Annotated in this window: 103 protein-coding genes and 5 tRNA genes (1 of these 108 cut by a window edge); 41 read left to right on the top strand and 67 right to left on the bottom strand. The window is 69.0% G+C overall.

The genetic code is table 11. The annotated features are described in order from the left end of the window. A protein-coding gene (locus BM228_RS17905) for an NAD(P)/FAD-dependent oxidoreductase (RefSeq protein ID WP_092042782.1) crosses the window boundary here: on the bottom strand, positions 1-119 show its start. It extends 1,153 nt beyond the left edge of the window; 119 of the gene's 1,272 nt are visible here — the first part of the coding sequence; it begins with the start codon at positions 117-119; its stop codon lies beyond the left edge, outside the window. 149 nt (positions 120-268) lie between these two features. Here BM228_RS17905 and gltX point away from each other — a divergent pair, with 149 nt between their 5' ends. Further along, positions 269-1,609, top strand: a complete 1,341-nt coding sequence (gltX, locus tag BM228_RS17900) for a glutamate--tRNA ligase (protein ID WP_092042780.1) — start codon at positions 269-271, stop codon at positions 1,607-1,609. A 36-nt stretch (positions 1,610-1,645) separates the two neighbouring features. On the opposite strand, the gene BM228_RS17895 is transcribed toward gltX, so the two are convergent. From BM228_RS17895 to BM228_RS17875, 5 genes are all read right to left on the bottom strand, one after another. After that, entirely contained in the window at positions 1,646-2,413 is a 768-nt protein-coding gene (locus tag BM228_RS17895; RefSeq protein WP_092042779.1) for a class I SAM-dependent methyltransferase, read from the bottom strand. A 105-nt stretch (positions 2,414-2,518) separates the two neighbouring features. After that, positions 2,519-2,809: a type II toxin-antitoxin system RelE/ParE family toxin gene (locus BM228_RS17890; RefSeq protein ID WP_092042777.1), complete on the bottom strand. Its 291-nt coding sequence runs from the start codon at positions 2,807-2,809 to the stop codon at positions 2,519-2,521. After that, on the bottom strand, positions 2,806-3,057 hold the full coding sequence (locus BM228_RS17885) for a type II toxin-antitoxin system ParD family antitoxin (protein WP_092042775.1): 252 nt from the start codon (positions 3,055-3,057) through the stop codon (positions 2,806-2,808). The genes BM228_RS17890 and BM228_RS17885 overlap by 4 nt, the downstream gene beginning before the upstream one ends. A gap of 88 nt (positions 3,058-3,145) precedes the next feature. After that, a complete protein-coding gene (locus BM228_RS17880) occupies positions 3,146-4,354 on the bottom strand; it encodes an MFS transporter (protein WP_092042806.1) in 1,209 nt (402 codons plus the stop codon). Positions 4,355-4,502: 148 nt separating this feature from the next. Further along, positions 4,503-5,099, bottom strand: coding sequence for a TetR/AcrR family transcriptional regulator (locus BM228_RS17875; protein WP_092042774.1), 597 nt, complete (start codon positions 5,097-5,099; stop codon positions 4,503-4,505). A 136-nt stretch (positions 5,100-5,235) separates the two neighbouring features. Here BM228_RS17875 and BM228_RS35415 point away from each other — a divergent pair, with 136 nt between their 5' ends. Beyond that, on the top strand, positions 5,236-5,853 hold the full coding sequence (locus BM228_RS35415; protein WP_244537189.1) for an MFS transporter: 618 nt from the start codon (positions 5,236-5,238) through the stop codon (positions 5,851-5,853). Further along, positions 5,781-6,416 carry an MFS transporter gene (locus tag BM228_RS35410; RefSeq protein ID WP_244537188.1) on the top strand — a complete coding sequence of 212 codons (636 nt, stop codon included), beginning with the start codon at positions 5,781-5,783 and terminating at the stop codon, positions 6,414-6,416. Before BM228_RS35415 ends, BM228_RS35410 begins: the two co-directional genes overlap by 73 nt. Positions 6,417-6,425: 9 nt before the next feature. Here the strand turns inward: BM228_RS35410 and BM228_RS17865 are convergent, their stop codons facing one another. Then, a complete protein-coding gene (locus BM228_RS17865; protein WP_092042772.1) occupies positions 6,426-8,420 on the bottom strand; it encodes an OmpA family protein in 1,995 nt (664 codons plus the stop codon). Between the two features lie 77 nt (positions 8,421-8,497). Further along, positions 8,498-9,565, bottom strand: a complete 1,068-nt coding sequence (locus BM228_RS17860; RefSeq protein WP_092042805.1) for a DUF2865 domain-containing protein — start codon at positions 9,563-9,565, stop codon at positions 8,498-8,500. A gap of 159 nt (positions 9,566-9,724) precedes the next feature. On the opposite strand from BM228_RS17860, the gene BM228_RS17855 reads away from it, so the two are divergent. Further along, positions 9,725-10,240, top strand: coding sequence for a CreA family protein (locus BM228_RS17855; protein ID WP_092042771.1), 516 nt, complete (start codon positions 9,725-9,727; stop codon positions 10,238-10,240). 10 nt (positions 10,241-10,250) lie between these two features. Here the strand turns inward: BM228_RS17855 and BM228_RS17850 are convergent, their stop codons facing one another. Continuing rightward, complete coding sequence (locus BM228_RS17850; protein ID WP_092042769.1) at positions 10,251-10,598, bottom strand: hypothetical protein; 348 nt, start codon at positions 10,596-10,598, stop codon at positions 10,251-10,253. Positions 10,599-10,907: 309 nt separating this feature from the next. On the opposite strand from BM228_RS17850, the gene cysS reads away from it, so the two are divergent. Both cysS and BM228_RS17840 read left to right on the top strand, forming a co-directional pair. Then, positions 10,908-12,305 (top strand): cysteine--tRNA ligase, encoded by a 1,398-nt coding sequence (gene cysS, locus BM228_RS17845; RefSeq protein ID WP_092042804.1) that lies wholly within the window; start codon positions 10,908-10,910, stop codon positions 12,303-12,305. Between the two features lie 84 nt (positions 12,306-12,389). Beyond that, on the top strand, positions 12,390-13,157 hold the full coding sequence (locus BM228_RS17840; protein ID WP_244537193.1) for a trypsin-like serine protease: 768 nt from the start codon (positions 12,390-12,392) through the stop codon (positions 13,155-13,157). Between the two features lie 125 nt (positions 13,158-13,282). On the opposite strand, the gene ctrA is transcribed toward BM228_RS17840, so the two are convergent. Beyond that, positions 13,283-13,984, bottom strand: coding sequence for a response regulator transcription factor CtrA (gene ctrA, locus BM228_RS17835; protein ID WP_007566477.1), 702 nt, complete (start codon positions 13,982-13,984; stop codon positions 13,283-13,285). Between the two features lie 420 nt (positions 13,985-14,404). Here ctrA and fliI point away from each other — a divergent pair, with 420 nt between their 5' ends. From fliI to BM228_RS17820, 3 genes are all read left to right on the top strand, one after another. Then, positions 14,405-15,757 (top strand): flagellar protein export ATPase FliI, encoded by a 1,353-nt coding sequence (gene fliI, locus BM228_RS17830; protein ID WP_092042768.1) that lies wholly within the window; start codon positions 14,405-14,407, stop codon positions 15,755-15,757. Between the two features lie 149 nt (positions 15,758-15,906). Beyond that, positions 15,907-16,314: a flagellar export protein FliJ gene (gene fliJ, locus BM228_RS17825; protein ID WP_092042766.1), complete on the top strand. Its 408-nt coding sequence runs from the start codon at positions 15,907-15,909 to the stop codon at positions 16,312-16,314. 165 nt (positions 16,315-16,479) lie between these two features. Beyond that, positions 16,480-17,541, top strand: coding sequence for a lysylphosphatidylglycerol synthase domain-containing protein (locus BM228_RS17820; RefSeq protein WP_092042765.1), 1,062 nt, complete (start codon positions 16,480-16,482; stop codon positions 17,539-17,541). Positions 17,542-17,715: 174 nt separating this feature from the next. On the opposite strand, the gene flhA is transcribed toward BM228_RS17820, so the two are convergent. Next, the gene (gene flhA / locus BM228_RS17815) at positions 17,716-19,875 is read right to left on the bottom strand and encodes a flagellar biosynthesis protein FlhA (protein ID WP_092042763.1); all 2,160 of its coding nucleotides are present in this window, start codon (positions 19,873-19,875) and stop codon (positions 17,716-17,718) included. A gap of 166 nt (positions 19,876-20,041) precedes the next feature. Between flhA and BM228_RS17810 the strand changes: the two genes are divergently transcribed. After that, complete coding sequence (locus BM228_RS17810) at positions 20,042-20,614, top strand: hypothetical protein (RefSeq protein ID WP_092042762.1); 573 nt, start codon at positions 20,042-20,044, stop codon at positions 20,612-20,614. An 11-nt stretch (positions 20,615-20,625) separates the two neighbouring features. On the opposite strand, the gene BM228_RS17805 is transcribed toward BM228_RS17810, so the two are convergent. Together BM228_RS17805 and BM228_RS17800 are read right to left on the bottom strand one after the other, a co-directional pair. Further along, positions 20,626-21,867 carry a KpsE/RkpR family capsule polysaccharide export protein gene (locus BM228_RS17805; protein WP_092042760.1) on the bottom strand — a complete coding sequence of 414 codons (1,242 nt, stop codon included), beginning with the start codon at positions 21,865-21,867 and terminating at the stop codon, positions 20,626-20,628. Positions 21,868-21,997: 130 nt separating this feature from the next. Continuing rightward, positions 21,998-22,651: an ABC transporter ATP-binding protein gene (locus BM228_RS17800; protein WP_058193434.1), complete on the bottom strand. Its 654-nt coding sequence runs from the start codon at positions 22,649-22,651 to the stop codon at positions 21,998-22,000. Between the two features lie 509 nt (positions 22,652-23,160). Between BM228_RS17800 and BM228_RS17795 the strand changes: the two genes are divergently transcribed. The 3 genes from BM228_RS17795 (at position 23,161) to BM228_RS17785 (ending at position 26,179) form a co-directional block, all read left to right on the top strand. Next, positions 23,161-23,622 (top strand): PAS domain-containing protein, encoded by a 462-nt coding sequence (locus tag BM228_RS17795; protein ID WP_092042759.1) that lies wholly within the window; start codon positions 23,161-23,163, stop codon positions 23,620-23,622. Between the two features lie 57 nt (positions 23,623-23,679). Further along, complete coding sequence (gene frc / locus BM228_RS17790) at positions 23,680-24,930, top strand: formyl-CoA transferase (protein WP_092042757.1); 1,251 nt, start codon at positions 23,680-23,682, stop codon at positions 24,928-24,930. An 82-nt stretch (positions 24,931-25,012) separates the two neighbouring features. Continuing rightward, entirely contained in the window at positions 25,013-26,179 is a 1,167-nt protein-coding gene (locus BM228_RS17785; protein ID WP_092042756.1) for an HPP family protein, read from the top strand. Positions 26,180-26,188: 9 nt separating this feature from the next. Here the strand turns inward: BM228_RS17785 and BM228_RS17780 are convergent, their stop codons facing one another. From BM228_RS17780 to BM228_RS17750, 7 genes are all read right to left on the bottom strand, one after another. After that, the gene (locus BM228_RS17780) at positions 26,189-27,760 is read right to left on the bottom strand and encodes an ABC transporter substrate-binding protein (protein WP_092042754.1); all 1,572 of its coding nucleotides are present in this window, start codon (positions 27,758-27,760) and stop codon (positions 26,189-26,191) included. A gap of 373 nt (positions 27,761-28,133) precedes the next feature. Further along, complete coding sequence (gene oxc, locus BM228_RS17775; RefSeq protein ID WP_092042752.1) at positions 28,134-29,879, bottom strand: oxalyl-CoA decarboxylase; 1,746 nt, start codon at positions 29,877-29,879, stop codon at positions 28,134-28,136. A gap of 90 nt (positions 29,880-29,969) precedes the next feature. Further along, a complete protein-coding gene (oxlT, locus tag BM228_RS17770; protein WP_092042750.1) occupies positions 29,970-31,256 on the bottom strand; it encodes an oxalate/formate MFS antiporter in 1,287 nt (428 codons plus the stop codon). A 151-nt stretch (positions 31,257-31,407) separates the two neighbouring features. Beyond that, positions 31,408-33,201 carry a DEAD/DEAH box helicase family protein gene (locus BM228_RS17765; protein WP_092042748.1) on the bottom strand — a complete coding sequence of 598 codons (1,794 nt, stop codon included), beginning with the start codon at positions 33,199-33,201 and terminating at the stop codon, positions 31,408-31,410. 237 nt (positions 33,202-33,438) lie between these two features. Continuing rightward, on the bottom strand, positions 33,439-34,527 hold the full coding sequence (locus BM228_RS17760; protein WP_092042746.1) for a branched-chain amino acid aminotransferase: 1,089 nt from the start codon (positions 34,525-34,527) through the stop codon (positions 33,439-33,441). Between the two features lie 116 nt (positions 34,528-34,643). Continuing rightward, positions 34,644-36,404 carry an ABC transporter ATP-binding protein gene (locus tag BM228_RS17755; RefSeq protein ID WP_092042744.1) on the bottom strand — a complete coding sequence of 587 codons (1,761 nt, stop codon included), beginning with the start codon at positions 36,402-36,404 and terminating at the stop codon, positions 34,644-34,646. Positions 36,405-36,516: 112 nt separating this feature from the next. Continuing rightward, on the bottom strand, positions 36,517-37,032 hold the full coding sequence (locus tag BM228_RS17750) for a Spy/CpxP family protein refolding chaperone (RefSeq protein WP_092042802.1): 516 nt from the start codon (positions 37,030-37,032) through the stop codon (positions 36,517-36,519). 163 nt (positions 37,033-37,195) lie between these two features. Between BM228_RS17750 and BM228_RS17745 the strand changes: the two genes are divergently transcribed. The 4 genes from BM228_RS17745 (at position 37,196) to BM228_RS17730 (ending at position 42,653) form a co-directional block, all read left to right on the top strand. Further along, entirely contained in the window at positions 37,196-38,170 is a 975-nt protein-coding gene (locus BM228_RS17745) for a metal ABC transporter solute-binding protein, Zn/Mn family (protein ID WP_244537187.1), read from the top strand. A gap of 232 nt (positions 38,171-38,402) precedes the next feature. Beyond that, positions 38,403-40,139 (top strand): heparinase II/III family protein, encoded by a 1,737-nt coding sequence (locus tag BM228_RS17740; protein WP_092042741.1) that lies wholly within the window; start codon positions 38,403-38,405, stop codon positions 40,137-40,139. A 68-nt stretch (positions 40,140-40,207) separates the two neighbouring features. Next, the gene (purH, locus tag BM228_RS17735; protein ID WP_092042740.1) at positions 40,208-41,806 is read left to right on the top strand and encodes a bifunctional phosphoribosylaminoimidazolecarboxamide formyltransferase/IMP cyclohydrolase; all 1,599 of its coding nucleotides are present in this window, start codon (positions 40,208-40,210) and stop codon (positions 41,804-41,806) included. 592 nt (positions 41,807-42,398) lie between these two features. Beyond that, a complete protein-coding gene (locus BM228_RS17730) occupies positions 42,399-42,653 on the top strand; it encodes a hypothetical protein (RefSeq protein WP_092042738.1) in 255 nt (84 codons plus the stop codon). Here the strand turns inward: BM228_RS17730 and BM228_RS34715 are convergent. From BM228_RS34715 to BM228_RS17705, 6 genes are all read right to left on the bottom strand, one after another. Further along, entirely contained in the window at positions 42,645-42,785 is a 141-nt protein-coding gene (locus BM228_RS34715; protein ID WP_167367760.1) for a hypothetical protein, read from the bottom strand. The two genes, BM228_RS17730 and BM228_RS34715, sit on opposite strands and share 9 nt — an antisense overlap. A gap of 448 nt (positions 42,786-43,233) precedes the next feature. Next, on the bottom strand, positions 43,234-44,916 hold the full coding sequence (locus tag BM228_RS17725; RefSeq protein ID WP_425284957.1) for an MFS transporter: 1,683 nt from the start codon (positions 44,914-44,916) through the stop codon (positions 43,234-43,236). Between the two features lie 243 nt (positions 44,917-45,159). Beyond that, the gene (locus BM228_RS17720) at positions 45,160-46,842 is read right to left on the bottom strand and encodes a cation acetate symporter (protein WP_092042735.1); all 1,683 of its coding nucleotides are present in this window, start codon (positions 46,840-46,842) and stop codon (positions 45,160-45,162) included. Then, entirely contained in the window at positions 46,839-47,213 is a 375-nt protein-coding gene (locus BM228_RS17715; RefSeq protein WP_092042734.1) for a DUF485 domain-containing protein, read from the bottom strand. The genes BM228_RS17720 and BM228_RS17715 overlap by 4 nt, the downstream gene beginning before the upstream one ends. A gap of 124 nt (positions 47,214-47,337) precedes the next feature. Then, entirely contained in the window at positions 47,338-49,284 is a 1,947-nt protein-coding gene (gene acs, locus BM228_RS17710) for an acetate--CoA ligase (protein WP_092042732.1), read from the bottom strand. Positions 49,285-49,553: 269 nt separating this feature from the next. After that, positions 49,554-52,133, bottom strand: coding sequence for a PAS domain-containing protein (locus BM228_RS17705; RefSeq protein ID WP_092042731.1), 2,580 nt, complete (start codon positions 52,131-52,133; stop codon positions 49,554-49,556). Positions 52,134-52,375: 242 nt separating this feature from the next. Here BM228_RS17705 and BM228_RS17700 point away from each other — a divergent pair, with 242 nt between their 5' ends. Next, the gene (locus BM228_RS17700) at positions 52,376-52,864 is read left to right on the top strand and encodes a phasin (RefSeq protein WP_092042729.1); all 489 of its coding nucleotides are present in this window, start codon (positions 52,376-52,378) and stop codon (positions 52,862-52,864) included. A gap of 134 nt (positions 52,865-52,998) precedes the next feature. Beyond that, positions 52,999-53,364: a hypothetical protein gene (locus BM228_RS17695; RefSeq protein WP_092042728.1), complete on the top strand. Its 366-nt coding sequence runs from the start codon at positions 52,999-53,001 to the stop codon at positions 53,362-53,364. Between the two features lie 69 nt (positions 53,365-53,433). On the opposite strand, the gene BM228_RS17690 is transcribed toward BM228_RS17695, so the two are convergent. The 5 genes from BM228_RS17690 to BM228_RS17670 form a co-directional block, all read right to left on the bottom strand. After that, entirely contained in the window at positions 53,434-54,075 is a 642-nt protein-coding gene (locus tag BM228_RS17690; protein ID WP_092042726.1) for a L,D-transpeptidase, read from the bottom strand. A 193-nt stretch (positions 54,076-54,268) separates the two neighbouring features. Next, positions 54,269-55,087 (bottom strand): transglutaminase-like domain-containing protein, encoded by an 819-nt coding sequence (locus BM228_RS17685; RefSeq protein ID WP_092042801.1) that lies wholly within the window; start codon positions 55,085-55,087, stop codon positions 54,269-54,271. 65 nt (positions 55,088-55,152) lie between these two features. Beyond that, on the bottom strand, positions 55,153-56,082 hold the full coding sequence (locus tag BM228_RS17680; protein ID WP_092042725.1) for a transglutaminase family protein: 930 nt from the start codon (positions 56,080-56,082) through the stop codon (positions 55,153-55,155). Between the two features lie 75 nt (positions 56,083-56,157). Next, the gene (locus BM228_RS17675; RefSeq protein ID WP_092042800.1) at positions 56,158-56,697 is read right to left on the bottom strand and encodes a response regulator; all 540 of its coding nucleotides are present in this window, start codon (positions 56,695-56,697) and stop codon (positions 56,158-56,160) included. Between the two features lie 180 nt (positions 56,698-56,877). Further along, positions 56,878-58,044 (bottom strand): transglycosylase SLT domain-containing protein, encoded by a 1,167-nt coding sequence (locus tag BM228_RS17670; RefSeq protein ID WP_092042723.1) that lies wholly within the window; start codon positions 58,042-58,044, stop codon positions 56,878-56,880. A gap of 315 nt (positions 58,045-58,359) precedes the next feature. Between BM228_RS17670 and alaS the strand changes: the two genes are divergently transcribed. After that, complete coding sequence (gene alaS / locus BM228_RS17665) at positions 58,360-61,047, top strand: alanine--tRNA ligase (RefSeq protein WP_092042722.1); 2,688 nt, start codon at positions 58,360-58,362, stop codon at positions 61,045-61,047. Positions 61,048-61,118: 71 nt separating this feature from the next. On the opposite strand, the gene BM228_RS17660 is transcribed toward alaS, so the two are convergent. From BM228_RS17660 to mdeB, 6 genes are all read right to left on the bottom strand, one after another. After that, entirely contained in the window at positions 61,119-61,394 is a 276-nt protein-coding gene (locus BM228_RS17660) for a hypothetical protein (protein ID WP_092042720.1), read from the bottom strand. An 88-nt stretch (positions 61,395-61,482) separates the two neighbouring features. Beyond that, positions 61,483-61,881 carry a DUF2147 domain-containing protein gene (locus BM228_RS17655; protein ID WP_244537185.1) on the bottom strand — a complete coding sequence of 133 codons (399 nt, stop codon included), beginning with the start codon at positions 61,879-61,881 and terminating at the stop codon, positions 61,483-61,485. A gap of 35 nt (positions 61,882-61,916) precedes the next feature. Next, complete coding sequence (locus BM228_RS17650) at positions 61,917-62,594, bottom strand: hypothetical protein (RefSeq protein ID WP_092042717.1); 678 nt, start codon at positions 62,592-62,594, stop codon at positions 61,917-61,919. Between the two features lie 158 nt (positions 62,595-62,752). Further along, complete coding sequence (gene lpdA / locus BM228_RS17645) at positions 62,753-64,447, bottom strand: dihydrolipoyl dehydrogenase (RefSeq protein ID WP_092042715.1); 1,695 nt, start codon at positions 64,445-64,447, stop codon at positions 62,753-62,755. A gap of 192 nt (positions 64,448-64,639) precedes the next feature. Further along, on the bottom strand, positions 64,640-65,947 hold the full coding sequence (locus BM228_RS17640) for a 2-oxo acid dehydrogenase subunit E2 (protein WP_092042714.1): 1,308 nt from the start codon (positions 65,945-65,947) through the stop codon (positions 64,640-64,642). Between the two features lie 236 nt (positions 65,948-66,183). Beyond that, entirely contained in the window at positions 66,184-68,859 is a 2,676-nt protein-coding gene (mdeB, locus tag BM228_RS17630; protein ID WP_092042711.1) for an alpha-ketoglutarate dehydrogenase, read from the bottom strand. A gap of 389 nt (positions 68,860-69,248) precedes the next feature. Here mdeB and BM228_RS17625 point away from each other — a divergent pair, with 389 nt between their 5' ends. Continuing rightward, positions 69,249-69,737 (top strand): Lrp/AsnC family transcriptional regulator, encoded by a 489-nt coding sequence (locus BM228_RS17625; protein WP_007564896.1) that lies wholly within the window; start codon positions 69,249-69,251, stop codon positions 69,735-69,737. 82 nt (positions 69,738-69,819) lie between these two features. Here the strand turns inward: BM228_RS17625 and BM228_RS17620 are convergent. Then, positions 69,820-69,895 (bottom strand) — tRNA-Ala (locus BM228_RS17620). A 178-nt stretch (positions 69,896-70,073) separates the two neighbouring features. Further along, the gene (locus tag BM228_RS17615) at positions 70,074-70,448 is read right to left on the bottom strand and encodes a TIGR02300 family protein (RefSeq protein WP_092042709.1); all 375 of its coding nucleotides are present in this window, start codon (positions 70,446-70,448) and stop codon (positions 70,074-70,076) included. A gap of 242 nt (positions 70,449-70,690) precedes the next feature. Here BM228_RS17615 and aroA point away from each other — a divergent pair, with 242 nt between their 5' ends. The 3 genes from aroA to BM228_RS17600 all read left to right on the top strand — a co-directional run bounded on the left by aroA (position 70,691) and on the right by BM228_RS17600 (position 72,854). Continuing rightward, positions 70,691-72,040, top strand: a complete 1,350-nt coding sequence (gene aroA / locus BM228_RS17610) for a 3-phosphoshikimate 1-carboxyvinyltransferase (RefSeq protein ID WP_092042708.1) — start codon at positions 70,691-70,693, stop codon at positions 72,038-72,040. A gap of 4 nt (positions 72,041-72,044) precedes the next feature. Next, on the top strand, positions 72,045-72,683 hold the full coding sequence (gene cmk, locus BM228_RS17605) for a (d)CMP kinase (RefSeq protein WP_092042706.1): 639 nt from the start codon (positions 72,045-72,047) through the stop codon (positions 72,681-72,683). A gap of 95 nt (positions 72,684-72,778) precedes the next feature. Beyond that, positions 72,779-72,854, top strand: a tRNA-Lys gene (locus tag BM228_RS17600). Between the two features lie 158 nt (positions 72,855-73,012). On the opposite strand, the gene BM228_RS17595 is transcribed toward BM228_RS17600, so the two are convergent. Together BM228_RS17595 and BM228_RS35855 are read right to left on the bottom strand one after the other, a co-directional pair. Further along, positions 73,013-73,294: a PilZ domain-containing protein gene (locus BM228_RS17595; RefSeq protein WP_092042705.1), complete on the bottom strand. Its 282-nt coding sequence runs from the start codon at positions 73,292-73,294 to the stop codon at positions 73,013-73,015. Between the two features lie 203 nt (positions 73,295-73,497). Then, complete coding sequence (locus BM228_RS35855) at positions 73,498-73,620, bottom strand: hypothetical protein (RefSeq protein ID WP_007565073.1); 123 nt, start codon at positions 73,618-73,620, stop codon at positions 73,498-73,500. 180 nt (positions 73,621-73,800) lie between these two features. On the opposite strand from BM228_RS35855, the gene BM228_RS17590 reads away from it, so the two are divergent. Next, positions 73,801-74,817 carry a hypothetical protein gene (locus tag BM228_RS17590; protein WP_092042703.1) on the top strand — a complete coding sequence of 339 codons (1,017 nt, stop codon included), beginning with the start codon at positions 73,801-73,803 and terminating at the stop codon, positions 74,815-74,817. Positions 74,818-74,826: 9 nt separating this feature from the next. Here the strand turns inward: BM228_RS17590 and BM228_RS17585 are convergent, their stop codons facing one another. From BM228_RS17585 to BM228_RS17575, 3 genes are all read right to left on the bottom strand, one after another. Continuing rightward, complete coding sequence (locus BM228_RS17585) at positions 74,827-75,012, bottom strand: hypothetical protein (RefSeq protein ID WP_092042702.1); 186 nt, start codon at positions 75,010-75,012, stop codon at positions 74,827-74,829. 80 nt (positions 75,013-75,092) lie between these two features. Continuing rightward, positions 75,093-75,434: a DUF1236 domain-containing protein gene (locus BM228_RS17580; RefSeq protein ID WP_092042700.1), complete on the bottom strand. Its 342-nt coding sequence runs from the start codon at positions 75,432-75,434 to the stop codon at positions 75,093-75,095. A gap of 67 nt (positions 75,435-75,501) precedes the next feature. Next, entirely contained in the window at positions 75,502-76,365 is an 864-nt protein-coding gene (locus tag BM228_RS17575) for a formyltransferase family protein (protein WP_092042699.1), read from the bottom strand. A gap of 110 nt (positions 76,366-76,475) precedes the next feature. Between BM228_RS17575 and BM228_RS17570 the strand changes: the two genes are divergently transcribed. Beyond that, complete coding sequence (locus BM228_RS17570; RefSeq protein WP_092042697.1) at positions 76,476-77,210, top strand: SDR family NAD(P)-dependent oxidoreductase; 735 nt, start codon at positions 76,476-76,478, stop codon at positions 77,208-77,210. A 3-nt stretch (positions 77,211-77,213) separates the two neighbouring features. Further along, positions 77,214-78,812, top strand: a complete 1,599-nt coding sequence (locus BM228_RS17565; RefSeq protein WP_092042696.1) for a cryptochrome/photolyase family protein — start codon at positions 77,214-77,216, stop codon at positions 78,810-78,812. On the opposite strand, the gene bcsS is transcribed toward BM228_RS17565, so the two are convergent. Continuing rightward, entirely contained in the window at positions 78,779-79,507 is a 729-nt protein-coding gene (bcsS, locus tag BM228_RS17560) for a cellulose biosynthesis protein BcsS (protein ID WP_092042694.1), read from the bottom strand. The two genes, BM228_RS17565 and bcsS, sit on opposite strands and share 34 nt — an antisense overlap. A 300-nt stretch (positions 79,508-79,807) precedes the next feature. Between bcsS and BM228_RS17555 the strand changes: the two genes are divergently transcribed. Continuing rightward, positions 79,808-80,410 carry an exopolysaccharide biosynthesis protein gene (locus BM228_RS17555; RefSeq protein WP_280142336.1) on the top strand — a complete coding sequence of 201 codons (603 nt, stop codon included), beginning with the start codon at positions 79,808-79,810 and terminating at the stop codon, positions 80,408-80,410. 10 nt (positions 80,411-80,420) lie between these two features. On the opposite strand, the gene ldtR is transcribed toward BM228_RS17555, so the two are convergent. Further along, entirely contained in the window at positions 80,421-80,933 is a 513-nt protein-coding gene (gene ldtR, locus BM228_RS17550) for a transcriptional regulator LdtR (RefSeq protein WP_092042691.1), read from the bottom strand. A gap of 162 nt (positions 80,934-81,095) precedes the next feature. Next, on the bottom strand, positions 81,096-81,554 hold the full coding sequence (locus BM228_RS17545; RefSeq protein WP_092042690.1) for a DUF6163 family protein: 459 nt from the start codon (positions 81,552-81,554) through the stop codon (positions 81,096-81,098). 204 nt (positions 81,555-81,758) lie between these two features. Here BM228_RS17545 and hemB point away from each other — a divergent pair, with 204 nt between their 5' ends. The 10 genes from hemB (at position 81,759) to BM228_RS17495 (ending at position 92,003) form a co-directional block, all read left to right on the top strand. Continuing rightward, on the top strand, positions 81,759-82,817 hold the full coding sequence (hemB, locus tag BM228_RS17540) for a porphobilinogen synthase (RefSeq protein ID WP_092042688.1): 1,059 nt from the start codon (positions 81,759-81,761) through the stop codon (positions 82,815-82,817). Beyond that, positions 82,814-83,182 carry a hypothetical protein gene (locus tag BM228_RS17535; protein WP_092042687.1) on the top strand — a complete coding sequence of 123 codons (369 nt, stop codon included), beginning with the start codon at positions 82,814-82,816 and terminating at the stop codon, positions 83,180-83,182. Before hemB ends, BM228_RS17535 begins: the two co-directional genes overlap by 4 nt. An 80-nt stretch (positions 83,183-83,262) precedes the next feature. Then, the gene (locus BM228_RS17530; RefSeq protein ID WP_092042685.1) at positions 83,263-83,751 is read left to right on the top strand and encodes an RDD family protein; all 489 of its coding nucleotides are present in this window, start codon (positions 83,263-83,265) and stop codon (positions 83,749-83,751) included. A 123-nt stretch (positions 83,752-83,874) separates the two neighbouring features. Then, on the top strand, positions 83,875-84,621 hold the full coding sequence (locus BM228_RS17525; RefSeq protein ID WP_092042683.1) for an arginyltransferase: 747 nt from the start codon (positions 83,875-83,877) through the stop codon (positions 84,619-84,621). 107 nt (positions 84,622-84,728) lie between these two features. After that, positions 84,729-86,045, top strand: a complete 1,317-nt coding sequence (purB, locus tag BM228_RS17520) for an adenylosuccinate lyase (RefSeq protein WP_092042682.1) — start codon at positions 84,729-84,731, stop codon at positions 86,043-86,045. 114 nt (positions 86,046-86,159) lie between these two features. Then, complete coding sequence (locus BM228_RS17515) at positions 86,160-87,410, top strand: SAM-dependent methyltransferase (RefSeq protein WP_092042681.1); 1,251 nt, start codon at positions 86,160-86,162, stop codon at positions 87,408-87,410. A 193-nt stretch (positions 87,411-87,603) separates the two neighbouring features. Continuing rightward, on the top strand, positions 87,604-88,455 hold the full coding sequence (locus BM228_RS17510) for a D-amino-acid transaminase (protein ID WP_092042679.1): 852 nt from the start codon (positions 87,604-87,606) through the stop codon (positions 88,453-88,455). An 87-nt stretch (positions 88,456-88,542) separates the two neighbouring features. Continuing rightward, positions 88,543-88,875 (top strand): hypothetical protein, encoded by a 333-nt coding sequence (locus tag BM228_RS17505; RefSeq protein ID WP_092042678.1) that lies wholly within the window; start codon positions 88,543-88,545, stop codon positions 88,873-88,875. Between the two features lie 142 nt (positions 88,876-89,017). Further along, positions 89,018-90,310, top strand: coding sequence for an adenylosuccinate synthase (locus BM228_RS17500; protein WP_092042676.1), 1,293 nt, complete (start codon positions 89,018-89,020; stop codon positions 90,308-90,310). A 286-nt stretch (positions 90,311-90,596) separates the two neighbouring features. Next, complete coding sequence (locus BM228_RS17495; protein WP_092042675.1) at positions 90,597-92,003, top strand: histidine kinase; 1,407 nt, start codon at positions 90,597-90,599, stop codon at positions 92,001-92,003. Positions 92,004-92,045: 42 nt separating this feature from the next. Here BM228_RS17495 and rpoH read toward each other — a convergent pair whose 3' ends face one another. Both rpoH and BM228_RS17485 read right to left on the bottom strand, forming a co-directional pair. Next, on the bottom strand, positions 92,046-92,939 hold the full coding sequence (rpoH, locus tag BM228_RS17490) for an RNA polymerase sigma factor RpoH (protein WP_007565114.1): 894 nt from the start codon (positions 92,937-92,939) through the stop codon (positions 92,046-92,048). Between the two features lie 273 nt (positions 92,940-93,212). After that, entirely contained in the window at positions 93,213-94,196 is a 984-nt protein-coding gene (locus tag BM228_RS17485) for an RluA family pseudouridine synthase (protein ID WP_092042673.1), read from the bottom strand. Between the two features lie 104 nt (positions 94,197-94,300). Between BM228_RS17485 and BM228_RS17480 the strand changes: the two genes are divergently transcribed. Next, positions 94,301-94,376 (top strand) — tRNA-Glu (locus BM228_RS17480). A gap of 802 nt (positions 94,377-95,178) precedes the next feature. Here BM228_RS17480 and BM228_RS33830 read toward each other — a convergent pair. The 13 genes from BM228_RS33830 to BM228_RS17410 all read right to left on the bottom strand — a co-directional run bounded on the left by BM228_RS33830 (position 95,179) and on the right by BM228_RS17410 (position 109,211). After that, positions 95,179-96,159, bottom strand: a complete 981-nt coding sequence (locus BM228_RS33830) for an alginate O-acetyltransferase AlgX-related protein (protein ID WP_139234109.1) — start codon at positions 96,157-96,159, stop codon at positions 95,179-95,181. A gap of 257 nt (positions 96,160-96,416) precedes the next feature. Beyond that, positions 96,417-97,427 (bottom strand): ABC transporter substrate-binding protein, encoded by a 1,011-nt coding sequence (locus BM228_RS17465; RefSeq protein ID WP_244537184.1) that lies wholly within the window; start codon positions 97,425-97,427, stop codon positions 96,417-96,419. Between the two features lie 80 nt (positions 97,428-97,507). Beyond that, positions 97,508-98,773, bottom strand: coding sequence for an adenylate/guanylate cyclase domain-containing protein (locus BM228_RS17460; protein WP_092042668.1), 1,266 nt, complete (start codon positions 98,771-98,773; stop codon positions 97,508-97,510). After that, positions 98,770-99,168: a response regulator gene (locus BM228_RS17455; RefSeq protein WP_092042666.1), complete on the bottom strand. Its 399-nt coding sequence runs from the start codon at positions 99,166-99,168 to the stop codon at positions 98,770-98,772. Before BM228_RS17455 ends, BM228_RS17460 begins: the two co-directional genes overlap by 4 nt. Further along, positions 99,165-101,204: a sensor histidine kinase gene (locus BM228_RS17450; protein ID WP_425284956.1), complete on the bottom strand. Its 2,040-nt coding sequence runs from the start codon at positions 101,202-101,204 to the stop codon at positions 99,165-99,167. Before BM228_RS17450 ends, BM228_RS17455 begins: the two co-directional genes overlap by 4 nt. After that, the gene (locus BM228_RS17445; RefSeq protein ID WP_244537183.1) at positions 101,201-102,244 is read right to left on the bottom strand and encodes an ABC transporter substrate-binding protein; all 1,044 of its coding nucleotides are present in this window, start codon (positions 102,242-102,244) and stop codon (positions 101,201-101,203) included. The genes BM228_RS17450 and BM228_RS17445 overlap by 4 nt, the downstream gene beginning before the upstream one ends. 73 nt (positions 102,245-102,317) lie before the next feature. Then, complete coding sequence (locus BM228_RS17440; protein WP_092042661.1) at positions 102,318-104,630, bottom strand: TonB-dependent receptor family protein; 2,313 nt, start codon at positions 104,628-104,630, stop codon at positions 102,318-102,320. A gap of 67 nt (positions 104,631-104,697) precedes the next feature. After that, a complete protein-coding gene (locus BM228_RS17435) occupies positions 104,698-105,093 on the bottom strand; it encodes a DUF2946 family protein (RefSeq protein ID WP_092042659.1) in 396 nt (131 codons plus the stop codon). A gap of 19 nt (positions 105,094-105,112) precedes the next feature. Further along, on the bottom strand, positions 105,113-106,495 hold the full coding sequence (locus BM228_RS17430) for a PepSY-associated TM helix domain-containing protein (RefSeq protein WP_092042657.1): 1,383 nt from the start codon (positions 106,493-106,495) through the stop codon (positions 105,113-105,115). A gap of 39 nt (positions 106,496-106,534) precedes the next feature. Next, positions 106,535-106,918: a hypothetical protein gene (locus BM228_RS17425; RefSeq protein ID WP_244537182.1), complete on the bottom strand. Its 384-nt coding sequence runs from the start codon at positions 106,916-106,918 to the stop codon at positions 106,535-106,537. Between the two features lie 163 nt (positions 106,919-107,081). Then, positions 107,082-108,263, bottom strand: coding sequence for a S1C family serine protease (locus tag BM228_RS17420; protein ID WP_092042653.1), 1,182 nt, complete (start codon positions 108,261-108,263; stop codon positions 107,082-107,084). Positions 108,264-108,298: 35 nt separating this feature from the next. Next, entirely contained in the window at positions 108,299-108,673 is a 375-nt protein-coding gene (locus BM228_RS17415) for a hypothetical protein (protein ID WP_139234108.1), read from the bottom strand. Positions 108,674-109,137: 464 nt separating this feature from the next. Next, a tRNA-Gln gene (locus BM228_RS17410) sits at positions 109,138-109,211 on the bottom strand. A gap of 165 nt (positions 109,212-109,376) precedes the next feature. Here BM228_RS17410 and BM228_RS17405 point away from each other — a divergent pair. Beyond that, positions 109,377-109,463, top strand: a tRNA-Ser gene (locus BM228_RS17405). Between the two features lie 122 nt (positions 109,464-109,585). Here BM228_RS17405 and BM228_RS17400 read toward each other — a convergent pair. Genes BM228_RS17400 through BM228_RS17390 form a run of 3 tightly spaced genes read right to left on the bottom strand, consistent with a single transcriptional unit; the run spans position 109,586 to position 111,327 of the window. Beyond that, on the bottom strand, positions 109,586-109,837 hold the full coding sequence (locus BM228_RS17400; protein ID WP_092042649.1) for a hypothetical protein: 252 nt from the start codon (positions 109,835-109,837) through the stop codon (positions 109,586-109,588). A gap of 3 nt (positions 109,838-109,840) precedes the next feature. After that, a complete protein-coding gene (locus tag BM228_RS17395; RefSeq protein ID WP_092042647.1) occupies positions 109,841-111,058 on the bottom strand; it encodes a hypothetical protein in 1,218 nt (405 codons plus the stop codon). Positions 111,059-111,069: 11 nt separating this feature from the next. Then, positions 111,070-111,327, bottom strand: a complete 258-nt coding sequence (locus BM228_RS17390; RefSeq protein WP_092042646.1) for a hypothetical protein — start codon at positions 111,325-111,327, stop codon at positions 111,070-111,072. A gap of 172 nt (positions 111,328-111,499) precedes the next feature. Here BM228_RS17390 and BM228_RS17385 point away from each other — a divergent pair, with 172 nt between their 5' ends. Next, positions 111,500-111,718, top strand: a complete 219-nt coding sequence (locus tag BM228_RS17385) for a helix-turn-helix domain-containing protein (protein ID WP_244537181.1) — start codon at positions 111,500-111,502, stop codon at positions 111,716-111,718. A 544-nt stretch (positions 111,719-112,262) separates the two neighbouring features. Here the strand turns inward: BM228_RS17385 and BM228_RS17380 are convergent. Together BM228_RS17380 and BM228_RS17375 are read right to left on the bottom strand one after the other, a co-directional pair. Then, positions 112,263-112,649, bottom strand: a complete 387-nt coding sequence (locus BM228_RS17380) for a hypothetical protein (protein ID WP_092042643.1) — start codon at positions 112,647-112,649, stop codon at positions 112,263-112,265. A gap of 196 nt (positions 112,650-112,845) precedes the next feature. Then, on the bottom strand, positions 112,846-113,131 hold a 286-nt coding region (locus BM228_RS17375; protein WP_208612058.1), incomplete at its 5' end, for a transposase.

Below are 113,131 nucleotides of genomic sequence, written 5' to 3'. Positions count from 1 at the left end.
GCCCGGGCCTCGCCGGGATCGCACAGGACCACGTCGAGGCCGCGATCCTTGAGCGCGATGGCGCAGGCCAGCCCGACCATCCCGCCGCCGACCACCACGATATCGGCCGTCTCGTCCATCCCGCTCATCCCGACCCGTGTGAAGCGTGGCCTTCTGACGGGTTTTGCCGGCCCTGGGTAGCGCGCTGGCGCATGGGCAGCGGCGGTTCGCGCCACCCATGCGCGAAGGGAGGCGCAAAACCCGCCGCAGATCGGCTACAGAGCGGAGCATGACGCTCGTCCGCTTCGCTCCCTCGCCCACCGGCTACCTGCATATCGGCAACGCCCGCCCGGCGTTGCTCAACGCGCTGTTCGCGCGCAAGACCGGCGGTCAATTCCTGCTGCGCCTCGACGACACGGACGCCGAGCGCTCGACCGAAACCTTCGCCGAGGCGATCCGGGAGGATCTGGCCTGGCTCGGGATCGAGCCGGACCTGTTCGCCCGGCAGAGCGAGCGCAAGGCCCAGCACGATGCGGCCGCCGACCGCCTGCGCGCGGCCGGGCGGCTCTATCCCTGCTACGAGACCCAGGAGGAGCTGGAGCGGCGGCGCAAGCGCCAGCTCGGCCGTGGCCAGCCGCCGATCTACGACCGGGCCGCGCTGCAGCTCACTGCCGAGGACCGCGCCGCCCTCGAGGCCGAAGGCCGCCGGCCGCATTGGCGCTTCCTGCTGGATGCGCGGACGGTGACTTGGGACGACCTCGTGCGCGGGCCGGCCCATGTCGATTGCGCGTCCCTGTCCGACCCGGTGCTGATCCGCGCCGACGGCAGCTACCTCTACACGCTGCCCTCCGTGGTGGACGACGCCGAACTCGGCATCACCCACGTGATCCGCGGCGAGGACCACGTCACCAATACCGGCGTGCAGGTGCAGATCTTCGAGGCCCTGGGCGCCGCCGTGCCGGTCTTCGGCCACCACAACCTGCTCACCACCGCGGACGGGGAGGGGCTGTCGAAGCGCCTCGGCCACCTGTCGCTGCGCGGGTTGCGCGAAGCCGGCTACGAGCCCGCCGCCGTGCGCTCACTGGCGGTGCTCACCGGCTCGGCCGAATCGGTGCGCGCGGTGCCCGACCTCGACACCCTGGCGAGCCTGGTCGATCTCGGTGAGATCTCCCGCGCCCCGGCCCGGTTCGACCCCACGGAGCTCGACGGGCTCAACGCACGGCTCGTCCACGCCATGCCGTACGCGGAGGTTGCCCCGCGCCTCGCCGATCTCGGCATCCCGCCCGAGACCGCGGAGGCCTTTTGGATGGCGGTGCAGCCGAATCTCGGCCGCGTCTCGGAGGCGCGGGACTGGTGGCAGGTCGTGGCCGGCCCGATCAATCCGGTGATCACCGAGGAAGCCGTGATCGCGGCGGCCCGCGAGATCCTGCCGCCGGAGCCGTTCGGCCCCGAGACCTGGAAGGCCTGGACCACCGAGATCCGCAGCCGCACCGGCGCCAAGGGCAGGGGCCTGTTCATGCCGCTGCGCCTCGCACTCACCGGGCTCGAGCACGGGCCAGACCTCGCCGGACTCCTGCCGCTGATCGGGCGCGACCGGGCGGCGCGGCGGCTGGCGGGCGAGGCGGCCTAGCGCCTACTCCCCGAGCTCGCGCCGTGCAGGAGCGTCTCAGCGCGGGCGCGCCTCGATCAGGACTGAGTCGAGCAGGAAACTACCGTCGGCCTCGATGGCAAAATGCTCGGCGACCTCGACCGGCGCCGAGGCCTGGAGGGCGCGGATCGCCGCCGCGTTGACTTCCGGCGTCCGCATCCGGGCGATCCAGCTCGCGTAGTCCATGCGCGGCCGGTACGCGGCGGTGTCGCCGGGGTTGAAGCCAGCCGTCTGCAGCATGCGGCGCCATTCCGACACCCGGTAGTCACGCACATGGGAGGGGTCGCGCAACAGCTCCACCGCCTGGAGATGCGTGTCGAGCAGCGGCTCCTCGGGGGCGACGACATCGCAGATCACCAGCAAGCCTTCGGGCTTCATCACGCGCCGCGCCTCCGCCAGGGCGGCCGGGACGTCGCGCCAATGGTGGGCGCTGTAGCGGGTCAGCACCGCGTCGAAGTCGGCGTCCGGGAAGGGCAAGGTCTCGGCGGCGCCCTGCCGGGTCTCGATCCGGTCGAGGCCGCGCCGCCCGGCCTCGGCGGTGACCGCGGCCAGCATCTCGGCCGAGAGGTCGTAGGCCGTGACCGCGGCGCCGGCCGCCGCAGCCGCGAAGGCGACATGGCCGCCGCCGCAGCCGAGATCGAGCACCCGCACCCCCGGCAGCGTGCGGACCAGCGCGCCGATCCGGTCGAGGTCGGCGCCGGCAGCGTGGACCGCGCTCGTCACGTAGGCCGAGGCCTGCGCACCGAACTGATCGACGACGTGGCCGGCATGGTTGCGCGCGCTCATCGGCTTTTTCCTCGGTTCAGGAGCCTATTCCTGGGCACTCCATCGCGGACCATGCGCTGCGTCGTGGTGATCCGCAATCACCCGCGTGCCGTCACGCCCCGGCTCTCATGCCAGCGCACGGTCCCAATCCTGTCGGCCATGCAGGACGCGAACGATCAGGATACCCGCCCCATCTTCGACGTAGACGATCATGTGCGCCTTGTAGGGATGGAGCCGCATCGGCGGCGCGAATTCCCGCCGCTCATGCGCTATCCGGGGATTCGCGGCGAGCATCCGGAACGCGTCGAACAGGCCGTCCTGGTAGCGCTCGGCCTGGGCCTCGCCGAAACGCAACGCGCCCGCCGCGTAGGCTTCGGCGATGTCTTCATCGGCCCGCGGCGACGTCCGAAAGGTCATCTTGCGCGGAGAGCTGCCAATCTCTCCCGTCCGAGCCGGCGGATGTCCTCTTCCGACCGGCCGCTGATGCCGCTCGCCAAGCCCTCATCGATCAGCCGTTGCAGCTCGCCGATCTTCGCGAGGCGTTCCTGATCGCGACGGATCAGGTCGCGCACGTAGTCGCTCGCATTGGCGTAGCGCCCGGTGTCGGCTTGTTCCTCGACCCAAGCCTTCATGGGATCGGGCAACGAGATGTTCATGGTCGCCATGCCGGCACCTCCTCGTCGTAGGATGGCGAGGTTTGGCAAAGATTGTCAAAAATTACCGGCGATGGGCGCCCGGTGGTCAGGGGCAGGTTCAAACCGTCAGGGGCGCCAAGCGCGACAGCCGAATCGCGATAGCGAGGGCCAGACCGTAAAGGCCGCCCACGAACAGCACCACGCCGGTCCAGCCGGAATGGGCGAAGAACCAGCCGCCCGCGGTGCCGAGCACCGACGAGCCGAGATAGTACAGGCACAGATAGACCGAGGAGGCCTGCGCCCGGTCGCGGAGCGCCCGGCGCCCGACCCAGCTGCTCGCCACCGAATGCGCCCCGAAGAAGCCGATGGTCACCACGACGACCCCGGCGACGATCAGCAGGATATTGTCGGCCGCCGTCATCAGGATCCCGGCGAGGCCAAGCGCGGTGGCGAGCCACAGCACCCGCCGCCGGCCGAAGCGGCTCGCCAGCTCGCCCGCCACTGGGCTGCTGACCATCCCGGCGATGTAGACGGAGAAGATCAGGCCGATCACCGTCTGGCTCAACGAGAACGGCGGATCGAGCAGGCGGAAGCCGATGTAGTTGTAGATGCAGACGAAGCCGCCCATCAGCAAAAAGCCCTCGGCGAACAGCCAGGGCAGGCCGGCATCGCGGAAATGGTGGCCGAAGCTGCCCGGCACCTCGCGCCAGGCCATCCGGCGCGGCACGAAGTTGCGCGCCGGCGGCAGCCAGCGCCAGAACGCCAGGGCGGCGACGAGGGCCAAGCCGCCGATCGTGGCGAGGCCGATCCGCCAGTTCACATGGTCGGCCATCACGCCGCTGATCAGCCGGCCGGACATGCCGCCGAGTGCGTTGCCCCCAACCAGCAGCCCCATCGACAGGCCGATCGCCTGCGCGTCCATCTCTTCGGCGAGATAGGCCATCGCGACGGCCGGCAGGCCGCTCGCGGTCAGTCCGGACAGTGCCCGCAGGACCAGAAAACCATGCCAGCTCGGCACCAGGGCGGCGACAATGGTCAGCACAGCGGAGGCGAACAGGGAGGCCAGCATCACCGGCTTGCGACCCCAGATCTCTGAGAGCGGGCTCACCACCAGCAGCGCCACCGCCAGCAGCCCGCAGGGCAGGGACAGGGCGAGGCTGCTCTCGGCCGGCGAGACGCCGAATTCATCCGCGAAAATCGGCAGCAGGGGCTGCACCGCGTAGAGCACTGCGAAGGTCGAGAACCCGGCGGCGGCGAGGGCCAGCGCCGTGCGGCGGAAGACCGGCGTGCCCGACCGGATCAGCCGCTCGTTGCCTTCGCTCGCCATCACCATCCCGCGTTGCAGAAGCATCATCCCGAAAGGCGGTTGCCGGCTCTCGGAAGACGATGATGCGCCATCAAAAAGCTCGCCCGGTGGTGAGGCGCGGGCCAGCCGGCGTCAACTGCAGGCGGCGCGTCCGCGCCATGCGGGCGGATCAGGCCGGATCGAGGGCGCGCAGAGCCGGGTCGATCAGCGCGCGCAGTTCGGCCCGCGTCGCCCCGTCCCGCGCCTGGAACGAGATCGCCTGCAAGATGCCGTGATAGAACGCTGCAAGCCGGGGGATATCCGTGTCCGCGGGCAGCTCCCCGTCCGCGACGCCGCGCCGGAGCCTGTCCGAGACGAGTTCGACGGTCTTGCGACGGGCGCGCATGAGATGTTCGCGCGCCACTTCGTTCGCCGGCAGGCAATTGACCACGCCGAGGATCAGGAAACAGCCGCCCGACTTGGTCGAGAGCGCGACCTCGACGCTGCCCTCCAGCATCGCGCGCAGACCGTCCCGCACGGTCACCGCCTGTTCGAGCGCCCGCATCTGGGCGGAGCCGATCGTGGCGATGTACAGGTCGATCGCCTCGCGGAACGCCGCCTCCTTCGAGCCGAAGGCCGCGTAGAAGCTCGGCGGCTTCACCCCGATCGCCGCGGTCAGGTCGTTGAGCTGTGCACCCTCGTAGCCCTTGGCCCAGAACACCTGCATCAGGCGCTCCAGAGCTTGATCGCGGTCGAAGCCGCGGGGCCGTCCTCGCGCGGAAGCCATCGCACACCTTTCTGTAGCAGGATTTATAGAATGGCTTGACCGCCCGCGGCAAGCGCGCTTACCCATTCTGTAGTCGAGTTTACAGAAATGGGGGCCGACGATGCGGGCAGCGGAGACAACGGTCGAAGCACGGGACGTGACTGGTGCAGTCGAGCCCGGCGCCGCCACGGTCCCGCCCTGGGTCTATCTCCTCAGTGCGACGATCTTCGTGATCACCACGGCGGAATTCATGGTCGCCGGGCTGATGCCGTCGCTGGCCACAGCCTTTGCGGTCTCGGTGGGCGAGATCGGCAACCTGATCGCGCTGTTTGCCCTCGGCATGACCTTCGGCGGCCCGCTGGTGATCGCTCTGCTCCTGCGGCTCGGCGTGTCGAACAAGGACGCGCTGCTGTGGCTGCTCGGCGTGTTCCTGATCGGCAGCACGCTGGCCGCCGTGGCGCCGAGCTACGCCGTGATGGCGCTCGCTCGCACCCTGCAGGGCGTGACCAGCGCCGCCTGCTTCGGAATCGGTCTGACGCTCTGCGCCGAATCGGTCCGGACCGACCTTCGGGGGCGCGCTGCCTCGCTGGTCCTGGCCGGGCTGATGATCTCGCCGGTCGTCGGCGTGCCCGCCGCGGCGGTGATCAACGACCTGTTCGGCTGGCGCACCAGTTTCTGGCTGATCGTCGGATTGACGGCCCTGTGTATCGCCGTCGTGGCCCGGCGATCCCGAGACCCGCCCGCAGCACACAGGTCGATCTGGCGTCCGGTCTAGCCGACCTGCGCAACGGCCGTCTCTGGGCGGCCTACGCGACCAGCGGGCTGATCATCGGGGCGACCTTCGCGGCCTTCAGCTACGTCACAGCCATCTTCACCGAGGTCACCGGACTGGCGCCGCGGCTGATCCCGATCGTGCTCGCCGCCTACGAGCTCGCGACGGTGATCGGTAATCTCATCATCGGCCGGCTGGCGGATCGCTACACGATACCCGTCCTGGCAATCGGCCTCGTCATCCTCGCCGCGGCCCTGGCGAGTTTCGCGGCCTTCCCGACCGACGCGGCCGTCAGCGTCGCCGCGTTCCTCGTGATCGGTCTCACCGGCGTTTCCCTCAACCCGGCCATGGTCGCCCGGGTGATGCGGGCCGCCCATCCCGGCCCGCTGGTGAATAGCCTCCATACCTCGGTGATCACGGCGGGCCTCGCCCTCGGAACATGGCTCGGTGGCCTCGCGATCGACCATGGCTACGGCCTCGCGGCCCCGCTCTGGATCGGCGCGGGGCTCGCGGTACTCGGGCTGCTCAGCCTCACCCCGCGCCAAGCGCGGGAACTGGCGGCGTGATGGCGCCGCTCAGCGGGGTGGCTGCGCCTGCGCCGTCCCCTGTTGCAGCAGCGGCGTGATCCGGCGGACCGTGACGCGGCGGTTCTCCCGGGAGGCGCTCTGCGTGTTCACCTTCAGGTACTGCTCGCCGTAGCCCTGGGTGGTCAGGTTCTCCGGCGGCACTTGGAATTGCTGAGTCAGCACGGTCGCCACCGATTGCGCCCGGCGGTCCGACAGGGACAGGTTGTCGATGTCGGAGCCCACCGCGTCGGTGTAGCCCTCGATCAGGAAGACTTCCTGCGGGTTGGCGCGGATCGCTCGGTTGATGGCGGCCGCGATCACCGACAGCCGGGCCGCCTGGTCCGGCGTGACCGTGTACGAGGCCGTATCGAAATTGATCGTGTCGATGTCCACCGAGCGCATCCGGGCGCGCAGATCCGGGCTGTAGCGGACCTGATCCAGGGTGTAGCGGCGGTCCACGGCGACCACCGGCGGGGCCGTCAAGGCTTCGTAGACCGCGCCCTCGTCCGCCTGCTCGTATTCCACCACGTAGCGGTCGCGGGGGATGCGGATGTCGGGGGGCGGCAGCACGACCACGTCCTCGTAGATCGGGCGCGGCGGGCCGGCATAACCGTTGTCGATGATCACCACCTCGCGGCCGTCCCGGAAACGACGGTAGCGGCGCAGCAACCGGCCGTCATCGTCCGTAACGGTGACGATCTGCTCGCCGCCCGGCCGGTCGATGAAGCTGTAATAGTCGGCGCCGCGCCGTTCGGAGCGAAAGCCGCGCGGGTCGAGATCCCGGAACCGCTCGTTCTCGTCGTGGCGGATCAGGTAGCCGTCGCGATCCCGGACGATGATGCGGCCGGGCTCCCGGTAATAGGTCCGGCCGCCCTCACTGAATTCGCGTCGGTCGCGCCGGACCTGATCGTAGTCGCGCACGTCGTCCTCCGCGCGGAAGCCGCCGGGGACGTAGCCCGGCTGGCCCGGCCTGTTGAACGCGCCGCGCGCGCCCGGCCCGCCGGCGGGCGGCTGACCCGGCTGTACGCCGGGGGGCGGAGGCGGAGCGTCGGCGCCGGGCGGTGGTCCCGGCGGCTGGACGGGGCGGCCGGGAACCCCCGGCGCCATGTTCGGGGGCACCGGGCGACCGGGCTCGGAGCCCGGCTGGTTCTCCAAGCGTTGGACCGGCCGTCCGGGAACGCCGGGGGCCATGTTGGGTGGCACGGGCCGGCCGGGCTCGGCGCCGGGGCTTGCATTCGGCTGGGGCTGAGCGTCCGGGCGCTGTACCGGCCGGCCTGGCACGCCGGGAGCAGCGTTCGCAGGCGGCGCACTTGGGACACCGGAACGCTGCGCTGGGCCCTCGCGATCGGGCGCGGCGTCCCGGCGCTGCGCCGGAGCATTCGGTGTGACATTCGGCGTCGTACGCTCCAGGTCCGGAGGCCGGCGGTCCTGATCCGGAGCACGCTGCGGCTGCGACGGACGTTCGGGCGCCGACCGGGGTGAGGGTGGTGGCGATGGTTCACGCTGTACCGGCTGCCGGTCGGGTCCGGGCCGCTCCTGTGCAGGGCGATCGACGGCGGGACGATCTGGCGCGCGCCGTTGCTCCGGCGCTGGGCGCTCCTGGCTGTCCGGCCCGCGATCTGGCCGACGCTCCTGAGCGGGCGGACGCGCCGCCGGTGGCTCGGGCCGACGCTCGGGGGCGCGCTCGCGCGGAGGCGGCTCGGCCTGGGGTTGGCGCTCACGCGGCGGCTCGGGACGCTCCCTCGGGGGCGGGGCGCGCTCGGGCCGTGGCTCGGGCCGCTCGCGGGCGGCGGGGGGCGGACCCGGCGGCGGTCCGGGACGCTCCTGCGGTGGACGTTCCGGACGGGGCCCGCCATGGGGCGGCTCGCCGCCGCCGCGCGGACCGCGCTCGTCGGGGCCGCCCTGGGCCAGGAGTAACTGGTCCGGGGATGCGCCGGCGGGCTGCACCAGGGTCAGGCCCGGGAGCACCGTGCCAGTGAGGAGGATCAGTCGCAGGAGCCGCATCGGGGCCTCATTTCGGATCGAGCCGACCCGAACCCTGCGCGCGGCCTATGGTTCCGCGCCGGCCGCTCAAGACTCCGTCAGGGCGTCAGCCGCTGGGGCACCGCGATCATGTCGGGGGCGATGATCCGCACGGCGACATGGTCGGGCTTGGTGCCAGCCGCCTTCACCTCGCCCGCCTTGGTCTCGCCGGTCTTCTCCCCCGCACCGGCATTCATCTCGACCCCGGCACGTCCGGCGGCGTCGGCGGCGAGCTCGGCGGCCGTCCGGTCGGCCCGGCCGACCAGAGTCAGGCGCACCTTCGGGCGCGACAGCGCCTCGGCCTGCATGGGCGTGACGAAGATATCGCCCTTGTGCCGCACCAGCATGCTCTCGGCCTTCACGAGCGACTGCGCCCAGGTCTGGTTCTGCGGCTTGCAGGAGCAGTTCGGGACGAATTCCTTGCGGAACTTGAACGCGTTGGCGAGGCTCACATAGGCGCGGCTGCCCTTCACCGAGGCCGCGTGCTTCAGCGCCTCGTCGCCGTAGGGCATCGCATAGGCCTGGGCTTCGGTGCCGGGGCAGAGCGCCTGGCACATCTCGTCGGCGCCGCCGCGGCCCTCGGGCAGGTTGCGCATCGGGAAGAAGCCGCCGTCGCAGGTCCGCACGCAGACCATCTGCGGGCCGCCCTTGGCATAGGCCTCGCCGGTGCCGGCATAGGTCTCCCGGGCCGGGCAATTGGCGGAGACCAGCCCCTGCAATTCGCGCTTGCGGGCGCCGCTATCGTCGAACACCGCGCCGCCATAGGTCGCCTTGAGCGCGCGGATGCGCTGCTCCACGGCGCCGCACTGGGGCGGGCGGGTATCGAAGAACAGGAACTTGCCGCCCTCGCAGTTCAGCCCGCGGAAATAGGCCTCCAGCCGCCCGATCTCGTCGTTGAGCGCCCGGGTCGTGCTGGCGCCGTTCTGGACGGAGGCTAGCTCTGCCCGATAGCGCCGGCAGGCGGGCGACGGCAGCTGTGGCGCGCCAGGCTTCGCCTCACCGGCGGCGGGTGCACCGGCCGGCGCCTCCTGCGCCTTAGCGGGGGCGAGGCTCAGGGACAGACCGCACGCCAAGGCCGCGCTCAGAACGAGGCGGCCGAGCGAACGGACGATCGGGCGGTCAAGCATCGGCTGCATCGCGTTGATCGGAAATACTCTCAATCCCGCTGGTCGAACGTGCGCCGCCCATGCCTCGGGACCGAAGCAGCTTGACTGTACGCCCCCTCGCAACGCGGGGACAGTCCTCCTACATCCGGGCGGCGTGCTTGGGCAGGGAATTGACCCGCGATGTGGTTTCGGAGTCTCACTTGTGTTGGGCTTTTCGCCCTCGGCCTGGCGGCGGCCGGACCGGCCTCGGCCCAGGAGCCGGACCGGATCTTTTCCAAATCCACGGTCTGGCGACCGCTGACCCCTAACGACAAGCTCGTCGTCTACGGCATCGACGATCCGGCCGTGTCGGGGGTCGCTTGCTGGTACACGCAGCCGGAGAAGGGCGGCATCAAGGGGACGCTCGGGCTAGCCGAGGACGTCTCCGACATCTCGCTCGCCTGCCGCCAGACCGGACCGATCGCTTTCAAGGGAAAGCTGGGCCAGGGCGAGGTGGTCTTCAGCGAGCGGCGTTCGCTGATCTTCAAGTCGATGCAGATCGTGCGTGGCTGTGATGCCCAGCGCAATACGCTGATCTACATGGTCTATTCATTCAAGGTCATCCAGGGGTCGCCGAAAAACTCGACCTCGGCGGTGCCGTTGGCGCCCTGGGGCACCGAGCCGGCACCGAAATGCTCGGATTTCGTGAAGGGCTGACGCCGCTTCGTCAGTCCCGGCAGGTGATGCGGATCGGGCGCTCGGTCGGGGTCGCGATCGGCTGCTCGATGGCGCCGGTATACTCGTCGGCGGCGGCGATCCCGAAGGTGTTGGCGGCGGCGTAGCCCTGCGCCTCGCACCAGGCATTGGCGACCACCTGGCCGCACTCGCTGCCGGGGGTCGTCAGGCAATCGCCGACGCCGTAGCCGTCGCTCGACGGGATCAGAAAGGTCTTCTCGACATGGCTCGGGGCCTTCGCGGGCGTCTCGCCGTCGCTGCCGGCGAACGCGCCCTGCGCGAGGCAGGCCGTGGTCAGGGAAGCCGCGATGACGAAGTAACCGGCAGCCTTGCGTCGCATGGACTTTCCTTGGGCACAGTATCTTGGGTTCGAGGTTCTTGGTCCGGACGGTCCGACGACGCGGTTAAGGAAGGCTTACCCGTCCCGTGCGAGGACCATCTCGAATTCCTCACGCTTTTGCGTTAGCCCCATCGTGCGGGCGGCACCGTCGCCGCAGCGCAACAGCGGGCTGCTGCGGCGGGGCGTGAGCCGCCATCGTTCGGCCGCTCTTCGCTTCGCAGTGCCCGCAGGTCATTGAGGGCAGGGCCGGTTTTCCGGCGACGGCGCGGCGCCGAAGATCGGCTGCGGCGCCGGAAGGGGATGGGTTTCATGGCGCCGATGTTGCGGCTCTACAACACGCTGACGAGCGCCAAGGAAGCGTTCACGCCGATCGATCCCGCCCAGGTGCGGATGTATGTCTGCGGCCCGACCGTCTACGACGCGGCCCATATCGGCAACGGGCGCGCATTCATCGTCTTCGACCTGCTGTTCCGGCTGCTGCGCCACCTCTACGGGCCGGCGCACGTGACCTATGCCCGCAACGTCACGGACGTGGACGACAAGATCAACGCCCGGGCGGCCGAGCGCGGCATCACCATCCGCGAACTCACCGACGGTACGCTGGCGCAGTTCCACCGGGATCTGCGCGGCCTCGGCCTGCTGATGCCCGAAGACGTAAATGTGCCGGGCGAGCCGCCCCGCTTCATCGAGCCCCGGGCCACCGATCACATTGCCGAGATGCGCACGATGATCGATGCGCTTGTCGCAGGCGGTTACGCCTATGTGGCCGAGGGGCACGTGCTGTTCGACGTGCCGGCCATGCCCGATTACGGCCGCCTCTCGAAGCGACCCCTAGACGAGATGGAGGCCGGCGCCCGAGTCGAGGTCGCGCCCTACAAGCGCTCGCCGTTCGATTTCGTGCTGTGGAAGCCCTCGAAGCCCGGCGAGCCGTCCTGGCCGTCACCCGCCGGGATCGCCGAGCCCGGGCGTCCGGGCTGGCATATCGAGTGCTCCGCAATGTCGGCCAAGCACCTCGGCAAAACCTTCGACATCCATGCCGGCGGCATCGACCTGATCTTCCCCCACCACGAGAACGAGGTGGCCCAATCGCGCTGCTGCTTCGGGACGCCGGTGATGGCCAATGTCTGGCTGCATAACGGCTTCCTGCAGGTGGAGGGCGAGAAGATGTCGAAGTCGCTCGGCAATTTCATCACCATCCGCGATGTGCTGAAGGATTGGCCGGGCGATGTCATGCGCCTTGCGATGTTCAGGACGCATTATCGGCAGCCGATCGACTGGACCCTGCGTGCACTTGAGGAGGCGAGCCGGGTGCTCGACCGCTGGTACAACGCCGCCGGGGATACGCCGGCCGCCGAGGCGGTGCCGGCCACGGTGCTCGATGCGCTCTGCGACGACCTCAACACGCCGGCCGCGATCAACGCGCTGCACGGCCTCGCCGGTGGCGGTTCCGACGAGGCTGCGTCCCTGCGGGCCGGCGCGAACCTGTTCGGCCTGCTCACGCGCACCCGCAGCGACCGCGAGCAGGATCAGGTCGCCGCCGCCGGGATCGATGTCGCCGCCGTGGAGGCGCTGATCGCCGAGCGCCGGGCCGCCCGCGCCGCCAAGGACTGGGCGGCCTCCGACCGCGCCCGCGACGCGCTCGCCGCCATGGGCGTATCGGTGAAGGACAACAAGGACGGCACCAGCACCTGGACGGTGGCGCGCTGAAGGAGGCCGCGTCCTCACGCCCGATTGCGCCGGGTGCCCGGTGCCGCATCTCTGATGCGGGGCTCGGAGCAGCAAGGTTTGCGCGTGATCAGTGTCGGGACCATCGGGACGCGGCTCGCAGCCGCTCTAGGCGCCTCCGCGATCGGGCTCGGTCTGGCGGGGCCGGCCGCCGCGATCGACGGCGGTGCGCCGGCGGGGCGGGATGCCCTCGCGCAGGCCACCGTCGCCATCGGGACGATCACCCAGCCCGAGGAGGCGCTGAACCTCACACGCTGCACCGGCATCCTGATCGCGCCGGACCTCGTGCTCACCGCGGCGCATTGCGTGAACGGCGATCCGCTCGGCGCGCTGGTGGTGTTCTTCCGCGGCACCGAGCCGACGCGGCCGGTCTACGGCGCCCGGGTCGCGTCCCGCTACAGCCCCGATCCCGGCGAGATGCTGCCGAATGCGGCGCCCGACGTGAGCTTCGCCGACCTGTCCCTCGATCTCGCGGTCCTGCGCCTCACCGAGCCGGTGCGCGACCGGCGCCCGGTGCCGCTCGCGGCCGACCCGCGCCGTATCCCGAAGAGCCTGCGGATCGCCGGGGCCGGCCTGTCCGGGCGCGGCGTCGGGCGCCTGCGCACCGCCAGCCTGACGCCGGTGGCGGCCAGCAACACCGGCCTGACCATCGCCCGGGCGAACGGCGCCCGGATCTGCTTCGGCGATTCCGGTGGTCCCGTCGTCGCGCAGGATCGCGGCGGGACCTATGTCTGGGGCGTGGCGAGCGCCGTGATCACCCGCACCGCCCCGTGCGGCGGCTACGTGGTGGTCGCCCCGGCCGCCCAGGTCTTTTCCCGAGCCGGAGTCCGATAGGGCTCAAGGCGGCATCGTTTTTTCCGAAAGCCCGCAGCCACCTTTCAGGACGATGCGCAAAAAACGAAAACCCCGCGCGGCCGAGCCGCACGGGGTTTTTCGAGAACGGCGATGATCCGGGTGGATCAGACCGCCATGCGCTCCTCGGCATCCATCGGCTCGCGCAGCACGTAGCCGCGGCCCCAGACAGTCTCGATGTAGTTCTTGCCCTGGCTGGCATTGGCGAGCTTCTTGCGCAGCTTGCAGATGAACACGTCGATGATCTTCAGCTCGGGCTCGTCCATGCCGCCGTAGAGATGGTTGAGGAACATCTCCTTGGTGAGCGTCGTGCCCTTCCGGAGCGAGAGGAGCTCCAGCATCTGGTACTCCTTGCCGGTCAGGTGCACCCGTGCGCCGCCGACCTCGACGGTTTTCTGATCGAGGTTCACGATCAGGTCGCCGGTGGTGATGACCGACTGGGCGTGGCCCTTCGAGCGGCGCACGATGGCGTGGATGCGGGCGACCAGCTCGTCCTTGTGGAACGGCTTGGTGAGGTAGTCGTCGGCGCCGAAGCCGAGGCCCTTCACCTTGTCCTCGATCCCGGCCATGCCCGAGAGGATCAGGATCGGCGTCTTCACCTTGGCCACGCGCAGGTTGCGCAGCACCTCGTAGCCCGACATGTCGGGCAGGTTCAGATCGAGCAGGATGATGTCGTAATCGTAGAGCTTGCCGAGGTCGATCCCCTCTTCGCCCAGGTCGGTTGTATAGGTGTTGAAGTTCTCGGACTTGAGCATCAACTCGATGCTCTGCGCAGTCGCGCTATCGTCCTCGATCAAAAGTACACGCATCGTCCGTCCCCAGCCCCGCCGGCCGCATCAGCGCGCAGACACGTCCCCACCGATCGCCCGCCACCGGCCTGTGGACGGGCGCTCCGTCGCTCTTGACGTGGAACGCTATGGATTAATCGTTAACAAAACCTGATTCCCACCCGCAAGCGTCTCGTTCACCGGCCCGCGAGCTTGACGGGAGGAAACAGGTTCCTCCGCGCACCCTCCGGGCCGTGATTCCGCTCCGATCGCGACCGGTCCGCCCACACGGTTGGGCGTAAGTGTCTCGCCCGCAACGACCCGGTCCCGGCTGTGACCCCACGGCCACAGCCCCACGACTTCGTGAAGCCCGGCTGGCGCCGACGCCCGGACCGAGCCGCTACGAGCCCGATGAGCGCAGTGTTAAGGAGGCCGGTAAACGAAGCGTTGAGAGCCACGGCGATGACACAGGATCCGGCAAGGTCCGTTACCAGCCTCGCCGCGGCCCAGGCGGCCCTGGACCGGGTCGAGATCCTGGAGACGTTCGGCCGGGTTGTGGCGATCCGCGGCCTGCTGGTCGAGGTGGCCGGGCCGGTGGCCGCGATGCGGCTCGGCGGTCGGATCGACGTGGAGGGCGCCAACGGCCTCGGGCTTGTGCCCTGCGAGATCATCGGCTTCCAGGGCGACCGGGCGCTCGCCATGCCGTTCGGCTCTCTCGAGGGAGTCCGCCGCGGCTGCCCGGCCTATGTGCGCGACGAATCGGCAGGCGCGATCCGGCCCTGCGGCGCCTGGCTCGGCCGGGTGATCGATGCGCTCGGCCGGCCGGTGGATGGCCTCGGGCCCCTGCCGCAGGGGCCGGACGTCTATTCCCTGCGTGCCGACCCGCCCCCCGCCCATGCCCGCACCCGGGTCGGCGGCCCGCTGGATCTCGGGGTCCGGTGCATCAACAGCTTCCTCACCATGTGCGCTGGCCAGCGGATGGGCATCTTCGCGGGCTCCGGTGTCGGCAAGTCGGTGCTGCTGTCGATGCTCGCCCGCTACACCGCCGCCGATGTGGCGGTGATCGGCCTCGTGGGCGAGCGCGGCCGCGAGGTTCAGGAATTCTTGCAGGACGATCTCGGCGCGGCCGGCCTCGCCCGCTCGGTGGTGGTGGTGGCGACCTCGGACGAGCCGGCGCTCATGCGCCGCAACGCCGCTTACGTGACGCTCTCGGTCGCCGAGCATTTCCGCGACCAGGGCGCGAAGGTGCTGTGCATGATCGACTCCATCACCCGCTTCGCCATGGCCCAGCGCGATATCGGCCTCGCCGCGGGCGAGCCGCCCACCGCCAAAGGCTATACGCCGACCGTCTTCTCCGAATTGCCGCGCCTACTGGAGCGGGCCGGACCCGGGGTCGGCGTCGGCACGATCTCGGCCCTGTTCACCGTGCTGGTCGAGGGCGACGACCACAACGAGCCGGTGGCGGACGCGGTCCGCGGCATCCTGGACGGGCACATCGTCATGGAACGCGCCATCGCCGAGCGCGGGCGCTATCCGGCGATCAACGTGCTGCGCTCGGTCTCCCGGACCATGCCGCGCTCCTGCGACCCGACCTATCTGCCGGTGGTCCGCCGGGCCCGCCGGGTGCTCTCGACCTATGCCGACATGGAGGAACTGATCCGGCTCGGCGCCTACCGGGCGGGCTCGTCCCAGGAGGTCGACGAGGCCGTGGCGCTCATGCCTCAGCTTGAGGCTTTTCTGGGGCAGGGTAAGGAAGAAGCAACGTCCATCGGCGATGGTTACGCACGGCTGAGCCAGATTGTCGGCGGGGCCTAGGCATCATGCAGCGAAGCGGTAACCGCTTGGGTGCGATGAGTGATGCGGAACGAGGGTCTGAGCAGGTTCGCCGTCGCGATCCTGTTTAGGGCACGGGCCGGGCATGGTCCTCGGCGCGGCCCCGAGCGTTGCGTGGAGTGAGCGTCCCAATGAAATCGCGTGACACGCTGATCCGGCTGCGTCGCTTCCAGGTTGATGAGAAGCGCCGGCGTGTGACCCAGATCGAAATGATGATGGCCGACTTCCAGCGCATGGCGGTGGAGCTCGACCGGGAGGTCGCCGTCGAGGAGGCCCGCGCCGGCATCACCGATGTCGGGCATTTCGCCTACCCGACCTACGCGCGCGCTGCCGCCGGCCGCCGGGACAACATGCGCCAATCCGCCCAGGCGCTCGAAGGCCAGCTGGCCGAGGCCAAGGCCGAGCTCGGCGAGGCCTTCGAGGAGTTGAAGAAGGTCGAGATCCTGAACGACCGCGAGCGCACCGCCGAGCGCGCCGCCGACGCGATCCGCGATCAGGCTGCCATGGACGGAATCGGGCTCAACCGCGCCCGGGGCTGATCCGGTCCGCCGGGGTGCTCGCTCCTGCGGGTCCCGTGTGATGTGCCGGCAACGCGGCACGAAACCGTCACGATCACCTGACAAGGGGGATCGCGATGGCCTCGATCCGCTTGCGGCGCATTGCTTGGCGGCGCATCAGGGGCTCTCCCCGGGGCGTCGGTGTTCATGAAGAAGCTCAGCGAGTTCATCTGGCCGTTGATCGGCCTGGCAGCGGTCGTCGTATCGGGCTACTTTCTCTATCAAGAGTTGAAGACCACATCGCTGGCCGCGATCTGGGCCGCGATCCTGGCGATTCCGCCCCACCGCATCCTGCTGGCGGCGATCTCGACCCTCGTGGCCTATGCGGCGCTCGCTTGGTACGACCGAATCGCGCTGCTGCATCTGGGGGTGCGCCACATCTCGTGGCTGTTCGTCTCGCTCTGTTCCTTCACCACCTACGCGCTGTCGCACAATATCGGCGCCTCGGTCTTCTCCGGCGCCCTGGTGCGCTACCGGGCCTACACGGCCAAGGGCCTCTCCGCCGCCCAGGTCGCCGTGCTGGTGGCCCTGTGCTCCTTCACCTTCTTCCTCGGCACGATCCTGCTCGGCGGCTTCACCCTGGTGGTGGACCCGAATCTTCTGACCCGCCTCGAGGGCAGGCTCCCCGGCTTCCTCACCGATCCCAAGACCGCCCTGGTGGTCGGCATCGGCATGCTGGGATTCGTGGCGCTCTACGTCCTCGGCTCGATCCTGCACCTGCGGCCGCTGCACATCCGCTCTTTCAAGCTGGAATATCCCGGGCCCGGCATCATGGGCCGCCAGCTGCTGGCGGCGCCGCTGGAGCTTCTGGGGGCTGCCGGCATCATCTACTTCGCCCTGCCGGAGGCGATGAACCCGGGCTTCATCCCGGTTCTGGCGATCTTCCTGGCCTCGTTCTCGGTGGCGCTCGCCTCGCACGCCCCGGGCGGCCTCGGCGTGTTCGAGATCGTGTTCATCACCGCGATGCACATCACCGACGACGCACAGAAGGACGCGATCATCGCGGCGGTGATCATCTTCCGGATTTTCTACTTCTGGATCCCGGCGCTGATCTCGGTGATCGTCGTGGTCGTTTTCGAACGCGCCCGCCTCGCCGCCGCCATCAAGACGAACGCCGCAGTTCCTTCGACTGTGCCCGAACCCCCGGTGGTCGTGCCCGGTCTCGACGCGCACGAGTTGGAGCGCGAGCTGAAGCAGAAGGCGATCTGAGGCGGCTTCCGCTTACACGATCGACCCGCTTCGTCATCGCGAGCGTAGCGAAGCGACCTGGAACCGCGACGGTCTCGGATCGCGCGCTGCCCTGGGTTGCTTCGCTGCGCGCGCAATGACGGTGAATGGCGGCCTAGGCTTTTCAACCCGACGTACCCCCACGGCCGCTGCTTCTCAGATCGACCCCACCGTGCGCAGCCGCGCCCGCGGGTGGATCTCCGCCTGGCTCATCACCGGCGTCTCCCGGCGGAAGCGCTCGATGATTGAGCGGACGAACGGCCGCGATTGCGCCGAGGTGACCAGCACCGGCATCTCGCCCTGGCGGGCCGCGGTCTCGAAGCGGTCGCGAACCGCGGTGACGAACTCGCTAAGTTTCGAGGGCTGCATCGCCAGGTAGCGCTCCTCGCGCTCGCCGACAATCGACTCCATGAAGGCCTGCTCCCAGGCCGGCGACAGGGTGATGATCGGCAGGGTGCCGTTCTGGTCCTGATACTGGGCGCAAATCTGCCGCCCCAGTCGGGCGCGGACATGCTCGACCACGTCCCGCGGGTTCTTCACCGCGCCGGCGACCTCCGCGATGCCCTCGACGATCGCCCCGAGGTCGCGGATCGACACGCGCTCGGAGAGCAGGAACTGCAGCACCCGCTGCACGCCGGTGGTCGAGATCTGCGACGGCATGATCTCCTTGAGCAGCTCCGCGTGCTCCTTGGGCAATTCGCGCAAGAGCTTCGAGACCTCGACGTGGTTGAGGAGCTCGGAGACGTGGGCCTTGATCAGCTCGGTGAGGTGGGTCGAGACCACGGTGGCGGCATCCACCACCGTGTAGCCCTTGAGCTGCGCCTGGTCGCGCAGAGACGCGTCGATCCAGGTCGCCGGCAGGCCGAAGGTCGGCTCCAGCATGTGCTGGCCGGGCAGCTGCACCTGGCCGCCCATCGGGTCCATGGCCATGAACTGGCCCGGAAAAATCCGGCCGGTGCCGGCCTCGATCTCCTTGACCCGGACCACGTAGGAATTGGCGTCGAGCTGGACGTTGTCGAGGATGCGCACTGACGGCATCACGAAGCCGAGCTCGGCCGCGAGCTGGCGGCGCAGCGCCTTGATCTGGTCGGTGAGCCGGTCCTGACCCTCGCCGTTGACCAGGGCGAGGAGCGCGTAGCCCATCTCCAGCTTCAGGTCGTCGAGCTTCAGGAGGTCGGTCACCGTCTCCTCCTTGGCGACCGCAGCCGCAGCGACCGCCTTGGCGTCCATCGGGACACCCTCCGAGTCCAACGGCGGGGCCTCCTTGGCGGTCTTGTTGGTGCGCCAGGCGGCGTAGCCGGCCCCGCCGCCGAGCAGCAGGAACGGCAGCATCGGCATGCCGGGCAGGAGCGCGATCAGGAACATCACGGCGGCCGACATGCCGAGCGCCTTCGGATAATGCGCCAGCTGCTTGCCCAGCGCCTTGTCGGCCGATCCTTTCACGCCCGCCTTCGAGACGAGGATACCGGCCGCGGTCGAGACGATCAGCGCCGGCACCTGGCTCGCCAGCCCGTCGCCGATGGTGAGCAGGGTGTAGCTCTTGGCGGCGTCGCCGAAGCTCAGGCCCTGCTGCGCCACGCCGATGATGATGCCGCCGACCACGTTGATGAAGGTGATCAGCAGCGCCGCCACGGCGTCGCCGCGGACGAACTTCGAGGCGCCGTCCATGGCGCCGAAGAAGGAGGATTCCTCCTCCAGGGCGGCGCGGCGGGCCTTGGCGACCGTCTCGTCGATGAGGCCGGCCGAGAGGTCGGCGTCGATCGCCATCTGCTTGCCGGGCATCGCGTCGAGGGTGAAGCGGGCCGCGACCTCGGCGATGCGGCCCGAGCCCTTCGTGATCACCACGAAGTTCACGATGATCAGGATCGCGAACACGATGATCCCGATGACGAAATTACCGCCCATCACGAAGTGGCCGAAGGCCTCGATCACGTGGCCGGCCGCCGCCGTGCCCTCGTGGCCGTGGCCCAGGATCAGGCGGGTCGAGGCGAGGTTCAGCGCCAGCCGCAGCATCGTGGCGATGAGCAGCAGCGTCGGGAAGACGGTGAATTCCAGCGGGTTGTCGATCGACAGGCCGACCATCATGATCAGCACCGAGACGATGATTGAGACCGCGAGCAGCAGGTCGAGCAGCACCGCCGGTAGCGGGAAGATCAGCACCGCCAAGATGCCCATGACGCCGGTGGCGAACATGAGGTCCGAGCGCTTGGACAGCGCGTGGAGGTCGCCGCGGGTCGGCATCGCGAGCTGACTCAGGACTGAAGCGGCCCCGCCGATTGCCCCGCCCCTGACCGGCGCGCTCGCCGTCTCCGCCATCGTGTTCGATCCGTCGCCGTCCGCCCCGGGAAATCCGAGGGACGCACCCGGCAAGATCTGCCGAGTGGATGGTTAGCGCGCCGTTAAGAACCGGCCCGGCGCTGGCGGAACCCGCACGGCCTTCGCAGCTTGTCCGGGCGGCATCCCACCGTTCGAAAGAGCCCGCATGGCCGCGCGCGTCCTCACCGCCCTGTTCGACGAGTACGACACCGCCACGGGCGTGGTCGACCAGTTGGAATCCGCCGGGATTCCCCACGCCGACATCAGCATCCTGGCCAACCGGGCCGAGCCGGCCGCGATCCAGGATCGGCCGTTCGGCGATCCTCATCCCGACGTGGTCGATCCGGTGGATGCCGCCGGGACCGGCGCCACCGTCGGCACGGTCCTGGGCGGCGGCGCCGGGCTGCTGGCGGGCCTCGGCTTGCTGGCGATTCCCGGCCTCGGGCCGGTGGTCGCGGCGGGCTGGCTGGTGGCGGCCGCGACGGGCGCCGGGGTCGGCGCTGCGGCGGGTGGGCTGATCGGCGGCCTCACGGGGGCGGGCCTCACCGAGGGCGAGGCCGAGACCTATGCCGAGGGTGTGCGCCGGGGCGGAACCCTCGTCACAGTCCGGGCCGAGGACCATCAGGCCGACCGCGTGATGGCGATCCTCGATCGCGGCGGCTCGATCGACCTCGACGAGCGCGCCGAGGGCTGGCGCGCGCAGGGTTGGACCGGCGGCGGGTCAGCCGCGCGAGGCTGACCCTGACCGGGTCAGTTCATCATCTTCCGGGCGAACATCGAGGCGGCGAACAGTACGGCCGCGCCCGCGGTGACCAGGCTGATCATCAGGATCCGCCGCGGCTCCACCGAGGATTCCGCCTTCACCGGTTCGACGATCGGGCTGAAGAACTCGATCTGTCGGGCGGCGACGATGCGGGCCCGCTCATGGGCGGTCAGCACCTGCTGATAGTACTTCTCGGCGTTCTTGCGGTCGTTCTCGAGGGCCTCGAACCGAGTCAGGGCGTCCGAAAGCAGGCGCTTCTGCTCCGGATCCTGGCTGGCCGATTGCCGCTCGATCCGGGCGATGTTGTCGTCGAGATCCTTGATCTGCTGCTTGATGTCGATGATCCGGCGAGACTCCGGGCCGAGGTCGCGCTGGCCGATGGCGAGCTGCACCGCCAGGTTGATCCGGGCCGCCCGCAACTCGGAGACGATCTTGAGATTGGCCTCGTTCGACTTCTGCGCGTCGAGCACGCCTTCGCGGTTGCGCAGGTCGCGCATCGCGAGGCGGATCTTGGTCATGCGCTCTTCGGCAAGCTTCAGCTCGCGCGTGCTTTCGGCGACCGCATCCTCGCGCGCCTTCACGCTGAGGTCGTTCACCATCCGCTCGGCCTCTGTCATCACGGCTTTCGCGATGGCGAGGGATTCGTCGGGGTCGAAGGCCTCGACCGTGAGCGACATGATGCCGGAGCCGGATTCGATGTCGACGCTGACCCGCCGCTTCCAGTAGCGGAGAAATTTTTCGATCGGCTTCTCCGGATCGAAGCGCGAGAAATAGTCGATGCTGTCGCGGCTGAACCACTCGCGGATCGGGAGCTTGGCTTCCAATGTCTCCAGCATCGGCCGGCTGAGGATGTATTCGTTGGTGATCAGCGTGTCCTGCGCCACCATCTGGCTCGGGACGCCCGATGAGGTGCCGACCGAATCGGGCGCCGCCTTGTCGGCGGTGCCGAGTGCGGGGCGGATCGCGAACCGCGCCTCACTGACGTAGCGGTCGGAGGCGATCAGCCCGAAATACACCGCGCCTGCCAAAGTCGGCAGCACGAAGCAGAGGACGAACAGGATCGGGATCCAGGGGTCGTTCTTGACGTGGCTCTGGTAGGACCGGATGCCCTTCTTGCGGTCGACGAACCGCGACATGCGAGCGATCTGCCGCAACGATTCGGTGACCGCCTGCTGGCGATCCGCGGTCGTCAGCGGCTGCCCCTCGGCTTTCCGGATCTCCATGTTCATGACCTGATCCTCGGCCTCCCCGGCCTCGACGGTCGTCCCGTCACCGGGGTCTCGACCGCGCCGAAACGCTCGCGTGGGATGCCTCTCGCACGGGGAGGCGGCAAAAGCATGTCTTCGTGGGCTCGATCGTTCAGGCGTTGAGGCGCCGATAGACCTCGATCGCGTCGTTCACGTCCTCGTAGATGATCGCGCGGCCGTTGAGCAGGACGAGGCCCTGCGTGCACCATTGGCGGATCGTCTCCATCGAGTGCGAGACCATGATGATGTCGGCGTTCTTGCGCCGCTGGGAGAAGACCTCGTCGCAGCGCTTGGAGAAGCGGGCGTCGCCCACCGAGGTGATCTCGTCGATCAGGTAGCAGTCGAACGGGATCGCCATGCTCATGCCGAAGGCGAGCCGAGCGCCCATGCCGGACGAGTAGGTGTAGATCGGCACGTCGAGATAGCTGCCGAGCTCGGAGAAATCCTCGACGAAGTCGAGCACCCGGCGCGGATCCTCGCCGTAGATCCGGGCGACGAACATGACGTTGTCGCGGCCGGTCATCTTCGGGTGGAAGCCGCCGGCGAAGCCCAGTGGCCACGAGATCCGCAATCCGCGGTGGATCTTGCCCCGGGTCGGGTCCTCCGTGCCGGCGATGAGCCGCATCGTGGTCGACTTGCCGGCGCCGTTGATGCCGAGGATCCCGTAGGAAACGCCGGGCTTCAGGGTGAACGACACCTGCTCCAGAATCGTCCGCTTGTGGCCGTCGGTGCGGTAGACCTTGCTGACTTTCTCGAAACGGATCACCGGGGTGGTCTCCAGGGCGGAATGCCGAAACGCCGGCCCGTGCTGTCTGGCTGCGCGGCTCCTGCCCCCGGAAAGCGGCGAATCTGAGAAGGCTTGTGCCCGAGCCGCACCGTGCCCGCCGCGCTCATAGGGTCGCCGGACGGCCCGCAGCAGCACCGACATTGCGACGGTAGCGCGGTCCCGCCCCGCCGCAAATCGCTGAGTCGCCCCACGGCACGCACCATGACGAGACGGCTGATCGGACGCCAACTCCAAGCTGCCATCGCCTCAGGCTGCGCGAACGAAATCCTGCATCAAAGTGCCGTTTTCGACTTCTGTGGTTGACGGCAGCCGGTATTTGGCATACCAGATACCAACACGCAGGGCGAGAAGCGATAGTAGGTTTCGGGCCAACCGGAACTTTAGCGCCGCAATCCCCAGGGAGGCCGCGATGACGGATCCGAGCTTCGTTCGCTCCGGCAGACATCTCCGCTCAACCAAAAATCGTCGGTGCGCGGACGGGGCGATCCGTGGCGGACGCTGACACCGTACTCGACCGCCCGGCCGCGGACGATCTGTCCGGGTTTATCGACGCCATCGGCGACGCCGTGGTGGTGGCGGATCCGGAGGGCGCGATCACCGTTTGGAACCCGGCCGCCGAGCGGATCTTCGGCTTCAACGCGGAAGATGCCCTCGGTCAGACCCTCGACCTGATCACCCCGGAGCGGCACCGGCGCCGACACTGGGACGGCTACGCCAAGACCATGCGGACCGGAATCACGCGCTACGGGGCGGAGACCCTGCGGGTGCCGGCGATCCACAAGGACGGCCACCAGCTCTCCATCGCTTTCACGGTCGGGATGATCCGGGACGCGTCAGACCGGGTGACCGGCATCGTCGCGGTGATCCGCGACGAGACCGAGCGCTGGGCGGAGGAGAAGCGCCTGCGCCAGCGCGTGGCAGACCTCGAAGCCCTTCCGAACGGATCCTGACCTGACACCGGGACCGTCCGAAGACCGCAATCGTCACCGTGCAAGGGAGAACGCCAGATGAGCAAGCCGTTGGATGGGATCAAGATCATCGACTTCACCCACGTCCAGGCCGGCCCGGCCTGCACGCAGCTGCTCGCGTGGTTCGGCGCCGACGTGATCAAGGTCGAGCGGCCCGGCGCGGGCGATGTCACCCGCACGCAGCTGCGCCACGTCGAGGATGCGGACGCGCTCTACTTTACGATGCTCAACTCCAACAAGCGCTCGCTGACGCTCGACACCAAGACCCAGGCCGGCAAGGAGGTCCTGGAGAAGCTGATCCAGGATTCCGACGTGATGGTCGAGAATTTCGGCCCCGGGGCGCTGGACCGGATGGGCTTCTCCTGGGGCCGCATCCAGGAACTCAATCCCGGGATGATCCTCGCCTCCGTGAAGGGTTTTTCCGACGGCCACCATTACGAGGACCTGAAGGTCTACGAGAACGTCGCCCAATGCGCCGGCGGCGCTGCCTCGACCACCGGCTTCTGGGACGGCCCGCCCACCGTCAGCGCCGCGGCGCTCGGTGATTCGAACACCGGCATGCACCTCGCCATCGGCATCCTCACGGCGCTCCACCAGAAGAACAAGACCGGCACCGGCCAGAAGGTCGCCGTCTCGATGCAGGATTCGGTGATCAACCTCTGCCGGGTGAAGCTGCGCGACCAGCAGCGCCTCGACGCCCTCGGCTACCTCGAGGAATACCCGCAATACCCGCACGGCGAGTTCTCGGACGTGGTGCCCCGCGGCGGCAATGCCGGGGGCGGTGGCCAGCCCGGCTGGGTGCTCAAGTGCAAGGGCTGGGAGACCGACCCGAACGCCTACATCTACTTCACGATCCAGGGCCATGCCTGGGCGCCGATCTGCAAGGTGCTCGGCCGCGAGGAGTGGATCACCGACGCCGCCTACAACACCCCGCGGGCCCGGCAGGACAAGATCTTCGACATCTTCAAGACCATTGAGGAATGGCTCGCCGACAAGACCAAGTTCGAGGCGGTGGACATCCTGCGCACCTACGACATCCCCTGCGCGCCGGTCCTGTCGATGAAGGAGATCGCCGAGGACAAGTCGCTGCGCGCCAGCGGCACCGTGGTGGAGGTCCCGCATCCGAAGCTCGGCAGCTACCTGACCGTCGGCAGCCCGATCAAGTTCTCCGACATGACCGTCGAGGTGAAGGCCTCGCCGCTGCTCGGCGAGCATACCGACGAGGTGCTGACCGGCCTGGGCTACAGCCCGGACCAGATCCAGGCGATGCACGAGGCCCGCGCGGTCTGATAGGCGGCTCCGAACCTCTGCTACCCTGATGCGGGACGGCGCACCCTGCGCCGTCCCGCCTCGTCTGCACGATCCGGATCCGATGCGATCACTTCTCAGCCGTCTCCTTCCGGAGCTCACGCCGGTCAGCAAGCGCGAGCGGCTGCGTTCGGCCGTGGGCGCCCTGCTGGGGATCCTGGCGACCGGCCTCGTCTGCCGTGCCGCCGTCGGCGAGGCCGCGCCGGTGCTGATCGCACCGATGGGCGCCTCGGCGGTGCTACTCTTCGCGGTCCCGGCAAGTCCCCTGGCGCAACCCTGGTCGATCCTCGGCGGTAACCTCGTGGCCGCCCTGGTCGGCGTCACGGCGGCGATCTGGGTGCCGGACCCGTTCGTGGCGGCCTCGGTGGCCATCGGGTTGGCGATCGCCCTGATGATGGCTCTGCGCTGCCTGCACCCGCCGAGCGGGGCGGTGGCGCTCACGGCGGTTCTGGGCGGCCCGGCGATCCGAGATCTCAGCTACGGCTTCGTGCTCTGGCCGGTGGCGGCCAATTCGCTGCTGCTGCTCTGTGTGGCGCTGCTGTTCAACAACCTCACCGGCCGCGCCTATCCGCATCTGCGCCCGGCCGGCCCGCGGACCGACGATCCGGCCCCGGCCTCCCGCCTCGGCTTCCTGGCCTCGGATCTCGATGCGGCGCTGAAGGATTTCGACCAGCTGCTCGATGTCGACCGGGGCGACCTGGAGCAGATCCTGCGGCGGGTGCAGATGCGCGTCTACGGCCGCCGGTCTGGCCAGACCACCTGCGCGGCGATCATGTCCCGCGACGTGATCGCGGTGGCGCCCGACGATTCTCTGGCGCAGGCGCTGCACCTGCTGCGCCGTCACCGAATCAAGGCCCTGCCGGTCACGGACGAGCGCGCCCGGGTGCTCGGGATCGTCACGCAGACCGACCTTTTGGACAAGGCGTCCTGGGACCGGAGCGGCCCGCGTCTCGGCCTCGGCCGCCGCCTGCGGCTGACCGCCGAGCGGGGGCGGGCGCCCCATGGCTGCGCCGCCGACATCATGAGCACGGTGAAGCCCGTCACCCCGGACACGCCCGTGGCCGAGCTGGTGCTCAAGATGGCGGAAGCGGCCCTCCACCACCTGCCGGTGGTCGACGCGGATGGTCGCTTGGTCGGGATCGTCTCGCAGACGGATCTCGTCCCGGCCCTGATGGCCGATGCCGGCAATCCCGAGCGAGCCCGCGCCCCGGCGGACGCGGTGCCGGCCTGAGCGCTTGGCTCAGCCCTTCTTCACGTTCCAGAACACCGGCACCCCGTCGAGCACCCCGGTCACCGAGGGCTTGTACGAGGTCTGATTGAAGTACTGTCCGAGCGGCAGGTACGGCAGGTCTACGAAGGCCTGCTTCTGCAGGGCGTCCGCCAGCGTCTTGCGCGCGGTGGTATCGGGGGCGTTGAGCCAGTCCTGGCGCAGGGCCTCGAGCTTCGGGCTCGTCGGCCAGCCCACCGGCGCGTCGGGTCCGGTCCCGCGCAGGAAGGCGCTGACCGCCGGGTTGGCCTGGTCGAGCCCGGCCCAGAAGGTACAGAAGATGCTCCAGCCGCCTTGGGCGATCGGGTCGCGCTTGGCGCGGCGCTGGACCACCGAGCCCCAATCCATGACCTGATAATCGACGTTGAAGCCGGCGCGGGTCAGCATGTCGGCGGCCACGTCGGCCAGAGCCTTCAGGCTCGGGAAGTCGGAGGCGCCCATCAGCACCACCTTCTCGCCCTTGTAGCCGGCCGCGGCCAGCGCCTTCTTGGCGGCGTCGAAGTCGCGCTTGCTCGTCAGCACGTCGAGCCCGGCCTCGCTCGCCATCGGCAGCCCGGGGCAGAAGAAGCCGGCCGGCACGTGCCTCAGCTTCGGGTCGTCACCGGTCACCGCCTGCATGAAATCGGTCTGGTCGACCACCTTGAGCAGTACCTGCCGGATCGCCGGGTTGTCGAAGGGCGGCAGCAGCTGGTTCATGCGCAGGCAGCCGATCAGCCCGGTCGGGTCCTTGATCGAGGTCTTCAGGCTGCCCAGCGTCGGCACGAGGTCGGAGGGCGGTTGTTCCCACCAATCCATCTCGCCGGTCTGCATCGCCGAGGCGGCGGTGGCCTGATCGGGGATAACGTGCCACTCGACCCGGTCGAGGAAGGCGCGCTTGGGGCCCGAGGTCCATTGCGGCTCGCCGCCCTCGCGCGGGACGTACTTGTCGAAGCGCTCGTAGACGACCCGGGCGCCGACCATCCGCTCGTCGGCCTTGAACCGGAACGGGCCGCTGCCGACCATCTCGGTCACCTGCGTGAACGCGTCCGTCTTGGCGAGGCGTTCCGGCATGATCGCGCAGATCGGCGAGCCGACCTTGCCGAGCGCGTCCGGCAGGAGCGGGAAGGGCTTTTTCAGCCGGAACTGGATGGTCCGGTCGTCGGGGGCCGAGAGCTCGTCCGTGTAGGCCATGAGCGTCTGGCCCATCGGGTCGCGCTTGGCCCAGCGGCTGATGCTGGCGACGCAGTCGCGGGCGAGCACCGGCGTGCCGTCGTGGAAGGTCAGCCCGGGCCGCAGCGTCATCCGCCACAGCTTGCCGTCATCCTCGACGACGTGGCCGGCGACCATCTGCGGCTGCGCGGCGTAGCTGGCATCGGTCCCATACAAGGTGTCGAACACCGCGAGCCCGTGGTTGCGGGTCACGTAGGCGGTGGTCCAGATCGGGTCGAGCACCGTCAGGTCGGCCTGCGGGATGAACTTGAGCACCCGGGAGGACCCGCCCTGCGCGAGCGCCGGGGCGGCGAGCGCCGCGCCCGACAGGGCCACGAAGGATCGTCTGGTCAGCATGTCGGCTCGCCCCTGCGATGCGTGTCGCCGAAGCTTAGCATGAGGCGGGCCACGGGCAGGGGCGGTTTCTCATGTGCGGGCCACATGCATCATGTTGGCCGACGGGGAGGCGCCGTGGTCCGGCACCCGCGCCTCTCCCTCCCCCCCCCCCCCCCCCCCCCCCCCCCCCCCTCTGCGGGGGAGGGTGGGCCGGCCGTCAGGCCGGGTCGGGAGAGGGGAGCCCGGGTTCAGGACAGGGCGCGGCCGGCATGACGGGCAAAGCCCTGTTCTGCTACGTCGCTCCCCTCACCCGACCCCCTTCGGGGGCCACCCTCCCCCGCAGAGGGGGGGAGGGAGCGCGCGTGTCCTCAAGAAGGGTTTTGCCCGGCCTATCTCAAACCTTCTTCTTGATCCCGCTCTGCGGGTTGAGGCTGCCGATATTGCCGCTCTCGCTGCCGGCGGCCGGGTCGATCACCGCGTTGATGAGCGAGGGCCGGCCGGAATCCATGGCGGCGTTGACCGCCCGGGTCAGCTCGCCCGGCGAGGTGACGTGGTAGCCGTCGCCGCCGAAGGCCTCCATCATCTTGTCGTAGCGGGAATCCTTCACGAACACCGTGGTGGCCGGGTCGCGCCCGGTGGGGTCGGAATCGGTGCCGCGGTAGATGCCGTTGTTGTTGAACACAACGATGCAGACCGGCAGCCCGTACCGGCAAATGGTCTCGACCTCCATGCCCGAGAAGCCGAAGGCGCTGTCGCCCTCCACGCACAGGACCGGCTTGCCGGTCTCGATCGCGGCGGCGACCGCGAAGCCCATGCCGATGCCCATGATGCCCCAGGTCCCGACATCCAGGCGCTTGCGCGGCTGGTACATGTCGATGATGCCCCGGGCGAGGTCGAGGGTGTTGGCGCCTTCGTTGACTAGGATCGCGTCGGGCCGCTCCTTCACGATGGTCCGCAGGGCGCCCAGCGCCGCGTGGAAGGTCATGGGCGAGGCGTTGCTCATGAGCTTGGGCGCCATCTTGGCGATGTTGGCCTCGCGCTTGGTCTTGAGCGTGTCGATCCAGTCGGCCGGGGGCTGCTGCCAGCCCTGGCCCATGCCGTCGAGCAGCGCCTGGACGCAGGAGGCGATATCGCCGACCACCGGGGCCACGATCTCGACGTTCGAATCCATCTCGCGCGGCTCGATGTCGATCTGGATGAACTTGGTCGAGCCCGGCTCGCCCCAGCTCTTGCCCTTGCCGTGCGACAGCAGCCAGTTGAGCCGGGCGCCGATCAGCAGCACGACGTCCGAATCCTTCAGCGCGGTCGAGCGCGCGGCGCCGGCCGAGAGCGGGTGCGTGTCGGGCAGGAGGCCCTTGGCCATGCTCATCGGCACGTACGGGATGCCGCTGGTCTCCACGAGGGCGCGGATCGCCTCGTCGGCCTGGGCGTAGGCCGCGCCCTTGCCGAGCACGATCAACGGGCGGCGGGCGGATTTCAGCACGTCCAGCGCCCGGGCGATCGCCTCGGGGGCGGGGCGTTGAGCCGGGGCCGGGTCGATCACCTTCACCAGCGACTTCTGGCCGGCCTCGGCCTCCATCACCTGGGAAAAGAGCTTGGCCGGCAGGTCGAGATAGACGCCGCCGGGCCTCCCTGAGCAAGCCGCGCGGATCGCCCGGGCGACGCCGATGCCGATATCGGCCGCGTGCAGCACCCGGAAGGCCGCCTTGCACAGGGGCTTGGCGATGGCGAGCTGGTCCATCTCCTCGTAATCGCCCTGCTGGAGATCGACGATCTCGCGCTCGGATGAGCCGGAGATCAGGATCATCGGGAAGCAGTTGGTGGTGGCGTTGGCCAGCGCCGTGAGACCGTTCAGGAAGCCCGGCGCCGAGACCGTGAGGCAGATGCCCGGCTTCTGGGTGAGGAAGCCCGCGATCGCCGCGGCGTTGCCGGCATGCTGCTCGTGCCGGAACGACACCACCCGCATGCCCGCCGCCTGGGCCATGCGGCCGAGATCGGTGATCGGGATGCCCGGGACCCCGTAGATCGTCTCGATGCCGTTGAGCTTGAGCGCGTCGATCACGAGGTGGAAGCCGTCGGTGAGATCCGGCTCGGCCTCGATCTCGGGTGCGGTGTGGACGATCTTTGCCAGAGCGGTCATTGCGGAATCTCCCCGACCATCGGTTGCGGTGCTGGCGTCCCGGGCCGGTGCAGGCTCCGGGCCATCATGTCTCTCGGGTATCGGGGCGGTTTAGGCCGCCCGGATCGGTTGGGCGGCAAGCGCCGCGGGATGCTCGCCCTCGGCGAGGTAGCGGGCGCGCAGCGGCCGCAGCAGGAAGATCGCGAGCGCGGCGGCGGCGACGTTCAGCCCGATGATCAACGCGAACACCGCCGACCAGCCATAAGCCGCCGACAGGAGGCTGGCGAACGGCACCAGGAAGGCGGCGGTGCCCTTGGCGGTGTAGAGCAGGCCGGCGTTGCTCGCGGCGTATTTCGAGCCGAACGTATCGCCGCAAGTCGCCGGGAACAGCGAGTAGATCTCGCCGAACACGCCGAAATAGACGGCTGTGGCGAACACGAACACCATCGGGTGGTGGCCGTAGGTCAGGAGCAGGATCATCGCCAGGGCCGCCGTCGAGAAGGCGATGAACATCGTGTTCTCACGGCCGATATGGTCGGAGACGTAGCCGAAGAACGGCCGCCCGAACCCGTCGAAGATCCGGTCCAGGGAGATCGCAAGGGTCAGCGCCGCCATCTGCAAGCCGAACAGGCTCACCGGCACGCCCGCCACGTGGAAATCGTGGGCGATCGGGGCGATCTGCGCCGCCGCCATCAGGCCGCCCGAAGCGACCATGACGAACATCGCGTACATCACCCAGAAGACCGGCGTGCGCACCGCCTCGCGGGGGCTGCGGTCGACCTTGGTCTGGGGCAGGCGCAGGCTCTTGCGCTGCATGGGCGCGGCGCTCGTGGGCTTGCGCAGCAGGAAGGCGAGGGCGAGGACGATGGCGCCCTGGCCGATGCCAAAATACAGGAAGGCGTCCTGATAGCCGCTGGAGGCGATCATCCGGGCGATCGGCACCACCGTGATGGCCGCGCCCGCCCCGAACCCGGCCGCGGTGGCGCCGGCGGCGAGCCCCCGGCGATGCGGGAACCACTTCAAGGCATTGCCGACGCAGGTACCGTAGACCGAGCCGGCGCCGATGCCGCCGACCACCGCGCCGAGATAGAGCAGCGCCAGGCTGTTCGCGTAGGCGTCGATGGTCCAGGCCAGGGCGATCATCACGCCGCCGAAGGCGACCACCAGGCTCGGGCCGTAGCGGTCGACAAACCAGGCCTCCACCGGCACCAGCCAGGTTTCGGTGGCGACGAACAACGTGAAAGCGAGCTGGATTGCCGCCCGCCCCCAGTGGTAGCGCTCATCGATGGGATCGACGAACAGCGTCCAGCCGTATTGCAGGTTGGCGATCATGGCCATGCAGATCACGCCGAAGGCGAGCTGCCACCATTTCGCCGACGGCGAATCCTGGCGTTCCATCCCTGAGCCTCTCTGGTGGGCGGCGCGTCCTTAAGCTGGCGCGTCTATCTCGTGCAGGCTCAATCATGCATATTCGGCTCAGGCATGCAATATACCAGACGATACGACGTCAGTTCGCTGTCAGTTTGAGAATTATTGTTCCGTCCGACGATCAGGCCGCGCCAGGACCCCAGGCCCCCAGCGTCGGCTCGTCCGCCGGGACGAGTGTCTCATCGATCTCCGGTATCCCTGCGGCATCCTCGGGAATGCCGATCACCGCCCGGGCCGCCTCCCAGTCGGGATCGTTCGCCGCCTCCGATAGGATTGCGCGGTTGAGGCCGGTGACTTTCCCGCGATCGAGACGGACGAAAACGCGGCCGGTTTCGGCCCGGGCGAACCGGACCGCGTCCATCCGGCGAAGGCATTCGCGCAGAAAATTCGAATTGGCGCCGGCCGCGAGGTCGACCCCGCGAAAAACTTCGGCGGGTCCGCGGGCGAAGATGTCGACCTTGCGAAACCGATCGATGTCGATCAGCCCCTTCACGTCGAGGATGTTCAGGACCCCGCCGGCCCCGAACGCGATGGTGCGCGGTCGCTCCCCCTGCGGGACGCTGTTGTCGAGGAACTCGCAGACCACCTGCTTGTCCCGGGCGAGCGCCCAGTTGAAAAACAGGCGCGGCATGCCGGTATAGGCCTCGACGTTGTGGGCCAGCAGGTCCTCCACCGCCTTGAACCGGCCGAACTGCTCGCCGCGCTTGTAAGCGCGCTCCACCGTGTCCGCCGGCGGCGTCACCATGAACTGCATGTAGACCCGCTCGCCGAACCGGGTGAGCAACTGGCCGCCGCCATCCGAGCCGGCCTCGGCCTGAAAACTGTCGAACCGGAACCGGTCGATCAGCAGGTTCGAGATCCGCCGCTCCGCCGCTTTGCGGGTGACGTAGCGGTCGAGCTTCATGTCGATCATCTCGACTTCGTAGCCCGTGAGCGTGCCGGCATATCGCGTCGCCGGGCCGAGGCTGTCGTAGTCGAGCAGGAACTTGCGCCAGACATCCGGGGTGATCACGGCGAAGTCGGACCACGCCATGCCGAGGCGCCGCGCCAGCCCCAGCTGATAGGGCCGGATCGTGCTCTTGCCCGAAGCGGAGGCGCCCTTGACGTTCATCACCACCGGATGGGCCTGCGGCGCGAGCCGCCGGTAGCCCCGGGCCTCGACCACGGCGGCGATCCAGGGCTCGATCAGCTCGCCAATGCGGCGGCTGCCGTACCCGTTCGAGACCAGGGTCCCGGCGATACCGCGCAGCAGCGGCGGATTGCGGATCAAGGTGTTCTGCCGGGCGAGGATCCCGGAGACGACGGCGCGCAGGGCCTCGCAGGCGGCGATCTCTAGGCCGTCGCCGGCCTGCACGGCCCGCTGGTGCCAGGCGTCGAGATGGCCGAGCGCCCGGCTGGCGGGATCCTGCCGGGGCGGCGGGCTCGGCGAGGGCGGATTGCGCCCGAGCAGCCGGTCGAGCCAGCCGGGCTCGGGCGCCGGCGGGGAGGGTGGGTCGTCGAAGATCGCGGCGATCTCGCGCTGGAGCACCGCATCGGCCTCGTCCCGGAGGGCAGCTAGCGCGGCCTCGACCTCGCCGAGCCGCGGCTCGATGCCCTCACGCAGGATCGCCGAGACGATCGACCGGAAATTGACCCCGAGATCGGCGTAGACCGCGCCCACCGGCACCGACAGGTCGGACATGACCCGGATCAGCACCTCGTGGACGACGAGGCGCCTGGGCCGGATCCGGGTCAGCTGTCGGGCCGGCAGCCCGCACAGGTCGCTCATCTCGAGCGCGTCGCGCAGGGGCGTCTCGACATGTTCCGGTCTGTAGACCGTGACCAGAGGCAGGAAGGCCGCCGGCAGGTCGGACTGGACGCCGGGATTCCAGGGGCCGGCGGCTGTTTCCGGGATGCTGGCTGCCGCTTCCGTCATCCGCGCGTCTCCCTCCCCCCTCTGCGGGGGAGGGTGGCCCCTGCGTCGGCAGGGGTCGGGAGAGGGGCAGCGCGACGGTTCAGGACTTCACCTCTCTCGCGCTCTTTCCGGAAGCGGCGCTCCCCTCTCCCGACCCCCTTCGGGGGCCACCCTCCCCCGCAGAGGGGGGAGGGCGATGCGCGGCAGTCCCGAGCGAGAACTGGGCAAACCGACCCCGCTCTCGGTCGTCCAAAGACCCTAAAAGACCTTCTGGAACCAGCCGTGCGATTCCTGGGTCGTGCCGCGCTGGATATCCACCAGTAGGCTGCGCAGCCGGCGGGCCACCGGCCCGGCCACCGCGTCGCCGATGGTGAAATTGTCCTCGCGGCCCTTCACCGTGCCGATCGGCGTGATCACCGCGGCGGTGCCGCAGGCGAAAGCCTCGGTGAGGCGCCCAGCGCGGACGTCGGCCCGCCAAGCGTCGATCGTGTAGGGCTCTTCCTTGACGGTGAGGCCGGCTTCACGCGCCAGGGTGATCACCGAATCGCGGGTGATGCCGGGCAGGATGCTGTCGGAGAGCGGCGGCGTCAGCAGCGAACCATCCTCGAACACGAAGAACACGTTCATGCCGCCGAGCTCCTCGATGTAGCGGCGCTCGGCCGCGTCGAGGAACACCACCTGCTCGCAGCCTTGGCGCGTGGCCTCAGCCTGCGCGGCGAGGCTCGCCGCGTAGTTGCCGCCGCACTTGGCCGCGCCGGTGCCGCCGGGGGCCGCGCGGGTGAAGTGCTCGGAGAGCCAGACCGTGACCGTGCCGGTCGGATCCTTGAAGTACGAGCCCACCGCCGAGGCGATGGTGATGAACAGGTATTCCGAGGCCGGCTTGACCCCGAGGAACGCCTCGTTGGCGATCATGAACGGGCGCAGGTACAGGCTGCCGTCAGCAGTGTCGGGGATCCAGTCGCGGTCGATGGCGACCAGCTTGTGCATGGCCGCGACGAAGGAATCCTCCGGGAACGGTGCCATCGCCATGCGCTCGGCCGAGAGCCGGAAGCGGCGGGCATTGGCATCGGGACGGAACAGGGCCGCGCCGCCGTCGGCGGTCCGATAGGCCTTGAGCCCCTCGAAGATCTCCTGCGCGTAGTGCAGCACCGCGGCGGCGGGATCGAGCGGGATCGCCTCGCGTGCTTGGATCCGCGCGTCGTGCCAGCCGCGGCCGGCTGAGTACCGCGCCACCACCATGTGGTCGGTGAACACCTTGCCGAAGCCCGGATTCTCCATCAGGGCGGCCCGCTCGGCGCTGGTCCGGCGGGCGGGATGGGCGTGGGTCTCGAACGTCAGGTCGCTCACTGTGGGGTCCTCATAGACTCAAGCCCTTATGCCGCGCTCCGGCAAACGAATCTACGGAGCACGCGCATGCCTATGGTGTCGCTCATGCCTTGTCGGGCGCTTGCGCCGCCAGCGCCTCACGCGGCTGGTGCGGGATCCGACAGCTGCATCCGGTGCAGGCGGGCATAGGCGCCGCCGGCCGCGATCAGGTCGTCGTGCCGACCGGTCTCGATCACGCGGCCGGCTTCCATCACGGCGATCCGGTCCGCCTCCCGCACCGTCGAGAGGCGATGGGCGATCACCAGCGTGGTGCGACCGCGCATCAGCCGGGTGAGCGCCTCCTGGACCAGGCGCTCGGATTCGGAATCGAGGGCCGAGGTCGCCTCGTCGAGGAGCAGGATCGGCGCGTCCTTGAGAAACGCCCGGGCCAGGGCCACCCGCTGCCGCTCGCCCCCGGAGAGGCGGTTGCCGGCCGGTCCGACTCGGAACGCGTAGCCTTCGGGCAGGGCGGTGACGAAGTCGTGAGCTGCCGCGGCGCGAGCGGCCGCCTCGATCTCGGCCAGGCTCGCCCCCGGGCGGCCAAAGCCGATATTGGCCGCGATCGTATCGTCGAACAGAACCACCTCCTGCGAGACCACCGCGACGGCGGCGCGCAGCGAGGCCAGGGTCACGGCGCGCACGTCCTGCCCGTCGATGGTCACCCGGCCGGCGGTGACGTCGTAGAGCCGCGGCACGAGGTTCAGCAGCGAGGACTTTCCGGAGCCCGAGCGCCCGACGAGCGCGGTCGCGGCGCCGGCCGGAACGGTCAGGTCGATCCCCTCCAGGGCCGGCGCGTCCGGGCGGTAGCGGAATTGCACGCCCTCGAACCGGATCTCCCCGGCGGTGACCATGAGCGGCGTCGCATCGGGCGCCTCACGGATCTGTGGCGCCTCGTCCATCACGTCGAAGTAGCGCCGGAGCGCCGCTGCGGCCTCCTGCAGGATGGCGTTGAGGTTGCCCAGAGCCCGGGCCGGCTGCGCGGCGAGCAGCAGGGCCGCGACGTAGCCGGTGAAATCGCCCACCGTCCGCTCGCCGGCCAGCACCCGCTGCCCGACCAGGACCAGCACGCCCGCCACCGCGATGCCGCCGCCCACTTCCAGCAGCGGGTCGAGGCGCCCGCGGGCGTTGGCGGCCTTCATCTTGAGCCGGCGCACCTCGTCCAGCGCCTGGACCGCGCGGCCCTTGAGATAGCCCTCCATGGCGTAGGTCTTGGCGACCCGGGCGCCCTGCAGGCTCTCGGAGATCAGGCTGGCGGTGGCGCCCATCTGCTCCTGCGTGGTGGTCGAGACCCGCCGGAGTTTTTTTCCGATCCGCCCGATCGGGCCCGCCACGAACGGCACCGTCAGGCCGGCGACGAGCGTCAGCACCGGGTCCATCCAGATCAGCGCCGCGACCAGCCCGATCAGCATGGCGATGTCGCGCAGCAGCACGGTGGAGATGCGGGTCAGCGCCTCCTTGATGAAGGCGAAATCGGTGGTGAAGCGCTGGGTCAGCGCCGCCGGGCTCTCGCGGCCGAGCTGCGCCAGGTCGGATTCGATCAGGTGGCCGTAGAGCGCCGCCTGCATGTCGGCCTCGACCCGCGTGACGACCCGGTTGGTCAGCACCGTCTGGCCGTAGAGCGAGAAGCCGCGGAGCGCCGTGACCACGATCACCACCAGCGGCCCGTAGGCGATGGCCGCCGCATCCTTGTGGTCGAAGGCGTCGAAGGCGGCCTTGATCAGGGCCGGGTACAGCCCGGTCGAGCCGCCCACCAGCGCGATCAGCACCAGCACCACGGCGAGCGTCCCGCGATGGGGATAGAGCCAGGTGCGCCACAGGCGGACGAGGAGGGGGAAGGTGTCGCCGGGGAGGCGCGCCATGGAGCTTACCGGTTGGGTCCTGTCACCGGGCTCCCTGGGGCAGATTGCGCGGCGGCAGCGGTTTGCAGCCGCCGCCGCCGCGGATCAAGTTTTTTGCTTCCATGTCCCGCCGTCAGCGGTCGTCGCCACCGCGGCCGCGCTCGTCGTCGCGGCGGTGATGCCAGCCGCCGTGGCGATGGCCACCCATCGGGCGAGCCAGGATCATCGCGCGCCGCTTCTGGCCCTCGTCCAGGCTCGCGTAGAGAGGCTGCGAGGCGTCGGCGAGCTTGCGCAGGGCCTCACCCCGGGCGGTGGTGGCATCCGCCATGGCCCGCAGGGCCGCCGGCGCGTCGTCGGAAATCTTCGGACGGTCGCGCATCCCCTCGCGGCGCTGCTGGCGTAGCTTGACCATGTCGCGGATCGCGGCTTCCACCGGCGGCCACAGCTTCTCCTGGTCGGCATTGAGCTTCAGGCCGGCATGCAGGGCTGCGATGCGGGCATCCGCGAAGGCGGCCCGGTCTTCGGGGCTCAGGGCACTCCAATGCCCGCGGAAGCCCTCGGGTCCGCGGTCGCGCGCAGCCGCCGCGCCGACGACGCCCAGGCCGAGGGCGCCGGTGACGAGCATGGCGGCTCCCAAACGTCGGGACATAGCACTCTCCATCTCACGCTCGGCCGCCGCAACGACCGCGCGGCGACCCACGCTCCGCATCACGCGCCGGCCGTGTATCCCGCTTGTGTATGTAACATTGTTACACTACAGGCTCCGTGGCTCCGTTGGATTGGGGGGACGACAGGTGCGCGGGACGATTCGCTTGGTGTGGCTCGCAGGCCTCGTCCTGGGGCTCGGCCTCTCCCTCTCGGCCCGGGCGGCGCCGGACGGCGAAAAGATCCGCGCCGTGGCGAGTTTCTCGATCCTGGGCGATCTCGTGCGCGTCGTCGGCGGCGCGCACGTGGCGGTGACCACCCTGGTCGGCCCGGATTCGGACGCGCACGGCTTCAGCCCGTCCCCGGCCGACGCCAAGAAACTCGCCGAGGCCGATATCGTGTTCGTCAACGGCCTCGGGCTGGAGGGCTGGCTCGACCGGCTGATCCGGGCCTCGGGCACCCGCGTGCCGGTCGTGGTCGCCTCGACGGGCGTGAAGCCGATCGCCGCCATCGACGATCATGCCCAAGCCGGCGGCAGCCATGATCATGCCGGCGGCGGCCATAGTCAGGCCGGCGGCAGCCATGATCAGGCCGGCGGCGGCCATGCCGACGCGGTCGATCCGCATGCCTGGCAGAATGTCGCCAACGTCCGGATCTACGTCGCCAATATCCGCGACGGCCTGGCCAAGGTCGACCCGGCCCATGCCGACGCCTACCGGGCGGCAGCCGACGCCTACACGGTGCAGCTCGACGCCCTCGAACAAGCCGTGCGCCAGGCGGTGGAGCGGATTCCTCCCCAGAACCGCCGGATCATCACCAGCCACGACGCGTTCGGCTACTTCTCCGCCGCCTACGGCCTGCGCTTCCTCGCGCCTCAGGGCGTGTCCACCGACAGCGAGGCCAGCCCGCGGGACGTTGCGGCGATCATCCAGCAGATCCGCCGGGACAAGGTGCCGGCGGTGTTCCTGGAGAACATCAGCGATCCGCGCCAGATGGAGCAGATCGCCCGCGAGAGCGGCGCCCGGATCGGCGGCAAGGTCTATTCCGACGCCCTGTCGGGACCGGCCGGGCCGGCCGCGACCTATCTCGACATGATGCGCTCGAACCTGCGGGCGTTCGACGCGGCGCTCGCCCCGGGCTGAGACACGAAAACCCACCAGATCCCACAGCCGAAATCCTCACGCCGGCTCAACCGGAGCGTGCGCGATCCCGCATTCTTTCCCGCCGCGGGAATGACATAGCGTAAACCGCCGGTTAAGAGGCCGCCTCTACCCTGAACGAAACGGGTGCCAGCCGATCCTCGTACCCGGGGGCTCGGGCCCTTGGGGCCTGGCGAGATCGCGTGGCTCGGAGATCGCGTGGCTGGGATATCGCGTGGCTTGGGGGCCTGACCGCTGGCGCTTCTATCGGCTCGTGGCGCGCGAGACCGCGCGGACCTTCCGCGCCGTCGGCGCCAGCCTCACCGCCCCACCCGACATCCTGGCGCGGATGCGCGTGACCGGGCTGGTGATCGCGCCGCAGGACCTGCGCACGTCCGACGCGACATTTGCCGACGACATCTATGCCGGCCTGTTCGTCTTCGCCGGGCGCTCGCTGGCGGCGAGCGGCGGCTCGCCCTTCGACTATGCCCCGCCCTCGCCGGAATGGGCCGATGAGCTCTACGGCTTCGGCTGGCTGCGCCATCTGCGCGCCGCCGACACGGCGTTGGCCCGGGCCAATGCCCGCGCCTTCGTGGCCGATTTTATCGCCGGCCGGGGCGACCCGGCTTTGGCCCGCCATACCCCGGTGGCGGCGCGGCGGCTGATCTCGTTCCTGTGCCAGTCGCCCCTCGTGCTCGAGGGCGCCGATCACGGCTTCTACCAAAACTTCCTGAAGGCCATCGCCCGCAACGCCCAGCAGCTGGAGCGCGATTTGCGGCGGGGCGTGCCGCCGCAATGGCGCCTGAACGCCGCCGTGGCGCTCTGCTATGCCGGCCTGTGCTGCGACGGCATCCAGCCGATCCTGCGCCGGGCCACCCGGATCCTGTCGCGCGAGCTCGACCGGCAGATCCTCACCGATGGTGGCCACCGCTCCCGCGATCCGCGCTTCGCCATGGAGTTGCTGCTCGACCTGCTGCCCCTGCGCCAGAGTTATCTCAGCCGCAGCGTCGAGCCCCCGGCCGCTTTGCTGCGGGCGGTGGACCGGATGCTGCCGCTGCTGCGGCTGCTGCGCCACCCCGACGCCTCGCTCAGCCACTTCAACGGCATGGGCGCCACCGACGCGGACCATCTCGCCACGCTCTTGGTCTATGACGGCGCGCTCGCCCGCCCGATGATGCACGCGCCGAATTCCGGTTACGAGCGCATGGAAGGCGGCCGGGTCATCGTGGTCGCCGATGTCGGCAAGAGCCCACCGCTGCCCTACTCGCTCAATGCCGGCGCGGGCTGCCTCGCCTTCGAGATGTCGAGCGGGCCGCAGCGCATCGTGGTCAATTGCGGGCTGCCGGCCAGCGGACCGGACCTGCGCCTGCTCGCCCGGTCCACGCCGGCCCATTCCACCGCGAGCGTCGCCGATTCCTCTTCCTGCCGGTTCCTCACCGCCACCGGCTGGTGGGGCGAGCGCCTGGTGGCCGAATGGCTGATCCGGCGGCGCGGCGCCGTGGTCCTGCGCGGCCCCGCTTCGGTCGCGGCCGAGCGGGTGGAGGAGGCCGACGGAACCGTGCTCGCGGCCCGGCACGACGGCTACGCACCGGAATTCGGCATCGTCCACGAGCGGCGCTGGCAGCTCTCCGCCGCCGATGCGCGGCTCGAAGGCCGCGACGCCTTCCTACGCCAGGGCAAGGGCCGGGTGCGCGGCCACGACGTGGCGATCCGCTTCCATCTGCATCCCGGCATCGCGGTGCGCGGCGTCCCCGACGGGCTCGAACTCGCCTCGGCGCTCGGCGAGATCTGGATGTTCCGGGCGGAGGGCGCCGAGATCGCCATCGAGGAGAGCGTGTACTTTTCCGGGCTTACGGGGCCGCGCCGCACCGACCAGATCGTGCTGCATTTGCGCGTCTCCGACGATGTCGAGGTGCGCTGGAGCTTCGCGCGCCTGGCCTCGGCGCCGATGCGGGGTGCGACAGCGGCCTGATCCCGGCTGGCCCCGCGCCCCGGTTCCATGCTACCGCGCGCCGAAATCTCAAGGTTCGGCAAGCAGCTATGGCGCACGATCAGGTGCGGGTCTCCCGCGCGCTCCTCTCGGTCTCGGACAAGACCGGCCTCGTCGACTTCGCCCGGGCGCTCGACGCCCGGGGCATCGCTCTGGTCTCGACGGGCGGGACCCACCGCGCCCTGCAGGAGGCGGGCCTCCCGGTCACCGAGGTCGCCGACCTGACTGGCTTCCCCGAGATGATGGACGGGCGGGTGAAGACCCTGCACCCGGCGGTGCATGGCGGCCTGCTCGCGATCCGCGACAACCCCGAGCACCAAGCCGCGCTCGCCGCCCACGGCATCGGGGCGATCGACCTGCTGGTGGTGAATCTCTACCCGTTCGAGGCGACCATCGCGGCCGACAAGCCGGAGGCGGATTGCATCGAGAACATCGATGTCGGTGGGCCAGCGATGATTCGCGCGGCGGCCAAGAATCACGCCGACGTCGCCGTCGTGACCGACGTCTCGGACTACGCCACGGTGCTGGCGGCACTGGAGCAGAACAACGGCGCCCTGGGCGGTGACCTGCGTCGGCAGCTCGCGCAGAAGGCCTTCGCCCGCACGGCCGCCTACGATTCGGCCATCGCCAACTGGATGGCGGTCCAGTTCGGCACCGAGGCGCCGGGCCAATTTCGCGCCTTCGGCGGCACGCTGGCGCAGAGCCTGCGCTACGGCGAGAACCCGCACCAATCCGCCGCCTTCTACCGGGCGCCCGGCAAAGTGCGGGCCGGGGTGGCGACCGCGCGCCAGCTCCAGGGCAAGGAGCTGTCCTACAACAACTTCAACGACACGGACGCCGCCTACGAATGCGTCGCCGAGTTCGACCCCAGCCGCGCCGCCGCGGTGGCGATCATCAAGCACGCCAATCCCTGCGGCGTGTCCGAGGGCGCGAGCCTGCTGGAAGCCTACGAGCGGGCGCTTGCCTGCGACCCGACCTCGGCCTTCGGCGGCATCGTCGCGCTGAACCGGACGCTGGATGCCGAGGCCGCGCGCAAGATCGTCGAGATCTTCACAGAGGTCATCATCGCCCCGGACGCTACCCCCGAGGCCGCCGCCATCGTGGCCGCCAAGAAGAACCTGCGCCTTCTGCTCGCCGGCAGCCTGCCCGACCCGCGGGCGCCCGGCGAGACCGTGCGTACCCTGTCCGGCGGCCTGCTGATCCAGGGTCGCGATGCGGTCGTGGTCGACGACATGCCGCTGAAGGTCGTGACCAAGCGCGCCCCGAGCGAGGCCGAATCTGCCGATCTCCGCTTCGCCTACCGGGTCGCCAAGCACGTGAAGTCGAATGCCATCGTGTACGCCAAGGGCGGCGCCACGGTGGGGATCGGCGCCGGGCAGATGTCCCGGGTCGATTCCTCCCGCATCGCGGCCTGGAAGGCCGCCGAGGGCGCCAAGCGCCTCGGCCTCGCCGAGAGCCTCGCGGTGGGCTCCGTGGTGGCGTCGGACGCGTTCTTCCCCTTCGCGGACGGCCTGCTGGCCGCGGCCGAGGCCGGCGCTACGGCGGTGATCCAGCCGGGCGGCTCGATGCGCGACGCAGAGGTGATCGCGGCCGCCGACGAGGCGGGTCTGGCGATGGTGTTTACCGGCCACCGCCACTTCCGGCACTGACGCCAGAGCGCCGTAGGCGAAACCCGGATCCCGAGGGGCCGCCGACAGTGCGCGGTCTTGATCGACCTGCGCATCTGGATCTTTTGCTCAGCTGTGCGGCCCCGGGATGACGAGGCGGATGAGCGGGCCTCCGTGCCGGCCTTCAGGCCCTTGGGAGCGCGTCATCTCCGTATGCGGTGGCCTCGGCCGCGCAGCCGAGGGCCGGCACCGCGTTAACGTTGTGCCGAAAAACGCGTGATCGGGCGCAGTGTCGAAAATGCCCACCGCACGAGCCTTCGCCGCGTGGCTCTAGCATTATCGTCGATGAACGGACTGGCGGATCAAAAGTCTTGCAGCATCGATTTTGCAAAACCAAATGATGAATAGCCAAACGTCTCGCATTTTAAGCGAAATCGCTCGGATATGTGTGGGGGTTGATATTTCTTTCCCTGCGCGGCATGAAAAATTCGCGGTTCGATGGAACTTTGTCCCCGGATCGCGCGATCTGTTTGTAGATCGCGTATGCGGTGCCCGTGACATAGGGCTTCGGAGCCCCTCTGGAGGGGAAGTTGTTCGGTTAGGTGCGCCGGACAACCTTGAGCCAGGTGACGCGATGTTACTCGCTGCAGTGCTGTTCGGCGTCGGGTTGGTGATCGGCTGGTTCTACACCATGCTGATCATCGTCGCGACTTCGGCCCTGATCCTGGTCGGGGCGCTGCTTCTCTTCGCCTTCGGCCCGGGACTCGACATGCTCCATGGGCTGATTGTACTGGGCTACCTCACCGCCCACCAGTCCGGATATCTGCTGGGTGCGTATTGCGGCGGTCATTACGAGGACAAGCGCAACCGGCAGTCGCCGCTACCATAGCCAGACCGGGCGGCCGGCGACGGTGTAGATCAATATCCAGACCGTAGTCATTGCTGCGTTGGCGCCAATAACCAGAGAAAGCGGCGGCTTGCTGCCGGCCTTCCGACGAAATTGGGTCATGACGTCGTTCACGCTTGATATCCTGTCCTGCCTGTAAATCGTCTCGAAGACGATCGAAGGCCGCCGTGGGTTCCGTGAAAACTGATTTTTGATCGACAACAAGTGGTTGTCGGAATACAACCTAGAAGTCAGTAACGCGTGGTTGCAGGGCCGCCCGTACCACTGGGCGGGCAATAATGATAGCCTGTTTGCGCCGGAATTACGCGGGAATGTCAATCTCTAGCGCTTCGTCGCTACACACTGACGCGGGGCCACCTCTCGGGCGACACGACATGAGTACCGCTGTTGTCGGGGTCTATGCGTGATGAAGCGCACCCGCGACTGGAATGCCGCACGATCGTCGCGGGCGCGGCGAAGCCGTCTGGAGACAGGCAGCGATTCGGGAAGCGGGCCCTGAAACGCAGAACACCCGGACCGCGCGGGCGGCCCGGGTGTCGTCAGGCGAGCGGTGCGAGGGCGATCAGGTATCGGCGAAGATATCGCGATCCTTCGTCTCGGGCACGAAGATCACCCCGATGACCACCGTCGCGACCGCGATCACGATCGGGTACCAGAGGCCGTAATAGATGTCCCCGGTCTGGGCCACCATGGCGAAGGCTGTGGCCGGCAGCAGGCCGCCGAACCAGCCGTTGCCGATATGGTAGGGCAGGGACATCGAGGTGTAGCGGATCCGGGTCGGGAACAGCTCCACCAGCATTGCGGCGATCGGGCCGTAGACCATCGTCACGAAGACGATGAGGACGAACAGCAGGCCGATCACCTGGGCGACTTGCGGCCGGAAGACGTCAAACGGGTTCGCCATCTTGACGATCCCGGGATCCCCGGCCTTCGGGTAGCCCGCCGCCTGGAGCGACGCGGTCACGGCCTTGTTGGCCTCGGCTCCGCCGCCCTGCGGATAGGGGATCTCGGTGTCGTTCACCCGGATCACGGTGGGCTGGCCGGCCGCGCCGGGCGCGGTGTCGTACTTCACCGACGACTTCGACAGGAAGTCGCGGGCGAGGTCGCAGGGGGCCGTGAACACCCGTGTGCCGACCGGGTTGAACAGGGTTCCGCAAGCGGCCGGGTCGGCCGTGACCGTGACCTTCACGGTCTCGATCGCGGCCTGGAGCTTCGGGTTGGCGGTGGCGGTGATGCCCTTGAAGATCGGGAAGAACGTCGCCGCCGCGATGGCGCAGCCTGCCAGGATGATGACCTTGCGGCCGATCTTGTCCGACAGCCAGCCGAACAGCACGAACAGGCCCGTGCCGAGCAGCAGCGACCACGCGATCAGCAGGTTGGCGGTGTAGCCGTCGACCTTCAGGATCGATTGCAGGAAGAACAGCGCGTAGAACTGGCCCGTGTACCAGACCACCCCCTGGCCGGCGACGAGGCCGAACAGGGCGATCACCGCGAACTTGGCGTTCTTCCACTCGCCGAACGCCTCCGTGAGCGGCGCCTTCGAGGTCTTGCCGTCTTCCTTCATCTTCTGGAAGGCCGGGGATTCCGAGAGTTGCAGCCGGATCCACACGGAGATGCCGAGCAGCAACACCGAGACCAGGAACGGGATCCGCCAGCCCCATTCGGCGAAGGCCGCCTCGCCGGTGAAGGTCCGGGTCGCCAGGATCACCAGCAGCGACAGGAACAGGCCCAGCGTCGCCGTGGTCTGGATCCAGCTCGTGTAGAACCCACGCCTTCCGTTGGGGGCGTGCTCGGCCACGTAGGTTGCTGCGCCGCCATACTCGCCGCCGAGCGCCAGGCCTTGGGCCAGCCGCAGCACGATCAGGATGATCGGCGCCGCGATGCCGATCGAAGCGGCGTTGGGCAGGATGCCGACGATGAAGGTCGACAGGCCCATGATCAGGATCGTGACCAGGAATGTGTACTTGCGCCCGACGAGGTCGCCGATGCGGCCGAACACCAGGGCGCCGAACGGCCTGACGATGAAGCCCGCCGCGAAGGCCAGCAACGCGAAGATGTCCCGGGTGGCCGGCGGGTAGGCGGAGAAGAACTGAGCGCCGATGATCGCCGCGAGCGAGCCGTAGAGATAGAAATCGTACCACTCGAACACGGTGCCGAGCGACGAGGCGAAGATCACTCGCTTCTCCGCCGAACTCATCGGTCTCGCGGCGTCTCCCGCCCGCGGGATCGCAGTTGCCACAGCCATGACCCGGTCCCTCCAAGACAACGCGTGCGCGGCCGATGGCCTCGGCCGTCGATCTTTGAGCTGCCCGCCTTGCAAGGCGCGCAGATCACGTATGCGTGACTGTAAGGAACCTGTCGGTCAATCCGCAATGTGGAGATGGAGCGGGTCATCAACATGGCGGCTTGCGGAGAATGTCCGGTCGCCAAAAACGACGAAGGGCGCGGCTCGCGCCGCGCCCCCCGGTTCTTACAATCGGCCTCAGGCTCAGTGGGCGTGCGCGCCCACTGCGCCGATGCCGGTCTCGGAGCGCACGAACTGCGCCTCGAAGGCAGCGCGCTCGCGTTGCGCCCTGCGCGAATTGTCGAGGCTCGACACGGCCCAGATCGTCACGAAAGCCAGCGGCATCGAGAACAGCGCCGGGTTGTCGTAGGGGAAGATCGCCGCGGCATTGCCGAACGTCACCACCCAGACGGCCTTCGAGAGCACCACCATCCCGACCGCCGAGATCAGCCCGACGAGGCCGCCCGCGAGCGCCCCCCAGGTGGTCGTGCCGCGCCACAGGATCGACATGGCCAGCACCGGGAAGTTGCAGCTCGCCGCCACCGCGAAGGCCAGGCCGACCATGAAGGCGACGTTCTGGTTCTCGAACACGTAGCCGAGGTAGATCGCCACGATTCCGATCACCACCGCCGAGAGCTTCGACAGGTTGACCTCGTGCTTCTCGGTGGTGCGCCCGCGGGCGATCACCTGGGCGTAGAGGTCGTGGCTGACCGCCGAGGCGCCGGCGAGCGTCAGGCCGGCCACCACCGCCAGGATGGTCGCGAAGGCCACCGCCGAGATGAACCCAAGGAAGTACGGGCCACCGACCGCGTTGGCGAGGTTGACGGCGACCATGTTGGTCCCGCCGATCATGTCCTTCAGCTTGTCGAAGGTCCCGGCCGCGCCGAGCTTGAAGTAGCTTGGATCCGACATCAGCAGGGCGATGCCGCCGAAACCGATGATGAAGGTCAGGATGTAGAAGTAGCCGATCAGGCCGGTGGCGTAGAACACCGACTTGCGCGCGGCCTGGGCGTCCGAGACCGTGAAGAACCGCATCAGGATATGCGGCAAGCCGGCGGTGCCGAACATCAGGCCGACGCCGAGCGAGATCGCCTCGATCGGGTTCGAGACCAGGCCGCCGGGCGCCATGATGGCGTCGCCCTTCGGGTGGACCTGCACCGAGGCCGCGAACAGGGTCTCCGGGTTGAAGCCGTACTTCAGCAGCACCGCGCCGGCCATGAAGGTCGCGCCGCCCAGGAGCAGACAGGCCTTGATCACCTGGACCCAGGTGGTCGCCTTCATGCCGCCGAAGGCGACGTAGACGATCATCAGCACGCCGACGATGATCACCGCGTAGAGGTAGGGCAGGCCGAACAGCAGCTGGATCAGCTTACCGGCGCCGACCATCTGGGCGATCAGGTAGAACGCCACCACCACCAGGGTGCCCACCGCCGAGATGATGCGGATCGAGGTCTGGTCAAGGCGGAAGCTCGCCACGTCCGCGAAGGTGAACTTGCCGAGGTTGCGCAGCCGCTCGGCGATCAGGAACAGCACGATCGGCCAGCCGACCAGGAAGCCGGTGGAGTAGATCAGCCCGTCGAAGCCCGACGTGTAGACCAGGCCCGAAATGCCCAGGAACGAGGCGGCCGACATGTAGTCGCCGGCGATCGCAAGCGCGTTGGTCCCGGCCGAGATGCCGCCGCCCGCGGCGTAGAAGTCGGCGGCCGACTTGGTGCCCTTGGCGGCCTTGTAGGTGATGCCCAACGTCAGCACCACGAAGAACAGGAACATGCCGATGGCCGGCCAGTTCGTGGCGCTCTGCTGGATGGCGCCGAGGTCGGGGCCGGCGGCATAGGCCGCGTCGGCCGCGATGGTGGCCAGGACGAGGCCGAGGAGAAGGCGGTTCATTGGCCGACGCTCCGCTTCAGGGCGTCGCTCAGCGCGTCGAACCGGGTGTTGGCCCGGGCCACGTAGATGCCGGTGAGCGCGAAGGCGAACAGGATCACGAACACGCCCATGAACAGCCCGAGCGAAGCGGTGCCGCCGCCGACCTTCACGGCCATGAGCGACTTGTCGAAGGCGATCAGGCCGATGAAGCCGAAATAGACCACCAACATCAGGATCGTCAGGATCAAGCCGAACCGGGTGCGCTCGGCGACGAGCTGCTGGAATTCCGGGGTGCGGACGATCCGGTCGATCTGCGGATCGACGGCCGCGCCGGCGGCGCGGGATGAGGGGGGCGCCGTGCCCCCGCGTAGGCCGAGTGTCGAGCCGCTCATGGCGTGTTCCTCCCGCGAAGGCGCTCCGGCCTTCCGGTTTTTCTTGAGACCAAGTTTCGTGGTTCTTGTTGGGGGCGGGCGCCGCAGAGGCGCCCGCCTCGTCGTGTCGTCGCGGCCGGACCGATCAGGGCCGGTTCTGCCGGTTCTCGATCAGGTCGTCGACCACCGCCGGCTCGGCGAGGGTCGAGGTGTCGCCCAGCGAGCCGAAATCGTCCTCGGCGATCTTGCGCAGGATGCGGCGCATGATCTTGCCGGAGCGGGTCTTGGGCAGGCCGGGGGCGAACTGGATCAGGTCCGGCGAGGCGATCGGCCCGATATCCTTGCGGACCCAGGTCACGAGTTCCTTGCGCAGGGCGTCGTCGCCTTCCTCGCCGTCGTTGAGGGTGACGTAGGCGTAGATGCCCTGGCCCTTCACGTTGTGCGGGTAGCCGACCACCGCGGCCTCGGCGACCTTCGGGTGGGCGACCAGCGAGGATTCGACCTCCGCGGTGCCCATCCGGTGGCCCGAGACGTTGATCACGTCGTCGACCCGGCCGGTGATCCAGTAATAGCCGTCCGCGTCGCGGCGGGCGCCGTCACCGGTGAAGTACTTGCCCGGATAGGTCGAGAAGTAGGTCTGCTCGAACCGCTCGTGGTCGCCGTAGACCGTGCGCATCTGCCCGGGCCAGGAATCGGCGATGCAGAGGTTGCCCTCGCAGGGGCCCTGCAAGACCTTGCCCTCGGCATCGACCATCTCGGGCGTCACGCCGAAGAACGGCCGGGTGGCCGAGCCGGGTTTGAGTGCCGTGGCGCCCGGGAGCGGCGTGATCAGGATGCCGCCGGTCTCGGTCTGCCACCACGTGTCGACGATCGAGCAGCGCTGCTCGCCGACGACGTTGTAGTACCATTCCCAGGCTTCCGGGTTGATCGGCTCGCCCACCGAGCCGAGCACGCGCAGCGACTGGCGCGAGGTTTTCTTCACCGGCCCCTCGCCGCCGCCCATCAGCGAGCGGATCGCGGTCGGGGCGGTGTAGAAGATGTTGACCTTGTGCTTGTCGACCACCTCCCAGAACCGCGAGGTCGACGGGTAGGTCGGGATGCCCTCGAACATCAGCGTGGTCGCACCGTTCGCGAGCGGCCCGTACACGATGTAGCTGTGTCCCGTGACCCAGCCGACATCGGCCGTGCACCAGTACACGTCGCCCTCGCGGTAATCGAAGACGTATTGGTGGGTCATCGACGCGTAGACCAGGTAGCCGCCGGTGGTGTGCACCACGCCCTTCGGCTGGCCGGTGGAGCCCGAGGTGTAGAGGATGAACAGCGGGTGTTCGGCCTCCACGGCCTCGGCGGGGCAATGGTCGGTCACCTGCTCGGCGGCCTCGTCGTAGTAGACGTCGCGGCCCGGCTCCATAGCAACGCTGCCGCCGGTGCGGCGCACGACGATCACGTGCTCCACGAGATCGCTGCCGAGCCGCTTGATCGCCTCGTCGACATTGGCCTTCAGCGGCACCTTGCGGCCGCCGCGCAGGCCCTCGTCGGCGGTGATCACCACCTTGGAGGTGCAGCCCTGGATGCGCGAGGCCAAGGAATCCGGCGAGAAGCCGCCGAACACGATGGCGTGGATCGCGCCGAGCCGCGCGCAGGCCAGCATCGCGTAGGCCGCCTCCGGGATCATCGGCATGTAGAGCGTGACGCGATCGCCCTTGCTGACGCCGCGATTGCGCAGGACGTTGGCCATCCGGCAGACCTGCGCGTGCAGTTCCCGGTAGGTGATGTGCTTGGACTCGTCCGGGTTGTCGCCTTCCCAGATGATCGCGGTCTGGTCGCCGCGGGTCTCCAGGTGCCGGTCGATGCAATTGTAGGCGACGTTGGTCTTGCCGTCCTCGAACCACTTGATCGAGACCTGGCCGGGCGCAAAGCTGGTATTCTTGACCTTGGTGAACGGCGTCATCCAGTCGATGCGCTTGCCGTGCTCACCCCAGAAGGCGTCCGGATCGGACACCGACGCCTCGTACATCGCGCGATACTGGGCGTCGTCCACGTGAGCACCCTCACGCCACGCAGCCTGAACTTCGACGACCTTGCCTTCCATGGCATTCCATCCCTGCTTGGTGCCCGATCGTATCGCGGCATCGGCCGCGCAGCCAGGACTTCCAAAGTAACGTAGCCGACATCGTACGATGACGATATCGTCGCCGGCCCTCTTGAGCCGGGTCATGAGACCCGGAACTCAATTGGGCGCAATGTAAGGCTTGCTTGGAGCCCGGCCGATGCGCTGTCAAGCGGAGTACGACGGCTGAAACGTCAGCGGCAGCCGGCTGTTTCCGAATACTTGAGGACAGCGCCGATCGCGCCCGGTTTTCACCCGTTCGCGGCCCGGCGCGTCGGCATGATGATCTCCACAAGCGTGCCGTCCTCGGGGCGTGCCGAGAGCTGAAGGCGCCCGCCATTGGCCTCGACCAGGGCGCGGGGCAGGGCGAGCCCGTCCTCGACATCCCCGGCAGGGTTGGGCGCGGCCTGGGTCGCGCCGGCGCCCGTATCCCGCACCCGCAACGCCACCGCGGCGCTCTCCGTGGAACCGGTCGAGACGATGACCTGGCCGCCGGCCACGGAGCGCCGGATCGCATGCTCGATGACGAGACACGCCGCGCGGCTCACCGAGCGCTCGTCGGCCTCCAGATCGTCGAGCCCGGTGGAGAAGCTCGTACGCACCACGATCCGGCCCCGGGCGGCCTCCCCCTGCAGCTGGGCGACGCAGCCCGCCACGACGTCGTTGAGCGCGATCCGGCGCGGATCGAGCCGCAGGGCGCCGGCCTCCACGGTTGCGAGGTCCAGAAGCTCGCCGACCCGCTCCAGTATCAGCGCGCCCGAGGTCTTGATCTGGGCGAGGCAGCCGCGATAGCGCACGTCCCCCAGCGGGCCGAACGGCTCCTTCAGCATCGCGTCGGCCAGCTCGACCATGCCGGTGAGCGGACCCCGGAAGGCGCGGTCCAGCCGAACCAGGGCCCCGTCGAGGCCCGAGGCGGGGGGCGCAGCCGGCTCAGCGCTGGGCGGGGCTTCGGGCGGCGCGGCATTCAGCACGGCGACCCGGCGCCCGTCCTCCCGGGCCGGCGAGACGCCGATGGTCAGCGCCCGTCCGGCCACCGAGACCGCACGCGGCTCCTTGGCCGCGCCGCGCAGGGCATCGGCCACCGCCAGCACGCTCTCCCGGTCGAACAGGGCGACGAGGCTGCCGCCGACGATCTCCCGGGGATCGCAGCCGAACAGCTCGGCGGCGGCGCGGTTCAGCGCCACGATCCGGCCGGCGCCGTCGAGGGTCAGGACCCCGGCCTCCAGCGCGTCGAGGGCGGCTTCGGCGGCGGCGGTCCGCTCGGCCTGGGCCTCGCGGGCCAGGCGCTCGGCGGTCAGCGCGGCTGCCGGGTCGGCCTCGTCCAGGGGGCGCAGGACCAGGCAGGTCGCCGGTCGACCCTCCCAGGTACCGGCGCCGCCCATCACCTCGACCGCCCGGGCGCTGCCGTCTGCGGTCTCGATGGCGGTGCGGCGCGCGGCCGGATCGGGCGCGTCCGGCTGGGGCAGGCCGCGGAACAGCCGGTCGAGGCCGGCCTTGGCCAGCGCCGGAATGTCGGCATAGCCGGTGACGTCGAGGAGCGCTTGGTTCGCCGCCAGGATCGCGCCGTCGCGATGCACCAGCGTCGGCAGGGGCAGGGCGGCGAGGAATGCAGCATCCCGCGACGCGGTGGCCTCCCGGGCCTCCGGGGTGCCGGGATGCGTGCCGGGAAACGGCATGACTGCGCCACCCTCGGGCCGCAGCGCGGGCGTCCCCGCCGAGGCGTCGTCGCCGGCATAGCGGGCGCCGAGCGCCCGGGCGATCTCCCGGAACGCGGCGTGCTCATCGTTCGAGAGCGAGGGCTCGGCCGCCGGCCGCTCGAGGATCGGGGCCGGGGGCTTCGGCTCGGATGTCAGCGGCGTGGTTTCTGGAGTGCTCGCTGCCGGGAAAAATTCCGGTTCGACGAGCTGGGGGGCTTCGGCCTGGGCTTCCAGAGCCGGCTCTAGTTGCTCCGCTACTGGTTCCGGCAGCACTTCAGCGACCGGCGTAGGCTCCGGAACCGTATTCGGGATCGCAGCCGTCTCGACCGCCTTAACCGGCTCCGGCGCCGCGATGATCGGCACGCTGCGCACCAGCCCAAAGCCCCCGAAGCCGGAGAAGGCTGCATCCCCCCGGCCCAAAGGTGCGCCGGACAATTCCACCTGGAACGGACCATGTCCGAGATCGAGGCAGGCCGGTTCGGCGCGAAACGTGCTCCGGTCGCGCAGGGCCGCGAACATTCCGTCGGCACCGGTGATTCGGCCGGTCTCGGCCAGATCCTGCCAGCGCTGGCCGACCAGGCCGGCCAAGCCCTCGGAACCGCTCAGCGTCGTCAGCGCACCGGAGGCATCGCTGCGCCACAGGAAGCGGTCGCCCTTGTGTAAGGCCGGCACCGGCACCGGCGCGGCGGCGGGCACAGGCTCACGTGCCGGCTCCTCCGGCGCGACGGCGGCGGCCGGCCGGGCGCGCGGCAGCTTCACCGGCGTCGTCGCCACCACCAGAAAAACCGGCCGGCCGTCGTCGCGCGCACCGCAGGCCACCAGGCAGAGCGTGGGCGGGGCGATCCGCCTCGCATCGAGCGACAGGCGGGCGAGCCGGGGTGCGGCATCCTGGGGATTGGCCCGGGCGACCTGTCGGGCCACGGCCTGCAGGTCGGCGCTCGCCAATCCGGCGCAGACGGCGTGTCCGGCCGGCGAAGCGAGCAGGACCCGCCCGTCGTCGGCATCGATCACGAACGACACCGTGCCCGCATCCGCCAGGGCGGCGGCGAGGCTCGGCAGGCGCTCCCAGGCCGCGAACGCGGCAGCCAGCGGGGCCTCGTCTGCCCCGGCGGTCGATGTCAGTGTCGTCTGCAAAGCCCGCGACCTCGAACCCACACGCGATCCCTCATCCCCGGCCCGCTTTGCCTGAGAAACACGCGCCACCGTACCCCTATTGTAAAGGCAGCTGCGTTGCGACGCTGGACTCTTGCGCCAACCGTCACACGTTTACGTCATGTCAACCTTAATGACTGCGGCGCGGGTGGCATATGGCGGCGAATCAGTTATTGTGCAGTGCACAAGGCGCCATCAACAGCCGAATATGAGAGGAGACGAGCATGAGCACCCCCCCGAACTATGAAGTCCCGACCGAGATGCGTGATTTCGCCGAGAAGAGCGTCGAGCAGGCCCGCAAGGCGTTCGACAGCTTCATCGGTGCCGCCCGCCGGACCGCCGACACGGTCCAGGGTTCGGCCGAGGTCGCCCGTACCAACGCGCAGGACGTCTCCTCCCGCGGCTTCGAATATGCCGAGCAGAACGTGAACGCCGCGTTCGACTTGGCGCAGAAGCTCGTCCGCTCGCGCGACGTCCAGGAGGCGATGCAGCACCAGGCCGAGTTCGTGCGCAGCCAGTTCGCCGCCATCCAGGCGCAGGCGAAGGAGTTCAGCGGCATCGCCCAGAGCGCGCTGCAGCAGGGCGCCGAGCGCGCGAAATCGGCTCTCCAGCAGAGCACCGAAGAGGCTCGCAAGGCCATGGAGCAGGGCCAGGATGCCGCCCGGCAGACGGCCCAGAACGCTCAGGACGCCGCCGAGCGCTCGACGCACTGACGTCTCCGTCCCGCGGATCTCAAGCTGCGGCCCGCTTCCGGTTTTCGGAGGCGGGTCGTCTCGTTTTCGCCGGTATTGCCGTCGAAGTCGCGAGCGCACGGGTGATGAGTTTGCGTCGCGCGAAAGGATCAGGAATGCGCCTCTCCAGACATGGCCGCTCCGGGCTGCGGGCCCCGTTCCGGCTCACCGTCGCCGCGCTGGCGCTCGCCGCCGCGCTTCCGGGTTCGGCGGCGTTCGCCCAGTATGGCGGCGGATATGGCGGCCCGCCGCCCGGCTACGACGATCCGGCTTACGAAGGCGGCTACCGCCCGGCGCCGCGCCGCCGGGAGCGCCAGCCCGTCGGCTACAATTGCGACGCCATCCAGCAGGGCCTCACCGGCCCAAAACCCTTCGCCTGCCCCCTGCCGGGTCCGCGCCCCCTCGGCGTGCGCTGCTTCTGCGATCTCCCGATCGCCTCGTTCAGCCCGCCGCAGACCGCAGTCGGTCACGTGGTGCCCTGATCGGCGCAGACATGACGGCGCCGCGCCGCCCGGCGAGGGCGACGCGGCGTAGACCTCGAACAGAGAGGCTCAGTTCAGCACGACGACCTTGGCGCCGACCTTCACACGCTCGTAGAGATCGGTGACGTCGTCATTGGTCATGCGGATGCAGCCGGAGGAGACCGCCTGGCCGATCGTGTCCGGCTCGTTGGAGCCGTGGATGCGGTACTCGGTGTTGCCGATATACATGGCGCGGGCGCCGAGCGGGTTCTCGATGCCGCCGGCCATGTAGCGCGGCAGGTCGGGACGGCGGGCGATCATGGCCTTCGGGGGCGTCCAGGACGGCCACTCACGCTTGGCGGTCACCTTGTTGACGCCGCTCCAGCTGAAGCCCGGACGGCCTACACCGACGCCGTAGCGGATGGCCTCGCCGTTGCCCATCACGAAGTACAGACGGCGCTCGGCGGTGGAGACCACGATCGTGCCCGGCGCGTAGGGGGCGTTGAACGCCACGATCTCGCGGGGGATCGGCTGGACCTGGGCCTGCGGCGCGTCCTGCACGCCCTGGCCGAAGCCCGGGGTGCCCTGATAGCCGTACTGGCCCGGATCCGAATAATACTCTTCGGCGCCGTTCGCGCCGAACGGGTCGTAGGCGGGCGCTGCCAGCGCCGGGGCGGCGGCAAGAACAGTTGCGGCGAGGAGCGCCGCGAGCGCGGTGGCCGAGGTCTTCATGGGGTGCCTGCCTGTGCGATAACCTTTGCTATTACAAGCGTGAGCATAGGTTGGCAGTTCCACGCCCCGAAGAAGATTTTGACTGGCGCTGGAATACGTAAGCGGGTTTGTGCGTGCCCTGCGCCGAGGGCCCGGTTCTGCATCGGCGTCGCGCGAAAACTGGTTACCATCTTCGGCGATCGCGCCTGCCCGGTCAGTCGACCTCGTCGGTATGGACGTCGAAGCGCGCCAGGTGGGCGTAGCCGAAATTGGTCGAGATCGCGCAATCGGTGGCGTCGCGGCCCCGGGCCATGACGATCCGGCCGATCCGCTGGCGATTGTGCCGTGCATCGAACGTGTACCAGCGCGGGCCGTAGGGACCCTGGAGATAGACCTCGAACCAGGCGGAGAAATCCATGGGCGCCGGGTCCTTCGGGACGCCGATATCGCCGAGATAGCCGGTGGCGTAGCGGGCCGGGATGTTCATGCACCGGCAGAAGGCCACCGCGAGATGCGCGAAGTCCCGGCAGACGCCCTCGCGCTGCATGAAGCCGTCATGGGCGGTGCGGGTAGCGTCTGCGCGCTGGTAGTCGAAGCGGATGCGCTCGTGGGTGTAGCCGACGATCGCCTGCACCCGCGCCCAACCCTCCGGCGTGCCCCCGAACAGCGACCAAGCGGTCTGCGAGAGCTTGTCGGTGTCGCAGTAGCGGGAACCCAGCAGGTAGACCATCACGTCGTCGGGCAGGTCCTGGACCGGGATCTGCTGGGCATCAGGGGCGTACTCGTCGAGCAGGCCGGAATCCTGGATCGTAAAATCGGCCGAGATGGTCAGCAGGCCCGGCGGCGCGACGATCCGGTGGCAGACATTGTCGTACACGTCCCGGTACTCGTGCGCCGGGATCCACGGATCGAAATTGATCGTCTGCGGGGTCAGCAGGTCGGGCATCCGCGACGGGTGGACGCTCAGCATCAGGATCATGGGCGTCGGCTGGGTGAGGCTGAACGCGATGTCGTATCCGGTCCTGATCTTCATCACGGCCACCTGTGTCCTCTCGCCCCGGCGGGTCGCCCCGCATTGCGCAGTCCGGATTTGGGATTTCAACGCGCCAAGAGTGGTGGACGAGCCTGAAACCCGCGTATTTGTGCCTCTTCGTCAGGCAGTTCGATCACGTCGACATCCACCCGCATGCCGAGGTCGTCGCTGGCCAGCCCGAAGAAGGAGCCGTGCAGAGGCACGGCCTGTGCCGGATCGCGGGTCACCGCCACGCGGATGAGGTCGCGGTTGCCGACGATGCCGTTGGTCGGGTCGAATTCGATCCATCCGGCGCCGGGCAGGTAGACCTGCAGCCAGGCATGGGTCGAGCCGCCGCCGACATGGCGAGCGCGGTCGTTGCGCGGGTTGTACAAGTATCCGGAGACGAACCGGGCGGCCATGCCGAGCGCCCGGACCGCCTCCATCATCAGCACCGCAAAATCCCGGCACGAGCCGCGCTTGCTCCGCAGGGTGGTCAGCGGGTCCTGCACGCCCTTCTCGGAGCGGGCGAGGTAAGTGAAGTTCGCCCGCACGCTGCGGGTCATGTCGGCCAGCAGCTCCTGCGTCGGGATCCGCCCCTGGCCCGGGATGAAGCTGCGCGCCCAGGCATCGACCTCATGGCGCGGGTCGGGCCATTGCCGCTCGATCGACCGGGCGAGGTCGGGCATGTCCTCGGCGCCGTAGCCGAACGGGTAATGCGTCGCGTGCGGCGCCAGCGGGAAGACCGGGGCGTGCTCGGGGGTGTGGTCGAGGGTGATGCCGCATTCGAAGGTCAGGGTCTCGGCGCGGGTGCCGAAGGTCGCCACCGCGACGCAATTGCCGAACACGTCGAACATCCACCGGAGCGAAGCGGGCTCGGGGGTTATCTCCAGCGACGCCTCGATCAGGCGCTGATCGTAGCTGTCCCGGGGCCGGAACATGATCCGGTGCTCGCCGAAGGCGACCGGACGCCGGTACCGGTAGACCGTGCGGTGACGGACGGACAGGATCGGCAAAGACAGGGGCTCCGGGCTCGCGCCGATATGGCGGCGGTCAATGCAAGGGCCGGGCCCGACGCCGCTTGCGCCGCTTCAGGTGACGGGCGGCGCCGGATCGGTGGTCGCCCGTTCGGCCTCGACCAGCACGTCGAGGGGCCGCCAGGGCTTGGCGATGAACACCGCTTCGCGGGGCAGGTCCGGCCGGCGGATGCCGTGGCCCGAGGTGATCACCAGCCGGGCCCGGGGCCACAAGGTCGCCACTGCCCGGGCGAGCTGCAGCCCGTCCATGGCGCCGGCGAGCCGGACATCGGCGAAGACCAGGGCCACGTCGCCGCCCCGTGCCTGGAGCACGGTCAGCGCCGCTTCGGCGCTGTCGCAGCCGACCACGTCGAGCTCGGTCTCTTCCAGCAGGGTTTCGGCCAACGCGCGGATCTCGGGATCGTCCTCGACCACCAGGGCGAGGCGCGGCACTGGGCCGTCGGCTACGAGGGGGGGCGGCTCGTGCGGCGCGGTGGCCTCGGCATCGGTTTGCCGGACCCGGCGGACCAGGGCGGCCAAATGCTCCGGCACGCCCTCTGATACCAAATCGTCATAGATCGAGGCGAGCGTCTGACCGATCTGGTCGAGCGGGATGCTGCTCGGCGAGAGCGTATCAGTGAGCGGCGTGGCCGCGCTCGACAGAGGCTTTCTCAAGAACGCCCTCCGAAAGTCTCCGGTTCACGCCGCACGCTAACGCGGCGCTTAGGGACGAAAGTCGGCAGCACGCAGGGAGTTGCGCGCGGGACCGCGAATAGGGACCCGCTCGCTCAGGGTTTACTGCGTGGCGAGCCCGGTCTCGGCATCCGCGTAGGCCATGATCCCCGAGACCGCCCGGACGTTCTGATAGCGGGTGCCGCGGGTGCTCATCATCGTCTCGAACTTCTCGTGGACCTGGGCCACCGAGAGACTGGCGGGCTTCCGGTGCCGGCCGCGGCCGACGAAGCGCCCGGCGGCGAAGAAGATCGACCGGTTGGCCCGGGCCGGGCCCGGCAGGAGGGCGGCGGCGGCGGCGGCCGGCTTGTTCATGACGTTGGCCAGGAACTCGCCGGCATCGTCCGCGCCCAGGAAGTGGGCCAGGTAGACCTCGCCGAGGGTGAGTTCGCGGCCGATGCGCTGGGCGATGCGGGCGGCGTCGCGCTTGAGCATCTCGCCGGCCATCAGCGCCGAGAGATAGGGATCGCGGCGCAGTTCGAGCACCCGGGCGCGCTCGGCGGCGTCGGTGATCACCGGCCGGTCGTTGGAATCCGAGGAGACCAGGGCGGCCTCCCTCTCCAGCCCGTATTTCGGGCCGAAGTCGCGCACCACGCCGAGCCAGGTGCGCTCGATGAATTGGTAGAGGCCCGTCGCCGAGGAAGTCTTGGCCTGGACCGCCGTGACGAAGCTCGATTCCTTGTCAGCCACCGCCATCAGCAGGACCGGATCGGTCTGGACCGCCTGGGCGGCGCGCACGATTGTCTGCACCAAGTGGCGCCGGATCTTCATCGGGCCGAATTCGAGGATGTCGTTCGGGTCGCCGCCGGCGCTCTCCGAGAGCAGGAAGTCGTAGGACACCCGGTCGACGCCGTTGGAGCCGACGGCGGTATCGAGGTCGTGGACGGCGGCGAAACTCGCCGAGGCGCGCAGCGGCGTCCGCTCCAGCTCCTCGCTCAGCGCCACGGTATGGATTCGCGGGCGCGGCATCGGCAATTCGGTGGCGGCCTGGGCGGAGGAGACCGCCTGGCTCAGCCCGACCTTGCCGAGATCGACCCCCGACCCGATCAGGGCGGCGCTGAGGCCGCCGGCGATCAGCGCGACGGTGAGCACCGAGCGGGCCAGCGCCGGAACGCTCCCATGGGCACGGCCGAGCATCGGCTGTGCGGTGATGGCATCGACCCGGCCGGACCCGAACCGGCCCTGCTTGCTCGTGACGTTCCTCGGCGATCCGACCGTGCGGCCCTGCATCGTCTGTCCGATTCCTCACGCGCCCTTGACGGCGCCACGGGTTCATCATCGCTTGACAGATGTGGCGACAACACGGCCGCGCTTGTGGCGGCCGTGCGGCGGAGCCGGGTGTTTTCGCGGCAGGGTTGTTCGTGATGGGGCCTGTTTCCCGGCACCGAGCCTGCGCACCGCCGAGCCGGAGGCCGGTCCGGCGGGGGACTGAGAGCCGTTCGCGATTGCTACGCGATCGGGAACGGCTCTAAGAGGGCGCCATGCGGGCCCCGCTTGAAACGGGTGGCGGTCCAGTCCTTTAGGCCTCTGCTAGAGTCAGCCTCGATGAGCGGCGTCAACGAGATCCGGTCGACCTTCCTCGACTTCTTCGCGCGGGCGGGACACGAGCCCGTGCCCTCGTCGAGCCTCGTCCCGAAGAACGACCCCACGCTGATGTTCACGAACGCCGGCATGGTGCAGTTCAAGAACGTCTTCACGGGCGTCGAGAAGCGCGCCTACGACCGGGCGACCACGGCGCAGAAATGCGTGCGCGCCGGCGGCAAGCACAACGACCTCGACAATGTCGGGTATACGGCGCGCCACCACACGTTCTTCGAGATGCTCGGCAACTTCTCGTTTGGCGACTACTTCAAGGACCGGGCGATCGAGCTGGCCTGGACGCTGATCACCAAGGAATTTGGCCTGAAGCCCGACCGGCTGCTCGTCACGGTCTATGCCGACGACGACGAGGCCGCGAACCTGTGGAAAAAGATCGCCGGCTTCTCCGACGACAAGATCATCCGGATCGGGACCTCCGACAATTTCTGGCAGATGGGCGATACCGGCCCCTGCGGTCCGTGCTCGGAGATCTTCATCGACCAGGGGCCGGCGCTTCAGGGCGGCCCGCCCGGCTCCCCGGACGAGGACGGCGACCGCTTCCTCGAGTTCTGGAACCTCGTGTTCATGCAGTACGAGCAGCTGGAACCCGGCGTGCGCAACCCGCTGCCGCGGCCCTCGATCGATACCGGCATGGGCCTGGAGCGCATGGCGGCGATCCTCCAGGGCGTGCACTCGAACTACGACACCGACCTGTTCAAGGCGCTGATCGACGCCGTGGCGCATGCGGTCTCGCGAGCCCCCGAGCCGGCCACGATGGCGTCCTACCGGGTGATCGCCGACCACCTGCGCGCCTCCTCGTTCCTGGTCGCCGACGGCGTGCTGCCGGGCAACGAGGGCCGCGGCTACGTGCTGCGCCGAATCATGCGCCGGGCCATGCGCCATGCCGAGATTCTCGGCGCCCGCGAGCCGACCATGTACCGCCTCGTCCCGACGCTGGTGCGCGAGATGGGCCAGGCCTACCCCGAGCTGATGCGCGCCGAGGCGCTGATCGGCGAGACCCTGAAGCTGGAGGAGACCCGCTTCCGCCGTACCCTGGAGCGGGGCCTGTCGATTCTCGATTCGGAGAGCCGCGCGCTGAAATCCGGCGACAAGCTCTCGGGCGAGACCGCCTTCACCCTCTACGACACCTACGGCTTCCCCCTCGACCTGACCCAGGACGCCCTCAAGGCCCGCGGCATCGGCGTCGACACGGAGGCGTTCACCGCCGCGATGCAGCGCCAGAAGCAGGCGGCGCGCGAGGCCTGGAAGGGATCCGGCGAGGCCGCCACCGAGACGGTCTGGTTCGGCATCCGCGAGCGCGTCGGCGCCACCGAGTTTTTGGGCTACGAGGCCGAGGCCGCCGAGGGCATCGTCACCGCGCTGCTGCGCGACGGCGCCGAGGTGAAGAGCCTGGAAGCCGGGCAGACCGGCCTTGTGCTGGTCAACCAGACGCCGTTCTACGCGGAATCCGGCGGTCAGGTCGGCGATACCGGCCTGATCCTGAGCGCTGGCCTGAAGGCCCGCGTCACCGACACCGAGAAGAAGCTCGGCGACCTGTTCGTCCACCATGTCAGCGTGGAAGAGGGGACGCTCAGCCTCGACCAGCCGGTGGAGCTGAAGGTCGACCATGCCCGCCGCAAGGCGATCCGGGCCAACCACTCGGCCACCCACCTCCTGCACGAGGCCCTGCGGCAGGTGCTCGGCGACCACGTCGCCCAGAAGGGCTCGCTGGTGAGCCCCGACCGGCTGCGCTTCGATATCAGCCACCCGAAGCCGATCGAGGCGGACGAGCTCGCCCGGGTGGAGGACATCGCCAACGCGGTGCTGCTCCAGAACGCGCCGGTGGTGACCAAGCTGATGGCCGTGGACGACGCCATCGCGTCCGGCGCCCGGGCGTTGTTCGGCGAGAAGTACGGCGACGAGGTGCGCGTCGTCTCGATGGGCCTGCCGGTCGATGTGGACGGCGCCGAGACCGAGCGCGGACGGCTCAAGAATTTTTCCATCGAGCTGTGCGGCGGCACCCATGCCGGCCGGACCGGTGATATCGGGGCGATCACCATCGTCGGCGAGAGCGCGGTCGGGGCCGGCGTGCGCCGGATCGAGGCGCTGACCGCCGACGCGGCCCGCCATCACCGGGCCGAGGAGGCTCGCACCCTGGCGGCGCTGGCCGGCATTCTCAAGGCGCCGGTCACGGAGGCGCCCGACCGCCTCACGGCCCTGATGGACGAGAAGCGCCGCCTGGAGCGGGAACTGGCCGACACCCGCCGCAAGCTGGCGATGGGTGGTGAGTCCGGCACGGGCTCGAACGCCCGCCAGAGCGAGATCGGCGGCGTCGCGTTCCGGCGCTCGGTGGTGGAGGGTCTCGACATGCGCGACCTCAAGCCGATCATCGACGAGGAGAAGAAGCGCCTGGGCTCCGGCATCGTGGCGATCGTCGGAGTCTCGGCCGACGGCAAGGCCGGCCTCGTGGTCGGCGTCACCGAGGACCTGACCGGCCGCTACGACGCGGTCGGGCTGGTCCGGGCTGGCGCCGGTGCGCTCGGCGGCAAGGGCGGCGGCGGCCGCCGCGACATGGCCCAGGCCGGCGGCCCCAACGGCGCCGGCGCCGAGGCGGCCCTGGACGCGATCGAGCAGGCGCTGACCGAGGCAGCCTAAGGTGTCGTGCTGTTCACGAAGAAAGGGCCGCGCCGTCTCCGGCGCGGCCCTCTTCATGCTCGGTGACTTGCTTACTTGCCGCCGCCACCGCCCTGCGGTGCGACCCGCGAGGGCTGGTTGGCATTGCCGGCGGCGGCGGAATCGTTGGAGATCGAATCCGCCGGCTGGCCGGTGGGCGAATAGGTGATGGCACCTTCGCTGCCGGTGGAATTCGATTGCGGCGTCACCACACCGGGGGCGCCGGGCGGCACGACCACGGCGGTGCTGGTCGGGGATTCGATCACCTGGGCGGAGGCCGGCCCGACCAAACAGGTCGCGATCGCGGCGGCGAAAATCATCTTGGTCATGAAGGTCCCTGTCTCTGTCGAGAGGGAAGCTTCGATCGTGCGCAATTGATCCGTCACGAGCCCGCGACTGCGTCATCGTGGGCGGTGGTCAGTTCACCCGGGTCCAGGTCTGGCTCTTGCAGAACACGCTCATCACGCAGCCCGAGACTTCGAGCGCGTTCGGGCCGGTCAGCCGCAGCGAGCCGGAATAGGTCTTGCCGTCGTTCGGGTTGTAGAGCGAACCCGTGTAGCTCGGCCCATCCGCCTTCTGGGCGTTGAGGATCTGCACCCCCACGACGCTGCGGCTGCGCAGGGCCGGGTCCGGGTTCTTGGCGTCGAGCGCCTTGCCGGGGGCGCTGACGATGGTGCCGCAATAGCCGCCGCCGCAGGGGGTGATCTTCACGCGGGAGCTGCCGGTTTCGGTGAGCCAGAGTCCGGCCGGATCAGCCGCCAGGGCCGGGCCGCAGACCGGCAAGACCGCAAGCAACGCCAAGACCACGCGACGCATCGACATTCCTCCCGAACCGGCCGTTTGCGGCTCTCTTATCGCGAAGCTTCGGGCAGCGCACCGCCCAGATAGGTCTCTGCGACCTCGCAGAAGGGCTGGCCGGCGCCGGTGGAGAGCACTGCATCAACCTCGAACAGCTTGTCGTCGGGTCCGGGCGCCGCCGCCTGCGGGAACGGACGGACCTCGATGGTCTGCCGCGTCGGCTCCAGCGGGCGGACCACCCGGCCGAAGGGCGTGCGGGTGCTGTCGAGGGTCGCGTTCATCTCAGGGGTCAGGCGCGCCGGGACGTACCAGTTGTCGGCCTCCGACAGAACCCGGTCGCCGCAGGCCAGCCGGACCCGGCGGTAGCGCACCGGTTCCTCCGGGCCGATCGCCAAGCGGGTGCGCTGCGCGGCGCTGAGCGGCTTGTCGGCCACGTCCATGCGCCGGGCGACGAGATGCGGGTCGCCGGCGAGCTTGTGGTCGGCACACCAGCTTTCCAGCGCCAGGGTCGCGCTGTGCGCCGCCAGCACGCGGCTCTGCAACGACGCGATCAAAGCAGCCTGCGGCTGGGCGGCGGCGGGCGCCTCGGCCGCGACGGCGGCGGGCCTCATCGAGATCCCCGCAAGCGCCGCCGCGAGGCCAAGATGGAGTGCCCAGTCGCGCCGCACGAGGAAGGCGACGCAGCGTTTGACCGCCCGCGGATCAAGTCGGGTGAAGGTGAGGCTGCGCATCGGAACGTCCCGGACAGATGAATTCGGCCCACCGCATCGTCTCGGCCCGAATCCTCCCGGGTCGGAGGCGTCCTGTTCTTCTGAGGATCGTCGGCACCACCGACGCGGCCCCGGCCTCGCGGCCGCTGGTTTAGCCAACCTGGGCCATGGGGTCGAGCCTATGCCGAGCGCCGGGCCGGGGGCAGGTCGGTGCAGAGGCCGAGCGCGGCCTCGGCGGCCAGCCCGATGGTCTCGCCGAGCGTCGGGTGCGGGTGGATCGTGCGGCCGATATCCGTGGCATCGGCGCCCATCTCGATCGCCAGCACGATCTCTCCGAGCATGTCGCCCGCGCTCGGGCCGACGATGGCGCCGCCGACGATCCGCTTGGTCTGCGCGTCGAACAGCAGCTTGGTCAGGCCGTAATCGGCGCCGTTGGCGATGGCCCGGCCCGAGGCAGCCCAGGGGAAGCGCGCCACCTCGACCGCGCGTCCGGCGGCCTTGGCGGCACTCTCGGTGAGGCCGGCCCAGGCGATCTCCGGATCGGTATAGGCCACCGAGGGAATCACCGCCGCATCGAACCCCGCTCTGTGGCCAGCGGCCACCTCGGCGGCGACGTGGCCCTGGTGCACCGCCTTGTGCGCGAGCATGGGCTGCCCGACGAGGTCGCCCACCGCCAGGATGTGGGGCACGTTGGTCCGCATCTGCGAATCCACCGGCACGAAGCCGCGCTCCACCGCGACACCGGCGATGTCGAGGCCCAGAGCGTCGCCGTTCGGCCGGCGCCCCGCCGCCTGAAGCACGAGGTCGTAGATCTGCGGCTCCGCCTCGCCCGCGAGCGTCACGGCGATGCCGTCCGGAGTGGCGGCGGCCGAGACGACCTCCGCGCCGGTCCGGATCCGGTCGAACCGGTGGGCGTTGCGCTTGGTCCAGACCGCCACGAGGTCCCGGTCCACCCCCTCAAGGAGGTTCGGCAGGCGCTCGACCACGTCGACCCGGGCGCCGAGCGCGCTGTACACGGTGGCCATCTCCAGGCCGATGATGCCGCCGCCAATGACAAGCAAGCGGCGGGGCACGACGGGCAGCTCCAGCGCCCCCGTGGAATTCACGATCCGCGGGTCATCGGGCAGCATCGGCAGGCTGACCGGCGACGAGCCCGCCGCCACGATGGCGCTTCGGAACCCGACAGCGCGGCTTCCGCCCGCCTGCAAAGTAACCAAGACCGCTTTCGGCCCGGCGAAGCGCGCGGTGCCGCGCACGACCTCGACCTTGCGCTGGCGGGCCATCTGGGTGAGCCCGTCAGTCAGGCGCCGCACGGTGCCGGCCTTGAACGCCCGCAGCTTGTCGAGATCGACGGTCGGCGCGCCGAAGCTGATCCCGTGGGCGGCGAGCCTTCCGGCCTCTTCGGTGACGGCGGCGACGTGCAGCAGAGCCTTCGAGGGGATGCAGCCGACATTCAGGCAGACGCCGCCCAGCGTCGCCTCGCGCTCCACCAGGATCACGCGCTGTCCGAGATCGGCGGCCCGGAACGCCGCCGCGTAGCCGCCGGGCCCGCCGCCGATCACCAGCACGTCGCAGGACATCTCCGGGTCGCCGCCTGATGGCGCCGGTGCCGATGCCGGCGCGATGCTCTCGGCGTCCACCGTCACGCGGGCGATCAGCGTCCCAGCCGAGACGGTGTCGCCGAGGCTGACCAGCATCTCCACCAGCCGGCCGGCGACGGGCGAGGGGATGTCGAGGGTCGCCTTGTCGGATTCGACAACGAGCAGGGTCTGGTCGCGGGCGACGGCGTCCCCCGGCGCCACCGGGATCTCGATCACCGGCACGCCGGAAAAGTCGCCGATATCGGGGACGCGGATCTCGCGGGTCTCGGGCATGGCGGCGGCGATCACAGTCTGTTGGGATGGGCAGCAGGCAGTTGAGTTGCCACGATTTTTCTTTCCCCCCTGCGGGGAGGGGTCAGGGGTGGGGGTGGTGCAGAAGGCACCGCTGCGCCTCTTTCGGCACCACGCCCACCTCCGGGTCATCCCCGCAAGGGGGAGGAGAGAGCAGTGCACCCATCATCGCCGTCACAGCAGCGCCCGGCGCAGGTCCGAAAGGACCGATGCGATATGGCCGAGGAAGCGGGCGGCGGCGACGCCGTCCACGACCCGGTGGTCCCAGGACAGGCTGAGCGGCAGGATCAGCCGCGGCTGGAACGCTTGGCCGTCCCAGACCGCCTCCGTCCGCGAGCGCGCCGCGCCCAGGATCGCGACCTCGGGGGCGTTGATGATCGGGGTGAAGCCGTCGCCGCCTATGCCGCCGAGCGACGAGACCGAGAAGCACCCGCCCTGCATGTCCGCGCCCGAGAGGCTGCCGGCCCGTGCCTTGTCGGCGAGTGCCGCCATCTCAGTGGCGATCTCGATCAGGCCCTTGCGGTCGCAGTCGCGGACCACCGGCACCATCAGGCCCTTCGGGGTGTCCACCGCGAAGCCGACATGGACGTAGTCCTTCAGGACGAGGTCGGAGCCCGCCAGCGAGGCGTTGAAGCGTGGATAGGCCTTCAGGGCCAGGGCGGCGGCCTTGATCAGGAAGGCCACCATGGTGACCCGGGCCGGGGGCGTGCGGGTTTCCTTGTTGAGTCCGACCCGGAACGCCTCGATTTCGGTGACGTCGGCCCGGTCAAAATTGGTCACGTGCGGGATGGTGAGCCAGTTGCGGCTGAGATTGGCCCCGGAGATGGTCTGGATCCGCGACAGCGGCTCCCGCCGCACCGGGCCGAATTTTTCATAGTCGACCTCCGGCCAGGGCGGCAGGCCGGCGCCGATGCCCGAGGGTGCGACCGGCGCCTGGGCCGGGGCCTGGAGCGCCGCCTTGACGAAGGCGTGCAGGTCCTCCCGCAGGATCCGCCCCTTGGGGCCGGTGGCGGGCACCCGGTCGAGGGTGATCCCGAGCTCGCGGGCGAGCTGGCGCACCGACGGGCTGGCATGGACGTCGCCGGACGTGACGGGCCGCTGATCGTCGTTCGACGGCTGGGCCGGTGCGCGACGGTCCCCCTCTCCCGTGCGGGAGAGGGGACCCGCGCCCTGTCCGGCAGCCGCCTCCGGTGGCGTTGCGGCCGGCGGGGCTTCCAGTGCCGGTGCCGCCTCGCCGTCCTCTGCCGGCTCGACCACGAGGATCGGCGTGCCTTCCGAGACCTTCGAGCCCACCGCGACCAGGAATTCCCGCACGGTGCCGGCCACCGGGGAGGGGACCTCCATGGTCGCCTTGTCGGATTCGATGCTGAGGATCAGGTCGTCCACGGCGAGGCGGTCACCCGGCTTCACCAGGAGTTCGATCACCGGCACGTCCCGGTAGTCGCCGATATCCGGGAGGGCGATCTGCAGCGCGGCGCTCATGCGGGCGGGTTTCCGTGGCTTGTCTTGGGCGGATTGTTTTTTGGTGGGGCGAGGTTCGGGGTGGGCCTCGCGAAGCGTTTGTGACGTCCGGTGGCTTCCCACCCACTCCCCTCATCCTGAGGTGCTGCGCAGCAGCCTCGAAGGAGACCTCCAGGGATCGCGCGGCCGGCTGGAGGTCTCCTTCGAGGCCTCCGCTACGCTCCGGCACCTCAGGAGGAGGGTGCGGGTTGAATGTCTCAGATCGTCCAGGGCGCCGGCGTATCCGCGTCGATGCCGTAGCGCCGGATCGCCTCGGCGACCGTGGCGCGGGGTACCGTGCCGGCCTCGGCGAGCGCGTGCAGGGCGGCGATCACGACGTGCTGCCGGTCCACCTCGAAGAAGCGGCGGAGCGCGTTGCGGGTATCGCTGCGGCCGAACCCGTCGGTGCCCAGCGTCACGAACCGCGCCCCGACATAGGAGGCGATCAGCTGCGGATAGGCCCGGACGTAGTCGGTCGCCGCCACGACCGGCGTCGTGCCCGGCAGCAGGGCGGCCACGTGGCTCAGAGGCGCCTCGGCCTCCGGGTGGAGCATCGCTTGGCGCTCGGCCTCCCGGGCGTCGCGGGCCAGCTCGCTGAAGCTGGTGACGCTGAACAGCTCGGCGGCGATCCCCCAATCCTGCGCCAGCAGGCCGGCCGCCGCGATCACCTCGGGCAGGATCGCCCCGGAGCCCAGCAGCCGCACCGCGGCGGGCGCCGAATCCGGCCCCGACAGGCGGTACATCCCCTTCAGGATGCCGGCCTCAGCCCCCTGCGGCATGGAGGGCTGGGCGTAGTTCTCGTTCATGGCGGTGAGGTAGTAGAAGGCGTCCTCACCCTCTTCCATCATCGCCCGGGCGCCGCGATCGACGATCACCGCCATCTCGTAGGCGAAGGCCGGGTCGTAGGCCCGGCAGTTCGGGATGCCGGCGGCGGCGAGGTGGCTTGAGCCGTCCTGGTGCTGCAGGCCCTCGCCGCCGAGCGTCGTGCGGCCCGCCGTGGCGCCGATCAAAAAACCGCGGGCTCGCTGATCGGCCGCCGCCCAGATCAGGTCGCCGACCCGCTGGAAGCCGAACATCGAGTAGTAGATGTAGAACGGCAGCATCGACAGGCCGTGTACGCTGTAGGACGTGGCCGCCGCGGTCCAGGACGAGATCGCTCCGGCCTCGGTGATGCCTTCCTCCAGCAGCTGCCCGTCCCGCGCCTCGCGGTAATACAGCATCGAGCCGGCATCCTCCGGCTCGTAGAGCTGCCCCTCGGGGGCGTAGATCCCGACCTGCCGGAACAGGTTGGCCATGCCGAAGGTGCGCGCCTCGTCGGCGACGATCGGGACGACCCGCGGCCCGAGATCCTTGTGCTTCAAGAGGTTGCCGAACAGCCGGACCACCGCGGTGGTGGTCGACATCTCCTTGCCGGCCGCCTCCAGGGCGAAGCCCGCATAGGTCGAGAGCGGCGGCACCGTCACGGTCGGCGCGGTCCGGCGGCGGGCCGGCAGCACGCCGCCCAGCGTCTCGCGGCGCTCGCGCAGGTAGCGCATCTCGGCGCCGTCCTCGGCCGGCTTGTAGAAGGCCAGCCCCTCCACCTGCGCGTCGGAGAGCGGCAGGGCGAAGCGGTCGCGGAAGGCGCGGAGCGCGTCCACGTCGAGTTTTTTCGCCTGATGGGCGGTCATGCGCGACTCGCCCGCGCCGCCCATGCCGTAGCCCTTCTTGGTCTTGGCCAGGATCACGGTCGGCCGGCCCTTCGTGGCCTTGGCGGCGGCAAAAGCGGCGTAGAGCTTGCGGAAATCGTGGCCGCCGCGCTTCAGCCGGTCCACGTCGGCATCCGACATGTGCGCCACCAGCTCGCGGACCTCCGCGTCCTCCCCGAAGAAATGCGCGAGGTTGTAGGCACCGTCCTTGGCGCCGAGGGTCTGATACTTGCCGTCCACGGTGTCGGCGAAGCGGCGCAGCAGGGCGTGGTTGGTGTCGCGGGCGAAGATCGCGTCCCACTCGGAGCCCCACAGCACCTTGATCACATTCCAGCCCGCCCCGCGGAATAGGCTCTCCAGCTCCTGGATGATCTGGCCGTTGCCGCGCACCGGGCCGTCCAGCCGCTGCAGGTTGCAGTTGATGACGAACGTGAGGTTGTCGAGCTTCTCCCGGGCGGCGAGCGCCAGGCCGCCGATCGATTCCGGCTCGTCCATCTCGCCGTCGCCGAACACGCCCCAGACGTGCCGGCCCGAGGTGTCGACCAGGCCGCGATGGCCGAGATAGCGCATGAACCGCGCCTGATAGACCGCGTGGATCGGTCCGATGCCCATCGAGCCGGTCGGGACCTGCCAGAAATCCGGCATCAGCCAGGGATGGGGGTAGGAGCAGAGGCCGTCGCCGGCGATTTCCTGGCGGTAATGCTTCAGCTGCTCCTCGGAGAGCCGCCCCTCCAGGAAGGCGCGGGCATAAACGCCCGGCGCCGAGTGCGGCTGGAAGTAGACGAGGTCGCCGTCCGGGCCGCCCTTGAAGAAGTGGTTGAACCCGACCTCGAACAGCTCCGCCGCCGAAGCGTAGCTCGCCACGTGCCCGCCGAGCTCGCCGTAGGCCATGTTGGCGCGCACCACCATGGCGAGCGCGTTCCAGCGCATGATCGATGTCAGCCGCTCCTCGATGTCGAGGTCGCCCGGGTAGCGCGGCTGCTTCTCCAGGGCGATCGTGTTTCGATACGGCGAGTAGGGCAGGGCCTCGTCGAGGATGCCGATCTCCTTCGAGCGCCGCTCCAGACGGTCGAGGATGAACCGCGCCCGCGCCGCGCCCTCATTGCGGAACAGCGATTCGAGGGCGGCCAGCCAATCCTGCGTCTCGGCCGGATCGTGATCGACCTCGGCGGACCGCGCGATCGTCGTCCTCGGCGGTATGGCGTTCATCGGCGCGGCTCCCAGCTTTTGATCGGAGCATACGGGTTGCCGCGCGGGGCGACATGCCGAAGTTTTGTCATCGAAGGACGATGATTGGCATATTTTGCCGGGATGGTGCGCGAATGCGGTTGATCGTACCGTTGTTGGTGACGTCGCCTCCGCCTGACTCAGATGGGTCGTCCGTTTCGTCCATCCCTCACCGTCATTGCGAGCGCAGCGAAGCAACCTAGGGAACCGCCACGGTTGGAGATCGCGCGCCGTTCTGGGTTGCTTCGCCGCGCTCGCAATGACGATGGGCGCATGGCGAAAAGAGGCGCCAACATCGATCGGCGCCAAAACTTTCCTGCCATCCCCCGATTGGCGGCATGCTATGCCGATCGCGAACCGGAGAACAAAAAATGGTCTCCCGACCGGCCCATCTCGACGCCGCCTCCTTGCGCATCCTCGAGCGCCTGCAGCAGGACAGCGAGATCAGCATCGCCGACCTCGCCGAGCAGGTCGGGCTTTCCACCTCGCCGTGCTGGCGCCGGGTCAACGACCTGAAGGAGGCCGGGATCATCCGGGGCTGCGTCGCGGTGGTGGATCCGATGAGCCTTGGGCTCGCGGTGAACGTGTTCGTCCACGTCTCCCTGGAGAAGCAGACCCAGGCCGCCCTCCAGGCCTTCGACGAGGCGGTGCGCAGCCGCCCGGAGGTGATGGAATGCTACCTGATGAGCGGCGAGGCCGACTACATGCTTCGGGTGGTGGTGGAGGATCTCGGCCAGTACCAGCGGCTGGTGCTCGACCACCTCACCCGCATCCCAGGGGTGGCCAACATCCGCTCCAGCTTCGCGCTGGGCCAAGTGAAGTACACGACGGCGCTGCCGCTCGGGCACCTGACCCGGTGACCGGGTCGTTTGCTGGATAAGGCGTTTTTAGAGTTTCCCAGCGGAGCCGGCCTGAACCGGCCGCGTCACGCTGAAGGAAGAATGGTGGAGCCTAACGGGATCGAACCGATGACCTCTTCCATGCCATGGAAGCGCTCTCCCAGCTGAGCTAAGGCCCCACTTGTCCACCGCGGTTTGGGTCCCGCGGGGTCTCGCCGTCCGGGTTGCGTCCGGCGACGCCGGTTCTATAGGCGGCTCGTGACGCGGACTCAACCCCTTTTTTTGGCCTTTCTTCGCCGCTCTTCGCGGCGGCACCCAACCGTCGCAGTCTCTTCGCCGAATGGGTGCCGGCAGGGGTCAGCTTTCTTCGTCGGATTCGATCTCGCCGTCGATCAGGTCGGAGACGTCGTCGCCGGAATCCTCTTCCTCGAGGAAGGTGTCGTCCTCGGCGGCGTCGCCGTCCTCGGCGGTGTCGTCCTCCGGCGTCGGATCCGCCTCGTCCTCGGCGGCCTCGACCTCGTCCAGGGAGACCAGCTCCGGCCCCTTCTCGTCCGTCTCATCCTCGTCGTCGGCCTCAGGCCCCCGCGCCAGGGCGGGGGCCGCGACGCGGCTCGTCGCCGCCTGATAGACCGCACCGCATTTCGGGCAGGTGGCGGGATCGCGGGCGAGGTCGTAGAACTTCGCGCCGCAGCTCATGCACTGGCGCTTCATGCCAAGTTCCGGTCGTGCCACGGGCGGGAACCTCGTCGTCTTTCGCTGTCTCGGGGGAGGGGCCCCGTTAGTCGCGGCTTCCGCACCTGTCAATCGACCCGGACCGGCCTATTTGGGCCGCCCGGCCGACGGGCGACGACGGATGACGCGGGCCGGTGCGCGTGTTAACCGCGCCGCCAGTTCACGGTCCGATTGCAGCGCCGCGGCGCACCCACGCGACGCGCCGGATCCCGGCCCACCCCAGATTCCCGAACGGACGCCCCGTGTCGCACGATTCGCCTCCCCAGCCCCTCACCGCCGCGCCGGGCACGCCGCTGACCGGGCGCCTGCGTCCGCCGGGCGACAAGTCGATCTCGCACCGGGCGATGATCCTGGGGCTGCTGAGCCAGGGCGAGACCCGGGTCGAGGGCCTGCTCGAGGGCGACGACGTGCTGCGCACCGCCGCCGCCGCGAAGGCGCTCGGCGCCGGCGTCGAGCGCCTCGGCGAGGGGCGCTGGGTGGTGCGCGGCGTCGGCATCGGCGGCCTGACCGACCCGGCCGAGGTCCTGGATTTCGGCAATGCCGGCACCGGCTCGCGGCTGATGATGGGCGTCGTCGGCGGCCAGCCGGTCACCGCGACCTTCGACGGCGACGCGTCCCTGCGCTCGCGCCCGATGCGCCGCATCCTCGACCCGCTCACCCGCATGGGCGCGCAGGTCCTGTCCGAGGCCGAGGGCGGGCGCGTGCCCCTGACCCTGCGCGGCCTCAACGAGGCGATCCCGATCACCTACGAGACGCCCGCCGCCTCCGCGCAGATCAAGTCGGCGGTGCTGCTCGCCGGCCTCAACGCCCCCGGCACCACCACGGTGATCGAGGCGGCCGCCACCCGCGACCACACCGAGCGGATGCTGCGCCTGTTCGGCGCCGAGGTCCGCGTCGAGCCGCACGGGCCGGGCGGCCACGGCCGCAAGATCTCGCTCACCGGGCAGCCGAAGCTGCGCGGTACCGACGTGATCGTCCCGGCCGATCCGTCCTCGGCGGCGTTCCCCCTGGTGGCGGCGCTGATCGTGCCCGGCTCCGACGTGGTTATCGAGGGCGTGATGATGAACCCGCTGCGCACCGGGCTGATCACCACCCTGCTGGAGATGGGCGCGCAGATCGAGCGCGTGGCCGAGCGGGAGGAGGGCGGCGAGACCGTGGCCGACCTGCGCGTGCGCATGAGCCGCCTCACAGGCGTCGATGTCCCGCCCGAGCGCGCGCCCGCGATGATCGACGAGTACCCGGTGCTGGCCGTGGCCGCGAGCTTCGCCGCGGGCCGCACCCGGATGAACGGCCTGCACGAATTGCGGGTGAAGGAATCCGACCGCCTCGCGGCCGTGGCGGCCGGGCTTGCCGCCAACGGCGTCCGCCACAGCGTGGAGGGCGACGACCTCGTGGTCGAGGGAGACGGCACGGCCGCGCCGGGCGGCGGCACGGTGGCGACCCATCTCGATCACCGGATTGCCATGGCGTTCCTGGTGATGGGGCTCGCCACGAAGGCGCCGGTCACGGTGGACGATGGCGCGATGATTGCCACGAGCTTCCCGAGCTTCCTGCCGTCCATGCAGGCCCTCGGCGGCCGGATCGGGGCCTGACATCATGCCGCTCGTCATCGCGATCGACGGCCCGGCCGCCTCGGGCAAGGGGACGCTGGCCAAGCGGCTGGCCGACCATTACCGGCTGCCGCATCTCGACACGGGGCTCCTCTACCGCGCGGTGGCGCTGGCGCTGATCGATGCCGGCCTGTCCCTCGACGATCCCGAGGCCGCGTCCCGGGCCGCGCATGCCCTCGACGCCGACAGGCTGGACGATCCACGCCTGCGCGAGCGCGCCATGGGCGAGGCGGCCTCGCGGATCTCGGCGGTGCCGGAAGTCCGTGCCGCCCTGCTGGCCTGGCAGCGGCGCTTCGCGGCCGATCCCCAGGGCGCCGTCCTGGACGGGCGCGACATCGGCACGGTGGTCTGCCCCGATGCCAGCGTGAAGCTGTACATCACCGCCTCGTCCGAGGAGCGCGCCCGCCGCCGCCACCTGGAACTCGCCGGCCGCGGCGAGGCCGCGACCTTCGGGGCGATCCTGGCCGATATCGAGGCCCGCGACACCCGTGACGCCTCCCGGACCGCCGCGCCGCTGCGCATGGCCGACGACGCAATCCGCCTCGACACGACTTCGCTCGACCCGGACGCCGCTTTCGCCGAGGCAAGAGGCATCGTCGAGCGCGCCCGCGGCGACAGCGAATAGGCGCCACCCACAACCCCGTGTTGACCCCCCGGCCCCGCTCACCTATTGCGAACGCGCCGTCCCCCTGTGGCCGCCCCCGGCGGTCCCGCGGACGCGAGCGCGTAGCTCAGCTGGTAGAGCAACGGACTTTTAATCTGTAGGTCCTGGGTTCGAGTCCCAGCGCGCTCACCAAAAGTTTCGCATCGGCGATAATTTTACGAATGCGAGGTTACGGCCTGAAATTCGTTGGGCCCAGCGCGTTATTGTGGTTGTAATGAATAATCGTCAGTGTAAGTGCTGGAAAGTATCGAGCTTTTGCATGCCGGCTGCTTTTTTTAAGCAATCAACCTTCACACACAAAACAACACCCCGGCGGTCCGCTCCTTCCGCCAGATGAGCTTCACCGCGTAGCGCATATCGGAATTGGCCAGGACGAGGTCGAAGGCCGTTTCCAGGACGACCACGTGCGGGCCAAGGAATTCCAGCATCGCGCCGCCGTCTGAGAGGTTCTGGACCCGGCAGGGGAAGCGCGATCCGTCCGGGTGCTGGGCGTAGGCCAGGAGGGCGGTGGCCTTGCGGGCGCTGGCGCGGCGCTCGACGAAGGCGATCGGAGGCCTGGCGTTGCGGGGCATGGCCGAATGACCCTGGCGATGTCGGCCAAGATGGCGCGATGTCAGTAAAAATGCGCCAAAAACGCTAATGATCTATTGATCAAACCTATATTGGTAGGAAAATAAAGTATGGGCTGCGGGTTCTGAGGCTATGAGCGGAACGGGCGCCGGCGGAGCGGGGCGCGTCCGCGATGCGCGGTCCCCTCCACGACGCGCGGCGAATCCTATCGACGCTCGTCATCGCGCAGCGGCGGCCCCTTGCCGGCCTTGATGAACCGGCCGACGAACAACCCGACCGGGATCGACAGCAGGAACCAGTTCCGCAGGAATCTCAGAGGCTTCGACACGGGTCGCTCTCCTTCTCGCGCTCGAGGCCGCATCAGAGCATGCCGGGCCGTCGGATCCAAACGCGCAGCCCCCGTGCCGGCTCCCAGCCGCCCGTCGAGTCATGGCTTTTCCGGTGCCGACCGGTCAGGCTGCGCGCACAGCCCCAAACCGAGACCCGCACCGGACATCCGGAGACGATCATGTGCATCCGCCCCGGCCTCACGATCCCGATCTGCCTCGTCCTGGCTGGCATGCCGGCGGCAATCCGCGCCGAGGCGCCCCCGGCCCTCGCGCCGCCATTGGTTTGGCCACCGGGCTTCTCCCGGGATGTCCAGGGCAGCGGCCTGCCCGGCCTCGACGGCGGCCGCGCTTTCCTGTGGAACCGGCCCGCCGGCTTCGACCCGGTCTCGACCTTGCGGGTCGACCGGCACATCCCGGACGGGTCGGGAGAGCCCGGCCACACTTACAAGGCGCTTTGGGCGCTCGGCTCTTCCGGTCCGCACAATGCCGGCTACGAGTGGACGATCACGGGGGAGCTGCACAATCGCAGCCTCGCCAGCACCGGGGCGCAGAACGTCGCCGTCAACGGCACGATCTTCAAGGAGGCCAACGGGATTGGCCCGGTCGGGCCGTCATGGGCGGGCAATTTCAACTGCGTGGACATGACCGACGAGGCCGATCCGGTCGCCTCCTGCATCGGCGCCGAGATCGACGTCTCGGCGCACTCGCCGACCACGGACCGCAACCGCCAGCGGGTCGGCCTGCAGATCTCCACCGGTGGGGTGCCGGGTGCCCATACCGGCTACGGCATCCTGATGGGCAACCTCACGGGTTCGGTGACCGATCGGGGTGTTTCGTTCCAGGGGGAGGGGACCTACGGCATCGGGATCGACACGGCAGCCGGCCGGTTCACCGGTGTGCCGATCCTGCTGGGCTCGGGCCAGTCGATCGCGCTCGACGGAAACCGCGAGGGACATTTTGCCCGCACCCTGGGCTTCGACGGGCGGGATCTGGTCTACGGTACCGGGAGCGGGCCGGTGTTCCGGGTGAGCGACGCCGGTGAGGTTCAGGTCGCCTCGGTCCGGGAGGCGCGGCCGAACCCGCCGCGGAGCAGCCGGGAGGCCTGCACGCCGGGCGATCACGCCTGGGACGAGGCCTTCGAGTATCGCTGCGTCGCCCCCGACCGCTGGAAGCGTGCGGCGCTCAGCGACTGGTGAGCGTTGCGTTCAGGCTTTGCGAAACGGCAGGATCGCCACGAAGGCCGCGAGGGCAGCGCCCATCACGCGCAGGAGCGCGGAGCTCGGGCTGTCGGGCGAGATGACGATCCACTCGAACAGCATCGCCCCCGACAGGAGCAGCAGCACCGAGACGAGAAGCGTCTCGCCCGAGAGCGCGGATGATTTGGCCTTCATGGTGTTTCCCCCGGGCGCGCTTTTTTTGATGCGCGCGCCGGGGTGTTAGCGGATCGGACGCCGGAAGGCGAACGAGTCCCTCAGCGGTCGAAGATCCGCACCACCGCGCGGGTGGCCGGATCCACGACCACGACCTTGTCGCCGGGCGCCACGAAGTAGCCGTAGCGGCGCAGGCGCGGGTTCGGCGCATCCGTGAACGGGGCGAGCCGCACGTCCTCCGGCACGATGGTGCCGGGCCGCAGCGGGATCGAGCCGACGATCGGGCCGGGGCCGACCGGTTGCCGCACGATGTAGTCGCGCACCACGACCTCGTCGTCCGGGCCGAAATCGTCGGATTCGACGATCACGCCCTGCGCGAAGGCGGTGCCGGTGAACAGCGCGGCAAGCCCGAGGGCTGCGGCGAGGCTTGCGCGTGTCGACATGTGAGGCTCCGTGACGTCCAAGGCCGGCGGAAACACCGTCCGTCACGATTGTGTTCCCCGCGGCGCCTCAGCGCCCGACCTGTCCCGCCTCGGCCAGCGGCACCGGCGACCAGCGGGTGATCTGCACGTATCCGTCCAACGCCGCGATCACCACGTGGCGGCGGTGGCGATGCACCACCGCGCCGGGGGTGTGCGGATGGCGCTCGCGCCAGCCCTGCGCCTCGGCGACGTAGACCCGGGCATCCCCCAGCCGCGCGATGGTCTCGACGGTGCCGAAGGCCCGGACCCGGCGCAGGATCGGCTCGACCTCCTGCCGGAAGTCGAGGGTCCGGTCGGCATCGGTCGCCCGGGGCCAGTAGGAGCCGTCGCCCTGCGGCTCGGCGCGGCGCCAGCGGGCGGGCAACTCCTTGCCGAGCGGTCCCGCGGCGAGGCGCCGGGCCGCCATCTGGCACTTGGCCAGCACGGTCTCATGGGATTCCACCGGGCCGAGATCGAAGATGTCCTGGGCCAGGATATCGCCGGTGTCGAAGCCGTCCGCGAGCACGTGGGCGGTGACCCCCCAGGTCTCGTAGCGGTCGAGCACCGCCCGGAACAGCGGGTAGGGCCCGCGCCCGGTGGGCAGCGGCGAGGGATGGATGTTCAACCCGTAGGCGGCGCGGCCGCGCCAGCCCTTCACCAGCCAGGGATAGCCCGCCACCACCAGCGCCCAATCCTTGCCGTGCTCGGCCTGCAGGGCCTCGATATCGCGCTCGCGGATGCGCGAGAGCTGGATCGGCAGGCGCATCGAGCGCGCCCGGGCGACCAGCACGTCGTTGTGGTCGTAGATCCCGTCGCAGGGCCGGGTGAACAGCTTGATCGGCTTCCAGCCGGCCTCGACCAGGCCCTCGAACACGCCGCCCAGGAAGTCGATGCCGGCGAACGCGAACTTCATGCTTGCCGCCTGCGACCTTGTGAACGTGGAGCGGGGCGGCCTGCCGCCTGCCCGGGGGCGCCACCGGCCTTACTTTGTCCGGAGCAGGTTGGGTAGCAAGAGGACCGCACGTGCGACAGGTTCTGATCTACGGCGGAACGGGCGGCATCGGTCTCGCCACCGCCCGGGCGTTGCGGGCGCGCGGCTATGCCCTTCATCTTGCGGCTCGGGACGGTGAGCGCCTGTCGCGCGCGGCCGACGAACTCGGCGAGACGACCTTTACGGCCGGCGATGTCGGCGATCCGGACTTCTTCGCCGCCGTCAGCGCGGCGGCCGGTCCTGAGCTGGCCGGCCTGGTCTACGCGGTCGGCACGATCAACCTGCGACCGCTCGGGCGCCTGACCCGCGCCGATGCGGAAACCGATTTTCGCATCAACGCCCTGGGCGCCTTCTCGGCCGTGCAATCGGCGGCCCCTGCGCTCAAGGCCGGTGCCGGGGAGGCGGGGTCCGGGATCGTGCTGTTCTCGACGGTGGCGGCCGCGCAGGGGTTTCCCGCCCATGCTTCTGTGGCGATGGCCAAGGGCGCCGTCGAGGGGCTTGGCCTCTCGCTCGCGGCCGAGCTGGCGCCGCAGATCCGCGTCAACGTGGTCGCGCCGTCGCTGACCCGAACGCCACTGGCCGCCGCCATCACCGGCAACGAGACCCTGGCCCAGGGAATCGCCGCCATGCACGCGCTTCAGCGGCTCGGCCGTCCCGAGGATGTCGCGGCGCTCGCGGCCTTCCTGATCTCGGACGAGGCGGCCTGGATCACCGGCCAGGTGATCGGCGTCGATGGCGGCCGCGCGACTTTGCGGACGAAGGGCTGATCGGTGGCAGCGAAATCCGCAGCGCCGGCTGGGGGCACGCTCCGCTTCGTCCTCGGCGATCAGCTGACCCGGCGGGTGGCGAGCCTGACCGATCTCGATCCCGCGCACGACATTGTCCTGCTGGTCGAGGTGCGGGACGAGGCCACCTATGTCCGCCACCACAAGCAGAAGATCGCCTTCCTGTTCGCCGCCATGCGCCATTTCGCGGCCGAGCTGGAGGCGGAGGGGATCGCGGTCGACTACGTCCGCCTGACCGATCCCGGCAACACCGGCAGCTTCACCGGCGAACTGGAGCGCGCGGTGACGCGCCATACGCCCGCGCGGGTCGTCGTCACCGAGCCCGGCGAGTGGCGGGTCTGGGAGATGATGCAGGACTGGCGGGAGACGCTGCCCGTGCCGGTGGAGATCCGCTCGGACAACCGCTTCCTGTGCCCGCGCGAGGATTTCGCGCGCTGGGCCGAGGGCCGTCATCATCTACGAATGGAGACGTTCTATCGCGGCATGCGCCGTCGGACCGGCCTGCTCATGGAGGGCGGCGAGCCGGTCGGCGGCCGCTGGAATTTCGATCCCGACAACCGCAAGCGCCTCCCCAAGGGACATCGCCTGCCGGATCGGATCGGCTTTCAGCCGGACGCAACCACCCGGGAGGCGATCGCGCTGGTTGACCGCGAGTTCGCCGACCATTTCGGCGACCTGTCGACCTTCTCCTGGCCGGTGACCCGCGCCGATGCGCTCGCGGCCCTCAAGCATTTCATCGCCGAATGCTTGCCGACTTTTGGCGACTACCAGGATGTTATGAAGGCGGGGGCGCCGTATCTCTACCACGCCCTGCTCTCACCGCCTCTCAACGCCGGCCTCTTGACCGCCGAGGAAGTCTGCTGGGCCGCCGAGCGGGCCTACCGGGACGGATCGGCGCCGCTCAACTGCGTCGAGGGGTTCATCCGGCAGATCCTCGGCTGGCGGGAATATGTCCGCGGCGTCTACTGGGCGCGAATGCCGGCGTATCGCGAGACCAACGCGCTGGGTGCGGGCCGGGATCTGCCGTGGTTCTACTGGTCGGGCGAGACCAAGCTCAACTGCATCGCCAACGTGGTGGCGGATACGCGTCGCCACGCCTACGCCCATCATATCCAGCGCCTGATGGTGACCGGCAACTTCGCCTTGATCGCCGGGCTCGACCCGGCGCAGGTCGAGGAATGGTACCTGATCGTCTTCGCCGATGCCTACGAATGGGTCGAACTGCCCAATGTGCACGGCATGGTGCTGTGGGCGGATGGTGGCGTGATGGGCTCCAAGCCCTATGCGGCCTCGGGCGCGTATATCGACCGCATGTCGGATTACTGCGCCGGCTGCGCCTATGACGTGAAGGTCAAGGCGGGGCCGGAAGCCTGCCCGTTCAACTACCTTTACTGGAACTTCTTGATCGAGAACGAGGAGAGGCTGGCCGGGAACCAGCGGATGATGATGCCCTATCGAACCCTCCGCGGCATGGCTGAGACACGGCGCGACGAGATCCGGCGAGATGCGACCCGCTTCCTCGGATCGCTCAGGGCCGAGCCCGAACCAGCTCACCAGGGCGACCAGACCGCCAACGCCACGTAAGGCGATGCCCGTCGCCGGCCCGACTCGGTCTGGAGGCCGGCGGAGACACGGAAACTGTAGCGGGCGATGGCGAAATCGGTCGCGTGCAGACCGAGATTCCATTTCCGGTAGCCCGTCTCATCGCCGTAGACGCTGAGTTCCGGGCCGAGATAGGCGTCCCAGCAGCGATAGCCCCAGGCCAGCCGCGCCCACAGGCTGTTGCGCGTCGAGCCCCCGATGGCCGTCCCCTGGAGGAGCGTGTTCTCGGTCAGACGGGCCCAGATCTCGCCATGAACGCGCAGGCCATACGCGGCCGGCGAGGCCGCCAGGACACGCTGGTCGGCCAGCATCTCCATCGAGCCTTCGGGACCCGCGAAGACGGCCGCCACGCCCCAGTCGAAGAACCATTGATAGCCGAGCACCGCCGCCGCGCTGAACGTGTAGCGCGTGCGCGGAAGGCCGAAATCGCCGCGCTCTCGCTGCCGACCGCTGCCGACGCTTGCCAGCACGACGAAGCCGTCGTGGTCGAGGGAGCCCAGCCCGAGCTTGGCCCCGGCGGTCAGAAATGTCGCGGCGCCCGCATCGAGGCTGCCGAACAACAGGGTGTCGATCTCGCCGCTGTATGCCGGAGGCTCTTGTGCGAGGAGGGCCGAGGCCGCCAGAGCAGCTACACGGTTCGGCTTGCAGCTTTTCGTGACGATCCGGCGCTGGCACACGGAACGGTCCCCGGTGGCGAGGCCGTAAACCTCATGTTAATCTACGTAGAGTGCCCTGTAATTCACCATAGGTCCACCAGAAAGATATTTGGAGTTGCGCAGAGAAATCAGCTGGAAGGCACCGGCGGCGGAAAAATGTGCTTTCAATGACGTTAGATCTACTTAAAGCCACATTGCGCCGACCTGAGGTGTGAATCCTCCGGTTCGGATCGGGGATGGGATCGCGCGGACGCCCCGCGCTTGGCCTGCCGGGTGATCTCGGCTAGAGCCCGCGCCAGGACAGCGAAGGTTGGCGGATCCTTGACTGCCGGTGCACGAACGTCGGACGTCCTCACTGTGCTGGCGAGCCAGGAGGGGGAGCGCCTTACCGTGGGCGACATCGTCGCGGTCCTTCGGGATCGCGCCTTCGCGTTGCTCGTCGTGCTGCTCGGCTTGCCGAACTGCCTGCCGATGCCGCCACCGATCCCGTTGATCTGCGGCCTGCTGCTGCTGCTCGTGGCGGTTCAGATCGCGGCGGGCATGTCGGCCCCGTGGCTGCCCAGGGCGCTGCTCGGCCGCTCGATCGCGCTCACCGATGTGCGGCGCGCCGTCACTCGGGCGGTTCCGATCTTGCGGCGTCTGGAGCGCTGGTCGCGCCCCCGGGTCAGCGTGTTCGAGACCGCGCTCGGCATGCGCGGCATGGGGATCGCCCTGTTGGCGCTGGCGCTGGCGCTGATCGTGGCCGCGCCGATCGTTGGGCAGATCCCTCTGGGGCTCGCCGTCTGTCTCGTGGGCCTTGGCCTCGTCGAGCGGGACGGCCTCGTCGTCATGGGCGGGTTGGTGATCGGCCTGTTCGGCGTCGCCATCAATGCCGGCTTCGCCTACGCGGTCATCGCCGGGATCGCGAGTCTCCTCAACCTGTGAAGCGCGCGGATCAGAGCCGGTAACGGATCTGGTCGGTCCAGAAGCGCTCGAGCCGGCCGAGAGCCGTGTTCAGCCGGCCGAAATCGTCGTCCGAGATGCCCCCGATCGGCGCGATCGTGCGGGCATGCTTGTCGTAAAGACCCTGGATGATCTCGTGGACCTGCCGGCCCTTGTCGGTGAGGCTGATCCGGACCGAGCGGCGGTCCGTCTTCGACCGGGCGTGGTGCAGGTAGCCGGCTTCGACCAGCTTCTTGACGTTGTAGGAGACGTTGGAGCCGAGATAGTAGCCCTTCGTTCGCAACTCGCTGGCGGTCAGCTCCTTGTCGCCGATATTGTACAGCAGCAGCGCCTGGACGCTGTTGACGTCCTCCCGGCCGCGCCGCTCGAACTCGTCCTTGATCACGTCGAGGAGCCGGCGGTGCAGCCGCTCCACCAGGTGCAGCGCTTCCAGATAGGAACCCTTTGAGGACGGGACTTCGTCCGGGGTCTCGCTCTTCGCGACTCGGGCGCTCTGGGTCTTCATCGTCTGCCTCACCGTCTGATGCTGCGGCTTCCGTTCGATGCGGTGCCGCTGATGATGGCTAAGCTATGGGTCGGGAATGAAAGGCGATTTAAGCGACAGGATGAATTCCCGATTTACTCTTCGCGGTAAAGACAAACTGAAGCGAAGATCAGAACGGTTCGTTCACCGTGCTTCCTGGGCAGCCAGCCAGGACAGCAGGAAGTACATCAGCACGACGGTCAGGCCGAATACGAGCAGCGGCATGGGCATCGGCACGAGTTGCGGGGTCAACACCGCCAACGTCATCGCGGATGTGACGGCGAGCAGCCAGATCACGCCGCCCCAGGCGCTCGTCAGCCACAGCCCGATGGCCGCCGCCGCATCCACCACGGCGAAGTAGACGATCGCCGCCTGCCGGCCGAACGGTTCGATCTCGAAGGGGCGCGATCCCGGGAGCACGTCGAGGATCGTCGCCCAGGACGCGATGCTCTTGGCCAGCCAGAACAGCGCCGTGATCCGCATGAACCAGACCAGCACCGTATCCCAGGCGCCGGGCGCCGGTCCCGAGGCGCGCTCGATCCGATCGGTCGGGGCGTCGCCGGGCCGGGCGCCCTTGCGCCGGATCGGGAAGGAGCCGGGCACTACGGCCTGCTCGTGGGTGAAGAAGGCCGGTTCATGGTCGGGAGGCCGGGATCCAGGCTGTAGGGAGAGCCGGGTTGAAGCGGTTCCGGCGCCCTGCGTCAACGGCCTGATTTCACCGGGCCTGGCCTCTGTGCTAGTCCGGCACCCCCAGCGCCGATGCGCCGCGCGATCGTTGCCTCACCGCGCGCACGATACCGAAGCCGCATGTCAGACATCTTGCCAGAGCCGCGCCCGATCGCCCTGGAGGCCGCCCGCGAGAGCACCCGGCCGGAGGGGCTGAAGATCACCCAGCGCCCGCGCCGCAACCGCAAGGCGGAGTGGTCGCGCCGGCTGGTCCGCGAGCACACGCTCACCGTCGACGACCTGATCTGGCCGATGTTCGTCATCGAGGGCGAGAGGCGGCGCGAGCCGATCGCGTCGATGCCGGGGGTCGAGCGGCTCTCTGTCGACGAGATCGTGCGCGACGCCGAGCGGGCGGCGCGGCTGGGGATCCCGGCGGTGTCGTTCTTTCCCTACACCGAGGTCGAGCTGCGCGACCCGACGGGTTCGGAGGCGCTCAACGCCCACAACCTCGTCTGCCGGGCGGTGCGCGCGGTGAAGCGGGCGGTGCCCGAGATCGGCATCATGACCGACGTCGCGCTGGATCCCTACACCAGCCACGGCCACGATGGCTTGATGAAGGATGGCGCGATCCTGAACGACGAGACCGTGGCGGTCCTGGTGGAGCAGAGCCTGATCCAGGCCGAGGCCGGCACCGATATCATCGCCCCCTCGGACATGATGGACGGGCGCGTCGGCGCGATCCGGGCCGGGCTCGACAAGGCCGGCTTCCTTGACGTGCAGATCATGGCCTACGCGGCCAAGTATGCCAGCGCCTTCTACGGGCCGTTCCGCGATGCGATCGGCACCAAGGCGGCGCTCGTGGGCGACAAGCGCACCTACCAGATGGATCCGGGCAATTCCGCCGAGGCCCTGCGCGAGGTCCGCCTCGACCTGGAGGAGGGCGCGGATTCGGTGATGGTCAAGCCGGGCCTGCCCTATCTCGACATCATCCGCCGGGTGCGGGACGAGTTCCAGGTGCCGACCTTCGCCTACCAAGTGTCGGGCGAGTACGCGATGATCGAGGCCGCCGCCCGCAACGGCTGGCTCGACGGCGACCGCGCCATGGTCGAGGCCCTTCTCGCCTTCAAGCGCGCCGGTGCCGACGGGATCCTGACCTATCACGCGCCTCGGGTCGCCGAGCGCCTGCGCAACGCCCCGTGAGGCACAGGCGCCGCTGGCTCCTCGGGGCGGCGGTGGTGGCGGGTTTCCTCGGGGGCCTCGCCGCCTGCCAGGATACCCTTCGGCGGGAGCGGGTCGCGACCTGCCGACGCGCCCTGCCAGCGGTCGCGCCCCAGCCCGGGATAAGGCTGCTCCGGGCGGCGCCGGGGCCGGCGGCCAATACGGTCCGGGTCGATTACGCCGAGGGCAACCGCCAGCACTGGCTGACCTGCCGCTTCGATGCCGGCGCGACCCTCATCGCGCTCGCGACCGAGGGAACCAGCCTGTCGGGTCCCTCGCTCTACCTGCTCAAGCGCTTCTACCTCGACACGCCGGACGCCGAGGCCGACGACCCCGCGGAGCGCTGAACCCGATTCGGGAGGCTCTTGCGGCCGATGCCGGGCGCACCCACTTTTTCTCCGCCGCCTCGCTTGCAGGACGCGACACCATGCAGAACCCCCAGACCGGCTACGCCGAGCGCTTCGAGACCCCCGGCTACGCCGCCGCGCTGCCCATCCCGTTCGTTCGCGCGAGCCTGGGCGCCCGCACGGTCGCGTACCTTCTCGACATCCTGTTCATCTTCGGTTTCACCGCCCTGCTGACGCTGGTGATCACGGTGATCGGCGTGGTGACGTTCGGGCTCGGCTGGACCCTCTTCGCGGTGCTGCCGGCGAGCGGGATCATCTACAGCGCGATCACCGTGGGCGGCGCCAAGCAGAGCACGATCGGACAGCGGCTCATGGGTCTGCGCGTCGTCGCCCCCGAGCGCGGCGGGCCGGTCGATTTCATCACGGCGGCCGTCCATGCCCTGCTGTTCTACGTCGCGGTCTCGACCTTCCTGCTCTGGTGCCTGGACATCCTGTTCGGGCTGATGCGCTCGGATCGTCGGCTGGGTCACGACCTGTTGCTCGGCTTGGCCGTCGTTCACGCCCGCTGAAACGCCTCACGCGCGGTGAAATTCTCGCCCGGCGAGCCGCCGGGGCATTGAGCCCGGCTGCGCCGCCTGTACACTGGTTTGCCGGCGCCGCGAGGACCACCCGGTGCAGGGTCAAGACCAAGCGTGACGAGCCATCCGCGCGACACTCCGCAATTCTACCTCACCGCCCCCTCGCCGTGCCCGTACCTTCCGGGCCAGGAGGAGCGGAAGGTGTTCACCCATCTGGTCGGGCGCCGCGCCCGCGACCTCAACGAGATCCTGACCCAGGGCGGGTTCAGGCGCTCGCAGACCATCGCCTATCGGCCCGCCTGCGAGGCCTGCCGCGCCTGCATCTCCGTGCGCGTCGTGGTCGACGATTTTCAGCCGAGTGCCAGCCAGAAGCGCATCCTGGCGCGCAACGACGATTGGATCGGCACGCCCGAGCCCAACCGGCCAGCCTCCGAGCAATACGCCCTGTTCCGCCGCTATCTCGATGCCCGCCACGGGGATGGCGGCATGGTCGACATGACGGTGCTCGACTACGCCATGATGATCGAGGACAGCCATGTCGACACGCATCTCGTGTCGTACCGGCGGCGCGGCCCCGACACGGCGATCACCGGGCGCGGCTTCGGCGCGCCGCTCGCCTTCTGCCTGACCGACGTACTCGCGGACGGTCTGTCGATGGTCTACTCGTTCTACGATCCCGAGGAGGCCGGGCGCTCGCCCGGCACGTTCATGATCCTCGATCATATCCGCCGCGCCCGCCGTCTCGGATTGCCGTATCTCTACCTCGGCTACTGGGTCGAGGGCTCGCGCAAGATGGACTACAAGTCCCGTTTTCGCCCGCAGGAGCGCCTGATGGGTCAGGGCTGGGTGCGGGTGAGCTGAGAGGCGCGTCCCGATCGCATCGTCCAAGCCTGCGCGAACCGCATTGAGCGGTCGGGTCGGCGCATGCTACCGGCCACGCACGCAGTCCCGACCGTGCCGAGGCCCCCATGATCCCCCGTTACAGCCGCCCGACGATGACGGCGATCTGGTCGCCCGAGAGCCGCTTTAAGATCTGGTTCGAGATCGAGGCCCACGCGACTACGGCGCTCGCCGAGATCGGCGTCGTCCCCAAGGCGGCGGCCGAGACCATCTGGGCCAAGGGCAAGGATGCGGTGTTCGATGTCGCCCGCATCGACGAGATCGAGGCGGTGACGAAACACGATGTCATCGCCTTCCTGACCCATCTCGCCGAGATCGTCGGCCCGGAGGCGCGCTTCGTCCACCAGGGCATGACCTCGTCGGACGTGCTCGATACCTGCCTCAACGTGCAGCTGGTGCGCGCCGCCGACATCCTCATCGCCGATGTCGATGCGCTGCTGGCGGCGCTCAAGAGCCGCGCTCTGGAGCACAAGCTCACGCCGACCATCGGCCGCTCGCACGGCATCCACGCCGAGCCGGTCACCTTCGGGCTCAAGCTCGCGCAGGCCTATGCCGAGTTCGAGCGCAACCGGCGCCGCCTGGTCGCGGCGCGCGAGGAGGTCGCCACCTGCGCCATCTCCGGCGCGGTCGGCACCTTCGCCAATATCGACCCGCGGGTGGAGCAGTACGTCGCCGAAAAGATGGGGCTGACCGCTGAGCCGGTCTCGACCCAGGTGATCCCGCGCGACCGCCACGCCATGTTCTTCGCGACGCTCGGCGTCGTCGCCTCATCCCTGGAGCGTCTGGCCATCGAGGTGCGCCACCTCCAGCGCACGGAGGTCCTGGAGGCGGAAGAGTTCTTCTCCGAGGGCCAGAAGGGCTCCTCGGCCATGCCGCACAAGCGCAACCCGGTGCTCACCGAGAACATCACCGGGCTCGCCCGGATGGTCCGGGGCTACGTCGTCCCCGCCCTGGAGAACGTCGCGCTCTGGCACGAGCGCGACATCTCCCACTCCTCCGTGGAGCGGATGATCGGCCCCGACGCCACCGTCACCCTCGACTTCGCGCTCGCTCGCATGACCGGCGTCATTGAGAAGTTGCTGATCTACCCAGCCAACATGCAGAAGAACCTCGACCGCCTCGGCGGCTTGGTCCATTCGCAGCGGGTGCTCCTGGCGCTCACCCAGGCCGGCGTGTCCCGGGAGGATTCCTACCGGCTGGTCCAGCGCAACGCGATGCCGGTCTGGCGTGGCGAGGGCGACTTCCTGGCATTGCTGAAGGCCGATCCCGAGGTGACGGCGGCCCTGTCTCTAGAGCAGATCGAGGAGTGTTTCGACCTCGGCTACCACTTCAAGCATGTCGACACGATCTTCTCGCGGGTGTTCGGCAACAAAGCTCAAGGCTGACCTGCAAAGATCGCAGGGCATCTTGGGGCAGAAGCCGCTTTTGCTCTCTTGACGGCCGCCCGGCGCGGATCATCCTCGGTTGCCGAAGATGATCTTGCGTCGGCGAGGTGCGGCGTGCTTCTCGATCGCCTGCTGGAGAGGACATTTTCCGTCAGCGGCTTGAGCGGCACCCTGACGGTCGTCACCGCCGACGGCCACCGCTTTCGCGCCGGGGACGGAGACGGTCCCGCCGTGACGGTCCGGTTCCTGGACTGGGCGGCGGAACGGGACCTGTTGCTCGATCCCGAACTGAAGTTCGGCGAGCTGTTCACGGACGGACGCCTCCTCGTCGAAGCCGGCAGCCTGCCGGACCTGATGACCGTGCTGGTCGCACGGAATCACGGGGCGCCGCCGTTGCGGCGCATTCGGGTTCTCGCGGCCCTGCGTCGGCTCGCCCGCCGGATCATCGGTCGCAACACTCCCAGCCGGTCCCGGCGCAACGTCGCGCGCCATTACGACCTCTTCCTCGACGCCAACTGGGTCTATTCCTGCGCCTACTACGCTGCGCCGGGGATGAGCCTGGAGGAGGCGCAGGCTGCAAAGATGCGCCACATCGCTGCCAAACTCATGGCCGGGCCGGGCCACCGGGTGCTCGACATCGGCTGCGGTTGGGGAGCCCTCAGCCTCTATCTCGCGGATGTGGCGGGCTGCGCGGCCGTGCGGGGCATCACGCTCTCGACCGAGCAGCACCGGGTCGCGCAGACGCGGGCGGCGGAGCGGGGCCTGGCTTCCCGGGTCCGGTTCGCCCTGGAAGATTACCGTCTCGCCCGCGGTTGCTTCGACCGCATCGTCTCGGTCGGCATGTTCGAGCATGTCGGGCCGGCGGATTACGACACCTTCTTCCGCATTGTCCGTGACCGCCTCACGGATGACGGCGTGATGCTGCTCCACACAATTGGCCGGACCGGCGAGCCGGCACCGACCAACCCGTGGATCACCCGCTACATCTTCCCGGGCGGCCACCTGCCTACCCTGTCGGAGATGATGCCGGCGATCGAGCGGTCGGGGCTGATCCTCGCCGATATCGAGGTGTTGCAGCTGCATTACGCCGAGACCCTGCGTGACTGGCGCGCCCGCTTCCTCGCCCACCGGGACGAGGCCGCCGCACTCTACGACGAGCGGTTCTGCCGGATGTGGGACTGGTATCTCGCCAGCGCCGAGGCCGCGTTCCGGCACGAGGACGCGGTGGTCTTTCAGATCCAGCTCGTCCGCCGCAAGGATGTGGTGCCGTTCACCCGGGACTACGTGGCCGAGGCCGAGGCGCGTCTGCGTCAGGCGGAGGACGATGTCCGGGCCCCGGCGGGGCGGCTATTGGCACCGGCATGAAGCCGGGCGCTTCCCGAGTAATGCGCGGCCGTGGGCCAGGGCGGCAGGAAATCGGCTTGCGGCTGGCGGCCGGCCGATGCTTCAAGGCTTTTCTCCCCGTGCTCGCATGTGCGAGAGCTTGAAGCCGCCGGAAGTCCGGACCCGTCTGTCCGCATTATGGTCGAGTGATACGCCGGCCCGAGAGGAAACCCGCATGTCCCGCATCGTCTACCTCAACGGCGCATTCCTCCCCTTCGAAGAGGCGCGCGTGCCGATCATGGACCGCGGCTTCCTGTTCGCGGACGGGATCTACGAGGTCTCGGCGATCATCGACGGCAAGCTCGTCGACAACGCCGCGCATCTCGCCCGCCTGGATCGCTCGCTCGGCGAGATCGGCATCCGCAACCCGCACGACGCGGCCGGATGGGAGAAGCTGCAGACCGAGCTCGTCGCGCGCAACGGCGTCGCCGAGGGTCTGGTCTACATGCAGGTGACCCGCGGGGTGGCCGAACGCGACTTCGCCTTCCCGAAGGCCGGGACCGAGCCGACCGTGGTGATGTTCACCCAGGCCAAGACCGTGCTGGCCAACCCGCTCGCGGAATCCGGCGCCCGGGTGATCACCGTCGAGGACCTGCGCTGGAAGCGCCGGGACATCAAGTCGGTGGCGCTGCTGGCGCAAGTGCTCGCGAAGCAGCAGGCCGCCGAGGCCGGCGTCGCCGAGGCCTGGATGGTCGAGGACGGGGCCGTAACCGAGGGCTCGTCCTCCACCGCATTTATCGTGAGCCGGGACCGCGTGCTCGTCACGCGGCCGCTCTCGACCGCGCTTCTGCCCGGCATCACCCGGGCCTCCGTGCTCAAGCTCGCCGCCGAGGCAGACCTGCGCGTCGAGGAGCGGCTGATCCCGGTGGCCGAGGCCTACGAGGCCCAGGAAGCGTTCTACACCAGCGCCTCGGCCTTCGTGATGCCGGTGGTCGAGATCGACGGCCGGTCGATCGGCGAAGGGCGTCCCGGTCCGCTGACCCGGCGCCTGCGCGAACTCTACATCGAGGCCGCTCGGCAGGGTTGAGGCGGGCCCCGCCGCGCCGCGGACAGGAACGGATCCGGCATAAGGCTGTTGCTCTCGGAACACGTGTTCCAAGAGGGGAGACCAGTCTTGTCGAAAAGAATCCTGCTCGCCGCGGTCGCGGCGGCCCTGTTCGCGGTCCCCGCCTACGCCCAGAACCCGGACGCGCCGCTGAAAGGCCGCGATACCGATCCGGCCCTGCCGCCATCGACCCAGACGCCGCCGGACCGCGTCCGTCCGAGCGCCGACGCGCCGCCCAAGGACCAGTCGCTGAGCGACAAGCTCCAGAAGAACGACGGCGTGATCAAGCCTTCGGATACCGGAACGACGGGCACCGTCGTGAAGCCCGACGAGACCGGCGCGATGCCGGTGATCAAGCCGCAGGAACTGCCCGGCCGGAATCCCGGAACCGAGGCGAAATAACCGGATCCCGCGATCGCGCGAGCCGCCATGCGGCCGCCTTGCTTGATTTCGCCGCCCGGATCGCGGAAACGGCACACGACGTACGCAGCCCGCGCCCGTGGGTTGCTCCGTCCCGGTTTCCGTCGCGGGTAAGCAGGCAGGCATGGCCAACGTCGTCGTTGTAGGCGCCCAATGGGGCGACGAAGGCAAGGGCAAGATCGTCGACTGGCTCTCCGAGCAGGCCGACATCGTCGTCCGTTTCCAGGGCGGCCACAATGCCGGCCACACGCTGGTCATCGACGGGGTGACCTACAAGCTCGCGCTGCTGCCCTCGGGTGTCGTGCGCGGCGGCAAGCTCTCCGTGATCGGCAACGGCGTCGTGGTCGATCCGTGGCACCTCGTCGACGAGATCGAGCGGATCAAGGCGCAGGGCGTCGAAGTCTCGCCGAAATCTCTTCGCATCGCCGACAACGCCACGCTGATCCTGCCGCTTCACCGCGAATTGGATCATTTCCGCGAGACCGCTAATGCGGGCCTCAAGATCGGCACCACCAAGCGCGGCATCGGCCCGGCCTACGAGGACAAGGTCGGCCGCCGCGCCATCCGGGTGGTCGACCTCGCCGATATCGACGCGCTGCCCGCCAAGATCGAGCGGGTGTTGACCCATCACAACGCGCTCCGGCGCGGCCTCGGCATCGAGGAGGTGAATGCCGAAGCGCTGCTCGCCGAGCTCACTGCGATCGCCCCCAAAATCCTGCCCTTCGCCGACACGGTGTGGTCGCTTCTCGACGACCAGCGTCGGGCCGGCAAGCGCATCCTGTTCGAGGGCGCGCAGGGTGCGCTGCTCGACGTCGATCACGGCACCTACCCGTTCGTCACCTCCTCGAACATCGTGGCCGCCCAGGCGGCGACGGGCTCCGGCCTCGGCCCGGGGGCGATCGGCTACGTGCTCGGCATCGCCAAGGCCTACACCACGCGGGTCGGCGAGGGGCCGTTCCCCACCGAGCTTCACGACGAGATCGGCGAGACCATCGGCGCCCGCGGGCGCGAGTTCGGCGTCAACACCGGCCGCAAGCGCCGCTGCGGCTGGTTCGACGCGGTCCTGGTGCGCCAGACCGTGCGGACCTCCGGTATCCACGGCATCGCCCTGACCAAGCTCGACATCCTCGACGGGTTCGAGGAGATCCGCGTCTGCACCGCCTACAAGCTGGACGGGCAGACGATCGATCATCTGCCGGCGAGCCAGGCGGCCCAGGCCCGGGTCGAGCCGGTCTACGAGACCATCCCGGGCTGGTCCGAGACCACCGCGGGCGCCCGCTCCTGGGCGGATCTGCCGGCGCAGGCGATCAAGTATGTACGCCGGATCGAGGAGCTGATCGGGGCGCCGGTGGCGCTGCTGTCGACATCTCCGGAGCGCGACGACACGATCCTGATGCACAACCCCTTCGAGGATTGAGGCTCCGCGCCCTATCCCGTTGATGACGCATCTTTTCTGCTGTTCAGCCTGTATCCAGCCCGCGTCCGCTTGATTTAGAACCAGCTTATGGCGGGGCGGCGGTCCCTGTGACCGGCCGCCCCGCACCCGATTGGAGGAACCGGCGCGCGGATGCCGATCCGCGCGTCGGGCACACAACATCACCGGCCGACAGCCGTGACCGACCATCGGGGGCGGGGGCGGCCATCGGTCCTCGGCCCTCGACCGGCCTCGCCGGACGGCGGCCGAAGGGGCGGACCAGGGCAGCATGGCCGATTACTACCCGCTTCTGGCACGCGCCCTCGATGCGCTGCCTGACCGATCGCCCGCCTTGCGCAAGGCGGTCTATGACCGTGCGCGAAACGCCCTGATCAGCCAGCTCCGCTCCCTGGATCCGCCCCTGTCGGAAGCCGATATCGATCTCGAGCGCCGGGCGCTCGACACCGCGATCGAGCGGCTGGAAGTCGATCACGGCGGCCTGCCGGCACCGGCCAACGATGCCGTCATCGTGCCGGATCCGAGCCCGCCGCCCGCCGCGGCCTCGCAGATCCCGGAGCCGTCGCCGCCGGAACTTGCCGTTCCCGAGCCGGAGCCGGTGAAGGCGCCGGAACCGATCCTCCCGGCCGCCATACCGCCCTTCGCGCGCGTCATTCCCAAGGCTGAGCCGGAGCCGGAGCCGCGCGAAGCCCCGATCGCGATCTCGTCGCCGCGATCCGGGCCGGGCCCGTCGGCCGCGCCCGAAGAGCCGCAGCCCGATCCGGAGCCGGCGGCATCGCCTGAGGATCCGGACCTCGCCGCTGCCTCGGGCGATGCCGTCAACGGCCGTCAGCGCCCGCGGATCGAGGTGGTTCCGCCCCGGTCCGGACGCTCGCACATCCTGCGGAACGCCTTCGTGGGCGGCGTGCTGGCGGTGGTGATCGGGTTGATCGCCGTGGCGGCCTTCATGTTGCGCGACCGGCCCCAGAACCTGCCGTCGAGCGGCACCGAGACGGCGGATTCGCAGCAGACCGACACCGAGACCAAGTTCGGCGATCGGGTCGGCGGCGAGGCGGCGCCCGCCCCGCGGGCTGCGGCGCGCCAGGACAATGGCGCACCGGCGCGGCCCGCTCCGTCGCCGGCCCAGCCGAACCTGTCCGTCGCCCAGCGGGCCGAGCTGATCGAGGAAGGCACGGGCGCCGACAACGCGCAGCCGACCAAGACCAACGGTCGGGTGACGTGGCGGCTCGACACCGTGAATGGCGAGCAGGGTCAGCCGCTCCAGAACGCCGTCGTCGCCACCGTGACGATCCCGGATGCCGGGCTGAGCCTGGTGTTGACCATCCAGCGGAACCTCGACGCCACGCTGCCGGCCTCGCACACGGTGAGCTTGGCCTTCAGCCAGACGGGCGAGGGCGCGCGCACGGTGCAGGATGTCGGCCTGCTCCAGGCCAAGGATGACGAGAACGGCCGCGGCTCGCCGGTCTCCGGCCTGCCGGTCCGCGTCCGGGACAACCTGTTCCTGATTGGCCTGTCGTCGCTGCAGAACGACGTCGATCGCAACACCGACCTGCTGCTCCACCGCAACTGGTTCGACATCGCCCTGCGCTACACCTCGGGCAAGCGCGCCGTGCTCACCTTCGAGAAGGGCAGCGCCGGCTCACAGGTGATGCAGAGCGCCTTCGACGCCTGGCAGTAAAACAGCAAGCCGGCGCGCGGTCGCGCGCGCCGGCTTGTCCAATCAGTGCGCCTCGATGCCGGTGCGGGGCAGCTCGCGGTTGGCGATGTTGCGCTTGACCGCTTCCTGTACCTTCTCGAAGGCGCGAACCTCGATCTGCCGGACGCGCTCGCGGGAGACACCGAACTCGCCGGACAGGTCCTCCAGCGTGATCGGATCCTCGGCGAGCCGCCGCGCCTCGAAGATGCGCCGCTCGCGCGGGTTGAGCACGCCCAGCGCGTCGCGCAGGGCCGAGAGGCGGTTCTGCCCCTCCTGCTCGCGGGCCAGCACGGTCTCCTGGCTCGGAGCATTATCCACCAGCCAATCCTGCCACTCGCCCTCGCCCTCCTCGCGCAGGGGCGCGTTGAGCGACGTGTCGCCGGACAGGCGCCGGTTCATGTCGATCACGTCCTGCTCGGGCACCCCGAGGCGGGTGGCGATCTGTTTGACTTGATCAGGGCGCAGATCGCCCTCGTCCAGCGCCGAGATCTTGCCCTTGGCCTTGCGCAGGTTGAAGAACAGCTTCTTCTGGTTTGCGGTGGTGCCCATCTTCACGAGCGACCACGAGCGCAGGATGTATTCCTGGATCGCCGCCTTGATCCACCACATCGCGTAGGTCGCGAGCCGGAAGCCTTTGTCCGGATCGAAGCGCTTGACCGCCTGCATCAGGCCGACATTGCCCTCGGACACGACCTCGCCGATCGGCAGGCCATAGCCGCGATAGCCCATGGCGATCTTGGCCACGAGGCGCAGGTGCGAGGTCACGAGCCGATGCGCGGCCTCACGGTCGCCGGCATCCCGCCAGCTCTTGGCCAGCGTGAATTCTTCCGTCGGCTCCAGCATCGGGAACTTGCGGATCTCGTCGAGGTAGCGCGACAGGCCACCTTCATTGGCGAGCACGGGCAGCGTACCGGCCATGGCATTCTCCTGGACTCTTGTCCCCCTGACGGGCGGACGCGACGGGCAACAGTGCCGTCCACTCGGGCCGCTCTTGAGCCGACCCTCCCGGCCACCCATCTCTTATTGGGTAACCCGGATGGACCGGTCGCGGTTGGTAACTCCCACGTCGGCATCAACGCGCGACCGGCCGAATGGTCGTACCATGTCACGATGTGACGCGGTCCGGCGTGATCTTTCGCACGCGGCATCGACTCGGTTTCTTATCACAGTCTTTGAGCGCGTTCCCTTGGTTCAAGCTTTCGCGAGGGCCTCGACGAGCGCGGCGATGTCGGGCGGGATCGGGCTCTCGAACCGAAGCGTCTCTCCGGTGCGGGGATGGCTGAAGCCCAGCAGTTCCGCGTGCAGGGCCTGCCGTCCGAGGGCCGCGAGCGCGTCGCGTGCCTCCGGAGACAGCCGCGCCGCCTTGGTCCGGAACGCACCGCCGTAGACCGGGTCGCCCAGGAGCGGATGGCCGCGATGGGCGAGATGCACCCGGATCTGGTGCGTCCGCCCGGTCTCCAGGCGGCATCGCACGAGGGCGACTTCCGGATAGGTTTCGGCGACGGCGTAATGCGTCACGGCGTGACGCCCGGCGTCCTCGGAGACGACGGCGATCTTCTCCCGGTTGTGGCGCGAGCGGGCCAGGCTCGCCTGGATCGTCCCTGTGCGCGGATGCGGTACGCCCCAGACCAGGGCCGCATAGGCTCGCTCCAGCGGCCCGGTGCGGCCGTGATCGGCGAACTGCGCCGTCAGCCCCTGATGGGCCGCGTCGTTCTTCGCGACGACGATCAGGCCGCTCGTATCCTTGTCGAGCCGGTGGACGATCCCGGGCCGGCGCACGCCGCCGATCCCGGACAGGCTCGCGCCGCAATGGCCAATCAGCGCGTTGACCAAGGTCCCGCTCTCGTGGCCCGGCGCCGGATGCACCACCAGGCCCGCCGGTTTGTCGATCACGATCAGGTCGTCATCCTCATAGGCGATCGCCAGGTCCACCGCCTCGGCCGCCGGTTCCGCATCCGCCGGCGGGGGCACCTCCAGGACGATCTCGGCGCCGGCCGCGACCTTCGCGGACGGATCGCGCACGGGGATGCCGTCCCGGCTCACCCGCCCGTTGCGCACCAGATCCTGCAGCCGCGCCCGGGACAGATCCGGGAACAGGGCGACCAGCGCCCGATCGAGCCGGATCCCCCCCTCCACGACGATCCCGACCCGTTCCTCGTCGATTGCGTCCACCACGATCCCTCTCCGCGCCCCATCCGCACCGATCGATACGGAATCTGTCGAGAAGGCCCTTGCTCCCTCGGCGGGGCGTGGCTATAGCACTCGGGCGCCGCCGGAAAGCTCCCATCGTCTAGCGGTCTAGGACGTCGCCCTCTCACGGCGAAAACAGGGGTTCGATTCCCCTTGGGAGCGCCACCGGCGCAAAGTTCATCAAATTTGTGAACGACCTAGCGAAAGTGGCAACCGAGCTGCGTTCGCGGTGGGACCACGCTGCCGCGTGGCGTGACGTTTCCACGTGCTATCTGCGAGGCCCGCGCCGGGGTCACTGCTATCCGCGGGCGCAGGGCAACGGCCGCGCGGGGGCGTCGTGACACTCACGTATCCGGCGGCCCTTCCGTAACGCGGATCGGCCGGAACGATCGCTTGGCGACCTCAGCTTCGACCCAGCTGCACGCCGCTTCTGCATCAGCGTGGTTGGTGAAGGCCGCGGGCCGAGGCGGCCATTCGGATCCGGATTGGATGACGTACCCGCGCATGCCGGTGGAACACGGCCCGACATAGCCAAAGACTTTGCCGGACGCGTCCACGAGGTCGGTGCAATGCACCGGCCCCTTTTCCCAATGGAGGTCAGGCATCGCCCGTGTCCCGTGCAGCGATCGGCTGTTTCGATCGTAGCATTTCACGCGAAGCGTCGTCGCCGCGTTGTCACGACGTCGGGCTCGTCGTCATCACGCATTCCAGGGTGTCGCTGTTCGGATTGAACAGGTAGGACAGCGCATCCTCCACGAACCGGTGCAACACGTTGGGGCGCGCTCTCGGCATCGGTCGGCGGGTCGCGCATCGCCTGGACTAGCTCCGGCGGGGCGTGGCCTCGATCCGAACTCTCGTTCAGGCCAGCGGCTGCCATCCACCGCAGCGCGCGTTCGACTGGTGGATCAGGACGATGCCGCCTGTATTCTCCGAGCGGAATACCCCGCCATGGTGAACGGGGCCGTCCTCACGATCCCGTAACAGCCGCACCGAACCGACGGCGAAGCTCCGTGAGGACCGGGATCATCGCCGGACCGTATAGGTCTTTGAACGGCTCGTAGCTGGCCACGAATTGCGCGGCCTCCGCGGGGCTGAGCATGTCGTCCACGAGCTTGCTCTGTACGATCCACGCGAGCGATGCGCCCTCCGCCGGTGCCTCGATCAGAAACCGTTCTGCGATCTCGCCGACGATGTAATCCGGTCGGTAGCGCTCGATCATCTCGTAGTCGAAGCTTACGGAATGCACGAACATCACTTCGCGAACGTGCAGGGCAATGCCGTAGCAGAGGTACAGGTTCGCGAAAGAATCGCCGAAGACCAAAAGCCGGTGGTTCGCGCCATTGGGATTGACGATCCGCGTCACGCACCCCCGGTTACTGAGACCGTTGGTGGTCACGTCAAGGGGCGGCGCGTTTGCGAGCACGCGTTCGCTCAGCGCCGGGCGAACCTCATCCGGTTCGAAGAGATCGAAGCTATCGACGGACCTCATCGACCATGTCGGCTGGAAGGCGTTCGCGTCCAAACCCATCGCGCGAACGATCTCAGCCGATGCTTCGTAGCCTCCGTAAGCCGTCGTGTGGCTATCGCTTGGGTGATAGAGATCGCCGGCATCCTGTTGCGTGACGTGATCGGCGAAGACGTAATGAGCCCAGCCGACATGGGCCAGAAATGTCGCAAATCGGTCCGGGATTACCTGTAGGTCATCGGGCAGATATCTCTGATAGAGACAAGTCTTCTCCGGCATGATGAACGTCTTCGTCCGTGAACCATAACGAGCTGTTCTGGACCGCAGGACGTTCGACCATTGATGGCTGACACTGCCGGATGCGCGGATCAGGCCCACCATTTGCGACAGGGAGAAATTGTTGCCGTCGCCCAGAAATCGCCATCCCTCGTGGCCGATCAGAACGCGGGGGAAGTTGTACGGTGGTGGATCAAGCGACGGCATCGTTTCTCGTTAGATGGGGTGTGCCGTATGCGCCACCGACCGCGCCATCGCTTTCGGGTCCCTGCATCTGCCAATGGCCGACGTGGAGATAGTCTGAAAAAGCAGTCGTCGTCTGATTTCTCGGGGTCGATAACGGCGCCTAATCCTTGATGTGGCGCGCTTGCGCCGAGCCAGTATCCACTTCGGCGACGTGCTCCAAGATCGCTCTTCCCTCGCCGATCGAACGATGGTCCTGCCAACCGACTGAACGGCCCTCGTTACTCAATCAGCTCGTCGGCCTTTGCCAGCAACGATGGCGAGATCGTCAGCCCCAGCTCCGCGGCGGTCTTGAGATTGATCAGGGTCAGAAAGCGTTCGCATGCCTGCACCGGCAGGTCGCCGACCGCCGCACCCCTCAGGATCCGGTCGATATAGCCGGCGGCCTGCTGGACGTCCCGGGCGACGTCGGTCGTATAGGCGGCGAGGCCGCCGAGGCGAACCTGGGCCGCGTAGGCGTAGACCGCGGGCAGACGGTGCCGGGCGGCGAGATCGATGATCTGGCGGCTGTAGACACCGGTCACCGCGTCCGGCAGCACGATCAGGCCGCCATGGGGCTCGTCGGCGAGGGTGGAGATCGCCCGCTCAATCTCGGCGACATCGTGCACGCCGCTGGCTTCGGCGCGGATGTTCAGCTCCCGGCCGATCCGCGCGAGTTCAGCGGCATAGCCGGCAAAGCGCGCGCGGTAATCCGGGTTGATGAGGGCGCAGGCCCGGGTGATCCCGGGGCTGAGTTCCTTCAGGAGCTGCAGCCACTTGCCGACGAAGGTGTAGTCGAAATTCGTGAAGCCGGTGAGGTTGCCACCGGGCCGGGCCAGGCTGGTGACGAGACCGCCGCCGACCGGATCCTGCACCTGAATGAACACCACCGGTATGGTCGTGGTCGCCTGCTGAAGGGCCGTCGTCCCGACGACGCCTTGGGCGAAAACCACGTCCGGACTGGTTGCCACGAGTTCGTCGGCCTGCCGGCGCATCTTTTCGCTGTCGCCGTCGCCATGCCGCAGATCGACCGTGAGGTTCTGCCCCCAGATCCAGCCGAGCTTCCCAAGGCTGTCCTTGAGGGTGTCGACGATGACGGGCACGTCCGGATGGGTCTCTCCGTAGACCAGGAGGACGCCGAGCCGGCGCCGCGGCGGGGTCCGATCACATCCGGTCGCCGGCCAAACGGCCGCGCCGCCGAGGCTCGCGAGGATGTCGCGACGCCTCACGCGGATGTTGGGACGACGGGACATTCCGGAGGACACTCGACGGGCGCGGCGAACGATCGTGAGTGTCGGTGATCCCGGCCGGTGGGTCGAGAGCGCAGGTTTCCTCAGCGTACCTCGATGCGCGTTCCCGAAGCCCCATTGAGCAGGCGCTTGAGATGGAACGCCGCCAGCGCGTCGTCCGGCCGCAAGCCGACCAGGGCCGCGAAGGCCGGCATGGCGCCGGCCTCGCCGGCTTCCAGCTTGGCGAAGGCGTCGAGGTAGCGGTCGAGCATCGCCGCATCGTATTCCTCCTCGGTCAGCGGCTCGAAGGCGCGCAGCGCGCTCTGCTTCCCGCGCAGGACGAGGTCGCCGACCGGCCGCCCGCGGAACCGCTCGGCCCGGATCACCACGCTCTGGCTGACGCAGATCCGGGTGCCGAGCGCCTTGTTGGCGTTTTCCAGGCGGGCGGAGGTGTTGATGGTGTCGCCATAGGCCGTGTAGTCGAAGTATCGGCCGCCCCCGAAATTCCCCACGATGGCCGGCCCGGCGTGAACGCCGATCCGCGTGGCGCCGATCGCGATCCCACGCTCCTGCCAGCGCGCCCGGAACACCTCCGAGGCCGTATCGAGGGCCAGCGCGCAATCGACCGCCCGGGCGGCATGGTCTGGCTGGTCGCCGGGAGCTCCGAACAGGACGTGGAGCGCATCGCCGACGATCTTGGCGACGGTCCCCTCATGCGCGAAGACGATGTCGGTCATCGCGGCGAAATAGCCGTTCAGGATCTCGGCGAGCTGGCCCGGATCCAGGCTCTCCACCAAGCCGGTGAAGCCGGCGATGTCGGTGAACAGGGACGCCACCTCCCGCCGCTCGCCGCCGAGTTCGAGCCCGGACGCGTCGCCCGCCAGGCGTTCGGCGAGATTGGGCGAGAAGTACCGCGCCAGGGAGGCGTGGGCGCGCTCGGCCAGCATCTGCCGCTGCCGGCCCTCGCGCAGGACCCCGACATGGCGCAGCGTCCGCGCGATCGTGGTCTCGAGATCGGTGAAATCGATCGGCTTCGTGAGGAAGTCGAACGCGCCGCGGTTCATGGCGGTGCGGATATTGGCCATGTCGCCATAGGCCGAGACGATGATCGTCGAGGGCCTGTCGTCAGATTCCTGGAGCTTGGCGAGCAACGTCAGCCCGTCCATGCCGGGCATGTTGATGTCGGAAACGACCATGTCGACGTCGCGATGCGCGGCCAGCAGATCCAGGGCCTCGTGACCGTCATGGGCGAACAGGAAGGTCACCTGGCCGTCGCGGAGCTGGCGGCGGAATTTCTGGGTGATCAGCGCCTCGAGATCCGGCTCGTCATCGACGACCAGGATCCTCGCGGGCGGCAGGTCGGGGATCATGTCGGCCCCGCGACGGAGTCCAGACGGCTTTCGATCGCGGCCCGCAGCAGGTCGAAATCGATCGGCTTGGTGATCAAGTCCACCGCTCCGCCGGCCAGAACCTTCTCGCGCGTCTCGGCGTCGCCATAGGCCGTGATCATGATCACCGGGACGTCGGGGCGCGCAGCGCGCACCAGCGGCAGGAGTTCGAGACCGGTCATGCCCGGCATGTTGATGTCGGAGAACATCAGGATCAGGCTGGCCCCGTCCGAGGCGTTCACGCAGGCCAGGGCCTCGGGGGCCGAGTGCGCGAATTCCATCGCGAAGCGACCCGCGCGGAGCTCGCGGCGGAATTGCTGCCGGAACAGGTCGGTGACGTCGGGCTCATCGTCCACGACGAGGATGAGGACGTTCATGGTTCGCTCTTGGCCTGGGCGATGATCGGATGGGCACTCGTCGCGCCGTCGCGGGGCAGCGTGATCGTGAATTCGGTGAACTGGCCGGGCTCGGTGGCGACGTCGATCGAGCCGCCATGCTGCTTCACCAGGATATCGTGGCTCAGGGACAGGCCGAGGCCCGTCCCCTCTCCGGCCGGCTTGGTGGTGAAGAACGGGTCGAACATCTTGGCCTTGACGCTGTCCGGGATGCCGGTGCCGTTGTCCCGCACGCGGATCTCGACGCTGTCGCCCCGATTGCGGGTGGTCACCGAAAGGGTGGGGACGTAATCCGGCTCAATTCCGTCAGTTTTCCTTTTCTCGGTGGCGTAGAACCCGTTCGACATCAGGTTCAAGAGGACGCGGGTCAATTCCTGCGGGTAGACATCCGCAGTGCCGGCCGCCGGATCGAAATCGCGGACAAGGGTGATGTTGAAGGTCGGCTGTGCCGCCCGGGCACCGTGATAGGCCAGGTTCAGGCTCTCCTCGACCAGGGCGTTAATCTCGACCGGACGGTGCTCGCCGGACCCGGAGTGGGAATGCAGCAGCATGTTCTTGATGATCGAATCGGCGCGCTTGCCGTGCTGCACGACCTTGCCGAGATTGCCCTTCAACAGTTCGGCGATCTCGTCGACCTCCTCGCGGGTCTTCGGATCGAGGTTTGCAGGCTGAAGCACCTCCTGCAGCTCGTCGACCAGGTCGCTCGACAGGGAGGCGAAGTTGTTCACGAAGTTCAGCGGATTCTTGATCTCATGCGCGATCCCGGCCGTGAGCTGGCCCAGGGAGGCGAGTTTTTCGGACTGGACGAGGCGGCTCTGGGCCTTCTGGAGGTCGTCGAGCGACTTGTTGAGATCGTGGGTCCGTTCCTCGACCTTGGCCTCCAGGGTCTCGTAGGAATCCTGCACGCGGCTCGCCATCAGGTTGAAGCTTTGCGCGAGCGTCTCGATCTCGTCGCCGGTGCGGATCACGATGCGCTCCGAAAGATCGCCGGCGCCGAAGCGCTCCGCGCCGTCCTGCAACTGGCGGATCGGCACGACTAGGCGGTGGGCCAGGAAGGTCCCGGCGACCGTGGCGAGCATCACCCCGAGACCCATCAGCGACAGCGTCTGGATCACCGAGGCGTAGAGCGGCGCCATCGCTTCACTGAGGGGCCGCTGCACGAACACGATCCAGTCGACCCGCGGGATGGTGGCGTGCGCCGCCAGCACCGAACCGCCGTCGAGGGCGGTGGTGATCTCGTAATCCGTCGTGTCCGGATTGGCCCCGGAGCGGCTGGCCGCCAACGCGGTCGCCACCTCCGGCAGGCTCGACAGGTCCGTGTCCCGCAGGACGAGGCTGAGATCCGGGTGGGCAATCAACCGACCGGCCGCCGTGACCACGAACGCGTAGCCGCCCGAACCATCGTGGATGGCGCTGACCACGTCCCAGATCAGCTTCAGGTTGACCTCGGCCACGGTCACCCCTGGATCGCGTCCGGCATGGGCTACCGAGACAGTCATGTACGGTTCGGAGCCCCGCCGGAAATAGACCGGTCCGAACCAGACCTTGTGGGCAATCGCCTGGGTGAAGGCCGGCGTGGCGGAGAGATCCCTGCCGCTGCCGACGACATCCGGCTCCAGGCGCGACACCCGCAGCTGTTCCTTGCCGTTCGGATCGAGATAGGCGACCTCGGTGATGGCGGGCGCCTGCCGCAGCAGCCGGATGAAGTCGTAGCGCTGCTGCTCCGGGGAGACCCGGCGCCACTCGGCCCGGGTCGTCCAGCCGATCTGGCTTTCGATCTCGGAGATGAAGGCTTCGACCCGCTCTGCGGCCGCGTGCGCCTTCTCGCGCTGGACCTCGATCGCGGTCCGCTTGGCGTCGCCGTAGTTGAGAAACAGGTCGACGGCGCCGTTGATGAGCAGGACCAGCGTCACGAGGCCCACGAAGGCGACCGCGAACTTCCCTGCGAGTGGCAGGCTGAACCGCTCGGTCGGCATGTCCCGGTCCGACGGAGCGGGGACCGTAGCAATCGCCGTCATTCGACGATCTCGTCCGCTTGGGCGAGCAACGCCGATGAGATCGTCAATCCCAGGGCCTGCGCCGTCTTCAGGTTCACGATGAAGTCGAACGTCGTCGGCGCCTGCACCGGAAGCACTGCCGGCTTCTCGCCATGGAGGATACGATCGACGTAGGAGGCGGCGCGGCGGACCGCGTCGGCGGGGTCCGGGCCGTATGACATCAGGCCGCCGCGATGCGCGAAGCGGCGTATCGCGAACACCGTCGGGACGCGATGCTGGGCCGTCAGGGCGACGATGCGGTCGCCGTTCGCTTCGCTGAAGGTGCCCGGCGCCACGATCAGCCCCGCATCCCCCCGGCGGCCGAGGGAGGCGATGACCGGGTCGATCGCGTCTGCGGAGCTGACCATGACCACCTCGGTCTCGAGGCTGAGGGCGGTGCCCGTAACCCCGAGCGCCTCCGTGTAGAAATTGCCGCGCCGGACTTCGGTGTTCGCGTTGGACAGCAGCGTGACGTGACGGAGCGTCGGCGCCGCCTCCTTGAGCGCCGCCAGCCATTTCCCCGCCAGCGACGCCTCGTACAGGGTGAAGCCCGTGATGTTGCCGCCGGGTCTCTGCAGGCTCGCGACGTAGCCGGACGCGACCGGGTCTGAGGCGCCGACGAAGATGATCGGGATCGTCTTCGTCAGCGCGGACACCGCGGAAAGCTGCGCGTTCAGGAAGGCGAAGATCACCTGCGGATTCGCCTGTACGATCTCGGCCGCCAACGCGCGGGTGCGCTCCACATCCGCGCCGCCCCAGCGATCGTCAATCTGAAGAGTCGTCCGCCCGAGACCGCGCAGGGCCTCCCGGAAGGTGCGCGCGAGCGAGCGGCCCTCGGCGCCCCCGTCCACGAACGGCCAGAGGGCCGCCACCTGAACCTGCTCCTGCGCACAGGGCGCCAGCGGCCAGCCCGCTACGGCACACGACAACCCGGCAATGATGGTCCGCCGCCTCATCCGATCACCGCGCCGGTTTTTCTCGTCATCGCGCCTCGCCGCGCAGACCGGGCCGCGCGCCTGCACCGCTCCGGCGTTCGGATCCGGAGCTTAGTGCAAGCTCCGCCAGGGCACCACGGCGGACCCATCGGCGCGGTTATCAGAATGCCAGACGGAATCCCCCGACGATGTTGCGTGGCGCACCTGCGAACACGGATCCTGTGGTGGTCGCCAGGATTCCGGCGCCGTTCTGGAGGCCGGTGGTGCCGCTGATCGAGTTGGCGAGGTTCTGGGCCGAGGCGACGTAGGTCGTGTCGAACAGGTTTCGGACTTCGAGATACAGGTTCAGCCGCTTCGCGTAGCCGCTAGTCAGCTCCGTGGCGTAGTGCACGTTGGCGTTGACGATCGCGTAGCCCGGCGCCTTCAGCAGGTTGGCGTTGTCGATGTAGAAATCGCCCTGCACCACGGTCTCGACGAAGGCGCCCAGCCCGGCGAGCGGCCCGGTGGGCACGTCGTAGCCGATGCGGGCCAGGAGCTGATGGGCCGGCACGCCGGGGATCTGGTTGCCCGCCCTGTCGAACCGGCGCGTCAGGCTGCCGGCGCTCAGCTGCTCGGTGTAGCGCGTGTAGATCTGGTCATCGAACGTGTAGGCCAGGACCCCGCGCCAGCCCGGCGCGAAGGCCCAGTCGGCCCCGACTTCGAGGCCCCGGTGCTCGGAGGCCGGCGCGTTGAACGTGTAGGCCAACAGGCCGGCGCCCGGCGATTGCGAGACCAGCTCGTTGCGGAAAAACTCGTAGAACCCGGTCACGCTGAGCCGCAGGGTCTCGGTCGGGCTCCAGTCCGTGCCGAGATCGAAGCCGAGATTCTCCTGGGTCTGAAGCTGCGTGTTGTTGCCGGGCAGCCCCGCCGGGGTGACGAACAGGTTGCTCGCCGCCGGGGTGGTGTAGCCGGTGGCGACGCGGCCGCGGAACGCCCAGGCCTCGTCCGGCCGGTAGACCAGGGCGAGTTCGGGGGCGACGTTGAGGAAATTCCGATCGGCATCCGCCACCGTCCGCGTCGTGCCGCTCGCAGTGTAGCTGTAGGCGAGATTGCGGCCGGTTATGGCGGTGCTTTCCGCGCTGATGCCCAGCACGCCGGTCCAGTGATCGGACAGGGCGAGTTCGAGCCGCGCCCGGCCGCCGAGATTGGACTGTCCCGCATCCTGAACGCCGATCAGCGCCCCGAGGCGGGACGCACCGAACGGCGTCAGGTTGTAGGTGGGCGTGTGGATGTCGAGCGTGTTGTAGGCGAGCGCCACGTAGCCGACGGCCGGCAGGCCGAACAGGTCGCCGCGCCGGGTCAAGTCGGTGAGGAAATTCCAGGCCGGGAACGAGCCCAGAAAGGCGTTGGTGTAGAATGGCTGGTTGAAGTTGCGCTCGTCGAAACCGAGCTGCGTCCGCCAGGTCGTGAACGCGTCGATATCGTGCTCCCAGCGCGCCGCCACGATGGTCCGCCGGTCCTTGCGCCCGAACCCGCCCTCGTCCGCGGTCACCGGCACCGTTGCCCCGAAGGCGCCGTTGCGGAACAGGCTGAAGGTCGTGCAGCCGGGCGCCGCACTCGCGGCCGCGGCGCAGCCCCGCTGGTAGGGGTTGATCCGGTACTGCGCCAGCGAGGAACGGGCCGCGAGATTGGTGTCGAGGGTGTTGTTGATGACCTTCAGGGTGAAGCGGTTGTCCGGCGTCGGGGTGTAGCTCGCCAGGAGGTTGATGGTCTGCGTGTCGAAGCTGGCATGGTCCTGATAGCCGTTGCTACGCACGTCGCTGGCGAACAGGCTGATCTCGAACGGGCCGCTGGCCTTGCCCACGATGAAGATGTTGCTGAGGTAGCCGAAGCTGCCCGCGTCGGTCCCGATCTCGTAGCCGTCGATCTCCCGGCCGGTGCGCGTGCGGAACGCGATGGCGCCCCCCGTGGCGTAGTTGCCGAACAGGGGCGATTGCGGGCCGCGGAACACGTCGATCCGGTTGTAGGCCCGCGGGTCGGTGAGGTCGAAGCGGGACGCGCCGTCCGGCTGGGTGAGGACGAATCCGTCCTCCAGCACCACCGTGTTCTTGATCACCCCGGTGGAGCGGGCGTTATTGCCGCGGATCGAGATGATCACGTCGCGCCCGCCATTGCCCTGGCGGACGGTGACGCCGGGGCTGTTCACCAGCACGGAGCCGATGCTGGTCGCCGGCCGATCGGCGATGGTGTTGTCGCGCCCGATCCCGGTGACCACCTGGCCGACCGGGTGCTCTATCACCGAGGGGGCCGACCCCTGGGGCGCTGCCACGCCGAACGGCACGGCGATGGCGGGCCGGCCCGCGCCGGGGTTGGCCTCGCCCTCGACGGAGAGCTCATCCAGCGTGACGGCTTGCTGCGCCGCTGCGGGGATCGCGCTGCCGGCGAACAAGAAGGCTAGCGTGCCGAACCGCGATGCGGCCTGGTGAATCGACATCCCAAAAATCTCGTCTGATCGGTCGTGGGGCCGGGCGGCGCGGTCGCCGCCCACATGGAAGCCGTGATCAGGCGGGGAGGGGTGGCGCGCGCGGCTGGCCCGCGACGCGCGGCGCAGGCTTCGGATCGGACGGCGGCGGGATCGGCCAGGCGGGCGCTGTCCAGCGCAGCAGGCGGGCGACGTCGGGAGTTTTTGGATGGGGTGGGGGGACCATCCCGGCGCGGCAGAGTCGGCAGACGTCGCAGGTTGGCGGCGCCACCGGCTGCTCCAGCGAGGCGCCGATCGCGTCTCCATCCGGCAGGTGACCACACAGGACCGCGCCCGGCATCTCGGGCGCGGCCAGCACCATCCGCAGGGTTACCAGCGGCGCGAGGGCCTGCACCCACAGGGCGAGCAGGACCAGCCCGGTCCCGAGGAAGCCGAGGTGCCTGCGTCTGAGATTGAGGTCGGTCGACACGGGCATCGAGCCCGCTGATCTGAGATCAGGCCGTCTCGCGCCTGCGAGCGACCTGGACCGCGAGATCGAGCCCGATCATGCCGAGGATCGCCAGGCCGGTCAGGGGAAACATCGCGCCCAGCCCCGCAATCACCAGGGTCACAGTGGCGACCACGCGCCGGTCCCGCGGCCAGGGCGGCACACCGAGGCCGCGGGCCGGGCGTCGCTTCCACCACATCGTAGCGGCGGTGACGGCGAGCAGGATCGTGGCCAGGCAGAAGGCCAGCATGGCGAACTGGTTGGCCCGGCCCCAGTGCTCACCCTTGTGGATGCCGATCCCGTACTGGATCGCGCGGCCCACCGGGCCGAGTTCGGCGAAGTGCACGTCGACCAGGGGCGCGCCGGTATATTGATCGAGGGAGATCAGCCGCTGCTGGGCGACATCGTGCGGGTAGGCGGCCGCTGCGTAGACGCCATCGGTGCCGACCGGCAACGCCAGTTCGTAGCCCCGCGGCATGCCCAGCCGAGTGACGATCGCGGCCGCCTGATCGATCCCGATGGGTTCCACCGCCCGCCCGGCCGGTTGCGAGCGCGGCACCGGCGCATCCTGCAGGGTCCACCCAGCATCCGGCAGCCGCGCGCGCATCGGCACCGTCGAGACCGGCTTACCCGCCCACAGGATCGCGGGCTGGCCGAGCCCGGCGGCGTTCGACCAGGTGCGCAGCTGCTGCCCCCACCAGATCGACCACGGCAGCCCGGTGATCGCCAGGAACAGCAGGCCGCCCCCGGCCACGAGCCCGGTCACGGCGTGCAGGTCCCGCCACCAGACCCGGCGGCTCGGCGTTCCGCGCAGGCTGACGACGCCGCCGGTCTGGCCGCGCGGCCACCAGAGGTACAGGCCCGTGATCACGAGAATGATCGCGAAGCCCGCCACCATCTCGACCAACGCATTGGCGAAGGGGCCGAAATAGCTGAGGCTGTGCAGCCCGCGCACGACCATCATGAACTCGCCGTCGCGGTCGACGCGGTCGAGCACGGATCCGGTATAGGGATCGAGATAGACCAGACGCTTGCGGCCGTCCTTCGACAGGGTGACCAGGGCCGAGGCGTCGGGCGCGGCGGGGTCCGTGTAGGAGACCGGCACCCCGTCCGGCTCGACCTGCAGGGCGTTGAAGATCAGCCGGTCCGGCCCGAGGGGCGCTGTCGTCTGGACGGCCACGCGGGTCCGGTAGGCGAACAGGCTGCCGTTGATCTCGTCCTTGAACAGGTAGAGTGCCCCGGTCGCCGACAGGCTGATCAGGAACGGCAGGCACAGCAGGCCGGCATAGAAGTGCCAGCGCCATACGGCGCGGTAGACGGCCTCACGGGAGGCACGCAAAGCGGCGACGGCCCCGAACGTGGGGGCGCTGCCGTGCAGGAGAATCGACATGGGAACGGTCCGGGCCTGAACGATCGGGAAGCGGGATCGTCAGGCGGCGGGCGGACCTCGGGCAGACGTGGCTGAGGGCGGGGGACCGGTCTTCGGTCGCTCGGCTTCCGGCCGCCAGGCCAGGCGCAGGGCCGGCGCGAACGGCCACGCGACGGCGACCGGCTCGGACGGTGGCAGCGCCACGCCGACCGCCTGCACCAGCGTGCAGCACGGATGGGCGTGGAGCGGAGCCGCCCCATCATCGGGCGTGCCGGAGCCGTGCTCGGCGCACAGGACCGCGCCGGGTAACCCGAAGGCGTGGGCCGGCGTGGCGAAGCCGAGGAAGGCCTGGAGCAACAGCGCGTAGAGCGCGACCATCCCGATGATCGCGCGGCCTTGAACCGTCAGGGGCAGGCGCCAGCGCATGGCCCGATTGTTAGGCATCGTGGCCGCCGCACGTCAACGGGGCGTCGGCGCCCGGTCGCGCGTCATGAGGCGTCCCAGATTTTTAGGCTGTGGACCTCAAGCCCTCGGACAGGAGAGTTTGTCGCCCGCGCGCGTCACGTGTCGGGCCGCCCAGCGTGCGCTTCGATCGCGTCGCCCGCGATCAGTGGCAGACGACCTGAACCGTGAAATCCCGAGCCTTCTCGGCGATCCCGGCACCGTCCATCGCATCGGTGGTGCGCACGGTGATCGGAGCCTCGACGCCGTTCGCCTCCAGAAAATTCAGGGCGATCGTCGACTTGATCGCGAAGTTGACGTTCTGCGGCACGTCGCCGGAGGCGAAGGCCACCTGCTTGGATTGAACCACCCCGATGACGTTCCCGTACTGGTCGAGCGCCGGGCCGCCGCTATTGCCCTGGTGGACCGGCGCCGAGATCTGGATCTTGCGGGTGTCGTCGCCCGATCCCGCGGTGGCCGTGACGTTGCCGATGGTGAAGTTGCCGGTGGACGCGAGCACGTCGCTCTGCGGGTAGCCGTAGACATAGACGTTCTCGCCGAGCCGCGCCCGGACCGACAAGGGCGGCACGGCCTTCTGCAGGGTATCGGTGGCCAGCACCGCCAAGTCGTTGGTTGCGTCCCGCGCCACGAGCCGCGCCGTGAGGGAGGGGCGGCCGGGCTGCCGGACGGAAAAGTCCGAGCAGGATTCGACGACGTGGTTGTTGGTGAGCAGATGCCCGCGCTCCGACACGTAGAAGCCGGTCCCGGTGCTGACCATGCCGGCCTCCAGCTTGCGCGGCTTCGGCAGGCCCGGCGCCTCCTTGGCGGCGGCGGAGATCACGTCCTTCTGGCAGCCCATCACGGCGTCGAACGCCTCCGTGGACCCCACCAGGGACAGGACCGTGATCTGCTTACCCTGAAAAATCACGCTGATGCTGCCGGCATTGGACAGGTCGGCGACGAATCGCTCCTTCAGGCCCGACTGGAACAGCCCGTGGGCGTCGCCGCGCTCGAAGCCCGTGAAGGTACCGCGCCACTTCTCCCGGCCGGCAAGCATCTGGATGTCGTATTGCCCGCCGACTTCCAGGGAACGCCATTTGGGATTCGTCAGCGCGAGGTAGGACGAGCCGCGCGCGCCGCCGAAGCCGAACCACAGGGTCGTGCCGTCCCCGTAGCTCGCCGCGGCGAGGCAGCCGCCGAGGTTCTCGCTGTAGCCGATCGACCAGCCCGCCACCTTGCCGAAGGTCTTGTCGACCGTGAGGTTCGGCGGAGCCGGCGAGGCCGCGGCCGGCTCCGCCGCAAGGCCGGCAGCCAACAGGAGAGCCCAGGCAACCTTCGATCGGGACATGCGGTCGGTCCGGCGTGCGGCGGGGGCGGGACGGCTCAGCGGGCCTGACTCACGGCGGTGGTGGCGCTGCCCTGCGGCGAGGCGAACGGATCGGCCGACGCGTTCACCACCTGCGCCCCCGACGGGCCGGCGGCCGGCGGCATCGGGCGCTGGCGCGCCACCTTCCGGCGCGGCGCATGACGCACCTCGTGGATGACCCGGACCGTGCGCCGGGGAACGCGGTAGACCACCACCGGCCGCTCCCGGGCCGCCTGCGCGGCGATCGATCCGGCGATGACGCCGCCCAGCACACCCCCGGCCAGCCCACCGAAGATGGCGCCGGCGCTCTGCGCCTGCGCGGGCATCGGCGCCAAGCCGACTACAGCAATGGATCCTGCCGCACAGGCGGCAACCAGGAAACGCCGCATCATAAGCTTGCCCTCATCAGACCAGAATCGAATCAGGATCCGCGGAAAGCTTATCTCGGTGTGCGGCGCTGTGAAGTGGGCAAGTCCACGCCTGCGTATTTAAGGTTGCTGCTAAACTAACTGGCCCGCATTTTTCTACGTAGACAGTGCTGATGAATCGATCAAACTATTTGTTGTGGTCGTTAATCGTGTATCGACCCGACCTGTTCGAGGGACGGCAGCCGATCCCTGAACCGCACCGGGCGACGGACTCGGGCAGAATGCAACCGGCGCTCGGTCGGAAGGAGACGAGGCCAACGGATTGGATGAGGCGTGCCGTGCCTGCCTGCTCGGGACGATCCAAGCTGGATCCTTCGGACCGAGACATGATCCGGTGCACCGGATGGGGCGGCACCCCACTTCACATGCGGGAATCGCGGAAGAGTTCAGGCTGGATATCGATACGGCTGACAGGCCGAAAACTCAGGTGGCTGGGGGACCTGGATTCGAACCAGGACTAGAGGAGTCAGAGTCCACCGTTCTACCGTTAAACTATCCCCCACCGCGCCGGCTGGATCAGAACCAACAACCGGACAGCGCCCGCACCGACATGGCGGCCCTGGGCGTGGCGGTGCAATATGCGGAATGGCGTGACAGGTCAACCGGGCGTTCCGCGGTTGACGCGGCGACCAGGGCAGCCATAACCGGAGGGCCGCAGGCGCGGCCGGGAAGGGTGGCCGAGTGGTTTAAGGCAGCGGTCTTGAAAACCGCCGTGGGGGCAACTCCACCGTGGGTTCGAATCCCACCCCTTCCGCCGCTCTGCGGTAAATACTGCATACTTCGCAATGACTTAGGCATATTGCCCGACCTCCGGCATACAATGTTACCTACAATCTGATGATGTGGGTCTGCTGAGCGACGCCAGAATGCTGGCGGCTAGCCCTCCTCGAAGTCGCGATCCCCGCCGCGCAGCCATACGACCTGCGACACATGATGATTCTCCGGCGCGCCCAGGCTCGGCTCCGAATCACTCCCGTCCTCGAAATCTGGATCCTCGTCCATGTCGTCGAGAGCGGCCACCAGGTGGTCGACGGCATCAAGGGCCAGGGCGAGCGCACCCTCGATGCGGGTTCGGGTGTCGGGTAGAGCCGGCCGGACGCGCCGCCGGAACGGGATGATGTTGGTCATAGATCAGGCTCCCCTGAATTCAGCAGCGGCGTGATCGAGCAGTTCGAGAGCGAAGGCCCTGATGGTTTCGGGATCGCCGTCATCGATGATCGTGACGGCGCGCATCGACAGCCGCGTCTCGCGATCGGCATGATTGGCGGGTGCGCGGCGAGCGACCTCCTCGTCGACCGCGGTCTCTACATCGGTCAGGGCATCGCCCAGCCAGTGCATCAGCTTACCGATATCGTTGGGCTCTACTGCTCCGTAGCGACCTCCGCGCGTTCCGCAGCGGGGTCCCCAGGTGTAAGCGTAGGCGGCCGCGCCGACGTGCTCAGCTATGTCTTGGATCGCCCGCAGCTCGTCCATGGTGGCGGAGGCGAGGTCGAGCATGTCGACCAGCCTCGGGCCCAGCGGCGGGGTGGCCGTTACGGGATATCCCGTTTCGGGACGTGCGGCGGTCGATATGGGGATTCCCATAACGGGCGTGGCGGCTAGCAGGGCCGCGCCTTCCTGCACCTGGCGCAGCACGTTCCAGTGGCTTGCTAGCGGCCCCTGCGCCTTAGCTGGCTTGCGCGGACTGCTGTAATCTTCGTCGAGCCGAGCCAGCAATAGGGCCTTGATCCCGTAGCCCGCTGCAGTCACCGCCGGCGTCTGGACGATCTGTTGGGCGAGCCGGTTGCAGGCCCAGTACCCTGCACCGTCGGGGGCCTCCTCCTCGACCGCCCAGGCCGCCATGAACTGGTCGCCGAGGGCGAACAGCGCGGCGTCGGGGTGCGGGACGGGGACTTCTTCGCTGGCAAGCTCTTTCAGAACCGCCGCGACCGTCCCGAGCACACGCTCACCGTCCGATGGCTCAGCGTCGATCCGCGTCCGACAGGTGGCCTCGTCGAGGTAAGCTACCCACGCGGCCGCACCTGGAAGCGATGCCGGCCGCGCCATCAATAGCGTTTCGTAGGCTGCGACCTCTCGTTTGCCCGGCTCCTCGGATGCCGCCATCGCCTCTGCATAACCAGGGTCAGACAGTAGCATCTCGTTCCAGACATCCGACAGGCGGTCCCACTCAGCGTAGGCGGCGCGGTGCTCCTCGATCAGGGCTAGAACAGGATCCGGCTCGGGTCGCGAGGCCGGCGGCTCAACGGGCTCGGTTCGGCTGATGAACCGCCCGGCGGCATCCCGGGCTCGGGCGGCGCGCTGGCGGAGGTCGGTTGCTGGCTGGGCAGCCGCGGTGTTCTGCTTCGTCATGGCGGCCTCCCTCACGCGACAGGCATGAAGCCGTAGGCGAACACGCCCCCGGCGATGATGAGGGTGGCGGTCAGTAGCTCGCCGGCCAGGTCGAGGAAGCGCGGGGCCCGGACGTAGGCGGTATCCGGCCGGATCGGGGCGACAGCCTCCCAGGCCTCAACGGTGCCGGGGACATCCTCGTTGATGTCCAGCATGGGGGCCGGACGGGCGTAGACGGTGGTGGTCGGCCGGCGCTGGGCCGACATCGAGGCGAGCGGGGGCATTGCCATAACCGGTGTGCTCCGGGGCTGAAGGCTTCAGGGCATGTCTGGAGAGGCCGGCGCACAGCGCCGAAACCAGTTCTTGTTCCGAAATCGGAACGAGGTTATGATTACGCCTGCCTCGGACGGCCGTCAACCGAAATCGTAACAGGGTTATGAAATGCAGGCTGTCCAGTGCAAGATGGCTCGAACCGCGCTCGGCCTGGGCGTCCGGGATCTTGCTGCTGCAGCGGGCGTGTCGGCCGACACCGTGGCCCGGTTCGAACGGGGCGACGCCTTGAAAGATCGGACCGTCGCCGCCCTACAGGCCGCCCTCGAAGCCGCCGGCGTCATCTTCATCGAGGAGAACGGCGAGGGGCCGGGGGTGCGGTTGAGGAAGGCTGCAGCCGGCGCCAACTGAGCAACCCATCCGCAGAGGCTCTCCGGTATCAGTCCTATCCGACCTACATGCCGATGCTGGCCGAGATGGGACTGGTCGAAGACCGGCGCGCCCGCCAGCCGGCCGGGCGAGCGGTGATCGCAGAGCTTGGGCCGAGCGAGGTGCGGGACTAGACCGCCTTCGCGGTTGACGTGCGCTTGCTCGTATTCTTGTGGCGCGGCAACACGACCGCCAAGCCCAACGCCTCATCGGGACCCGCCGTGACGAGCCCTCTCCCCCCGCGTCGAGAGACGCCGCTTCCTCTCCAGAGCCGGAACCCGCGCCGAGTCTACGACCGCGAAGGCTACGAGATCAGACCGATGACGCTTCAGGAGGCGATGGAGCTTGGCGTCCGCGCAGTTCGAGCGATCTGTAGCTGCGGGCATGAGGAAGAAGTGCCGTTCTATATGGGACGGTGGCCGTCCACGAGCTTCGTACCTGACGCCGGCATGACGCTTAGGTGCAGCGCGTGCGGCCGACACGACCCGACCACTGTGCCCGCGTGGCCGCCTCGGGAGCCCAAGCCCTAACCGCCCTTCGCCGCGAACTCCCAGATCGGTGGTCCCCATTCCTGACCCTGCCGATCCCGGTAGCTCGACGTCCGCTCGAAAACGATGCGGTTTGCCTCTACGCCGAGGGCCTTGTCGCTGCCGGAGATCACCGCCCCGCAGTAGTCGACTCGTAGGGTGCCGTGCTGCGGGTGAACGCCGAACAGCTGCCGATCCGTCCAGCCAAGGGCGAGGGCGTCGGCGCCGAACCGGTCGCAAAAATCGATCGCGGCTTCCCGAACAGCCGCCCAGCGCGCCGGCGGCATGTAGCGACAGGGCGACGCGCGCTCGGAGATGCGTTCGAGCTGGTCGCGCCAGGTGGCGACGGCGGGCGGGAGATCGGCGGGGGCGGGGCTGGCTGACATGCCGTTCAGTACGGCTCCACGTCGGCTACGCCAACCGAAGATGGTTCCTCGACCGGCGCTCGTTCGAGGCGCTTATGCACAGGCGATCGGCGGTCAGAACGTATTTGTCCACAGCGCGTAGACGATCTGGTGCGCCCGGGGCACGAACGGTGGATATCGTCAGGGTCGAACACTGCACAGCTAGAGCGGCATCCGATCAGGTTGCGTCGTATCCTGCAGCGGCAAGGTAGGCTCGACATTCAGCTGGCGCGAAGCAGGTTAGGCTGCGCCGTATGGCATCCCAGAGGTCTGGGATAGTTCGCGCCGCTGCACTGCGCAGCAGCGCCTTCAGCTTCGCGAAGGCCATCTCGATCGGGTTGAAGTCGGGCGAGTAGGCCGGGAGGTAGAGCAGCCGGGCTCCCACCGCCTCGATCCGCTCGCGGACGCCGCTGACCTTGTGGGCCGGCAGATTGTCCATGACGACCGTGTCGCCGGGCTGGAGC

The organism is Methylobacterium pseudosasicola, from assembly GCF_900114535.1.
In the GTDB taxonomy this organism is placed as follows: Bacteria; Pseudomonadota; Alphaproteobacteria; order Rhizobiales; family Beijerinckiaceae; genus Methylobacterium; species Methylobacterium pseudosasicola.
This window is presented reverse-complemented; position numbering and strand designations above follow the sequence as displayed.

Excerpts from the sequence above, each read along its gene's own strand:
- BM228_RS17725 (WP_425284957.1), bottom strand. The coding sequence starts at position 44,916 with ATGGCTGTGGCAACTGCGATCCCGCGGGCGGGAGACGCCGCGAGACCG.
- BM228_RS17655 (WP_244537185.1), bottom strand. The coding sequence starts at position 61,881 with ATGCGTCGCGTGGTCTTGGCGTTGCTTGCGGTCTTGCCGGTCTGCGGC.
- BM228_RS17700 (WP_092042729.1), top strand. The coding sequence starts at position 52,376 with ATGAGCACCCCCCCGAACTATGAAGTCCCGACCGAGATGCGTGATTTC.
- cysS (WP_092042804.1), top strand. The coding sequence starts at position 10,908 with ATGGCGCCGATGTTGCGGCTCTACAACACGCTGACGAGCGCCAAGGAA.
- BM228_RS17430 (WP_092042657.1), bottom strand. The coding sequence starts at position 106,495 with ATGTCGATTCTCCTGCACGGCAGCGCCCCCACGTTCGGGGCCGTCGCC.
- BM228_RS17895 (WP_092042779.1), bottom strand. The coding sequence starts at position 2,413 with ATGAGCGCGCGCAACCATGCCGGCCACGTCGTCGATCAGTTCGGTGCG.
- BM228_RS17720 (WP_092042735.1), bottom strand. The coding sequence starts at position 46,842 with ATGAACCGCCTTCTCCTCGGCCTCGTCCTGGCCACCATCGCGGCCGAC.
- BM228_RS17590 (WP_092042703.1), top strand. The coding sequence starts at position 73,801 with ATGTGCATCCGCCCCGGCCTCACGATCCCGATCTGCCTCGTCCTGGCT.
- BM228_RS17455 (WP_092042666.1), bottom strand. The coding sequence starts at position 99,168 with ATGAACGTCCTCATCCTCGTCGTGGACGATGAGCCCGACGTCACCGAC.
- BM228_RS17875 (WP_092042774.1), bottom strand. The coding sequence starts at position 5,099 with ATGGCTTCCGCGCGAGGACGGCCCCGCGGCTTCGACCGCGATCAAGCT.
- BM228_RS17465 (WP_244537184.1), bottom strand. The coding sequence starts at position 97,427 with ATGTCCCGTCGTCCCAACATCCGCGTGAGGCGTCGCGACATCCTCGCG.
- BM228_RS17715 (WP_092042734.1), bottom strand. The coding sequence starts at position 47,213 with ATGAGCGGCTCGACACTCGGCCTACGCGGGGGCACGGCGCCCCCCTCA.
- BM228_RS17750 (WP_092042802.1), bottom strand. The coding sequence starts at position 37,032 with ATGTCCCGACGTTTGGGAGCCGCCATGCTCGTCACCGGCGCCCTCGGC.
- lpdA (WP_092042715.1), bottom strand. The coding sequence starts at position 64,447 with ATGCCCGAGACCCGCGAGATCCGCGTCCCCGATATCGGCGACTTTTCC.
- BM228_RS17730 (WP_092042738.1), top strand. The coding sequence starts at position 42,399 with ATGTTACTCGCTGCAGTGCTGTTCGGCGTCGGGTTGGTGATCGGCTGG.
- BM228_RS17450 (WP_425284956.1), bottom strand. The coding sequence starts at position 101,204 with ATGACGGCGATTGCTACGGTCCCCGCTCCGTCGGACCGGGACATGCCG.
- BM228_RS17820 (WP_092042765.1), top strand. The coding sequence starts at position 16,480 with ATGAAGAAGCTCAGCGAGTTCATCTGGCCGTTGATCGGCCTGGCAGCG.
- purB (WP_092042682.1), top strand. The coding sequence starts at position 84,729 with ATGATCCCCCGTTACAGCCGCCCGACGATGACGGCGATCTGGTCGCCC.
- cmk (WP_092042706.1), top strand. The coding sequence starts at position 72,045 with ATGCCGCTCGTCATCGCGATCGACGGCCCGGCCGCCTCGGGCAAGGGG.
- BM228_RS17810 (WP_092042762.1), top strand. The coding sequence starts at position 20,042 with ATGGCCGCGCGCGTCCTCACCGCCCTGTTCGACGAGTACGACACCGCC.
- BM228_RS17440 (WP_092042661.1), bottom strand. The coding sequence starts at position 104,630 with ATGTCGATTCACCAGGCCGCATCGCGGTTCGGCACGCTAGCCTTCTTG.
- BM228_RS17805 (WP_092042760.1), bottom strand. The coding sequence starts at position 21,867 with ATGAACATGGAGATCCGGAAAGCCGAGGGGCAGCCGCTGACGACCGCG.
- BM228_RS17865 (WP_092042772.1), bottom strand. The coding sequence starts at position 8,420 with ATGCGGCTCCTGCGACTGATCCTCCTCACTGGCACGGTGCTCCCGGGC.
- mdeB (WP_092042711.1), bottom strand. The coding sequence starts at position 68,859 with ATGAACGCCATACCGCCGAGGACGACGATCGCGCGGTCCGCCGAGGTC.
- BM228_RS17400 (WP_092042649.1), bottom strand. The coding sequence starts at position 109,837 with ATGACCAACATCATCCCGTTCCGGCGGCGCGTCCGGCCGGCTCTACCC.
- oxlT (WP_092042750.1), bottom strand. The coding sequence starts at position 31,256 with ATGGAACGCCAGGATTCGCCGTCGGCGAAATGGTGGCAGCTCGCCTTC.
- BM228_RS17780 (WP_092042754.1), bottom strand. The coding sequence starts at position 27,760 with ATGCTGACCAGACGATCCTTCGTGGCCCTGTCGGGCGCGGCGCTCGCC.
- frc (WP_092042757.1), top strand. The coding sequence starts at position 23,680 with ATGAGCAAGCCGTTGGATGGGATCAAGATCATCGACTTCACCCACGTC.
- BM228_RS17595 (WP_092042705.1), bottom strand. The coding sequence starts at position 73,294 with ATGCCCCGCAACGCCAGGCCTCCGATCGCCTTCGTCGAGCGCCGCGCC.
- BM228_RS17530 (WP_092042685.1), top strand. The coding sequence starts at position 83,263 with ATGCAGAACCCCCAGACCGGCTACGCCGAGCGCTTCGAGACCCCCGGC.
- BM228_RS17585 (WP_092042702.1), bottom strand. The coding sequence starts at position 75,012 with ATGAAGGCCAAATCATCCGCGCTCTCGGGCGAGACGCTTCTCGTCTCG.
- BM228_RS17385 (WP_244537181.1), top strand. The coding sequence starts at position 111,500 with ATGGCTCGAACCGCGCTCGGCCTGGGCGTCCGGGATCTTGCTGCTGCA.
- BM228_RS17890 (WP_092042777.1), bottom strand. The coding sequence starts at position 2,809 with ATGACCTTTCGGACGTCGCCGCGGGCCGATGAAGACATCGCCGAAGCC.
- alaS (WP_092042722.1), top strand. The coding sequence starts at position 58,360 with ATGAGCGGCGTCAACGAGATCCGGTCGACCTTCCTCGACTTCTTCGCG.
- BM228_RS17390 (WP_092042646.1), bottom strand. The coding sequence starts at position 111,327 with ATGGCAATGCCCCCGCTCGCCTCGATGTCGGCCCAGCGCCGGCCGACC.
- BM228_RS17690 (WP_092042726.1), bottom strand. The coding sequence starts at position 54,075 with ATGAAGACCTCGGCCACCGCGCTCGCGGCGCTCCTCGCCGCAACTGTT.
- BM228_RS17855 (WP_092042771.1), top strand. The coding sequence starts at position 9,725 with ATGTGGTTTCGGAGTCTCACTTGTGTTGGGCTTTTCGCCCTCGGCCTG.
- BM228_RS17785 (WP_092042756.1), top strand. The coding sequence starts at position 25,013 with ATGCGATCACTTCTCAGCCGTCTCCTTCCGGAGCTCACGCCGGTCAGC.
- BM228_RS17435 (WP_092042659.1), bottom strand. The coding sequence starts at position 105,093 with ATGCCCGTGTCGACCGACCTCAATCTCAGACGCAGGCACCTCGGCTTC.
- BM228_RS17425 (WP_244537182.1), bottom strand. The coding sequence starts at position 106,918 with ATGCCTAACAATCGGGCCATGCGCTGGCGCCTGCCCCTGACGGTTCAA.
- BM228_RS17860 (WP_092042805.1), bottom strand. The coding sequence starts at position 9,565 with ATGCTTGACCGCCCGATCGTCCGTTCGCTCGGCCGCCTCGTTCTGAGC.
- BM228_RS17765 (WP_092042748.1), bottom strand. The coding sequence starts at position 33,201 with ATGACGGAAGCGGCAGCCAGCATCCCGGAAACAGCCGCCGGCCCCTGG.
- fliJ (WP_092042766.1), top strand. The coding sequence starts at position 15,907 with ATGAAATCGCGTGACACGCTGATCCGGCTGCGTCGCTTCCAGGTTGAT.
- BM228_RS17380 (WP_092042643.1), bottom strand. The coding sequence starts at position 112,649 with ATGTCAGCCAGCCCCGCCCCCGCCGATCTCCCGCCCGCCGTCGCCACC.
- BM228_RS17420 (WP_092042653.1), bottom strand. The coding sequence starts at position 108,263 with ATGTCCCGATCGAAGGTTGCCTGGGCTCTCCTGTTGGCTGCCGGCCTT.
- BM228_RS17510 (WP_092042679.1), top strand. The coding sequence starts at position 87,604 with ATGTCCCGCATCGTCTACCTCAACGGCGCATTCCTCCCCTTCGAAGAG.
- rpoH (WP_007565114.1), bottom strand. The coding sequence starts at position 92,939 with ATGGCCGGTACGCTGCCCGTGCTCGCCAATGAAGGTGGCCTGTCGCGC.
- BM228_RS17670 (WP_092042723.1), bottom strand. The coding sequence starts at position 58,044 with ATGCAGGGCCGCACGGTCGGATCGCCGAGGAACGTCACGAGCAAGCAG.
- BM228_RS17640 (WP_092042714.1), bottom strand. The coding sequence starts at position 65,947 with ATGAGCGCCGCGCTGCAGATCGCCCTCCCGGATATCGGCGACTACCGG.
- BM228_RS17495 (WP_092042675.1), top strand. The coding sequence starts at position 90,597 with ATGGCCGATTACTACCCGCTTCTGGCACGCGCCCTCGATGCGCTGCCT.
- flhA (WP_092042763.1), bottom strand. The coding sequence starts at position 19,875 with ATGGCGGAGACGGCGAGCGCGCCGGTCAGGGGCGGGGCAATCGGCGGG.
- BM228_RS17850 (WP_092042769.1), bottom strand. The coding sequence starts at position 10,598 with ATGCGACGCAAGGCTGCCGGTTACTTCGTCATCGCGGCTTCCCTGACC.
- fliI (WP_092042768.1), top strand. The coding sequence starts at position 14,405 with ATGACACAGGATCCGGCAAGGTCCGTTACCAGCCTCGCCGCGGCCCAG.
- ldtR (WP_092042691.1), bottom strand. The coding sequence starts at position 80,933 with ATGAAGACCCAGAGCGCCCGAGTCGCGAAGAGCGAGACCCCGGACGAA.
- purH (WP_092042740.1), top strand. The coding sequence starts at position 40,208 with ATGGCGCACGATCAGGTGCGGGTCTCCCGCGCGCTCCTCTCGGTCTCG.
- BM228_RS17650 (WP_092042717.1), bottom strand. The coding sequence starts at position 62,594 with ATGCGCAGCCTCACCTTCACCCGACTTGATCCGCGGGCGGTCAAACGC.
- acs (WP_092042732.1), bottom strand. The coding sequence starts at position 49,284 with ATGGAAGGCAAGGTCGTCGAAGTTCAGGCTGCGTGGCGTGAGGGTGCT.
- ctrA (WP_007566477.1), bottom strand. The coding sequence starts at position 13,984 with ATGCGTGTACTTTTGATCGAGGACGATAGCGCGACTGCGCAGAGCATC.
- BM228_RS17885 (WP_092042775.1), bottom strand. The coding sequence starts at position 3,057 with ATGGCGACCATGAACATCTCGTTGCCCGATCCCATGAAGGCTTGGGTC.
- BM228_RS17460 (WP_092042668.1), bottom strand. The coding sequence starts at position 98,773 with ATGATCCCCGACCTGCCGCCCGCGAGGATCCTGGTCGTCGATGACGAG.
- BM228_RS17660 (WP_092042720.1), bottom strand. The coding sequence starts at position 61,394 with ATGACCAAGATGATTTTCGCCGCCGCGATCGCGACCTGTTTGGTCGGG.
- BM228_RS17880 (WP_092042806.1), bottom strand. The coding sequence starts at position 4,354 with ATGGCGAGCGAAGGCAACGAGCGGCTGATCCGGTCGGGCACGCCGGTC.
- gltX (WP_092042780.1), top strand. The coding sequence starts at position 269 with ATGACGCTCGTCCGCTTCGCTCCCTCGCCCACCGGCTACCTGCATATC.
- BM228_RS17500 (WP_092042676.1), top strand. The coding sequence starts at position 89,018 with ATGGCCAACGTCGTCGTTGTAGGCGCCCAATGGGGCGACGAAGGCAAG.
- BM228_RS17625 (WP_007564896.1), top strand. The coding sequence starts at position 69,249 with ATGGTCTCCCGACCGGCCCATCTCGACGCCGCCTCCTTGCGCATCCTC.
- BM228_RS33830 (WP_139234109.1), bottom strand. The coding sequence starts at position 96,159 with ATGCCGTCGCTTGATCCACCACCGTACAACTTCCCCCGCGTTCTGATC.
- BM228_RS17395 (WP_092042647.1), bottom strand. The coding sequence starts at position 111,058 with ATGACGAAGCAGAACACCGCGGCTGCCCAGCCAGCAACCGACCTCCGC.
- BM228_RS17415 (WP_139234108.1), bottom strand. The coding sequence starts at position 108,673 with ATGATGCGGCGTTTCCTGGTTGCCGCCTGTGCGGCAGGATCCATTGCT.
- oxc (WP_092042752.1), bottom strand. The coding sequence starts at position 29,879 with ATGACCGCTCTGGCAAAGATCGTCCACACCGCACCCGAGATCGAGGCC.
- BM228_RS17755 (WP_092042744.1), bottom strand. The coding sequence starts at position 36,404 with ATGGCGCGCCTCCCCGGCGACACCTTCCCCCTCCTCGTCCGCCTGTGG.
- BM228_RS17695 (WP_092042728.1), top strand. The coding sequence starts at position 52,999 with ATGCGCCTCTCCAGACATGGCCGCTCCGGGCTGCGGGCCCCGTTCCGG.
- BM228_RS17580 (WP_092042700.1), bottom strand. The coding sequence starts at position 75,434 with ATGTCGACACGCGCAAGCCTCGCCGCAGCCCTCGGGCTTGCCGCGCTG.
- hemB (WP_092042688.1), top strand. The coding sequence starts at position 81,759 with ATGTCAGACATCTTGCCAGAGCCGCGCCCGATCGCCCTGGAGGCCGCC.
- BM228_RS17575 (WP_092042699.1), bottom strand. The coding sequence starts at position 76,365 with ATGAAGTTCGCGTTCGCCGGCATCGACTTCCTGGGCGGCGTGTTCGAG.
- BM228_RS17685 (WP_092042801.1), bottom strand. The coding sequence starts at position 55,087 with ATGAAGATCAGGACCGGATACGACATCGCGTTCAGCCTCACCCAGCCG.